The 112320-nt window shown below is 42.1% G+C and carries 97 protein-coding genes, 1 tRNA gene, 1 rRNA gene and 1 riboswitch (1 of these 100 only partly in view); of the genes, 58 read left to right on the forward strand and 41 right to left on the reverse strand.

Going from position 1 to position 112320, the window contains the following annotated elements; translation table 11 throughout:
• The 4 genes from OHT75_RS03415 to yjjX form a co-directional block, all read right to left on the reverse strand.
• On the reverse strand, positions 1-909 hold the 5' portion of the coding sequence (locus OHT75_RS03415; RefSeq protein ID WP_264725037.1) for an aminotransferase class V-fold PLP-dependent enzyme. It extends 324 nt beyond the left edge of the window; the window shows 909 of its 1233 coding nt (coding positions 1-909); it begins with the start codon at positions 907-909; its stop codon lies off the left edge, out of view.
• Between the two features lie 129 nt (positions 910-1038).
• Positions 1039-2079, reverse strand: a complete 1041-nt coding sequence (locus OHT75_RS03420; protein ID WP_264725038.1) for an NADP(H)-dependent aldo-keto reductase — start codon at positions 2077-2079, stop codon at positions 1039-1041.
• A 154-nt stretch (positions 2080-2233) separates the two neighbouring features.
• The gene (locus OHT75_RS03425; RefSeq protein WP_319803623.1) at positions 2234-2722 is read right to left on the reverse strand and encodes a GNAT family N-acetyltransferase; all 489 of its coding nucleotides are present in this window, start codon (positions 2720-2722) and stop codon (positions 2234-2236) included.
• A gap of 30 nt (positions 2723-2752) precedes the next feature.
• A complete protein-coding gene (yjjX, locus tag OHT75_RS03430) occupies positions 2753-3310 on the reverse strand; it encodes an inosine/xanthosine triphosphatase (RefSeq protein ID WP_264725039.1) in 558 nt (185 codons plus the stop codon).
• 279 nt (positions 3311-3589) lie between these two features.
• Between yjjX and OHT75_RS03435 the strand changes: the two genes are divergently transcribed.
• Together OHT75_RS03435 and OHT75_RS03440 are read left to right on the forward strand one after the other, a co-directional pair.
• Complete coding sequence (locus OHT75_RS03435) at positions 3590-4360, forward strand: DUF4097 domain-containing protein (protein ID WP_264725040.1); 771 nt, start codon at positions 3590-3592, stop codon at positions 4358-4360.
• Between the two features lie 132 nt (positions 4361-4492).
• Complete coding sequence (locus tag OHT75_RS03440; RefSeq protein WP_264725041.1) at positions 4493-5287, forward strand: ribonuclease H family protein; 795 nt, start codon at positions 4493-4495, stop codon at positions 5285-5287.
• Positions 5288-5369: 82 nt separating this feature from the next.
• Here the strand turns inward: OHT75_RS03440 and OHT75_RS03445 are convergent, their stop codons facing one another.
• Positions 5370-5819, reverse strand: coding sequence for a GNAT family N-acetyltransferase (locus tag OHT75_RS03445; RefSeq protein ID WP_264725042.1), 450 nt, complete (start codon positions 5817-5819; stop codon positions 5370-5372).
• A gap of 251 nt (positions 5820-6070) precedes the next feature.
• Here OHT75_RS03445 and OHT75_RS03450 point away from each other — a divergent pair, with 251 nt between their 5' ends.
• On the forward strand, positions 6071-6415 hold the full coding sequence (locus tag OHT75_RS03450) for a hypothetical protein (RefSeq protein ID WP_264725043.1): 345 nt from the start codon (positions 6071-6073) through the stop codon (positions 6413-6415).
• 269 nt (positions 6416-6684) lie between these two features.
• Entirely contained in the window at positions 6685-7620 is a 936-nt protein-coding gene (gene mdh, locus OHT75_RS03455; RefSeq protein ID WP_264725044.1) for a malate dehydrogenase, read from the forward strand.
• A 103-nt stretch (positions 7621-7723) separates the two neighbouring features.
• Here mdh and OHT75_RS03460 read toward each other — a convergent pair whose 3' ends face one another.
• Entirely contained in the window at positions 7724-8524 is an 801-nt protein-coding gene (locus tag OHT75_RS03460; protein ID WP_264725045.1) for an SDR family NAD(P)-dependent oxidoreductase, read from the reverse strand.
• Positions 8521-8919 carry a thiol-disulfide oxidoreductase DCC family protein gene (locus OHT75_RS03465; protein WP_264725046.1) on the reverse strand — a complete coding sequence of 133 codons (399 nt, stop codon included), beginning with the start codon at positions 8917-8919 and terminating at the stop codon, positions 8521-8523. The genes OHT75_RS03460 and OHT75_RS03465 overlap by 4 nt, the downstream gene beginning before the upstream one ends.
• Positions 8920-9088: 169 nt before the next feature.
• Between OHT75_RS03465 and OHT75_RS03470 the strand changes: the two genes are divergently transcribed.
• The 11 genes from OHT75_RS03470 (at position 9089) to OHT75_RS03520 (ending at position 20521) form a co-directional block, all read left to right on the forward strand.
• Positions 9089-10171 carry an efflux RND transporter periplasmic adaptor subunit gene (locus OHT75_RS03470; protein ID WP_264725047.1) on the forward strand — a complete coding sequence of 361 codons (1083 nt, stop codon included), beginning with the start codon at positions 9089-9091 and terminating at the stop codon, positions 10169-10171.
• 1 nt (position 10172) lies between these two features.
• Positions 10173-11258: an efflux RND transporter periplasmic adaptor subunit gene (locus OHT75_RS03475; RefSeq protein ID WP_264725048.1), complete on the forward strand. Its 1086-nt coding sequence runs from the start codon at positions 10173-10175 to the stop codon at positions 11256-11258.
• A gap of 6 nt (positions 11259-11264) precedes the next feature.
• On the forward strand, positions 11265-14336 hold the full coding sequence (locus tag OHT75_RS03480; RefSeq protein WP_264725049.1) for an efflux RND transporter permease subunit: 3072 nt from the start codon (positions 11265-11267) through the stop codon (positions 14334-14336).
• A 126-nt stretch (positions 14337-14462) separates the two neighbouring features.
• Complete coding sequence (gene folX / locus OHT75_RS03485; protein ID WP_264725050.1) at positions 14463-14840, forward strand: dihydroneopterin triphosphate 2'-epimerase; 378 nt, start codon at positions 14463-14465, stop codon at positions 14838-14840.
• A 22-nt stretch (positions 14841-14862) separates the two neighbouring features.
• Positions 14863-15522: a GTP cyclohydrolase I FolE gene (gene folE, locus OHT75_RS03490; RefSeq protein WP_264725051.1), complete on the forward strand. Its 660-nt coding sequence runs from the start codon at positions 14863-14865 to the stop codon at positions 15520-15522.
• 116 nt (positions 15523-15638) lie between these two features.
• Positions 15639-17015 (forward strand): UDP-N-acetylmuramate:L-alanyl-gamma-D-glutamyl-meso-diaminopimelate ligase, encoded by a 1377-nt coding sequence (gene mpl / locus OHT75_RS03495; protein ID WP_264725052.1) that lies wholly within the window; start codon positions 15639-15641, stop codon positions 17013-17015.
• Positions 17016-17063: 48 nt separating this feature from the next.
• Complete coding sequence (locus OHT75_RS03500) at positions 17064-17723, forward strand: flavin prenyltransferase UbiX (RefSeq protein ID WP_264725053.1); 660 nt, start codon at positions 17064-17066, stop codon at positions 17721-17723.
• A 7-nt stretch (positions 17724-17730) separates the two neighbouring features.
• Positions 17731-18258 (forward strand): hypoxanthine phosphoribosyltransferase, encoded by a 528-nt coding sequence (gene hpt, locus OHT75_RS03505; protein ID WP_188840333.1) that lies wholly within the window; start codon positions 17731-17733, stop codon positions 18256-18258.
• Between the two features lie 76 nt (positions 18259-18334).
• Positions 18335-19270, forward strand: a complete 936-nt coding sequence (locus OHT75_RS03510) for an ABC transporter ATP-binding protein (protein ID WP_264725054.1) — start codon at positions 18335-18337, stop codon at positions 19268-19270.
• A complete protein-coding gene (locus OHT75_RS03515) occupies positions 19270-20040 on the forward strand; it encodes an ABC transporter permease (RefSeq protein ID WP_264725055.1) in 771 nt (256 codons plus the stop codon). Before OHT75_RS03510 ends, OHT75_RS03515 begins: the two co-directional genes overlap by 1 nt.
• A gap of 85 nt (positions 20041-20125) precedes the next feature.
• On the forward strand, positions 20126-20521 hold the full coding sequence (locus OHT75_RS03520; protein WP_264725056.1) for a DUF3465 domain-containing protein: 396 nt from the start codon (positions 20126-20128) through the stop codon (positions 20519-20521).
• 177 nt (positions 20522-20698) lie between these two features.
• Here the strand turns inward: OHT75_RS03520 and OHT75_RS03525 are convergent, their stop codons facing one another.
• Complete coding sequence (locus tag OHT75_RS03525; RefSeq protein ID WP_406681957.1) at positions 20699-21883, reverse strand: chemotaxis protein; 1185 nt, start codon at positions 21881-21883, stop codon at positions 20699-20701.
• A gap of 97 nt (positions 21884-21980) precedes the next feature.
• Here OHT75_RS03525 and OHT75_RS03530 point away from each other — a divergent pair, with 97 nt between their 5' ends.
• The 4 genes from OHT75_RS03530 (at position 21981) to OHT75_RS03545 (ending at position 24687) form a co-directional block, all read left to right on the forward strand.
• On the forward strand, positions 21981-22220 hold the full coding sequence (locus OHT75_RS03530; protein ID WP_264725058.1) for a hypothetical protein: 240 nt from the start codon (positions 21981-21983) through the stop codon (positions 22218-22220).
• 213 nt (positions 22221-22433) lie between these two features.
• Complete coding sequence (locus OHT75_RS03535; protein ID WP_264725059.1) at positions 22434-23990, forward strand: sensor domain-containing diguanylate cyclase; 1557 nt, start codon at positions 22434-22436, stop codon at positions 23988-23990.
• Positions 23991-24038: 48 nt separating this feature from the next.
• Complete coding sequence (locus OHT75_RS03540; RefSeq protein WP_264725060.1) at positions 24039-24302, forward strand: hypothetical protein; 264 nt, start codon at positions 24039-24041, stop codon at positions 24300-24302.
• Entirely contained in the window at positions 24286-24687 is a 402-nt protein-coding gene (locus OHT75_RS03545; RefSeq protein ID WP_264725061.1) for an ACT domain-containing protein, read from the forward strand. The genes OHT75_RS03540 and OHT75_RS03545 overlap by 17 nt, the downstream gene beginning before the upstream one ends.
• 151 nt (positions 24688-24838) lie before the next feature.
• Here the strand turns inward: OHT75_RS03545 and OHT75_RS03550 are convergent, their stop codons facing one another.
• Positions 24839-25243 carry a hypothetical protein gene (locus tag OHT75_RS03550; protein WP_264725062.1) on the reverse strand — a complete coding sequence of 135 codons (405 nt, stop codon included), beginning with the start codon at positions 25241-25243 and terminating at the stop codon, positions 24839-24841.
• Between the two features lie 311 nt (positions 25244-25554).
• On the opposite strand from OHT75_RS03550, the gene OHT75_RS03555 reads away from it, so the two are divergent.
• The 3 genes from OHT75_RS03555 to dbpA all read left to right on the forward strand — a co-directional run bounded on the left by OHT75_RS03555 (position 25555) and on the right by dbpA (position 29260).
• Positions 25555-26505, forward strand: a complete 951-nt coding sequence (locus OHT75_RS03555; protein ID WP_264725063.1) for a type 2 periplasmic-binding domain-containing protein — start codon at positions 25555-25557, stop codon at positions 26503-26505.
• A 332-nt stretch (positions 26506-26837) separates the two neighbouring features.
• Positions 26838-27713 (forward strand): pirin family protein, encoded by an 876-nt coding sequence (locus OHT75_RS03560; protein ID WP_264725064.1) that lies wholly within the window; start codon positions 26838-26840, stop codon positions 27711-27713.
• Between the two features lie 227 nt (positions 27714-27940).
• Positions 27941-29260 carry an ATP-dependent RNA helicase DbpA gene (gene dbpA / locus OHT75_RS03565; RefSeq protein ID WP_371931118.1) on the forward strand — a complete coding sequence of 440 codons (1320 nt, stop codon included), beginning with the start codon at positions 27941-27943 and terminating at the stop codon, positions 29258-29260.
• 86 nt (positions 29261-29346) lie between these two features.
• On the opposite strand, the gene OHT75_RS03570 is transcribed toward dbpA, so the two are convergent.
• Positions 29347-30075, reverse strand: a complete 729-nt coding sequence (locus tag OHT75_RS03570; protein WP_264725066.1) for a YccT family protein — start codon at positions 30073-30075, stop codon at positions 29347-29349.
• A 136-nt stretch (positions 30076-30211) separates the two neighbouring features.
• Between OHT75_RS03570 and ybaK the strand changes: the two genes are divergently transcribed.
• Positions 30212-30682, forward strand: coding sequence for a Cys-tRNA(Pro) deacylase (ybaK, locus tag OHT75_RS03575; protein WP_264725067.1), 471 nt, complete (start codon positions 30212-30214; stop codon positions 30680-30682).
• A gap of 59 nt (positions 30683-30741) precedes the next feature.
• Here ybaK and OHT75_RS03580 read toward each other — a convergent pair whose 3' ends face one another.
• Positions 30742-31599 (reverse strand): pseudouridine synthase family protein, encoded by an 858-nt coding sequence (locus OHT75_RS03580; RefSeq protein ID WP_264725069.1) that lies wholly within the window; start codon positions 31597-31599, stop codon positions 30742-30744.
• 149 nt (positions 31600-31748) lie between these two features.
• Here OHT75_RS03580 and lgt point away from each other — a divergent pair, with 149 nt between their 5' ends.
• The gene (lgt, locus tag OHT75_RS03585) at positions 31749-32540 is read left to right on the forward strand and encodes a prolipoprotein diacylglyceryl transferase (protein ID WP_264725070.1); all 792 of its coding nucleotides are present in this window, start codon (positions 31749-31751) and stop codon (positions 32538-32540) included.
• A gap of 174 nt (positions 32541-32714) precedes the next feature.
• On the opposite strand, the gene OHT75_RS03590 is transcribed toward lgt, so the two are convergent.
• The 7 genes from OHT75_RS03590 to OHT75_RS03620 all read right to left on the reverse strand — a co-directional run bounded on the left by OHT75_RS03590 (position 32715) and on the right by OHT75_RS03620 (position 42589).
• A complete protein-coding gene (locus OHT75_RS03590; RefSeq protein WP_264725071.1) occupies positions 32715-33425 on the reverse strand; it encodes an oxidative stress defense protein in 711 nt (236 codons plus the stop codon).
• A gap of 262 nt (positions 33426-33687) precedes the next feature.
• Positions 33688-34782 carry a sensor domain-containing diguanylate cyclase gene (locus OHT75_RS03595; RefSeq protein WP_264725072.1) on the reverse strand — a complete coding sequence of 365 codons (1095 nt, stop codon included), beginning with the start codon at positions 34780-34782 and terminating at the stop codon, positions 33688-33690.
• A gap of 121 nt (positions 34783-34903) precedes the next feature.
• Complete coding sequence (locus OHT75_RS03600) at positions 34904-35257, reverse strand: DP-EP family protein (RefSeq protein ID WP_264725073.1); 354 nt, start codon at positions 35255-35257, stop codon at positions 34904-34906.
• A 10-nt stretch (positions 35258-35267) separates the two neighbouring features.
• Positions 35268-38603, reverse strand: coding sequence for an nSTAND1 domain-containing NTPase (locus tag OHT75_RS03605; protein WP_264725074.1), 3336 nt, complete (start codon positions 38601-38603; stop codon positions 35268-35270).
• A 43-nt stretch (positions 38604-38646) separates the two neighbouring features.
• Positions 38647-39633 (reverse strand): 2-dehydropantoate 2-reductase, encoded by a 987-nt coding sequence (locus OHT75_RS03610; protein ID WP_264725075.1) that lies wholly within the window; start codon positions 39631-39633, stop codon positions 38647-38649.
• A gap of 1 nt (position 39634) precedes the next feature.
• On the reverse strand, positions 39635-41803 hold the full coding sequence (locus OHT75_RS03615) for a cation:dicarboxylate symporter family transporter (protein ID WP_264725076.1): 2169 nt from the start codon (positions 41801-41803) through the stop codon (positions 39635-39637).
• A 336-nt stretch (positions 41804-42139) separates the two neighbouring features.
• A complete protein-coding gene (locus OHT75_RS03620) occupies positions 42140-42589 on the reverse strand; it encodes a MarR family winged helix-turn-helix transcriptional regulator (RefSeq protein ID WP_264725077.1) in 450 nt (149 codons plus the stop codon).
• Positions 42590-42740: 151 nt separating this feature from the next.
• On the opposite strand from OHT75_RS03620, the gene OHT75_RS03625 reads away from it, so the two are divergent.
• The 3 genes from OHT75_RS03625 (at position 42741) to OHT75_RS03635 (ending at position 45563) form a co-directional block, all read left to right on the forward strand.
• The gene (locus OHT75_RS03625; protein ID WP_264725078.1) at positions 42741-43775 is read left to right on the forward strand and encodes an NADP-dependent oxidoreductase; all 1035 of its coding nucleotides are present in this window, start codon (positions 42741-42743) and stop codon (positions 43773-43775) included.
• Positions 43776-43829: 54 nt separating this feature from the next.
• Entirely contained in the window at positions 43830-44507 is a 678-nt protein-coding gene (locus OHT75_RS03630) for a type 1 glutamine amidotransferase domain-containing protein (protein WP_264725079.1), read from the forward strand.
• Positions 44508-44954: 447 nt separating this feature from the next.
• Complete coding sequence (locus OHT75_RS03635; protein WP_264725080.1) at positions 44955-45563, forward strand: hypothetical protein; 609 nt, start codon at positions 44955-44957, stop codon at positions 45561-45563.
• A gap of 22 nt (positions 45564-45585) precedes the next feature.
• Here the strand turns inward: OHT75_RS03635 and OHT75_RS03640 are convergent, their stop codons facing one another.
• A complete protein-coding gene (locus OHT75_RS03640; RefSeq protein ID WP_264725081.1) occupies positions 45586-46413 on the reverse strand; it encodes a TIGR03899 family protein in 828 nt (275 codons plus the stop codon).
• Between the two features lie 1464 nt (positions 46414-47877).
• On the opposite strand from OHT75_RS03640, the gene OHT75_RS03645 reads away from it, so the two are divergent.
• The 6 genes from OHT75_RS03645 to OHT75_RS03670 all read left to right on the forward strand — a co-directional run bounded on the left by OHT75_RS03645 (position 47878) and on the right by OHT75_RS03670 (position 54167).
• Positions 47878-49293, forward strand: a complete 1416-nt coding sequence (locus tag OHT75_RS03645; protein WP_264725082.1) for a hypothetical protein — start codon at positions 47878-47880, stop codon at positions 49291-49293.
• A gap of 57 nt (positions 49294-49350) precedes the next feature.
• On the forward strand, positions 49351-50523 hold the full coding sequence (locus tag OHT75_RS03650; protein ID WP_264725083.1) for an imelysin family protein: 1173 nt from the start codon (positions 49351-49353) through the stop codon (positions 50521-50523).
• Between the two features lie 74 nt (positions 50524-50597).
• Positions 50598-52223, forward strand: a complete 1626-nt coding sequence (locus OHT75_RS03655; protein WP_406681961.1) for a di-heme oxidoredictase family protein — start codon at positions 50598-50600, stop codon at positions 52221-52223.
• 201 nt (positions 52224-52424) lie between these two features.
• On the forward strand, positions 52425-52946 hold the full coding sequence (gene hemG / locus OHT75_RS03660; protein WP_264725084.1) for a menaquinone-dependent protoporphyrinogen IX dehydrogenase: 522 nt from the start codon (positions 52425-52427) through the stop codon (positions 52944-52946).
• Between the two features lie 4 nt (positions 52947-52950).
• On the forward strand, positions 52951-53466 hold the full coding sequence (locus tag OHT75_RS03665) for a cytochrome b/b6 domain-containing protein (protein WP_264725085.1): 516 nt from the start codon (positions 52951-52953) through the stop codon (positions 53464-53466).
• Between the two features lie 119 nt (positions 53467-53585).
• A complete protein-coding gene (locus tag OHT75_RS03670; protein WP_264725087.1) occupies positions 53586-54167 on the forward strand; it encodes a hypothetical protein in 582 nt (193 codons plus the stop codon).
• Between the two features lie 70 nt (positions 54168-54237).
• Here the strand turns inward: OHT75_RS03670 and OHT75_RS03675 are convergent, their stop codons facing one another.
• Both OHT75_RS03675 and OHT75_RS03680 read right to left on the reverse strand, forming a co-directional pair.
• Positions 54238-54894: a thiol:disulfide interchange protein DsbA/DsbL gene (locus OHT75_RS03675; RefSeq protein ID WP_264725089.1), complete on the reverse strand. Its 657-nt coding sequence runs from the start codon at positions 54892-54894 to the stop codon at positions 54238-54240.
• A gap of 146 nt (positions 54895-55040) precedes the next feature.
• Positions 55041-55697: a DNA-J related domain-containing protein gene (locus tag OHT75_RS03680; RefSeq protein WP_264725090.1), complete on the reverse strand. Its 657-nt coding sequence runs from the start codon at positions 55695-55697 to the stop codon at positions 55041-55043.
• A gap of 181 nt (positions 55698-55878) precedes the next feature.
• On the opposite strand from OHT75_RS03680, the gene OHT75_RS03685 reads away from it, so the two are divergent.
• From OHT75_RS03685 to OHT75_RS03710, 6 genes are all read left to right on the forward strand, one after another.
• Positions 55879-56445 carry a phosphoribosyltransferase gene (locus OHT75_RS03685; protein WP_264725091.1) on the forward strand — a complete coding sequence of 189 codons (567 nt, stop codon included), beginning with the start codon at positions 55879-55881 and terminating at the stop codon, positions 56443-56445.
• Positions 56446-56567: 122 nt separating this feature from the next.
• Entirely contained in the window at positions 56568-58481 is a 1914-nt protein-coding gene (locus OHT75_RS03690; RefSeq protein ID WP_264725092.1) for a peptidase U32 family protein, read from the forward strand.
• A gap of 76 nt (positions 58482-58557) precedes the next feature.
• Positions 58558-58866, forward strand: coding sequence for a DUF3622 domain-containing protein (locus OHT75_RS03695; RefSeq protein ID WP_264725093.1), 309 nt, complete (start codon positions 58558-58560; stop codon positions 58864-58866).
• 160 nt (positions 58867-59026) lie between these two features.
• On the forward strand, positions 59027-59692 hold the full coding sequence (locus OHT75_RS03700) for a hypothetical protein (protein ID WP_264725094.1): 666 nt from the start codon (positions 59027-59029) through the stop codon (positions 59690-59692).
• 128 nt (positions 59693-59820) lie between these two features.
• A riboswitch (cobalamin riboswitch) is annotated at positions 59821-60012 on the forward strand.
• Between the two features lie 121 nt (positions 60013-60133).
• Positions 60134-62113 (forward strand): TonB-dependent receptor, encoded by a 1980-nt coding sequence (locus OHT75_RS03705; protein ID WP_264725095.1) that lies wholly within the window; start codon positions 60134-60136, stop codon positions 62111-62113.
• A 141-nt stretch (positions 62114-62254) separates the two neighbouring features.
• Positions 62255-62995: an HDOD domain-containing protein gene (locus OHT75_RS03710; RefSeq protein WP_264725096.1), complete on the forward strand. Its 741-nt coding sequence runs from the start codon at positions 62255-62257 to the stop codon at positions 62993-62995.
• Here the strand turns inward: OHT75_RS03710 and OHT75_RS03715 are convergent.
• Positions 62982-63896, reverse strand: coding sequence for a LysR family transcriptional regulator (locus OHT75_RS03715; RefSeq protein WP_264725097.1), 915 nt, complete (start codon positions 63894-63896; stop codon positions 62982-62984). The two genes, OHT75_RS03710 and OHT75_RS03715, sit on opposite strands and share 14 nt — an antisense overlap.
• Positions 63897-64050: 154 nt before the next feature.
• On the opposite strand from OHT75_RS03715, the gene metE reads away from it, so the two are divergent.
• Entirely contained in the window at positions 64051-66342 is a 2292-nt protein-coding gene (gene metE, locus OHT75_RS03720; RefSeq protein ID WP_264725098.1) for a 5-methyltetrahydropteroyltriglutamate--homocysteine S-methyltransferase, read from the forward strand.
• Positions 66343-66470: 128 nt separating this feature from the next.
• Here the strand turns inward: metE and queG are convergent, their stop codons facing one another.
• Positions 66471-67688, reverse strand: a complete 1218-nt coding sequence (gene queG, locus OHT75_RS03725; RefSeq protein ID WP_406681958.1) for a tRNA epoxyqueuosine(34) reductase QueG — start codon at positions 67686-67688, stop codon at positions 66471-66473.
• 83 nt (positions 67689-67771) lie between these two features.
• On the reverse strand, positions 67772-69682 hold the full coding sequence (locus OHT75_RS03730) for a tetratricopeptide repeat-containing diguanylate cyclase (protein WP_264725099.1): 1911 nt from the start codon (positions 69680-69682) through the stop codon (positions 67772-67774).
• Between the two features lie 292 nt (positions 69683-69974).
• On the opposite strand from OHT75_RS03730, the gene OHT75_RS03735 reads away from it, so the two are divergent.
• Positions 69975-70481: a phosphatase PAP2 family protein gene (locus tag OHT75_RS03735; RefSeq protein ID WP_264725148.1), complete on the forward strand. Its 507-nt coding sequence runs from the start codon at positions 69975-69977 to the stop codon at positions 70479-70481.
• Positions 70482-70499: 18 nt separating this feature from the next.
• Positions 70500-70928 (forward strand): DUF3069 domain-containing protein, encoded by a 429-nt coding sequence (locus OHT75_RS03740; protein WP_264725100.1) that lies wholly within the window; start codon positions 70500-70502, stop codon positions 70926-70928.
• 86 nt (positions 70929-71014) lie between these two features.
• On the opposite strand, the gene OHT75_RS03745 is transcribed toward OHT75_RS03740, so the two are convergent.
• From OHT75_RS03745 to OHT75_RS03755, 3 genes are all read right to left on the reverse strand, one after another.
• Positions 71015-72703 (reverse strand): NAD-dependent malic enzyme, encoded by a 1689-nt coding sequence (locus tag OHT75_RS03745; RefSeq protein ID WP_264725102.1) that lies wholly within the window; start codon positions 72701-72703, stop codon positions 71015-71017.
• 174 nt (positions 72704-72877) lie between these two features.
• Positions 72878-73342 (reverse strand): YehS family protein, encoded by a 465-nt coding sequence (locus tag OHT75_RS03750; protein ID WP_264725103.1) that lies wholly within the window; start codon positions 73340-73342, stop codon positions 72878-72880.
• Between the two features lie 92 nt (positions 73343-73434).
• Entirely contained in the window at positions 73435-74646 is a 1212-nt protein-coding gene (locus tag OHT75_RS03755; RefSeq protein WP_264725149.1) for an Nramp family divalent metal transporter, read from the reverse strand.
• 303 nt (positions 74647-74949) lie between these two features.
• On the opposite strand from OHT75_RS03755, the gene OHT75_RS03760 reads away from it, so the two are divergent.
• On the forward strand, positions 74950-77538 hold the full coding sequence (locus OHT75_RS03760; RefSeq protein WP_264725105.1) for a TonB-dependent receptor plug domain-containing protein: 2589 nt from the start codon (positions 74950-74952) through the stop codon (positions 77536-77538).
• A 102-nt stretch (positions 77539-77640) separates the two neighbouring features.
• Positions 77641-78279, forward strand: coding sequence for a glutathione S-transferase family protein (locus tag OHT75_RS03765; RefSeq protein WP_264725106.1), 639 nt, complete (start codon positions 77641-77643; stop codon positions 78277-78279).
• 75 nt (positions 78280-78354) lie between these two features.
• On the opposite strand, the gene OHT75_RS03770 is transcribed toward OHT75_RS03765, so the two are convergent.
• From OHT75_RS03770 to OHT75_RS03785, 4 genes are all read right to left on the reverse strand, one after another.
• On the reverse strand, positions 78355-78855 hold the full coding sequence (locus OHT75_RS03770) for a DUF4447 family protein (RefSeq protein ID WP_264725107.1): 501 nt from the start codon (positions 78853-78855) through the stop codon (positions 78355-78357).
• Positions 78856-78886: 31 nt separating this feature from the next.
• Positions 78887-79288, reverse strand: coding sequence for an SMI1/KNR4 family protein (locus tag OHT75_RS03775; RefSeq protein ID WP_188840384.1), 402 nt, complete (start codon positions 79286-79288; stop codon positions 78887-78889).
• 210 nt (positions 79289-79498) lie between these two features.
• Positions 79499-80296, reverse strand: coding sequence for a RelA/SpoT domain-containing protein (locus tag OHT75_RS03780; RefSeq protein ID WP_264725108.1), 798 nt, complete (start codon positions 80294-80296; stop codon positions 79499-79501).
• A gap of 140 nt (positions 80297-80436) precedes the next feature.
• A complete protein-coding gene (locus tag OHT75_RS03785) occupies positions 80437-82533 on the reverse strand; it encodes a M13 family metallopeptidase (protein ID WP_264725109.1) in 2097 nt (698 codons plus the stop codon).
• A gap of 749 nt (positions 82534-83282) precedes the next feature.
• Here OHT75_RS03785 and rsuA point away from each other — a divergent pair.
• Both rsuA and OHT75_RS03795 read left to right on the forward strand, forming a co-directional pair.
• Positions 83283-83975 (forward strand): 16S rRNA pseudouridine(516) synthase RsuA, encoded by a 693-nt coding sequence (gene rsuA, locus OHT75_RS03790; RefSeq protein WP_264725110.1) that lies wholly within the window; start codon positions 83283-83285, stop codon positions 83973-83975.
• Between the two features lie 231 nt (positions 83976-84206).
• Positions 84207-84443 carry a cytochrome c3 family protein gene (locus OHT75_RS03795; RefSeq protein WP_264725111.1) on the forward strand — a complete coding sequence of 79 codons (237 nt, stop codon included), beginning with the start codon at positions 84207-84209 and terminating at the stop codon, positions 84441-84443.
• Between the two features lie 41 nt (positions 84444-84484).
• Here the strand turns inward: OHT75_RS03795 and OHT75_RS03800 are convergent, their stop codons facing one another.
• Positions 84485-85168 (reverse strand): response regulator, encoded by a 684-nt coding sequence (locus tag OHT75_RS03800; protein WP_264725113.1) that lies wholly within the window; start codon positions 85166-85168, stop codon positions 84485-84487.
• Positions 85169-85446: 278 nt separating this feature from the next.
• Here OHT75_RS03800 and OHT75_RS03805 point away from each other — a divergent pair, with 278 nt between their 5' ends.
• From OHT75_RS03805 to OHT75_RS03815, 3 genes are all read left to right on the forward strand, one after another.
• On the forward strand, positions 85447-86172 hold the full coding sequence (locus OHT75_RS03805) for a helix-turn-helix domain-containing protein (protein WP_264725115.1): 726 nt from the start codon (positions 85447-85449) through the stop codon (positions 86170-86172).
• Positions 86165-86692 carry a hypothetical protein gene (locus OHT75_RS03810; protein ID WP_264725116.1) on the forward strand — a complete coding sequence of 176 codons (528 nt, stop codon included), beginning with the start codon at positions 86165-86167 and terminating at the stop codon, positions 86690-86692. Before OHT75_RS03805 ends, OHT75_RS03810 begins: the two co-directional genes overlap by 8 nt.
• A 108-nt stretch (positions 86693-86800) precedes the next feature.
• The gene (locus OHT75_RS03815) at positions 86801-88201 is read left to right on the forward strand and encodes a hypothetical protein (RefSeq protein WP_264725117.1); all 1401 of its coding nucleotides are present in this window, start codon (positions 86801-86803) and stop codon (positions 88199-88201) included.
• A 7-nt stretch (positions 88202-88208) separates the two neighbouring features.
• Here OHT75_RS03815 and OHT75_RS03820 read toward each other — a convergent pair whose 3' ends face one another.
• The 6 genes from OHT75_RS03820 to OHT75_RS03845 all read right to left on the reverse strand — a co-directional run bounded on the left by OHT75_RS03820 (position 88209) and on the right by OHT75_RS03845 (position 98330).
• Positions 88209-90461 carry a nucleotidyl cyclase domain-containing protein gene (locus tag OHT75_RS03820; RefSeq protein WP_264725118.1) on the reverse strand — a complete coding sequence of 751 codons (2253 nt, stop codon included), beginning with the start codon at positions 90459-90461 and terminating at the stop codon, positions 88209-88211.
• A gap of 388 nt (positions 90462-90849) precedes the next feature.
• Positions 90850-91479, reverse strand: coding sequence for a TatD family nuclease-associated radical SAM protein (locus tag OHT75_RS03825; RefSeq protein ID WP_264725119.1), 630 nt, complete (start codon positions 91477-91479; stop codon positions 90850-90852).
• Positions 91480-91606: 127 nt separating this feature from the next.
• Positions 91607-94738 (reverse strand): efflux RND transporter permease subunit, encoded by a 3132-nt coding sequence (locus OHT75_RS03830; protein WP_264725120.1) that lies wholly within the window; start codon positions 94736-94738, stop codon positions 91607-91609.
• Positions 94738-95940: an efflux RND transporter periplasmic adaptor subunit gene (locus tag OHT75_RS03835; protein WP_264725121.1), complete on the reverse strand. Its 1203-nt coding sequence runs from the start codon at positions 95938-95940 to the stop codon at positions 94738-94740. The genes OHT75_RS03830 and OHT75_RS03835 overlap by 1 nt, the downstream gene beginning before the upstream one ends.
• A gap of 385 nt (positions 95941-96325) precedes the next feature.
• Positions 96326-97549, reverse strand: a complete 1224-nt coding sequence (gene srmB, locus OHT75_RS03840) for an ATP-dependent RNA helicase SrmB (RefSeq protein WP_264725122.1) — start codon at positions 97547-97549, stop codon at positions 96326-96328.
• A 55-nt stretch (positions 97550-97604) separates the two neighbouring features.
• Positions 97605-98330 (reverse strand): tRNA1(Val) (adenine(37)-N6)-methyltransferase, encoded by a 726-nt coding sequence (locus tag OHT75_RS03845; protein ID WP_264725123.1) that lies wholly within the window; start codon positions 98328-98330, stop codon positions 97605-97607.
• Positions 98331-98919: 589 nt separating this feature from the next.
• Between OHT75_RS03845 and brnQ the strand changes: the two genes are divergently transcribed.
• The 4 genes from brnQ to recJ all read left to right on the forward strand — a co-directional run bounded on the left by brnQ (position 98920) and on the right by recJ (position 103900).
• Entirely contained in the window at positions 98920-100251 is a 1332-nt protein-coding gene (gene brnQ, locus OHT75_RS03850; protein WP_264725124.1) for a branched-chain amino acid transport system II carrier protein, read from the forward strand.
• Between the two features lie 117 nt (positions 100252-100368).
• The gene (gene xerD / locus OHT75_RS03855; RefSeq protein WP_264725150.1) at positions 100369-101244 is read left to right on the forward strand and encodes a site-specific tyrosine recombinase XerD; all 876 of its coding nucleotides are present in this window, start codon (positions 100369-100371) and stop codon (positions 101242-101244) included.
• Between the two features lie 123 nt (positions 101245-101367).
• Entirely contained in the window at positions 101368-102090 is a 723-nt protein-coding gene (gene dsbC, locus OHT75_RS03860; RefSeq protein ID WP_264725125.1) for a bifunctional protein-disulfide isomerase/oxidoreductase DsbC, read from the forward strand.
• 85 nt (positions 102091-102175) lie between these two features.
• Positions 102176-103900: a single-stranded-DNA-specific exonuclease RecJ gene (gene recJ / locus OHT75_RS03865; protein WP_264725126.1), complete on the forward strand. Its 1725-nt coding sequence runs from the start codon at positions 102176-102178 to the stop codon at positions 103898-103900.
• A 300-nt stretch (positions 103901-104200) separates the two neighbouring features.
• On the opposite strand, the gene OHT75_RS03870 is transcribed toward recJ, so the two are convergent.
• Positions 104201-104276, reverse strand: a tRNA-Phe gene (locus tag OHT75_RS03870).
• Between the two features lie 483 nt (positions 104277-104759).
• Positions 104760-105521: an outer membrane protein assembly factor BamD gene (locus OHT75_RS03875; RefSeq protein ID WP_264725127.1), complete on the reverse strand. Its 762-nt coding sequence runs from the start codon at positions 105519-105521 to the stop codon at positions 104760-104762.
• 124 nt (positions 105522-105645) lie between these two features.
• Between OHT75_RS03875 and rluD the strand changes: the two genes are divergently transcribed.
• The 3 genes from rluD (at position 105646) to clpB (ending at position 110089) form a co-directional block, all read left to right on the forward strand.
• A complete protein-coding gene (gene rluD, locus OHT75_RS03880) occupies positions 105646-106620 on the forward strand; it encodes a 23S rRNA pseudouridine(1911/1915/1917) synthase RluD (RefSeq protein WP_264725128.1) in 975 nt (324 codons plus the stop codon).
• Positions 106621-107370: a peptidoglycan editing factor PgeF gene (gene pgeF / locus OHT75_RS03885; protein WP_264725129.1), complete on the forward strand. Its 750-nt coding sequence runs from the start codon at positions 106621-106623 to the stop codon at positions 107368-107370.
• 145 nt (positions 107371-107515) lie between these two features.
• Positions 107516-110089, forward strand: coding sequence for an ATP-dependent chaperone ClpB (gene clpB / locus OHT75_RS03890; protein WP_264725130.1), 2574 nt, complete (start codon positions 107516-107518; stop codon positions 110087-110089).
• 97 nt (positions 110090-110186) lie between these two features.
• Here the strand turns inward: clpB and OHT75_RS03895 are convergent, their stop codons facing one another.
• On the reverse strand, positions 110187-110621 hold the full coding sequence (locus OHT75_RS03895) for a DUF4124 domain-containing protein (RefSeq protein WP_264725131.1): 435 nt from the start codon (positions 110619-110621) through the stop codon (positions 110187-110189).
• Between the two features lie 107 nt (positions 110622-110728).
• Between OHT75_RS03895 and pssA the strand changes: the two genes are divergently transcribed.
• Together pssA and OHT75_RS03905 are read left to right on the forward strand one after the other, a co-directional pair.
• The gene (pssA, locus tag OHT75_RS03900) at positions 110729-111514 is read left to right on the forward strand and encodes a CDP-diacylglycerol--serine O-phosphatidyltransferase (protein WP_264725132.1); all 786 of its coding nucleotides are present in this window, start codon (positions 110729-110731) and stop codon (positions 111512-111514) included.
• A gap of 736 nt (positions 111515-112250) precedes the next feature.
• Positions 112251-112320 (forward strand): 16S ribosomal RNA (locus tag OHT75_RS03905); the annotation flags it as partial.

A 112320-nucleotide genomic window follows, 5' to 3' on the forward strand; every position in this document is an offset into this window, starting at 1 on the left:
AATAAGTGCTTGGGGTAATTCAGTTAAAAAGGTAATCGCTGCACCTAATCCAATGACGGCAGCAATGGCAGGAGTGCCGGCTTCTAACCTATTGGGCAGTGCACCATAGGCGGTGTCATTAAAGCTGACGGTTTTGATCATCTCTCCGCCAGTAAGCATAGGAGTTAGCTTTTCTAGCGCATCAAGCTTGCCGTAGAGTATGCCTACGCCGGTTGGGCCATACATTTTATGGCCAGAAAAAACATAATAATCACAATCAATAGCTTGTACATCAATGCCAAGATGTGCCACCGCCTGAGCGCCATCTATTAAGGTCATGGCGCCGACATTATTGGCTTTGGCTACCATGGCTTTGACGGGGTTAATGGTGCCCATGGCGTTGGTGACATGCGATAGCGCCACCAGTTTTGGGGCTTGGGTTAACAAGGCGTCATAAGCGCTAATATCAATGCAACCCATTGAGTCCAGCGGGATTGGGATGACTTTGGCTCCGGTGCGTTGCGCGAGGGCTTGCCAAGGAACAATATTTGCGTGATGGGCTGCGCCATCCACCAAAATTACATCATCAGCTTTAAGTAAATCAGTCAACCCATGCGCCACCATATTGATGGATTCAGTTGTTCCATGGGTAAAGATAACTTGCTCAGTTGTGGCGGCATTTATAAAGCGCTGTACCTGAGCTCGAACCTGTTCATATTGCTGCGTTGCCCTTGCGGCTAATTGGTGGGCAGCGCGGTGAACATTGGCATTATCAAGCTGATAATAGTGGTTCATTGCATCAATAACACACTGCGGCTTTTGACTGGTTGCTGCGGTATCTAAGTAACACAGAGGGTTATCGCCTAGCTGTTGTTGCAGCGCAGGAAATTGGCTTCGTATGGCTTGATGATCAAATTGGCTTTCGGTCATTCACTTAACACTCATTAAAAAGGCATCAAGATCTTCAATGATATTGATGCCTAATGCAAGGTTAACCTAATTTAACCTCAACTTTGGTTAAGAGATGGGCTCAATAAGCTGAGGTTAATTTTACCCAATTTATGGGCAAGGGAATCGGTATAAATGTGCCAGTTCCTCTAATCGGGTTGAAATTTCGGCAGACAAGATAACTTTATGGCTGTCAATATTCTCTTTTAACTGATGTAAATTTGTTGCGCCAATGATGTTTGATGCCACAAATTGACGAGAATTAACAAAAGCCAGCGCCATTTGCGCAGGGCTTAGGCCAAACTCTCTGGCTAAATCAACGTAAGCCTGAGTTGCTTGCAGTGCCATAGGTGTGCTGTTGTAGCGAGCAAAACGTTTATGGATGGTTAATCGTGCCCCTTCTGGCCATTGGTCATGTTCATACTTACCCGTTAAGGCACCAAAAGCTAAAGGCGAGTAGGGTAATAAGGGCACATTTTCACGCAAGCTAATTTCAGACATGCCAATTTCAAAACTACGATTCAGTAAGTTATAGGGGTTTTGAATGCTGACAATACGCGGTAAATCGTGTTTTTCAGCTAAACGCAGGTATTGCATAAATCCCCAAGGCGTTTCGTTCGAAATACCGATATAACGTACTTTTCCTTGCTTGACCACTTCAGCTAACGCTTCAAGTGTTTCTAAAATGGGGGTGTAATGCTCTTTGTCGTCATGGCTGTACATCATGTCGCCAAAATAATTGGTATTTCTATCTGGCCAATGCACCTGATACAAGTCGATAGTATCGATTTGCATGCGCGCGAGTGAGTCTTCTACCGCTTGATGGATGTTGCGCCAGTTCAATGCCATATTGGGGCGAATGTAATCTCCTTTAAGGCCTGGCGCGGCCACTTTACTGGCAATAATAAGCTCATCACGGTTGCCTTGGGCTTTTAGGTAGTGCCCTAAAATACGCTCAGTTTCACCTTGCGTTTCTGCCGTTGGCGGCACGGGATACATTTCTGCGGTATCAATAAAGTTAATACCTTGGCCAATGGCGAAGTCTAATTGTTCGAATGCTTCTGATTCAGTATTCTGTTCACCCCAAGTCATGGTACCTAAACAGATCTTGCTAACTTCTAGGCTTGAATGCCCAAGACGTCGATATTCCATATCATCCTCCTGATGGAAACCCTTGCTTTGAGGCTATCAAGCTTTGAGCAGATTGCAAAGGTTATTGATTCATCAGTAAAAGTGTTGCTTAAAAAACAAGCTAAATCTTTTTAGTTGCAGATGTGAATGGTCAGATGCGATACAGGTGAGTGGATTAAAGTGTTTTTATCATCGCGATTTCACAGGCGTCATGGCCAGTCTCACCTAAGTGGTGGCAGCGTTCAAACCCCAGGGTTTTATATAAGGCTAAGGCTTCAACTAATACCGCTGTGGTTTCTAAATAGATTTGTATAAAGCCCTGCTTTTTAGCAAATTCAAAGGCTAAATTAGACAGCGTTTTAGCCAGCCCTTTACCGCGCACCTCAGGTAAAAAATACATTTTCTGCAGCTCACAAATAGCAGCATGCCCAGCAAGAGGCGCCACACCTGCGCCACCAATAATCTTGCCATCAAGTTCTATAACCCAGTAGCACGCACAATCGCTACTATACACTTGGCTTAAGCAATCTAAGGTTTTGTCTGCCACACTAAACCCTTTATCTGGGGTTAGCCCATATTCTGCTGACACTAAGCGGATCACTTTGGCGATCCCTGCATCATCATTGGCGGTTAATAGTCTAATGATGGGTGACGTTGAAGACATAATGAGTTACTCAACAAGGGATAATGTGAATTATTCAGCAAAAAATGCTGGATTGATAAAAGGCGCCATGGCTAACACTATGGCTTGCGTATAAATACTGCCACGGGTCGCTAAGCCCTGGGTAAGCAATCCAATTGCGCCGCCTTTTTGTTTAATATTGTCCGTATTAAACAGTCTGTCCATGACATGTCCCAGCTCTTCTCCGGCTTCGAGTGCGTGAAAGACCTTTGCGGGTAAAGGCAACAATGCGCTGCGGCCAATGCTTAATTTACCTTGATGAATAATGGCCATGTAAGCAAAAGTGGCAGCACCATGCTCAAATTGGTCCACTCCACCTTCCATTGCAATATAAAAATTGGCGGGCTGATGCGTCTCAATCGCATGCTGCTGACAAAATCTAGCGCGATTAATTGCGCCTAGCTTAGTTTCGGCTTCGGTCATAGGTTGCTCGGCAACCAAAGATGGGGCATGCATGCCGTGGCACTCAATGTGAGCATCTGGAAAATACTGTGCAATAGCATCGCGCGCAGCGCCAATTTTTACAGGATTGTTGGAGCCGACCAAAATGGAAATATGTTGTTGAGTCATATGATGCGTTTTACTGATTGTATTGATACAAATATAAACGCCATGATAGCAGAAGTGTATAAATGAAATGAGTGAAAAGTCGTAACTGTTAGTGTTTTTGACTTATGGTGCCAATCAATAATTGATTACCCGTTATATAAAACAATCACTTAAATTTTGGCGCGTGAATTGCTTGGTATACATTAACCCCAGCATCATTAAGATGAACAACAATAGTTTTTCATGCTCTTTATCGTTTTGATGCTATATCAGCCAATTATATCGACAAGGATGAGCAACATGGCCACCATGAAAACCAAATTAGTATTAGTAGGCGCAGCGACCGCACTATTAGTGATGTATACCGATGTCTTTAATGTGTCATATAGCATTGCCAGTGAGCTAGAACAAAAGCAGCGAGTCTTGAGCCTCGATGCCGCCGATATTGAGCAGCTTATCGCTGAAACCGGTGCTGGTATGTTAATCATCAAAGGTGATGAATCTACCGATAAAATTACTGTCAACGCCGATGTGTTTGCCGAGGATGATAACGAGGTTACCTTAAGTCTTGTTAAATCAGGTTCTCAGGCAAAATTAATTGCTCAGGTAGAGCAACACTCTAACTGGAGTGGGTCGGATTCGCCACGTATTGATGTGACTTTAACATTGCCGAAAAACCTAAAAATGGATCTCACCGATGGTTCAGGATCTATCGATATTCAAGGTATGAACACCGATATTACCCTCACAGATGGTTCAGGTAGCATTACCTTAGATGGCGCTGGACAACTGAATATTAAAGATGGTTCTGGCAGCATTCACGCAAGTAATGTTCAGGGAAATGTCAGTATTCAAGATGGTTCGGGCAGCATTGAACTGACTGATGTAGATGGCAATGTCGACATCAAAGATGGCTCCGGCAGTATGACAGTGCAGCGTGTGTCTGGATTGGTGAGCATAGATGACGGCTCAGGCAGTATTAATGTGGATTATGCCAAAGGATTAACTATCCATAGCGCGGGTTCTGGCGCGGTTAATTATCAACATATCGAAGGTGAAGTTAATCTGTAAACGGTATGAATCGCCACCGTTTGCGGGAATTGTTGCAGATGTTTAGCATGGGCTCGCCTTTTCAGCGATAGACTGATTTAGGTGAGCATGGCATGATCGCCCTTTGGGTATGATTAAGAGTTAACATTACTGATGGCAAAGAAGTTTTATGTGGTTTGGCAAGGACACAAACCGGGTATTTATACCACTTGGGATGAAGCTAAACGTCAGGTTGATAAGTTTTCCGGTGCAAAGTATAAATCGTTTCCTACTGAAACTGAGGCAAAAGCGGCTTTTGCCCAATCGGCAAATAAAGCGATTTTTTCGACTCAAAGCTCTGCCAGTAAAAGCGCTGCTAATAAAGGTGCTAAACCAATAACATCTGCAAATAAAGCCAGTGTGGCTGAGCATCAACCAGAGGCATTAAGTCAATTTGATCTTGTGCTCTACACAGATGGCGGCTGCGATCCTAACCCAGGCAAAGCCGGTTCAGGTGTGGTTGCGTATCGCAACGGTAAACTGTCAAACTTATGGTATGGGCTGTTTAATCCCAATGGCACGAATAATACCGCTGAATTGAACGCCTTACATGAAGCGATCAAAATGGCAGCGAGCGCACTGAACGATAACTTAAGCGTGCGAATTTACAGTGACTCACAATATTCAATTAATTGTATTAGCAATTGGGCCTACGGTTGGAAAGCCAAAGGTTGGACCCGTAAAGGCGGCGAGATTGCCAATTTAGCACTGATTAAACAGGCTCATGACTTGTATGATCAATTTAAAGATCGTTTTGATATTGTGCACGTTGCTGCCCACGTGGGTATTGAAGGCAATGAGCTGGCCGATAGAATGTCAATTTATGCAGTTGATCAGCAACAAAGGGATTTTGTCGAGTATCCTCAACCTCTGAATCTAGCTGCCATTATGGCGATGCGCGCAGGTTAAATAACTCTTTACTGATAATAGACAAACGGGCCGCATGGCCCGTTATGTTTTCAGTCGATAATTTTAGGGCGTTAGAGCAGGACTATTTTACTTTTTCTTCATACATTAAGTAGTGACTTTGCTCCATGCCTAAGGCTTCATAAGTGCTTTGTGCGGGTTTGTTTTCATGCTCAACGTATAAGCGGAAACTTGCCGCATCCCCATTAGCCGCGGCCATGTCTTTTACGGCTTGATAAAGCTTGCCGTAAATACCTTGGCGTCGGTTTTGTGGACGAATATAGACGCTTTGGATCCAATAATATTGGCTGGCGCGCCAATCACTCCATTCAAATGTCACCATTAATGAACCAACAATGTCGCCATCAACTTCAGCCACTAAATAAAAACCACGCTCAGGGTGGCTTAATAAACCATTCACACCAAGGGTAAGGGTGTCATTATCTAACTGCAGCTTTTCAGTCTCCATCGCCATCGCTTGGTTAAAGTTCACTAGGGCGGTTAAATCGGTTAATTGACCTTTTCTTATTTTCATTTTTTATCTCTTTTTAGGGTCGATATTCGACTAAAGTCTACTATGCTTAATCTATTCGACTAAAGTCTACTATGCTTAATCTATTCGACTTAAGGTATTCGTTATTCAATCTCAACTTTGGTTAGAGGTCAGTGTTAACCAGTTAATTTATCCAAATTAACCTGGTTATGTTAATCGTGATGTGTGCAACATCTGCTGATTACTCGCCTTTAATTGCCAATATTGTGATTATGATTATTTGAAGGTGAATTATGACTAAGCAATATCAATTCAGGGTGCATCGGCATCCTACTATAAATTGTTCATCAACTCATCATACTTGTATCAATGACACCTTGAATGAGCCTGCTACTAACAAGCGTCAAGCTGAGCAGTCGATTAACCATCCGCTGCATTTCTGTTTAACCTTAATGACCTTTGGATTATGGGGTGTTATTTGGTGGCGATTGATTTTGAACGACCGAGGAGAAACGGGTTTTATTAGCGCCTTGGATGATGATTATTGGAGTTATTTAATCGAACGAGAACAGCCTCCAGCGGCACTGTATCAAGTGCATATTGGCCAAAAAAGCACTGAGACTGTGTTTGAAGCCTAATTAAAACCGATATTCAGCTCAGGTAAGGTTGATATAAAAGTTATGCTCCATTACCCGTATTTAAACTTGCGGATGCTTGTCATATCTCATAGCACAATGATCTAACCCCTGTATTTAAACACCCCGCCTTTGTTGGCTGATTTACAGTAAACACTTATTTACCACACTCCACTAATGGATAATTGAAATTATTACGCCAATCCAGTAATGTGACGCCACAATAGATAGAAGATCTATGTCACACATTGCATAAATAGATGGAGATGATTATGAAAGTTGCTGTACTTGGTGCTGCTGGTGGTATTGGCCAGGCTTTAGCTTTATTGTTAAAAACTCAACTGCCTGCGGGCTCAAAGTTGTCTCTATATGACATCGCTCCGGTTACTCCTGGTGTTGCGGTTGACTTAAGTCACATCCCAACTGACGTTGAAGTAAAAGGTTTTGCTGGTGAAGATCCAACAGCAGCATTAGTTGATGCTGACGTGGTATTAATGTCTGCTGGTGTTGCGCGTAAACCTGGTATGGATCGTTCAGATCTATTTAATATCAATGCGGGTATTGTTCGTAACCTAATGGAAAAAGTGGCTGTTACTTGCCCTAAAGCATTAGTGGGTATCATTACTAACCCAGTAAACACCACAGTAGCGATTGCTGCTGAAGTGTTAAAAAATGCCGGTGTTTATGACAAAAACCGTTTATTCGGTATCACAACGCTTGACGTTATCCGCAGCGAAACCTTCATTGCTGAATTAAAAGGTTTGAACGTAGCTGACGTGAACATTAATGTGATTGGTGGCCATAGCGGTGTGACTATTCTTCCTCTACTTTCACAAGTGGAAGGCGCAAGCTTCACTGATGAAGAAGTTGCAGCATTAACTAAGCGTATTCAAAATGCTGGTACTGAAGTGGTTGAAGCTAAAGCCGGTGGCGGTAGCGCAACTTTATCAATGGGCCAAGCAGCATGTCGCTTTGGTTTGTCTTTAGTACGTGGCCTTCAAGGTGAAGCAAACGTGGTTGAATGTGCATACGTAGATGGCGGCAGTGAACATGCTGAATTCTTCGCACAGCCAGTTTTACTGGGTAAAAACGGCGTAGAAAAAGTATTACCTTATGGTGAAATCAGTGCATTTGAAGCTAACGCTCGTGATGCCATGCTAGATACCCTAAAAGGTGACATTAAATTAGGTGTTGAATTCGTTAAGTAATTCTTCTCACTCATTAAAAACGCGAAGCAATGCTTCGCGTTTTTTTATGCCCTAAATTAGTGATAACTTCAGCTTCAACTTTAACCTTGGCTTGAGTTGGCCGTTACCAAGTAATATTGTTACCTGCCCAGTCTACAAAACTAGCGGTACCATCAACATCACTGTTATCTGCAATATCAATTAACTGTTTTGCCACAAATTCAGGCGTAAACAATTTGCCTTTAGGCACATTTGCTTGAAAGGGTTTAGATAATGGCGTATCGGTTGTACCAGGGTGGAAGGCGATAAGTTTAACGTGTTTTAATCTTCTCGCGTATTCAATTGCTGTGGTTTTTATCAGCATATTTAGAGCAGCTTTTGAGGCTCGATAACCGTACCAACCACCCAGTTGGTTATCACTAATACTGCCAACTCTCGCACTCAACACCGAAACCACACATTTTGTGGCGGTGTCATTGGGAGTTAAAAGCGGAGTAAGGTATTTAAGCCACATCATTGGGGTAATACTGTTAGCCTCAAACAACCACATTAATGCTGCAGCATCGATATCTTCAAGGCGTTTTTCTGGGGTGATATTAAGCTGTTGTTGCTGATTTACAGGGGCGTCAATTTTTTCATCTGTATTTTGATGCAGTATGCCATTGCAAATAAACACCCTAACAATCGAGCCGCGAAAACATTGTAATTGCTGACAAACTTTATCAATTGATGTCGGGTGGTAATCGCATGTGAGCAATTTTAATTTGATTAACTCATCATCAACAACAATATCTAGCTTACCTCGGCTAATACAAATAATGTTCGCCGTGAGTTGCTGCTCAGTATGCTGAGCAATTAACTCAGAAATGACGGCCTTAGCGATACCCGATGACGCGCCGATAATCACATAGCTGTTGGTTGTCATGCTTTAGGCTCGATTGAACAAGAATCTGTCGTACAGCGTTTTTTGCCGGTCAACAAATACGAAATGTTGTAGCGATTTTTGGCAAAGGCAAGATAAGCTTTGTCTGCAACGGGTTTTATTAGCGGTAAACGCAACAGTTTGACCCAACAATGTTTACCCGTTAATCCCCATGCCATTGCGGTGACATCTAAGCCTAGTAACATTTTTCCATCAGATGTTAATCCATGCAAAATGGTATTGGCTTTTTCAATATCAAGTGTGGGGTAGCGTGTTAATAAATCTGCTGAATTCAAATCTTCTAAATGAATTTTATGCAGCCTATCATGTTTTTTAAGCTGCGCCATTTCGTTGGCGCAAAGTGGGCAAGCACTGTCATAAAAAATGGTTAATTCCATGCTATGAACCTTCTAACTGATAGGTGAACCATGCTGATTATACGCAAAGCTCGATGGTTTAGATCTGATTTTATTTTGGGTTGCTGTTTATGCATTGCACAGTGGTGATGATTTAACGCTCGAAAGTGTTACACTTTGTTCACTTTTGTTATTGATGGATCAATTCACTATGAAACGCTGCTTACCTTTTAATGGGTTACTGCTACTTGTTTTGACTAATTTGATGCTTTTTTCCCACGAGGTTGAGGCTGAAGATGCTGCTATGGCTCGCGACACATTATCTGCTCGCCCGGTTAAAGTGATTCAACTGGATATTGGCAAAGGTCATCGCGAAAGAGTGCTACCTGCAGAAGTTAGGGCATCGGATAAAGCCGCACTATCGTTTAGGGTCGCCGGGCAAATTGCCAAAATTCATGTGCGTCCAGGGGCGCATGTGAAAACCGCAGATGTGTTAGCGGAGTTGGACAGTGACTTATATCAGCAGCAATACGAGGTTGCAAAAGCCCAGTTTGAGCTTGCCAAAGTGTTATTTGAGCGCAACAGTTTGCTGGTGGATCAAGGCGTGGTATCGCGTAATGATTATGACCAATCAAAAAGTGATTTTACCATCGCAACCGCGGCATTAGATAAAGCCAAAACCGATCTTACCTACACCAAACTTCTTGCACCCTACGATGGGGTGATTTCAAAACGAGATAAACGCGCCTTTGAATTTGTTAAAGCGCAAGAGTCGGTACTGGGGATCAGAACTGAGTCGTTTATTGATGTAGGTTTTCAACTGCCTGAACAATTTATTGGGGCGATTCAACGTCACAACCAACAAGGTTCATCGGTTAACAATATTGAAGTAAAATTTGATAGTCGCCAAATATGGTATCCCGCAACATTAAAAGAAATGAGTACCTTAGCCGATGCCAGTACCGGCAGTTACACGCTTATTTTAACCTTACCCATGCCTGAAAAGCTGAATGTATTACCGGGTATGGCCGCTTCAGTTAAAGTTAAATTGCCATATAGAGGTTCACAAAGTAACCCGACCATTCCAGCGGGGGCGATTGTCGAACAGCAGGGGCAGCATTTTGTCTTTAGATGGTTACCCCATGATAATAAAGTTGAAAAAGTGGCGGTAAAACTTCAAAACGGTCAACTCATGTCGGGCATGGAAGACGGAGACTGGTTGGTGGTTGCTGGTGCTTCAGAATTAGCAGACGGTGATGCCGCAGTACAATGGATCAAGGAGCGAGGACTGTAATATGCAAATTTCCCATTCCCAGCACTATCGCGTATTAAGCCTGTTGGTATTAGGTTTTGTGCTCAGTGCTTGTCAGCCAGCAGAGCAAATCTTGGCTAAACCGACTTTAATCGACACCTACACTTTACCTACCGTTGATAATCAGGTGTTGCGAGAGTTTAACGGTGTTTCTCGAGCGCAAGATTTAACCCGATTATCTTTTCGAGTGGAAGGGCGTATTGCGCAAATTCCGGTGGCGAAAGGGCAAGAGATCAAACAAGGTCAGGTGCTTGCGGTATTAGAAAAGCGCGATTATCAAATTACCCTTGAAGATCGCAAAGCGCGTATGGAAGTTGCTGAGAAACAAGCCAAGCGGGTGAAGCAGCTGGTGGATAAAAAACTCATGGCGCAAGCTGAATACGATCAAATCAATGCACAATATTTAGTGGCTAAAGCTCAAGCCAAGCAAGCTGAGTTAACCCTGCAATATACCGTACTTCGCGCACCGTTTAATGGCATGGTCAGTGATGTATTTTTAGAGTCATTTGAAAACGTTCAACCGGGTGTTGCGGTATTAAGTGTTCAAAAAGTTGATCAAATTGAAGTGGACATTCAAATGCCCGACACCCTGATTGCTGTTGCATATCGCGGTAAAGAAGAAGGCTCACTTAAAGTGCAGTTTGAAGCATTTGAAGGGCAGTATTTCAACGGGCATTTATTGGAGGTTAATACCGAAAAAGATCCAAAAACCTCCACTTATATCGCCACCATAGTGGTCGATTTAGACCCCAGTTTTAAAGTGCTTGAGGGGATGCCCGCAAAAGTGTCGATTAACTTAAGCAATATTACCTATACCTATAATCGCGAATATTTACTGCCGATTAATGCCGTGGTGATGAAAGACGGCGATGATTTGGCTAAACAGGAAAGTGGCGTGTGGTTATATGATGCCGCATCGCAAACCGTGACATATCAAGCGGTGCGTTTAGGGGTGATCGTGGGCGATCAAATTGAAGTGGTTGAAGGGCTAAAAGATGGCCAAACAATTGTTACCGTTGGCGCCTCAAGATTACTTGACGGCCAACATGTTGAATTGGTCAAAGGATAATCCACTATGAATATTGCAGGTTATTTCGTTAAAAATACCGTTATTAGTTGGATGTTTACTCTGATCTTACTTGTGGGGGGCTTAATGGCATTCACTGGTTTAGGCCAGTTAGAAGACCCACCATTTACCATTAAAGATGCCGTTGTGGTTACCCTCTACCCCGGCGCGACCTCAACCGAGGTAGAAGAAGAGGTGACCTACTTAGTTGAAAAAGCGATTCAAGAATTACCTTATATCGATAAAATTCGGTCGTTAAGTACCTCTGGTATGTCACAAATTACAGTGACAATGAAAAACAATTACGGCCCGAATGAATTGCCGCAAATTTGGGATGAATTACGTCGTAAAGTCAATGATATGTCATCTAGCTTGCCGCCAGGTGCCCGTCCGCCCATGGTGAACGACGACTTTGGTGATGTTTACGGCATCATGTTGATGGTCAGTGGTAAAGATTACAGCTACCGTGATATTTCAGATTATGTCGATTACGTTAAACGTGAATTAGAGTTGATCCCAGGCGTAGGCAAAGTGTCTTTAGCCGGTAAACAACAGGAGCAAGTGTTTGTGGAAATGTCGCTTAATAAAGCGGCCAGTTCAAACATTGATCCACAATTAGTCACCAACTTACTTAATTCACAAAACCTAGTATCCGATGCCGGTAACATTCAAGTGGCGGGTGATAACTTAAAAATTCGCACTAGCGGCGGGTTTAAATCAGTACAAGAGTTAGAGGAATTAATTATTCCTGGCACCTCTGGCGATAAACTTATCTACTTAAAAGACATTGCTACCGTATCGCGTGGATTTCAAAATATTCCCACTAACCTGTTAAGTTTTAATCAAAACCGTGCAATCAATTTAGGTATTTCTTTTTCATCTGGGGTTAACGTGGTTGAAGTCGGTAAGTTGGTTGATGCCAAGTTAGCTTCCATTGACAACGCCCGTCCAGCAGGCATGAAAATCGAAACCATGTATAACCAACCTAATGAGGTTGATGCGTCTGTTAGCAGCTTTGTATGGAACCTTATCGCAGCAGTCGTGATTGTTATTGGTGTGCTGCTGGTCTTTATGGGGCTGAAAAGCGGTATTTTGATCGGGTTAATTTTATTTTTAACCTGCCTTGGCACATTTATGTTGATGTTACAGGCTGAGATTGAGCTACAACGTATCTCACTGGGGGCATTGATTATTGCCTTAGGTATGCTGGTGGACAATGCCATTGTGGTGGTTGAGGGCATACTCATAGGCCGTCAGCGAGGGCAAACCACACTTGAAGCGGCACAAGCCATTGTTAAACAAACCATGTGGCCATTACTCGGCGCTACAGTGATTGCAATTACTGCATTCGCGCCCATCGGGCTATCGCCTGATGCAACGGGTGAGTTTGCCGGGTCATTATTTTGGGTATTGCTGTTTTCATTGTTTTTATCTTGGGTGACCGCGATTACGATCACCCCATTTTTTGCGCAAATGTTTTTTGGTGTAGAAGGCGATAAACAACAAGAAGGTGAGCAAAAAGATCCCTACGCGGGGGCATTTTTTGTGTATTACAAAGTGCTACTGAATATTTGCATGAAATACCGCTGGGCCAGTACCATAGCCGTCATTATTACCTTTGTGGCATCTGTTGCTGGATTTGCATACGTTAAGCAATCTTTCTTTCCGCCATCGACAACGCCAATATTTTTGGTGGATGTATGGATGCCTGAAGGCACAGATATTCGTGAAACACAAAATATCATTGAAGCTATGGAAGCCAAAGCGGCCAGCATAGCCAATGTCGAATTTGTGTCCTCAACCATAGGCAAAGGCTTTCCGCGCTTCTTGTTAACCTACTCGCCAGAGAAAAATTTTAGTGCTTATGGGCAAATTGCCATTAGAACGAGCAGTTTTGATACCTTAGAAAACGTCATGTTAACTTTCAGAGAGTTTGCTGAAACGCATTTTGCCCAAACTCAGCTTAAGTTTAAACGTTTAGAAATTGGTCCATCCACCGATGCCAAAATTGAAGCCAGGATCAGCGGTCCTGATCCTGACGTTCTGCGTGAAATTGGTGCACAGGTAATGAGTGTTTTCAACGCAACCCCCGGTACGGTCAACGTGCGCCATGACTGGCGTGAACGGGTAAAATACATATCGCCTCGTTTTAACGAAACCCAAGCGCGTCGTTTAGGGATTGTTAAAAGTGATGTCGATAAGTCGTTTCTATTTGCTTTCTCAGGCGTGCAAATTGGGGTATACCGCGAAGGAACAACCTTGCTGCCAATTATTGGACGACTACCCGCAGAGGAGCGTATCGATATTGAGTCAATGGAAAGCTTGCGTATATGGAGCCCTGTGGTTAAAGGTTTTGTGCCGATGCAGCAAGTTGTTGATGGCTTTGATGTCAAATTTGAAGACCCCATCATTCAACGTCGTGATAGAAAGCGCACCTTAACCGTGTTTGCCGATGCTGATTTTGCCTATGATCTGTTGCCAGCAGCATTATTTGTTAAAGTGAAACCGCAGGTTGAAGCCATCAAGCTACCACCAGGATATGAGCTGCAATGGGGCGGTGAATTTGAATCATCAAGTGATGCGCAAGAGTCATTATTTGCCACCTTGCCATTGGGTTTCTTATTCATGTTTTTAATTACTGTATTTTTATTCAACTCGGTGCGTAAACCATTGGTGATTTGGTGTTGTGTTCCCTTGGCCCTTATTGGTATTACCTCAGGGTTAATCATTCTTGATAAGCCCTTTAGTTTTATGGCGTTATTAGGCATGCTCAGTTTATCGGGCATGTTGCTGAAAAACGGCATTGTATTGCTTGATCAAATCAACACCGAAATTAACGAGGGCAAAGAAATCTTTCAGGCGGTGTTTGAGTCAACTGTTAGCCGCGTAAGGCCTGTGTGTATGGCAGCGGTGACAACCATCTTGGGGGTGTTACCGTTAATTACCGATGCGTTTTTTGAATCATTAGCCGCTGTAGTCATGTTTGGTTTAGGTGTCGCCACCGTACTGACACTGCTGATTGTGCCAGTGTTTTACATTATTTTCTTCAATGTGAAATACCGTGATTACACAAGCTTCTAAGTCAATTTAGCCTAGCGTGTGTTGTTAAAGCCCTATTCGTTGAATAGGGCTTTTTTATTGGCATGTGAACCTTTGTCTATTTTACGTCGTATCAAGGTTCATGTTAGTTAAATTAGAGTCAATATTATGTCCTTAACAGCAGGGGCTTATAGCCAAGCGATTATTAATGTCACCAATCTGCGTTTACGCACTTTTATCGGCTTTAACCCTGAGGAAAGGGAGAAGCAGCAGGATGTGGTGATCAATATTGAAATCCACTATCCGGCAGACAAATCATTTCAAACAGACAATGTTGCCGACGCATTGAACTATAAAGTGATCACTAAAAAGGTGATTCAGCATGTTGAAGAAGGGCGATTTTTATTACTCGAAAAATTAGTTGCTGATGTGGTCGATATTTGCAGTGAACATCCCTCAGTGACATTGGCTAAAGTCACCATCGACAAGCCACATGCTTTAAGGTTCGCTGATTCAGTGTCCCTATCTTTAGAGCACCGTCGTTAACCTTACTTACGAGACTTATCTTATGTCAGCAGCAAATAATATGATTTCAGCAGCCGCACTAAAAGTGCAGTCAGCATTAGTTGAGCATGGGTTAGAAACACCATTATTACCATCAGAATTAACCTCTGAACAAAAGTATCAACGAATCAAGGGATTAATGACCGAAGTTGTGGCAACGTTAGGGCTTGATTTAGCCGACGACAGTTTAGCGGAAACACCGCATCGGATTGCGAAAATGTATGTTAATGAAATATTTTCCGGACTGGATTACGCCAATTTTCCAAAAATTAGCCAAATTGATAATAAAATGGGCGTAGAGGAAATGGTTAAAGTGAGCAATATCAGTGTGGTTAGCACCTGTGAACATCACTTTATCACCATAGATGGCATCGCCAAGGTCGCGTATATCCCTAAAGGCAAAATTATTGGCTTATCAAAGATTAATCGCATCGTGCGATTCTTTGCCCAGCGCCCTCAGGTGCAGGAGCGATTAACTCAGCAAGTATTGGTGGCATTGCAAACCTTACTTGATACTGAAGATGTGGCCGTGAGCATCAATGCGACCCATTATTGTGTTAAATCGCGTGGCATTATGGACACCACCTCGAGCACCCAAACAACGGCATTAGGAGGGAGCTTCAAAACCAATGCATCTACCCGAGCAGAGTTTCTAGCTGCCTAAAAAACTCGATGCACCCCTGATTGAGCAATATGAAGCGAAATTAAGGCATTGTTAACTGACAATGCCTTTGCTACTGGGTAGAATAACGCTCAATTGTTCTTAAATAGAGTTTTTGCATGCACGTACATATTCTTGGCATTTGTGGCACCTTTATGGGCGGTTTGGCATTATTAGCACGCGCCATGGGGCACAAAGTGACGGGCAGTGATGCCAATGTTTATCCCCCCATGAGCACTCAGCTAGAGCAACAGGGTATTGCATTAATTCAAGGCTTTGACCCTTCCCAATTAGGTCAAGAAGGTAAAGACCAACCCGATTTAGTGGTGATAGGTAATGCCATGAGCCGCGGTAATCCGTGCGTTGAAGCGGTCCTCAACCGCGGGATAAAGTACACTTCAGGCCCCCAATTTTTATCAGAACATATTCTGCCAAACCGTTGGGTTCTTGCGGTATCGGGCACCCACGGTAAAACATCCACCTCAAGTATGTTAGCTTGGATATTAGAATACTGTGGATACGAGCCAGGATTTTTAATAGGCGGTGTGCCGCAAAACTTTGGCGTGTCAGCGCGTTTAGGCAACTCGCCCTTTTTTGTAGTTGAAGCTGATGAATACGACAGTGCCTTTTTCGATAAACGTTCTAAGTTTGTTCATTATCGCCCACGCACATTGGTCATCAATAATTTAGAATTTGACCATGCAGACATCTTTGCCGATTTAGCCGCTATTCAGCGTCAGTTTAACCATGTCATCCGTACCGTCCCTGGTGAAGGAAAAGTGATTTGGCCTAAAGATGTTGCTGCCGTGCAACATGTGATTGATATGGGCTGCTGGAGCGAACAAGAAACCTTTAGCCAGCAAGCGGATAATTGCGGCTGGCAGGGCAAATGTATTGCCGCCGATGGGCATAAGTTTGAAGTGTTTTTTAAAGGCCAATCGCAGGGCACTTTAGATTGGGGCCTAATTGGTCAGCATAATATTGAAAATGCGGTAATGGCCATTGCAGCAGCTAGGCATGTCGGGGTCACACCGGTTAATGCCATTGAAGCTTTAACTCAATTTAGCCCACCAAAAAGGCGGATGGAATTACTGGCCTCGCCAAATAATATTGCGGTTTATGATGACTTTGCTCACCATCCAACGGCGATAGAAACCACGCTAAAAGGCTTACGCGCTAAAGTGGGCGATGGCAAAATCATCGTGGTGCTAGAGCCGCGCTCAAACACCATGAAAAGCGGCGTACACAAAGACACTTTAGCCAGCTCAATGGCGCTAGCAAATGAAGCTTGGTTATATCAGGCTAGCAACGTGGGCTGGGATATCGCCGACAATATGCGCTCGGCAACCATCCCCGTCACCGTTAGCGACGATATCGGCCATATTGTCTCTCAGGTCAGCCAATCTGCTCATCCTGGTGACACCATTGTGGTAATGAGTAACGGCGGCTTTAATGGTATTCATCAGCAAATCATTCAGGCATTGCTGAGTCAATAACCCCAGCGCTCAAGCAGCGATTAGGGGAGTACTGAATAAGGATTAAACATGGCTTATGCCAGAAAAGACAAAGCAATTAGCCTAGCTTGGACCGGAGCGTCGGGGGCACCTTATGGTATTAAATTACTGCAATGCCTTCTTGCGGCTGATTATCAGGTTTTTTTGATGATATCTAGCGCCGCTAGAGTGGTATTAGCCACAGAACATGCACTGCAATTAAGTGCAAACCCTGATAAGGCGCGTGAACAATTACTCAGTTATTTTGCCGAGCAGCAAATTACCTTATCGGGTGAGTTAGTGGTGTTAGGTAAAGATGAGTGGTTTTCTCCGCCAGCATCAGGAAGTGCAGCGCCGAAGCAAATGGTCATTTGCCCTTGCTCAACGGGCACATTAGCCGCAGTTGCCACAGGAATGAGTAATAATTTATTAGAGCGTGCCGCTGATGTGGTACTAAAAGAGCGCGGTCAATTAATCCTTGTTCCTAGAGAAACCCCTTTTAGTGCCATACACTTAGAGCATATGTTAAGCCTAACGCGCAATGGCGCAACCATTATGCCTGCAGCGCCGGGGTTTTATCATAATCCCAAATCGATAGAAGATCTGGTAAACTTCATGGTTTCCCGAATTCTGGATCATTTGGGAATTGCACACGCACTGACAAATCGCTGGGGTTATGGCACTGATGCCCCCCAAGATATCGATAATTGAGAACCGTATGAAACACACGATTGAACCTATGATTTCAACCGAAGAAATCAACCAAACATTAGACCAATTAGCCGAGCGTATTAACGCCCACTATGCCAATAGCGAACGTTTGCTTATGGTTGGCTTATTAAAAGGCTCAGTGGTCTTTATGGCCGATTTATGTCGTCGTATTAAAGGCCATGTTGAAATCGACTTTATGTCAGTATCAAGTTACGGCAACGCCACCACTAGTTCTCGTGATGTGAAAATTTTAAAAGATGTGCAATCTGACATTGGCGATCGCGACGTGTTAATTGTGGAAGACTTAATTGACTCAGGTAACACATTGAACAAGGTGCGTGAGATTTTATTATTGCGTAACCCAAAAAGTTTAGCCCTGTGTACCCTATTGGATAAGCCTGAGCGTCGTGAAGTGGATGTGCCAGTAGACTTTATCGGCATGACTATTCCTGATGAATTTATCGTCGGTTATGGTATTGATTACGCAGAGCAATATCGTAACTTGCCTTACATCGCTAAAGTAGTGCCGTTGTAAGCGAGCAAACAAATAAGATGACTCCCGCAAATGCGGGAGTTTTTTTCACCCTAACAGATCAGAAAAGGATATCAATATGAGTGATAACGCCAATGCCTTGGTGATCGAAAACCTGCAAAAAACCTATAAAGGCGGAGTTCACGCGGTAAAAGGCATTAGTTTAACCGTTAACCAAGGCGATTTTTTTGCTCTGCTAGGCCCTAACGGTGCGGGTAAGTCGACCACCATTGGTATTATCAGCTCATTAGTGCAAAAAACCACAGGCAGCGTTAAGGTATTTGGTTTTGACATCGACCAACAGCTTGAAGAGGCTAAATTGTGCATTGGCTTAGTGCCGCAAGAGTTCAACTTTAATCAGTTTGAAACCGTGCTACAAATCGTGGTTAATCAGGCCGGTTATTACGGTGTACCAAGACACATTGCGTTTCAACGAGCTGAAAAATATTTATCCCAGCTTGATTTATGGGAAAAGCGCGACAGTCAGGCGCGTGCCTTATCAGGCGGCATGAAGCGCCGCTTAATGATTGCCCGTGCATTAATGCATCAGCCTAAATTGCTTATTCTTGATGAACCTACCGCGGGTGTTGATATTGAACTGCGCCGTTCAATGTGGGAGTTTTTAAAGGAAATTAACCAGCAAGGTGTAACCATCATTCTGACTACGCATTACCTTGAAGAAGCCGAAATGCTGTGCCGCAATATCGGCATTATTGATAAAGGTCTATTGATTGAATGCACCAGCATGAAAAGCTTACTGAGCAAGCTGGATGTCGAAACCTTCATTTTAGATATCCGCCATGACATTCAAAGCGTACCTGCATTAACCAATATGAGCTGCCGTGTGATCGATAATCACACCCTTGAAGTTGATGTGGCCAAAGCCAATAACTTGAATGACTTATTTAGCCAACTCAGCGAGTTGAATATTGAAGTGTTATCGATGCGCAATAAAGCTAATCGCCTTGAAGAATTGTTTGTTGAATTAGTCGAAAAAGCCAAGGAGGCAAAATAATGAACAGTCTTTATTGGATAGCCTTTAAAAGTATTTTGATTAAAGAAATCAATCGTTTTACCCGCATCTGGGTACAAACCTTAGTGCCGCCAGCCATCACCATGACCTTATATTTTCTCATTTTTGGCAACTTGGTCGGTAGCCGAATTGGTGAGATGGGCGGCGTAAGTTACATGGAGTTTATTGCCCCTGGTTTAATTATGATGTCGGTTATTACCAACTCTTATTCTAACGTGGCTTCATCGTTTTACAGTGCCAAGTTTCAGGGCAATATTGAAGAAATCATGGTCGCGCCTGTACCGCATTATGTGATGATAGCCGGTTATGTTGGTGGCGGTGTTGCCCGTGGTCTATGCGTTGGCTTGATTGTGACCCTAGTGGCAATGTTTTTTGTTAACCTCAGCTTGCATCATGTTGGCTTGGTTATCATGACCGTATTTTTAACCTCAGTGCTGTTTGCCCTTGGCGGGTTAATTAATGCGGTATTTGCCAAAAGCTTTGACGACATCAGCATTATTCCTACCTTCATATTAACTCCATTGACCTATCTTGGTGGCGTGTTTTACTCGTTATCATTATTGCCTGAGTTTTGGCAAGGCGTGTCAGGATTAAATCCTGTGGTGTATATGATCAACGTATTCCGCTACGGCTTTTTAGGGTTTGCCGATATCAGCATTCCTTTATCCATCGCTATTATGGTCGGCTTTTGTGCCACCTTATGGTTTGTGGCGTATTACCTCATTTCTCGTGGTATAGGATTGCGTAGCTAGCGTTAATGGCCAATGGGTTGTGAGTCATAATGGCTCACAACCGAGTGGGTTTGATTTGGGGTGATAATTTAACAGGGACAGTTTTATGAAATGGTTTTTAGCTTTTTGGTTGGTGGTTGCAAGTTGCTCTTCGATTAACCTGTATGCCAATGACACGGTTTTACAACAAGCTTATCAATCGCAGCAAAGTGACATTCAGGTTCAAGGATTTGGACAGGTCGTCAAAGTGTTGCCCGACGACAACGAGGGCTCAAAGCATCAAAAATTCATTTTAAGGCTCAGTAGCGGCCAAACTTTACTTGTTGCTCATAACATTGATTTAGCACCTGGTATCCCGCATTTAAAGGCTGGTGATGGTGTTGAATTTTATGGTGAATATGAATGGAACATCAAGGGCGGGGTTGTTCATTGGACACATAAAGATCGACAAAATCGTCATCCACATGGTTGGTTAAAACATAATGGGCAGGTGTACGAGTAAATCGAGCCCAAAAGGCTTTAAGAGGGACAGTCAACGTGGTGTTTCCTGTCCCAACAAGCAGCGGTGATGATGGCTGTTGTTTCGAGTTTGTGTCAGTGGGTTTGCCAGCCCTTTAAGCGGCTGATAATTTCACTTCAAGCAGGCTCAAGTTGGGTAAATCATCCGCTTATCTTTTCATTATTTTTGCATTTCAGACTTTAACGCCATTCGTTTACCTAGCCATACACCTAACCCTAATGGGGCAAAAAAGATCACCAACAGGAACAACACAAAGTATAAAATTAAACTTTTCAGCGTGTGGGTTAATTCTTTAAAGACCACTTCTACAGTATGTTTTGAAATATCATCCAGATTTGCCGCTGCCGCAATACGCTCGCGGGCGATCATTTGTTCTAACGCTAAGCGCTCGTTTTTAACCATTAACTCTAACGCCTGACGCTCGATAGATAATTGTGCCAACTTATCATCAGTGGATTCACTTAATTGGGTTAACAGTGGCGATAGTTCTTTGCGTAAATCACTGGCTAAACTGGCCATCATCTCGGGGCTTTGCGCCATTAATTGTTGAAAATGAGCGGATGTATTGTTGATGCTGGCTAAGGTTTTTTGTAGTTCATCGGCGCTGATGTTGGAATGCAATGCATACAATTCGGCTTTCCAGCTTAATAACTTAGGGGTTTGATCGGCGATCATCGCCATGCGATCTGAAATGTCACTCATCACTTCAGGTACTGAACCAAAGGTGGTGACTGCTTCAAACTCGCTGATGTTTCTAAATGCTAACCATGCATTAAAAGCGGATGTACGAGTAAAAGTCATATCGGTAATGGGGTTTTCAGCAACATATTGGGTGATAAATTGTTTATATTGTTCAAAATCCCCCGCTTTTACCAAGCCTTTAATGGTTCGTTCAAAATTAGCCTGTAAACGCTCACTTGCTGAGATGGCGATAGCTTGATGCTCGCCAAAAAGCTGATAACCCTTACCCGATGAGAAAAAGGCATTCATTTGCGCGGTTAATACCCAGGTATCTACCATTGCAGATATGGGGGATGCTTGAAATATGGCGCGCTGTAAAGCTTGTTCGCTGTTAATTTTCCACATTAAGCTATTGGACTTTAACGCCACAAACTCAGCCGTGGTGAGGGGATTATTTTCTGGATTAGAGGCTAACAAAATGATTTTGTCGGCACTTGTTTCTACTTCGCTGTAAAAATTGTTGCTGAAATCTCTGCTAAAGACCCGCATATTTAGCTGTGCTTGCGGTAAAGGTTCGATGCCGCTCTCTAATTTGACCTCGAGTAAAGAACAACTGGATAAAGCCAGCAGCATTATCGATACCATAAATATCTTTTTAGCCATACCCATAACATAACCTCTAAAAATAATGATAAAAAATAACGTAAATGTATGAAGTGTAAGTGTAATCTACCACTTTTTTAAAGTGGTGACTATTGGTGTGAAACGGGCTAAACATCATCAGTTTACAGCATCTATCGGTTATTCACCTTCGATACCGTTGCGAATATGGGGTGACAGTCAAAGTGATTCAAACCCGTTTAGCTTTAGCTTAGTTTGTGCAGTATTGATTGAACAAATACTCTCTTTGTATCGCAACACGCGATATTGGAATATGCAGCTTACAAGCGCAGCATTCATCAATCAGTTTGATTTAGCGCTAGACACTGATTCTGAGTAAAGCGCAGTTCCGCGAAATACGAAAATCTACACGCATCACATACACAAGTGAAATAGTGGTATTTTAGAGTAAGTATTCAGCAAGGTAAGTAAATCACTGCTAATCTGATAAATACTGTCAGTCACACTTTTTAGGACTGAACCAGAGTCACCATTTTGAAGTGAGTGTGCATTTATTGCGAGGCGCGCAACACATTATGTTGAAGAGTAAGATATGAAATTTTTTTACTTTCTTATCATTATCCTTTGGGGAGGAGGGCTGACTATTGTCTATCATCAAGGTCATAAAAGTGTTGAAAAGCAGCTTATTTCCTCATTAAAAGACAATGAGCGTGAAATGGGCCAGATGTTAGATGTAGCCATTGCTTACAACGAATCAATTAAAGAGCAATTGATTTTGAATTTCGACTTAAATATTGGGTCAACACCGCACCCATTAATTTCTTCATTTAAAAACTTCCCCGCAATAAATACTTATGGCTTGCAAGGCGATGAAACCTTCGCGGGTAAGCCATTGAAAGCCAATTTAACTGGGGCAGGATCATTAGCGGATGTCGATGCTGAAAAATGGTCTGAAATCAACGCGGTATTAAGCTTAAATTTATCCGCCCCCTTAGCGGCGAAAAGTCAGCAATTTTTATGGTCGTATTACACTTCACAAAATGGCTTTATCTTGCTGAGTCCGAGTGTACCTGTTGAGCAATTCCATTTTGCTGAATATATCTATTCTAAACCGTTTTGGAAAATTGCCACGCCAGAGCAAAATCCTAATCAAGAAACTGTGGTGTCTGATTTGTATGATGATGCTGCTGGAGCTGGGTTGATGATTTCAATATCAACGCCAGTTAATTATCACGATACTTTCAAAGGGGCGGTATCGTTAGATATTGGTTTAGCATACCTGAACAATGTTTTACATGCTGATTTACCCATGTTGGAAAATAACATTAGCCTGCTTTCTGATAAAGGTAAGGTGATTGCCAATAAGGCAATTAAAGATTTAGATGATGTGGATTTGCAGCTAGATGAACAGCTTATTCACTATAAATTAATGCCATTTTCTGGTGGTTATTACATTTTATCGAGTTTGATTAAAGGCAAATTTTACGTAGCTTATCAGCTTTCTGAGCGTCAATTACAAAGTATCGTGGTTGAAAACATTTATGGTCGTTTGCTTATCGTGTCTATGTTTGTGATTATTTTATGGTTGTTGGTTAAATTGTTCGATATGCTTTGTAATACCAAAAAACTGGCAGCTATGGATGGGTTAAGTAAATTGTATAACCGTATGTCTTTAGAGCGCTTATCTAATGAAGCCATTGATATCGCGATGAGAAATGATCAGCCTATTAGCGTTATCATGATAGATATCGATTTTTTCAAACAATTGAACGACGAACATGGCCATTATGCGGGTGATCAAGGCATTATTAATGTTGCCTCTGTTATCAAGCGTAACGTTAGAAAAGTGGATATTGTGGGTCGCTATGGTGGTGAGGAATTTGTCATTACCGTACCAGATACCCATTTGGAAACCGCCTCAATTTTAGCAGAACGGATCCGCACCGAGATTGAACAATCAAAATTTTATGGTGATGCTAAGGTCACTGTCAGTATTGGCGTGGCTGAAAGTCAGGCCTTTGCCCTTTATAGTTTTCAAGATTTGTGTAAAAAAGCAGATTTAGCCCTCTATCAAGCCAAAGAAAATGGCCGTAACAAATGTGTTGTGTATACCTATGATATGGAAACATACAATCAGCGTGTTAGCTAGAGGTTAAGTCAGCACAGTGTGTTTATCTGTTAACCGCAGTTGAGGGCCATGATGAAACATAAATTACTCTGGTGTAGTGGCTTGTTATTGATCATCGGCATCGCATTTGGCTATATTGAAACTCGCTATTATCAATATCTTGATGAAAATAATGTCTTAATTGAAAGCTGGTTTTTACCCTTGAGTATGTTGTTTGTGTTTTTAGGGTGTTTAGGGATGTTTTTATTCATCATCAGAGCGATTTGGTTGATACTCAAAAAAGCTTCATCAATATTATCGTTAATTAAGGGGTTCAATGTCAGGCATTACTGATCTAAATACACTTTTACAGTCTATGCAGCCACAATTACTTGAGACTGAATGGGTATTTTGTAGCGTTAAAGGTCGTTTAGGTGATTATTTAGCACTAAATCCCATCGCGACTTTTATGGAGCCAGAAGGGTTAACTTTGGTACTTGAAAAGCTTGAGGCCATAAAGGCTGGTTTAGTTTTTGAGCAAACGTTTTGTCAAATTACTCTGTCTGTGCATTCCAGTTTAGAAGCTGTGGGCTTAACTGCAGCGGTTGCTGCAAAGTTAACCGCGAAAGGGATCAGCGCAAATGTTATTGCTGCTTATTACCACGACCATATTTTTGTCCCATCAGCTAAAGCCTCTGCGGCACTGGTTGCATTACAAGAGTTCGCATTACCAGAATAGTCATCATAAGATGATAAGAGTTAAGCCATGAGCCTGATCCTGAACCATGATGAATGATGTCAATACACATAGCGGGCTATGGGGAGTTAGCGATTAGATAGCTGGATTAGGTTGGTTGCAGCGCTGTTAATTTGATTGAGCACAATAAATATCAGGCGTTAATTTTAACATGTTGTTGTAATACGGCTTCTAACCAAGATTCGGCGTCTTCTAGGGTCTTAAACATCTGAATATTATCGGCCTTCATAGAAGGTGACATATTTTTCATTATGGTAGCTAAAATAGCGGCATTGAACACAAAGGCTTTGGCCAACATGTGTTGCTGATTAACCCATTTATTGTATTCCTCAAGTACTTGGTACGCTTCAGGCGTGCCGCCAAATAATTCTAAGTTATTAACTAAAATGGCAAATGGCTTGCCTTCCAGTTGCTTAACAACCTCAATTACCGCCTCGGTATAGCGTTTTGCACCAAACTCGTTGAATGAGCCCATCAACTTGGTTTTTATAATGCTGCCTTCAAGGCTAATGCTAAACTCACCATGCTCAATCGACATAAGTCACCTTATCTTGAGTGTTTGATAAAGTAATAGCATAAGATTATTTTCATATACAAATTAATTTTTAGTCTAGCCATCTACGGCATTTATATCATTAGCATGCACTGTAATGATTGAGATTTCTGAATGCTGTAGATGAAAAATGTATGGTGAATTTAGGTGGCAAAGTGTTTTACACTTAAGTTGTGAAAAATGATTTTAAGATTATAACTCTCTGTAACAGCAATAAATTATTACCTGCCACCTTACTTGCGTAAATAGTATATAGTTAACATCGATATTGAGGTGCAATGACAGGGGAGTTTTGCATGGCGATAGGTTATTTTTCATTAAAACGATTAAATCACAAGGTGATTTATGATGGTGTGGCATTATGCCGTGTTATTGATTTATTTTTACCCATTATTACTCTGTTATTTTTGCTCTGTTTTAACTACGGGGTCAACGCAAGCCAAGCCTTGAGTGTAAACACACCACCAGTAAAAGGCACGGTTTTACAAGTACGTATACCAATGGACAAGGACTTGGTTGAAAACCATGTATCTTATTTTCCAAAGTTGTTGGCATTAGCCTTGGATAAAACCGTTTCCACAGATGGTCCTTACAAAATATCCTATCTCAATGAAAAATATACTACTCATAGGCTTATTGCTGAACTTTCTAAAGATACTCATTTACTCAATGTGATGTGGACAGCAAACAGCACTGAGCGTCAAGGGCAGATACGTCCAATTAAAATATCTATTTTAAAAGGTCTTAACAGTTATCGCATTTTTCTTATTAGAAAAGAGGATGCCTTAAGGTTTCAAAACATTCACAGTCTTGATGATTTAAGAGGGCTTATTGCAGGGCAAGGGGCGCAGTGGCCCGATGCTGATGTTATGGCAGCCAATGACATGCCACTTATCACAGCGACTCAATCAGATTCTTTATTTCCAATGCTAGCCAATAAACGGTTTGATTACTTTCCTCGAGGATTATATGAAATTTGGGCTGAGCAACTAAGTCATGCAAACAAAGGTTTAGTCATTGAAGGGTCATTGCTACTGAATTACCCATCACCCATTTATTTTTTTGTAAATAATAACGACACTGCGTTAGCTAATCGAATTGAGCGTGGTTTGAAGATTGCCATCAGCGATGGCAGCTTTGATGAACTCTTTTTTAGTTTTGAGGGTTTTAAAAAAGGTTGGGCAGAGTTGCAAAATAAAAATCGTACCTTGTTGAAATTAAGGTCAGATTTTCAAGATCAAGATTAGGAAATATATTCTAAAGTTGGATGAAAAATAAACAAAGATAAATACGCCCGAGTCATTATTTATCAATGTTTTTGATTTATTTTTTAGGCATCAATTATCTAATAGCAACCTATACCATTTTTTTGAAAGCATTTTTATCGCAATCATTTTAATGAAGTCGCTAGCAGTCGCTTGTTTCAAGCTTCAAGTAGATAAGCATTGTTACTGGTTATCTTCTAATAAATAGAATGTTTTTAGCCATTTTATGCAATTTTTATTCAACTAAATAGTCGATAAAGTGGATGTAATACACTAACGCACTGTTGTGTTGGTTAGGCTATTTAGAGGTTAATATGAATATCATCAGTCAGACTCAAGCGCGTCCAGCAATGGACGGTGATGGCGTAAACATCAAGCGTGTTGCCGATTTTGCTCAGCAACGTTTTGACCCCTATTTAATGTTAGATGAAATTAAATCTGATGATAAACAAGATTTCATTGGCGGATTTCCTCCGCATCCCCATCGCGGCATCGAAACCTTCACCTATATAATGAAAGGCGGTTTTGAACATCGCGATCATATGGGTAATGTTAAAGCTATTCGTGCTGGCGATGTGCAATGGATGAGCACGGGCAGTGGGGTTATTCACTCAGAAATGCCACTAGCAGATGCGAATGAAGGCCTACATGGTTTTCAGATCTGGCTAAACATGCCCGCGAAAGACAAAATGCGCCCAGCTATTTATCGTGATACTACCCAAACCCCTAATCCATCGCTTACTCACGCCAATGGTGCCACACTTACCGCCCTTGCTGGCACATGGCAATTTGCCGATATGCCGGATTCAAGTATCACTAATACTAGCATTGAAGGACTTGCTGGCAATGCCGCCATAGCGGATTTAAAGCTAACGGCAAATAATCAGGTTGATTTGGCTTTACACCACGTTGAGGCGGTTAACATTTACCTGTATCAAGGCACGTTAACTGCCAATGTTGACGGTAAAATTACATCATTTTCAGCGGGCACTATGTTGCGTATCAACCCACAAATACAGGTTCGATTTCATGCTGGTGCAGCGGGATTAGGCTGCTTAATTTTGGCGGGTAACCCCATTAAAGAGCAGATTGTGCACATGGGGCCATTTGTGATGAATACCCAAGCTGAAATTAATCAGGCGGTAGAAGATTATCAGCAAGGACGTTTTGGTGCGTTATCATTGAGTTGATGTTTAATTGTGCACATTTTTCCGTGACGAAAAACAATGATGCGGTAATTTAAGCTATTTATTGTTATAATTAGTGCGTTCCGGCCAAAGCCATTTGCTTTGGCCTTATTATTTTCCGTTAGCTTTAAGCACAGGATATTCCCTTGAGTCAGTCACCTTCGCAAGTTGCCCGTCAGGCATTTTCATCATTAAACTTAAAACCCGAGTTATTAGATAACCTTAGCACTATGGGCTATGACTCTATGACACAAATTCAAGCTGAAAGTTTGCCGCCAATTTTGGCGGGTGATGACGTAATTGGCCAAGGAAAGACGGGCTCAGGTAAAACCGCAGCCTTTGGTTTAGGCTTACTCAATAAGTTAGATGTAAAGCGTTTTCGCATTCAAACCATGGTGCTGTGTCCAACACGTGAATTAGCCGATCAGGTTGCGAAAGAAATTCGTACTCTAGCCCGTGGTATTCATAACGTTAAAGTACTGACATTATGTGGCGGCGTGCCGATGGGGCCGCAAATTGGCTCACTTGAACACGGTGCTCACATTATCGTTGGTACGCCTGGGCGTATTATTGATCATTTAGATCGTAACCGCTTAGACCTGAGTAATGTCAATATGTTGGTATTAGACGAAGCCGATCGCATGTTGGAAATGGGCTTTCAAGAACACATTGACGCGATTATCGATCAAACCCCGCATGAGCGCCAAACCTTGCTATTTAGTGCAACGTTTCCAGAGCAAATTCAGTCGATTGCTGAGCGCATCATGTATAAGCCTGTGATGGTAAAAGTAGAATCCACCCACGACAACTTAACCATTGAACAGCACTTTTACCGTATTGAAGATAACCAAGGCCGCTTAGAAGCCTTGCGTTTATTGCTGCTCGATAAGCAACCAGAAAGTGCGGTGGTGTTTTGTAATACCAAGCGTGAAACTCAGCAGGTAGCCGATTCATTACTGGAGTTTGGTTTTAGCGTACTCGCCTTACATGGTGATTTAGAACAGCGCGATCGCGATCAAATGTTACTGCAATTTGCCAACAAAAGTGCCCGCATTTTAGTGGCAACCGACGTTGCCGCCCGTGGTTTAGATATTGATGCTTTAGATGCAGTATTTAACTACCACCTAGCTTATGACAGCGAAGTGCATATTCACCGTATCGGCCGTACAGGTCGTGCGGGCAGTCATGGCGCGGCTTACAGCTTTTTTGGCGAGAACGACGGCTACAAAATGGCGATGATTGAAGAAGCGCTTAACAAAGACATAGTAGCAGCCACCTTGCCACCGCTTAGTGCATTAAACAAAGCGCCGCTTCAAGCTTTAATGCAAACCATTCAAATAGAGGGCGGTAAAAAGCAAAAAATTCGCCCAGGCGATATTGTTGGTGCGCTGACAGGTGATAACGGTATCGAGTTTAATGATATTGGTAAAATCAAGGTGACCGATATTCGCGCCTATGTTGCGGTATCACGTAACGTCGCGCAAAAAGCAATGTCGATAATCACCAAGGGTAAATTAAAGGGCAAATCTTATCGTGCTTGGTTTATGTAACCCGTCTTGATTAGCGAACCCCATTACCTCAAGAAAAGGAGCATTTAGCTCCTTTTTTTATGCCTTTAAACTCTCTATCACAATGTTTAGTTGATACTTTGTTTAAACTCGGCTTTGGTTTTGTCATTGGCTTTGTTATACCAATAATCGAGCATTTCACGGATCTCAGCTTGATCCTGTTCAATGGTTTTTGGCACCACAGTATTTGTAGGGGTGACAATCTGGCTGGGGGGAGACATAGATACCGGTGCCACAATCATTGAAGGTGTTGTGCTTGATGTGGTTACGCCTTCTGGTGGAGCAACACTTACAGGCGCCACGGGCACAGCAACGGCGTAAGCCGAGGCAAATTGGCTTACGGCAGCCACTTGTTGAGTTTGATTATAGGCCGCAAGTTCCTGCTGGTAATTGCGACCGAGTTGTATGCCGTTTTTAATTAATAAATCCGTTTTAATGGCAATCGGGCCGTTGGCACTGTTAATGGTTATTTCGGGGTGTTGATTAAAGCGGCTGGCCTGTTTGGCTTGGCTAATGTTGGGTAACATAAGCTGATAGGCGGTATTTTCGGCGTTAAAGCGGACTATCACTACCTCTGATTCAAAACGCACCATACTGCCGCGATCGCGATATGATCCCGTATAACGCAAAGCCAGTTGGTTAACGCCCTCAGCTAAATCAAGGCTATGTTCTGCTTCAATGGGGTGACCATTAACGGCAATGATATCTGCCGTGCTTGGCAACGTTAAGGTGCTAGCCATTAGCATTGGGCTGGTTAAACTCAGCGATAAGAGTACTGCCGTAAAAAGCTGATTCATAAAAATATCCTGCATTTGATTATATTTATGCGATATTGGGTTATAGCATAGAATAACCTCAATCGTCTGTAAGTGACCTCAACTCTTTGCCTGAGTTGAGGTTAATTCATTACATTGTTAAAAGGTTTTATCCCACATGACACCAGCCATTAACCTAGTCAAAAAGCATCGCCTTCATTTTACCGTGCATGAATATCAGCATGATCCAGCCGCAACCTCTTATGGATTAGAGGCGGCTGAAAAATTAAATGTGGCAGCTGCATGGGTATTTAAAACCTTAGTGGTCGAAACCGATACTCACCAATTAGCGGTGGCAATATTACCGGTAGATCAACAGCTAAACTTTAAAAAGATGGCTAAAGCGCTGAAGGTAAAAAAAGTGCAAATGGCTGACATCACCAAGGTTGAGCGCACCACTGGCTACGTATTGGGAGGTGTGAGTCCGTTAGGGCAAAAAAAGCGTTTGCCTACGGTTATCCACCAAAGCGCGGCCACAATAACCGACATGTATTTTAGTGCGGGTAAAAGAGGCCTAGAGTTGCAAATGACGCCAACTGATTTACAGTCGTTATTAGCGGCAAGTTTTGGCGATATCGTCAATGATTAACGCCATTATTAGGCTATAAAGAGCCTAAATACGCCCTAGAACTGATCTTGTTAGCCGTACTATTCAAATTGTGGCCTGAGGGTTTCGGGCAAATTAAAATGCACGGCCTGCTGAGTAATAGGGCAGATAAAAGCAAACTCACAACAGCAAAGTTTTAAATCAGGCGCCTCGTTGTCGGCATTACCATGTAAGCGATCGCCAACTACGCTATGACCCAAACTTGCCATATGAATGCGAATTTGATGCTTACGGCCAGAGGCTATCTTTACTCGCACTTTTGACTGATCAAGCGCGGCATTGTATTCCATCAATGTAGCGTAAGATAACGCAGGTTTGCCGTCCACATCGGTAGCAATAGTTTGGGTCGTATCAGCAAAACGGCCATGCACAATCACCTGATAAAACTTATCTAATTGACGTTCTTCAAACAGCTTCGCTACAGCGGCTGTGGCTTTTTTGGTGTGGCCGATAATAATCAACCCAGATGCCGCGCGGTCTAATCGATGAATAATATAAGCACTGCGTTGTGGCTCAGTGTTTAATTCAATATATCGATTAATCGTTGTATGGTCGCTCCACTTTGATGCCTGACAACGCAAACCATAGGGTTTGTACCACAAGCTGTATTCACCTTGGTCAAACATCAACTGTGCCGCAGCGGGCACTTCGGCTAAAATATGGCTGTTGTAATAAAGATGAATTTTATCGCCCACTGACAAAGCCTTTTTAGCGCGGCGTAAACGATTGACCTGTTTGCCGTGGGCGTGCCAAACCGCCCCTTTTTGCATTGCCTGTTTGATCACCTGTTTCGATAACCCCGACTGCTGTGACAATAACGTTACGGCATCCAAATTGGGGTGAGTGATATCAATGTGGCATTCAATAGGGGTATCAGCTTGTTGAGGTAAATCTGGCATAGGGCGAATCATCTTGACAAAATATGGGGTTATTTTACGTGATTTTGCCACTAAAAAGGCATTCAATTAATAATAATTCAAGTCACTTTATTGGCGAGATAAAACAGCGTAGCATGAGCGCCATTATATTGTGATGTTTGGAGTATGCATTGGACCATTTTGTTTGGAATTTAGATCCTGTCTTAGTGTCATTTATGGGGCTGACCGTACATTGGTATGGCGCATTATTTGCTACCGCGATAGCGGCGGGTTTTCAGGTAATGAAAAAAATCTATCAGGCTGAAGGCCTAGACCTTGAGTCATTAGACAACTTTTTGGTTTACTGTGTTATTGGTATTATTGTTGGCGCGAGATTGGCCCACTGTGCCTTTTACGACCCGAGTTATTACCTAGCCCACCCAATGAAAATATTTGCTATTTGGGAAGGGGGGCTCGCCAGCCATGGCGGCGGCTTAGGTGCCATTTTGGCCTTGTACTATTACAAACGCAAAGTGGGTTTACCTTTCTTATTTTTACTTGATAGATTGGCGATTGCCACGGCCATTTTTGGCTTCTTTGTGCGTATGGCAAACTTTGCTAATTCAGAAATACTTGGTGAGCCAACGGATAAACCTTGGGGGATTATTTTTGAACGTATCGATATGCTACCGCGTCATCCAGCGCAGTTGTATGAAGCCCTAGCGTACTTGTTTATCTTTATTATATTGGTGCTGTTGTATCGCCATTCTCAATTGAAACAAAAACACGGCGGCCTATTTGGACTATTTTTAGTGTTAGTGTTTAGTGCGCGTTTTGCGATTGAATCGGTTAAAGTCAGCCAAACCGCTTACCAAGAAACCTTAATGACTGCAGGCCAGTGGTTAAGTGTACCGTTTCTGGTGGTGGGATTCTTTTTACTGGTGCGGGCATTAATTAAACCTGCCGACACCGCAGTAAAATAATCATTTAATTAAAATGTAAACAAATTGTAAGTATGCACTTACTTACAATTGTGGTCGGTATAACCGTGATCTAGATAAAGCGGCCTTTAATGGCCGCTTTATATTAGATTTGTCAGTGTATTTAAGCGCTGACCTTTTCTGGTCATTAAATCAACCGTCTTAGATGCTTAACGGTTATTTCAACTTAAACACCACTTCAACACGATCGCTAATTGTCACTTGACCTTGTTGGTAGCTTTCAGCCGCGCCATTATCCGCTTGTGCTGCCATTTTGTATTGCATTGGCTGAATAGAGTGTTGATCGTAATACCTTACTTGCCACACTCCCTCGACCTTTTTATCAAACCCTTTGGCTAACGATTTTGCTTTTTGCTTGGCATCTTCAATCGCCGCTTGGCGGGCTTGTTCGATAAAGTCTGCGCGCTTGCTTGAGGTTAACTCAATCGAGTTAACGCGGTTGATACCTTGTTCTAATGCACTGTCTAATAAGTCATTAAGCTGTTCAAGTTGTTTAACGGTAATGGTCATTCTGCGACTGGCTTGATAGCCTTTTAATTTGGCGGGTTCATTTTTTTGGTAATCATATTGCGGATGCAAGCTTAAATTGGCACTTTCAATATCATGTTTATCTACGCCAGCTTGTTTTAAGCGGCTTAAAAACTGGCTAATGGCTTTATCTGAGGCATCTTTGGCCGCTTTTGATGTGGGCGCGTCGACGATCACTTCAATATTCACCACAGCCATATCGGCATCTATCACTATTTCACTGGTGCCTGTGGTTTCAATGTGGGGAAAATCGTAATCAGCAGCAAAGCTAGGTAATGCGGCAAAGGCGAGTGCTGAGGTAAATGCTGTAAGGGCAAAGGTTTTAGTTAGTAATGTCATAAATGTACTCCACAAAAGTATGTAATGACCTGATTTGAATTAAATCGTGGTCGCTTGATAAGTGATTTGTGGATATAAACGGGGCTAAAAACCAAAAGGGTTATTGTAGATAAATTATTTTTTCATTTTGTTCAGTTTAACTTGTTGGCAAATTAGTAAATCGATAAATCGGCATCACTCAACGCAAATATGCCGCGGGGCGTTTTTGGGGTTTTAGGCGCACTGGCTAACGAATATGCTAGCCAGTGCATATTTCAAGGTATTACAGGCTTAAGCTGATACGATTACGGCCTTCGGCTTTGGCGCGGTAAAGGGCGGTGTCTGCAGCACAAATGAGTGCCATCGCGGTACGAAACTGACCCTGTTGCTCGCAGGCAATGCCTTGGCTGACACTGACTTTCACTTCTTGAGTTAAGCCCATATCAGTAAATTTAATTTGATTAATTTGGCGTTGAATTTTTTCCGCTACTCGTTGCGCCTGTGTTTTGCTGAAGTTAGGCAGAATAACGGTAAACTCTTCACCACCAAAACGGGCGGCTAAACAGTCGCGGTTTGGCATGGCAGATTTAATCACCTGGGCGACTTTTTGTAAGCACTTATCGCCATTAATGTGGCCATAGTTATCGTTAAACAGTTTAAAAAAGTCGATATCAATCAGCAGTAAACTTAATGGATGTTGATGCTGTACACTCGCGTCCCACGCGTTTTGCAGCGCGTCATCAAAGGCGTGACGATTGGCTAAACCGGTGAGTTTGTCGGTATTGGCTAAACGGGTTAACTCTTCAAACTTTTCTTTGTGGCTAGTCAGGTTATGCATTACCCCGACAATCAATGGTGTGGCATTTTCGGCAACAGGTAAGCATGACAGTGAAATATCGGCATCGACTAAGCTGGAGTCAGCACGTTGCAGTACAATTTCTTTGGGGCCGTGGTTAAATGGGGTGAAGGTTTCACGCCACTGGGCAAATAATTCTAGGTATTCTTCTTTGTAGGCAGAATTAACAAAGTTAGTCCATTTTTGCCCAATCAATAACTCTTTTGGTGAACCAAAAAGTTTAGCAGCATGCTGGTTAATCATTTCAATGATGCCTTCATTATTGACCACAAAAATGGCTTCTGAAATGGCATTCATTAAAAAGCCTAGGCTAGATATCTGGGTGGCTTGATCTAATGTGTGCTCAAGTATTTTCGGCGTTGACACTGTTTTTTTGGGGCTGGTTAATGTCGCTTTATTTGGGGCAACAGGCGTATTGTTTTGATCTGGTGTTGGGAAGTTTTTACCCGATAACGCCTTAGCAAGTTCGGTGGCACGAATTAATGTGTCATGGATTTCTTGGTATTTGTTAGCGGTTATCATAGTCAGTCCCTTTTAAAAAAAGTGTGTATCAAATAAACGTATTTCGATGACACACACTTTATTCAAAAAAGTAAAAAATAACCTTCCGCTAACCTTCTGGTTGTATCTTGTTGTTTTAAAGCTACTTTTGTGGTGGTTTATTGATTACTTGAGGGTCAGGACTGACAATACATTCGTGTGATTTGAGTGGCGTTAACACAATTCTGAATGAAATATCATCGTCATGTTGGCAATAAGTGTCTTTAATTTTCAACTCTGTTGCTTGGTTTTTGATGCTAACTTTACCAATATCAGGATCATTTGGGTTGTCAAAAATAACCCCCGCAAATCGATAATTAGCCGCTGTCTTGGTATCTAATTTAAATCTTATAGATGTGTCTTCTTGCACAACCAATTGGCATTTGGGGGAGCCATTATATAAAAAGGTAGATTGTTCATAGGCGACTGTGACATTAATTTTATTACCAGATGACATGATTATTTCCTTACTGTGGATTAGACGTTGTTGGTACTAAAAGTGGGTAATGAGTCGAGACATCAATTTGCATTTGAGTTAATACATTTAAGTGATTTGCGATTGATGCATTTGAATTAATGCATAAATTTGCGACGGTAAAAATCTGGTTTAACTCAATATCATATTTATCAAAATTATTTGGTATATTTGCTAGTGCTCGCTTGCACATAGATTTCATTTCTATATCTTGCTGATAGTGTTTTGCTTGTGTGGCTGATAATAACGCTAATTCTGCAAAAAAAGATCTCGATGGTGATGCTGATGGTCTGCTTTTTAATGCCTTATTTAGCAGACTTAGTAATAATTCACTATTTTTCCATTGTGCTAAAATTTGGTGATATTTAATTGATTCGAACAAAATACGATTTCTTAATTGCTCATATTCTTCGCTTTTATTGGCCAAGTCATAATCTTGCTGTAACTGAGTAAGTAGCTCTTGCGGCGTTATAAATTCAGATAATATCTTAATATTTAATATGACTAACTGGGCGTGAAGTTCCAATCTTTGTGCTTGAAGGTTAAACTTTCTCTCTTTCCAGTGTTTATTTTCTGGATCTTGCTTAAATAAGTTATCCAATAAATTATAAGCTTTCTCACTTTTATCATAAGCCTGTTGCCACTTAGCTTGCGCACTTAAAATGTTCACCTGATGTATAAGACTATAAGACATTATTTCTAGCAAAGGTGCATTATTGGGGGCTTCAGCTAAAGGTGTTACCAATATCGCTTGGGCTTGTTCATGCAAAGATAAAGCGAGTTCTAAATCACCTTGCTTCATTGCGGAGCTCGCTAACCATGAATAGGTATCTGCAGTAGATGAAGCAAGTAAGCTGTCTTGTGGCGACTGCACTAAAGCTTTTTTCTTTAACGCTAAAGAGAGTTCGAAATTGCGTTGAGCATTGCTGAAATCATTTTGATTAAAAAATAGACTACCTAGTGAGTTGTAAGCATAGGATAACTCGATCCATGAATCGATATTTTCTGGTGCAATTTGATTCATTTTAATGCTGTAATCGCGGTAAAGTTCAAATTGCTTGAGTGTTTCAGCATCTTTTCTGTCATTTAATGCTATTTGACCTATCCAAAAAGCGTTTGCACCCAATAGTTTAAGTAACTCTATATCTGGGGTAGCTTGTGTTTCATCATAGAGTGCTTTAAGAATTTTTTGAGAATCGGTAAATGCTGTTAATGCTTTGCTGTTATCGCCCCTTGAATAAGCAACCTCTGCTTTTGCTGCCAATGCCTGACCGTGTTGTAAGCGGCTTTGATAACTTAATTTTTTGTAGGTGGTGGATTCACTTGTTTGTTCATTATTATCAGAAAAATATTCCATCGACTTTTGGGTGATACCATCTAATAAATCCATACGACCAACGCTACGTAATTTATCGGCGAATTCGCCAACCATAAAGCCCAATAAGCTTTCTGCTTGTTGTTGTTTTTGTTTAGCAAATTGTTCTGCCTGAATACTTCTAACACTCATCAAAACAGCCAGTAGGGTCAGCATGCACAGTACGGCTATGGTGGACATTTTTGCCAGGCGTTTTACGCCAACGCTTTTCTTAGAGGCATGAATAAAGGCGTGTTGCTCAGTATCTAAATTAAACAGCGGGTTGTCGGCCAGTGCGAGTGCTTCTTGCAGTGGTTTACCTTCGGCCAGTAAATAGGCTTTGTGCTGTTGCTCATCTTGCCAACGCTGACTCAGTACGGTTAAACGTGCGTTAACCCGTAAGCTGTCGCGATGTGCTTCAATCCATTGTAAAACCCGTGGCCAGCGCCTCAATAATGCCTCGTGGGCAACGCTGAAACAGCCCTGGCCATTTTGCAAGTGTGACACAAATAAGCGGTTATCAATCAGGGTTTGTACTAGAGCGGTTTCGTTGTCGTTGCTCAGTTGACTTAAGCGCGCGGCGCGGCTGGTGATGTTGGTTTCATCGGCAGATAAGGTGACTAATAACGATAAGACTTTGCTTAGGCATTGCTGATGTTGCGTGGCTAATTCCGCAAAAATACCTTCGGCTTTTTGACCAATCGCGCCTTCTATTCCGCCAAGTTTTTGATAAACAGACACTAATAAGGTGTCGTTGTCATCGCGCTGTAAATACAGCTCTTGTAAGGTGTACTGCAACATCGGTAGTGCATCAGGGTTATTAGCTGCTTCGGCGCACAGTAGTTCATCTAATGGCGTGTGGGTTTGCGGGTCTGTGTCCCATTTAAGGCCCGCCGCTTTTGCGGGCAGGCGGATCATTTGCAGTAACTCGCTGCGGTTTGGTGCGGTTAAGTCAAAGTGTGAGCCGTTGGCTTTACCGGCCATTAAGCTGGGGCGACTGACTACCTGCGGGTAAAAGTCATTTCTACACGCGCTGAACACCATAAAGCAGCCGCTGGTAGCCAGTGATTCAATGATATCTAGTGCAGTTTGAATTTCTGCCTCAGTGAATAGCGGTGATGATAACAAGACTTCTAAACGGTCAATAAATAGCGATAGTTTAGGGGCATAAGCTGCATCTGTTAAAGGTATGCGGGCTAACGCCTGTTGAGCGAGTGTAATCGCCTCAGGCATATTTTGCTGTAACATCACTGCAAGATTTTCAGCGGTCATGCCATCAAATACCGGTATATCGTTTATGTCTAAATCCAGCAGCGCAAGGGCGATGTCGGTAAATAAACGCTCTTGGCTAATATCGGCTAAATCTAAACTGGTGTGAGACACAATGCCAATGCCATCAAACCCCTGTGGCCGCATAAATTGCGGCACGACTCCGGCATTTAATAATGACGATTTACCGCTGCCGCTGGGGCCGAGTAATAAACAAAAGGCGCGACCAAATTGCACCTGCTTGCTCATGCGTTTTAATAAGGTGCTGACTTGTTCGCTGCGGCCGTAAAAAACTTCGGCATCTTTGGCATCAAATGCCCGCAATCCTGGGAACGGCGAGCCCCCCTGCCAAGTGCTTGGTTGAATATGATCATCATGTTCAATTAATGGGAAATTAACCTCAGCTAAGGTGCGATAGCCGCGTTTACGAATGGTTTCAATAAATGTGGGCTTAGATGCGCTGTCGCCCAGGGCTTTACGCAGTTGGGTAATAATTTTGTGGAGCGGGTTATCGCCCACCACAACATGTCCCCAGCATTGTTCGACGATATCATCAGGGCTGAGTACCTCGCCTGAATGCTTGCAAAGCAGTTGCAACACTTGCATGGCTTTGGGCTCAATTTGTTTGATGTCACTTCCGAGCTGCAAGCTGTTGCTTGCTGGATTGACTTGCCACGGGCCAAAAAAGAAATGTTGTTTGCTCATGCTATGTTCTCATATCGTTATAAATGCGGCTAAAGTTAAGGGGTTAACGGTTTGCGGTTAATTGGCTTATATCAACCGTTTCACCTTGTTCGAGCCTTTTAATTGCGGCGCAAATACGCTGATTAATTGGCGTAGCCACATGATATTGCTGGCCTAGTTTTACCACAGCACCATTTAGATAATCTATCTCGGTGATGCGTTTGGCTTGCAGGTCTTCCCACATGGATGAGCGGGCCTTGGGATCGATATCCAACATCGATTTTGCCAACATTGAAAATAACCCATCTGGCAGGCTGAGTATTACAGGCACCCACTTGGGAGGCACTTTGGTAAATTGAGTAATAGGGCGGTTGGCTTGCTGACAAACCTTAAGCCATTCTTGCATCGCTTGGGCCAGTACACGCCTTAATGGTCGTTGTTTCAGCTGTGCCTGTATGGGTAAATCACACATTGCGTTGAGGGCATTGTTAAGATTCAGCAACAGTTTACCGTTTATCACGGCGGCCATATCGTCATGCAGTTGGCAACTCAGGCCATGCTGTTTCATTGCGTGGCTAATCTGCAGTGTGTGGTCACAACGCGGCCAGATAAATTGGCCTGCTGTGCCTTTATGAAAGTGGGCATTGGGTAACTGCAGCACGTTAAACGGGGTGATCCCCTGATAAATTTGCCGTTGGGGCAGCAGCTGGTGGGCATTGTCAAAACTGCCAAGGCCATTTTGCATAAAAATAATACTGCTGTTGGCATGGGTAATCTTGAGTAAATTTGGGTAGTTGCTGTCAAGCTGGTGGCATTTTAACGTAACAAATACAACATCAAATTGAGCGGCGTGTTCGACATCGGTGAACATCTTGGTTGGCATAGCGGATTGTGTCATGCCCAGATAATCACTGATATGAATACCTTTGTTGTCGATGATGTTGTGTTTAATGCGTTTACGGCAAATTAAGCTGACATCAAGGCCTGCAAGTAAAAGCTCTGTCGCTAAATAACATCCTGTTGAGCCTGCACCATAAATAGCAATGTTCATTTTATTCTACCCAGTGCAATACATCGCGAATTATCGACCAACGTGGTGGGGTATTCGTTGCCCCTTGGCCGAGCATCCAATAGTTATAATATTGCTGTTGATGGCCATCCACTTGGCGCAGGTTTTGCCAATTATTAACATAGTTGAGTAGCGACTGGTTATTGGCGGCGACAGCGTAGGCAACAGGGTAGCGCGCATTATTTTCGAGTAAGGTGATGCCGTAACTGGGGAAAAATAACGTCCAAGCTGAGCCGGCCTCTGCGCTGATGATTAATGCATCGTATTGATGATTTTTTTGCCTAAAAAACAGCTGATAACCACTGATTTGTTTAAAGGTGATATTGGCAAACTTTTGTTTAATGGCTTGTACCGAATTATTGTGTTCAACATAGGCCACGGTGATGTTGTCCTGTGCACGGATACTGTCGGTGGTTTTGAATTGATTGACCCTATGATCCGGCGCAGCAATGGCAAAGTTAAGCTCCATCACCTGATTGGTGTAGCTAAGAGAGCCCATTAGCTCAATGTCCATCGCGAGGCCCGACATGGCAATATCAAAGTATCCCGCCTGCAGTGATGCGACTAAATCTTTCTTTTTAAAGGGTACAAACTCAACTTTAACGTTTAAGTCTTCGGCCAGTTTACTGGCCATGGCGCTGTCAAAACCAACCAGCTCGCCAGCATTATTGTAATAGCTAAAGGGCACATTACTGGGGATATAGCCTACTTTGAGTATGCCGCGCTGTTTAATCATCTCGACACTGGCAATTGGGCTCGTGGGTGTTTTACCCGGTTGTGGATATTGGGTTTTAACGATAGTGGGGACTTTATCGGCGACTTGCATATTGGCAATCACCCCGCTGGTGACTTCTGGGCTGTGAATAAATAAGCCCATTCCCACACGGCAAACCAGCACGGTAACGACAATGCTGCTTGCTACGCCCAAGGTCATTTTAAGCAATTGCGGTACAAAGCATTTGAGGTTTTTTTGAAACATCGCCGCTGTCAGTAAGGTTAGAATAAATAAATTCATTACCGCGGTGATGGAGTTAAATTTACCGGTAATAAACCCTGACATGACAAACAGTTGGAATAAATCTGCTGGTAAGTGGACCAGATCGAGCATAAAGGGAATGGCCACATACACGCTACCAAACAGGGCAAGTAAGCCACTCACCGATAATGACAGCTGATCGAATAACTCGATGGGCGTGCCATTAAACCAGCTGCAAAAGTACACGAAAAGAATTACCGTGAGCTTGCCGATATTGGGGAAGGTAAATGCAATCGGCACTAGAATTTCAATTAAGGTGTCGGTGTCTTCGCCACTGGTGTTATGGCTTTTCATCACTTGTTTACACTCTTCAACAATCACCGGTAGCACAATAAAGATGTTACCAGTAGCAAAGGCGGTGACCAAACTGGCCTTAGACATTTGAATGGTTTGCCAGTAAGTAATGGGCGTAACCGATGCCACTATCCAGGGTAAAACTGCAAAGGTGAGCACTAAACACAGGGCGAAATAACTGATGAGATACACTTGCATACTGGCAAACTCATCAACGCCCATAGTGCCAGCAGCTGAGGCCGACATGGCAAAAATACCGATAGGCAATACTTTTACCATGCCCTGAGTGATGCGGCCAAAAATTTCCCCGCAGGTATGCATAAACTCTAATAGCTGAGTTTTGTTGTCTCCTTTCATACCGATTAACGCTAATCCCATGGCAATGCTAAATACCACCATGGCGGGCACATATCCAGCGGCCATAGATTCAAAGGGGTTAGAGGGAATGTATAGCTTGAAGTAATCTATTTCAGCCACGGGTTCAGTGATGCTGGTACTAAAAAAAGAGGCCGATTCTACAAACGGGAAAGACAGTGGCATTAAGGCGACAAGGAATAACCCCAGCGCCCAGAGTATCAGCATGATCACCCCCGCACGGCTGAAGATGAGTTTGGCGGTATCGGGCTTAAGTTTACCTATACCACCCACTAGCGATACCACAATGTAGGGCAATACGGTCATTTGCATCAGCAAAATCACCCCTGTGCCTATGGTGCTTAACCAGCTGACTGATTCACCAAAAAAAATGCCGACCGCAAAGCCAATTAACATGGCGACGATCATTTGGGTGGCGCTGGTCATCGAAAGGAGTTTTTTTAACACGGGAAATTATTCTCTTTTTTAGACTCGGGTGAATAAACATTTCTGCTTAATCTATACCGCAATCGTTATTAAGGTGTTACGGTTAAAGGCTAATTGTTAAGGATGTAAATTTAACAGTATTTAAAGTCGATTAACACCTTGTTGGTACTGACTTTACATAAGCGGTTTAATAATCGAACAACATGATAAAATGAGCAGTAAAAACAGCTAGAAATACTGTATTTGGTGATTGAACGTGATTAGGGAAACATTATTAAATCATTTGGTTGTGTACAATTGATTATTGCGATAATTATATGGTTTAATGAGCATCACTGAACGACATCGTTGCCAATGCTAAGGCAGATTAATGTGCTTTGGCAGCTTTTGACGAAATGCATCTAAGCGCAGTTTGAGATCGACCATTTCGGCTTCATCAATACCACTTTGCGCTTTAATGTGCTGAGTCATTTGCATGGCTTTTGACTTTAGCGCCACGCCTTTTTCAGTGAGGGTTAATGACAGTTGTCTGTCGTCCTCTGGGTGCCTAACGCGTTGAATATAGTCTAATGCCTCAAGCCGTTTAACCACAGGGGTGATAGCGCCGGGTTGTTGGGCTAACTTCAGGGCGAGCTCTTTGAGGTTTAAACCTTCATTTTGCCAAACTATCAACATGACAAGGTATTGCGTGTAGGTTAGCCCGATTGCGCTTAATAAAGGTTTATAAAGCTGAGTAATCGCAAGTGATGTCGAATAAACAGCGAAACAAAGTTGATTATCAAGATGTAAATGATGGTCTTCTTTCATAACTCGCTCTGTTTTGGCTGTGATCAAAATGACTCACAGTAACGTAAATAAGTAAAACGTGTGACGATATTACCACTGTTGTTTTAGCTATTGTAGCTATCATTGAATGACCCGTTGTCAGCGTTTTGTATTGCAATTAAAAGGATCAATCATGTCATCTCACAATCGTCGTATTGTTTTAGCCTCGCGTCCTCAGGGCGAACCGACCATCGAAAATTTTCGTTTAGAAACCGTCAGCAAGCCGACACCACAGGCGGGTGAAGTGTTATTGCGGGCGGTGTATTTGTCTCTTGACCCTTACATGCGTGGCCGCATGAATGATGCCAAATCCTATGCTGAGCCTGTTGCTATTGATGAGGTGATGGTAGGCGCGACTGTGTCACAGGTTGAAGCGAGCCAACACCCAGATTACCAAGTAGGCGATTGGGTATTGGCCTTTGGTGGCTGGCAGGATTACTGCGTGTCAAACGGTGAAGGTTTAATGCATTTAGGTGCTAATCCAAGCATGCCATCTTATGCATTAGGTATTATGGGCATGCCTGGATTTACCGCTTATATGGGGTTATTGGATATCGGCGCACCTAAAGCAGGTGAAACAATAGTGGTTGCTGCGGCAACCGGCCCAGTTGGCGCAACCGTTGGCCAAATTGGTAAGCTTAAAGGCTGTAAAGTTGTAGGGGTAGCTGGTGGCGCTGAAAAATGTCGCCATGCGGTTGAAGTATTGGGTTTTGATGCCTGTATTGACCATAAAGCAGCCGATTTTGCCGAGCAATTAGCCGCACATTGTGACAAAGGGATTGATGTGTATTTTGAAAACGTCGGCGGCAAAGTATTTGATGCCGTTTTACCTTTGTTAAACACAGGTGCGCGGGTACCAGTATGTGGGATGATTTCACAATATAACGCCACCTCGTTGCCAGCAGGTCCAGATCGCCTGTCGTTATTAATAGGCACCTTGTTGGTGAAGCGCATTAAAATGCAAGGCTTCATTATTTTTGATGATTATGGTCACCGTTACCCTGAGTTTGCCAATGAAATGAGCAAATGGTTAGCCAATGGCGAAATTCAATACCGTGAGCATGTAGTTGATGGTCTTGAAAACACTACCCAAGCGTTTATCGGCCTGTTGAAAGGCGAAAATTTTGGCAAGTTAGTGATTAAACTCAATGAGCCATTAACCGCATAAATTAGTCCGTGATTTTAAACCAAATCAATAAATCAATCAGTAGGAATGAATGAAATGAAAGTGTTAATGGTATTAACCTCGCACGATAAATTGGGCGATACAGGACATAAAACCGGTTTTTGGCTGGAAGAGTTAGCGGCGCCGTATTACGTGTTTAAAGATAACAATGTGGAAGTGGTTCTGGCATCGCCGTTAGGTGGGCAGCCGCCTTTAGACCCTAAAAGCGATGAAGTTGATTTTCAAACCGAGTCGACTAAACGGTTTAAATTAGATAGCGACGCCCAACAACAACTGGCTACCACTATAGTGTTGTCGACTGTAAATGTTGCCGATTACGATGCGGTGTTCTATCCCGGTGGCCATGGTCCGTTATGGGATTTGGCCGAAGACAGCACATCAATTGCGTTAATAGAAAATACCCTTAAACATGACAAGGTGTTAGGGTTAGTTTGTCATGCCCCAGGTGCGTTGAAACACGCTAAAAATACTGATGGCACTTCAATTGTTAAAGGCAAAAAAGTCACCGGCTTCACCAATGGCGAAGAAGATGCAGTGCAGTTAACCGACATAGTGCCATTTTTAGTTGAAGACATGTTAATTGCTAATGGCGCAGACTATGCCAAAGCAGCTGACTGGCACCCATTTACACAGGTAGATGGCAAGTTAGTAACTGGACAAAATCCGGCATCTTCTGAGCTAGTGGCGCAGCAAATGTTAGCACTGTTAGGCTAAATCGGCTTGTTCAATGGCTGTTAAATTGACAATAAAAAGCAAACTCAGGTTTGCTTTTTTGTTTTCTGCCCTAATTCACCTACTTCAGTAGGTGGTTATCATCAATTAGGCTTTGCCTGAAGTATGTTCAATAGCTGATTAACTCAAGTGATAGGTGAGCTTTGCTAATGGTGCGGTACAAGCTTCTAAATCAGGGATGATTTAGTAAAGCCTATAGGGATATATTTACAGCGTCTTGTTAACGCACGATAGGAAAGCGCCCTTTTAGAGAGTGATATCAAAGCCACCTTCTTCAGAAGGTGGATTCTTTACTGAAAATACTCAAAAAACGTCAGTCGATGGTGCGATAACGGGGTAATGAGTGGTTAAAGTTTATTCGAATGTGAAAATAATGCTATATTATGCGCCTTATTATCACGACCACATTGATAGGATTAGGTTAACCCGATGAATTCGCTGACCGATGAAGAGCTAGCTTGTTTTAGCGATTTGTTTACTTCAAGCAAAGCGAGCGGCGTAGCGCACGCTAAAACCGATGCTGATGTACTGGCTGACAACGCGTTAAGTGTGTCGACAGAGATCCCCCTGATACTTGCCAATATTTTAGGCGAGGCCAAGTTGACTTTGTTGGCTGAAATTAGCCATTACCGCTTGTGGTTTCCCTTAGTGTTAAAACGTGATGAATTGGGGCAGTTTATTCCTGTGTTAGGCGTACCTGAAGTGGTGGATATTCTTGGTGGTGAACGCAGCTGGCGAGTAACGGATTTAAAAGATGTTACCGTGATGGATGATGCTGAACAGCCCGTCGAAGTGTTATCGCTCTCCAGTTCGGGCTTGACCATCAAAATGCGCAACGATGCCCATGCCGATATGCCAAAGTCGGGTAAATTAATGTTAAGCAATGGCTTAGAAGTGGATGTTGATTTTGAACCTGTTCGTGCTGAAAATGGCATTATGGCGGCTAAAATTAATGCCCATGGTGAAGCAAGAGAAGCATTAAGGCAGTTTTTATTCAGCGCGCACAAAGCAAAATATTCCCACCTTTACAAAATCTAAATTAACCTGTTTATGCTTGGGGTCAGTTATCGATTTTAAAGTCTCTTTCTAATAGCTTTTTTAACATACTGATAAAGTTAACGTCAGGTTTAGCGGCAATCAGCTGGCAAATCTCATCCCCAATGGCAGTGAAGCGATAATAGGTGAAAAGCAGGTGTGGGTTGTTAGGTTGCACGGTAAAACTGTCATGCACAAACTGCAATGGCAATTTTACTTTGGCATCGAGTAAACCCGTTTCAAACTCACTGTTATGTAATATGCCCGCATCCATTAAGGTTAAAATATTCGAATATGGCAGCCCAAATTGAGACAGCGGAATGTTAATGTGATTGTTTTTTCTGAAATATTGTTTTAACCCTCCGTTAGTGCGCAATCCGCTGAGTAATTTGTAACGATTATCTGTGCCGATCCTTGCTGACATCCCTAAGGCTTTTTCTAATAAAATGGCTTCACGAAAAGTAAATTGTTTAAGCACCGCGAGCGAACGCAGGCTGAAGTTTCCCGGGGAAACAATTTCGCTAGCTAAAATCCTTGCCCATAAATCTTGCATTTTGGGGTTGTGAATTTGCTCTGCCATGTGAAAAAATTGATAGCCCCAGTCGGCATCTAAATCCACTCCTGTGACATCTGATGGGGTGTAATTGAGCGCAAGTGCAAAAATAGTTTCAAGGTTAGCTTGATGCGCGCTGAGCAATTTACGCTGGCGATGCTGTGCACGCTCAGCGACCGATGCCGTAGATGGACGATAATCATCTTCACTAGCCAGCCCGAGCATTCTGCCAAGCAATAATGCTTTTTTGCGCGCGGAAATATCAGTGGTTTCAGTTATTTTTTTATCGGGCTCAGTCATATAGATCCATTTACCAAAAATGTTGTGGGTTACCTATTTAGGCGCTTTGGGTCAATAGGTCTGTTTCGACCCGCATCAAGCCATTTAATACCTTAAAGTTTTGCCGCGCGCCAAAAATCATCGTTAGTCATAAAGCCAGTACTACTTAAACAGTATGGTACTCCAATCAACGCAGTAAAATATATTGAGGCGAGTTCCGCATTGAAAATACTAATGTTAATATCGAGCGATTGTTCGAAATACAAAATATTAATGACATCGTCGCGTGGTTTATGTACAAGTCATAATTCTAAGCCAGCAACATAAACATGGGTTATGGAACTGTTGCTACTTGACGGGAATCCGCTTGAAGATTTCTCTGTCACTGGCTCGGGATAAAAGTGGCTTGATGCAGAGCCTCGTCCAGCAAGCCCTGAGACAATTCGCATCATCATGAAGGACGGTGTGTTCTACAAGAATACCAACGCCTGAATCGACTCTTGGTCTAACGTCGGGAGCCGATTAAGTCTTGTGTCGAATTGTGGTGTCGGTTTTAAGCAACTCGCCGACACACTACTCGTTAAACAAATTTTGACTAGTTGAGGGCAGTAATGCCCTCCCTAGTTTTCCCCTTGTTTAGTCCATATCAAAAACCAATCAATTGTTGATTTATCCCATTCAACTTGAAGATGCAGGTTTCTATATCTGAAAATTATCCGACATTCTGGATGCGATTAAGCCTACAGCTTCTGCAATCATTACATTAAAAAAATTCATCAAGCATCGTGGTAAATGCTGTCTTGCAGGAGAGCTAAGTCACCTCAGCTCAATATAATCAACGCTTTGCAAACAGCCCTTAGTTTGACTAACAGCGTTTCATTAACCTGCAATAGGCCCGCTATGGACGTGTTAATGTGCTTTGTTTTAAAACACATGACAAGTTTGCGACAAAACAAGTTCAATCTGTTGAATTGTGCAGATTGAGTCCATCTCTTAACCCAAGTTGAGGTTTACTAGTGTGTCTCGTATGCTCATTCATCACCTCCTTTAAACCATTTCAGTTAACAATTGAGTGTTTAATTTAAGATTTGCCTGCCAAAAATTGAAAATAAACGACTAATTTAGTTGCGGAAAATATCGCCCTTCAATTATCAAGTTGTCTAACATCTCCAGCCAAACTACAAATGCCATTAACATTTCTAACGTTATCCATATCAATAAATACAATGGGTTAGCCTGATTTTTTTTGTGGGTAAAATGTCGAGCAATTTAACCGTGAGCAAGAGCATAAAACACCTGTAATCGCTAACCATGAAGCACAGCTAATCATTGTTGCGAAAAAACATTTTTAGGTGAAGTGTAATTTATTTGTAAATCTTATTAAGAAAAAAGATCTAAATTCTAATGCAAACGATTCTCAATTAGATTAATATGTTGCCAATTATTAAAATAACCTTAATTATTAGGTGTATGTGGAGAGTGGATATGAATAGCAAAATCTCACTATTGGCGATGACTTTAGCGAGTGTTATGGGGTTAGGTTCATTTGCGAGTGCAAATGCGGCTAATGAAACTGATGCACTTGCTAAAGCCATTGCAAAACAAGAGGCGGAAATAGCTGCCTTAAAGCAGCAGCTAACTCTCATTACCCAGCAGCAACAGCAACAGTCTGATCAGCAACAAGTTGAGCGCGATACCTTAGCCGCAAAGGTTGAGCAGGTTGCTGATGAGGTTTCAAGCGCACAGGATCTCTTCAGCCGTTTCAGTTTTAAATCCTATGGCACAGCCAATTACACTAGTGATGAATATTTCGATAACGTACAAGACACCACACCAGAGCGGCGTAATCGTTTTGACTTAGAGCGCATCGTGACTGAATTTGGTTATCAGTTCACCGATGAGTGGAGCATGGAAGTTGAAATTGAATATGAACATGGCGGTACGGGCACGTCACTTGAATATGATGGTTTTGATGAGTTTGGTGAATTTGAATCTGAGGTGGAAGCGGGCGGCGAAGTCATTGTTGAGAAAGCCGAAATACGTTATCGCCCAAGTAAAGCGTTTGGGGTTAAGTTGGGTAATATTCATTTACCGATTGGCTTAACAAGCATGTTACATAAGCCTAATCAGTACCTTACTGTTCAGCGCCATAAAAGCGAAGCGGCAATGTTACCTGCGGTTTGGAATGAAAACGGTATTGGTGTTTACGGTCAAGTCAGTGATTTTCATTATCAAGCCCAAATTGTCAGTGGCTTAAATTCAGAATATTTCCGCACTTATGATTGGTCTGCATCGGGTCATCAAAAACGCTTTGAGCATGTGAATGGGGACGACTTAGCCTTTGCTGGTCGTTTAGATTACGGCAATTTTAAAACGGGCAGCGCTGTAGGGGTTGCATATTACTATGGCAATACTTCAGGTAATCGTCATAAAAGTAATAAGTTAGATGTTGATGGTGCAATAAGTATTGTCTCTGTTGCCGGTGCGTTTGTAGAGGGACCATGGATTTTACGCGGCCAATACCTGTATGGCACTTTAGATGATTCAGATGCCATCACCCAAGCCAATAAAACTACCCCAGGTTTACGCCCAGGCAACTTTGCCCAGCTTGGGTCTGAATCACAATCTTTCTTTGTTGAAGCCGGGATGAAGCTGGATAGCTGGTTCAATATTCCAGTCACCGTGTTTGCCAATATTGATTATTCAAATCCATTAATGGCTGTCGAAACGGGCACGGCTAGCAAGCGCTTTGAAAATACCTGGAGCAGTCTAGGGCTGAACTACTTCCCAATTCCTGAAGTAGTGATTAAAGCCGAGGGCGGTTTACATCAAGTGGCGGTTGCTAGTATTCCAGACACAAACTTTTTTGCCTTAGGCGTGGGTTACCAATTCTCGCTATAAGCCATTAAACCTTTATTGATTATTGCTACACATTTATCTGATATACATGGAGTTACTATGAAATTTACTTATTCAGCCATCGCGTTATCTTTAGTTATGGGCTTATCGGCCTGTGGTGGCTCTGGCTCAGATGAAGCCACCCCGACAACCCCGACAATTCCAACCGTACCTGATGACAGTTTCACATTTGGGGCTACTGAGATGATAACTAATCTAACGGATGAGGTTATTGTGGCGGGTTATGCTGATTTAGCCGCAAAAGGTGAGGCATTATTATTAGCCACACAAAGTTTGATTAACTCTACCTCTCAAGCAGATTTAGTGGCCGCACAAGCGGCATGGAAAGCTGCTCGTCAACCCTGGGAACAGGGCGAGTCACATATCTTTGGCCCGGTGGATTCGTTAAGCATTGATCCGCATTTAGACAGCTGGCCACTGAATACTTCAGATTTACAAACCCAATTAAACAGTGCTGCAGGCTTTGATGCTGAAACCATTAAAGGTTGGAATGATGACGTACAGGGTTTTCACACCATGGAGTATTTATTGTTCGGTGATGGTGTTAATGATAACAGCAAAGATATTACCGAGTTGACCACCCGTGAGCGCGAATATTTAGTCGCCCTTGCTGAGGTGTTTCGTGATTACGCGAAGCAACTCGATGATGCATGGCAAATTAGCCATAACCCACAAGATGCTAATGCATTGCCATACGCTGAGTTATTAAAAGGCTCAGGTGCAGTCAATAACACTATTTACTCATCAGAACTTGCGGTGATTGAAGAGTTAGTTAACGGCATGATAGGCATTGTTGATGAAGTCGGTAACGGCAAAATTGCCGATCCATTTGGTGACTCATTAGCCACAGCTGATACCTCAAAAGTGGAGTCTCAGTATTCGTGGAACTCATTAACAGACTTTGCGAATAATATTATTGGTGTGCGTAACGTCTATCAAGGTGAGTTTACAGGTTCGCCAGACAAGCAAGGTATCATCGACTTTGTTGCCGCCGCAGATGCAACGCTTGCAACTCGAATTGCCAGTGAAATTGATGATGTTATCTTGAAAATTCAAGCAATTAAGGGCAGCTCAGACTTACCGTTTCGTCAAGCGATATTAGACGCCGATGGCCGTGCGCGGGTGCAAATAGCGGTAGACGCGTTATCTAAATTGCAGACGTCTTTAGAATCAGACGTATTGCCATTGTTATCGCAATGGAAAGCCAGTTAACACTGCGGCCATTAGCCCCTGTTTTCAATTGAAAACAGGGGCTTTTATACACCTATAACAGTGTGAGTTAAATGATGAAAATAACACTTAATGCTAACACCTTAATGTCAGTGATGATGACAATCGGGTTAATCGGATGCGGTGGCAGCGGTGAAGAAACCACCACTACCCCAGAGCCACCCGTTGTGACTTATCCTGCGTTTACCGATATGACTGCTGCAGGCGGTGGGACAACCACCTATGATGCGAATAATTCTGGCCACGGCTTTTCAACACCAGCGCCGAACCTGACAGCAAGTGAACTGGCTCTGCATTTAGAAGGTGATGTGAATTTTGAAGCGTCTTTTACCACAGCGCCAAATTCTGAACACCCTGAACTAGATGGCTTAGGCCCAGTATTTAATAATGCAGATTGTAACTCTTGCCATCAACGCGATGGGCGCAATTCAACGCCATTTTTAGCTGCAAATGAAACTCGAGTAAAACTTGGGTCTGCTGCTGGGATCTTTTTAAGGATCAGCAAAGCGCCTGATGAGGTGTGTACTCAAGGGACGGCAGACAATAACTATTGTGCGCCTATAGCGGTGCCTGACTTTGGCGGACAGTTGTTTCATCGAGGCGTATTAAAGGCGAGAACCGACTGGGAAAGTAACGCCTTTGTGGGGCAGGCCGATGTGTATTTATCCTATGAGCGCACCGAAATCACCTATGCCGATGGTAAAGTCGTTCAATTGAAAAAGCCATTATTTGATGTGGAAAACCCTTACGATGCCCCAGGTGAAACCAAACAAAGTGCGAATATCACCTCTAATTTACTGCAAGATGATGTGCTGATGGGCTGGCGTAATGGCATGCCTGTATTCGGTTTGGGGTTGTTAGAAGCGATCCCCGAAGCGGATATTTTGGCTAACACGGATGAAAACGATGCCGATGGCGACGGCATATCTGGTCGTGCTAACTGGGTATTTGATGCCATCAAAGCCAGAGACGGAGTGGCACATCCGGTATCACTTGGGCGTTTTGGTTGGAAAGCCAATACTCCAAGTGTCAGAGTGCAATCACTCGGAGCATTAAGAGGGGATATTGGTATCACCAATCCATTGTTTCCTGATGAAAGCATTGCTGGCACCAGTTTGCATGATGCCTATTTAACCCGCACTGGCTTTGTTGATACTGGTAGCGATGAAAATGGCGAGCCAGAAGCCGATGCGGCGTTCAGTGATGCCGTAACCTTTTATGCTGAAACCTTAGCTGTGCCAGCCAGACGCAATGTTGACAATAGTAATGTGCGGGAAGGCGCGCGCTTATTTGAACATATCAATTGTACCGGCTGTCATGTGGCCTCTTTTACCACCAAAACAGCGGGAGACATTGGTGGTGAGCCGATGAGCGATAGTTTAAAAGGCCAAGTGATTTATCCCTTTACTGACATGTTATTGCATGACATGGGAGATGAATTGGCAGATGGTCGTCCTGACTTTTTAGCCAATGGTAATGAGTGGCGTACCCGTCCGTTATGGGGGATAGGGTTAACACAAACTGTGAATCCGCAAGCAGGCTTTTTACATGATGGTCGCGCAGCTACATTGGAAGAAGCGATTTTATGGCATGGCGGCGAAGCCAAAAAAAGTCAGCAAGCGTTTATGGCACTAACCCTGAGTGAGCGTGAACAAGTGATTGCGTTTTTAATGTCGCTATAGTGGTGTTAGCCGATACGTTTGTCGGCTTATTCTTTGCTGGGCACTGACAAAAATCAACGGGTATTAGACTAAAAGAAGCAAGGTATCGCCTTGCTTCTTTTTTTTAGTGAACTTAGATGTTAATCACGTGATCTGTTTCAAGTTCATGGTGGGCTTTATCAAGTAATATAAACAATATTAATGACTTGATTCGGCGGACATATGACTCAGATCCTGCTTGTTTATTCCAGTGTTCATGGACAAACGCGTAAAATATGCGAATACATTCAACAAAAACTGCACCAAACTGGCCATCAAGTTACCTTAGCAGCATTAGATGATGTTAATGATTTATCAGGCTTTGATAAAATATTTATCGGTGCCAGTATTCGTCACGGTAAGCATCGTCCTGCGCTGTACGAATTTATACAGCGTCATCAAGTTCAGCTTGAAACTAAACCCAGTGGCTTTTTCTCGGTCAGTTTAGTGGCCCGTAAACCCCACAAAAATACCCCTGAAACCAATGCCTATATGCAAGCTTTTTTGCAGCAAACCGTCTGGAAACCTAAGTTACTTGAAACCTTTGCCGGTAATTTAGATTATCAAGGGTATGGGCCAATGGATCGCAATATTATTCGTTTCATTATGTGGATAACCAAAGGGCCAACCGATCCCAATACTAAAGTTGAATATACCGATTGGCAAAAAGTGGATGATTTTGCACAACAAATGAAAGAGGCCTAACGCTATGGCGTTGTTGCCTATTTGGCGTCGCATTGAAACAAAGTTGCATGGGGTAGTGTTAGTGATGACACTGATGTTAGTGTGCACCAGTCCCTGGATATTTATGGGAAAACAACTTAGGTCTAATGCTGGATTTTGGGATGTATTTCATGTTTATGGTGGATTGTTCACCGCCATTATTGCGTTATTGTTTGCCATTAAAGTGTGCATTAAAGGTCAATGGCGCTTGTTTTTCCCCTGGTTAGTTGCGGATTTCAGTCAACTGAGTGCTGATGTTTCTGGGATAGTAAAAGGCCGTCTGCCCTTGTCTGGTGGTAAAGGTCTGCTTAGCGTCATTGAGGGTATTGGTGTTATCTTGCTACTGCTGGTGGCCTTATCTGGCGTAATTTGGTATTTGGCGGATCCCAGTGATGCCTTAATGTGGCGCAGTTATCATAAGATATTGGCCCAAGGCTTTATTGGATTTGTTGTTATTCATGTGCTGCTGGCGTTACTGCATATTCGTGATTTTTTCGGTTAATTCATTTATCTGCGTATTTTTACCATTAATTAACAGTATTTTATTGCTCGCTACTTGCTATTTAGATCGCCGAGCGGTCTAATCATGCCGCTTTTTGGCATAGGTATGGAGATGAATAGATGCGAGCTGCTCTTTGTTGTTTATTGGCTTTAGGTGTTATTAGTGTGAGTGGTTGCACTGCAACTCAAAATAATTTTGCTTCAAAAGTGAAGTCAGAAGGTGCACAACACCTTGATTTATCTCAGCAATGGGAACAAGGCGATAAGGATGTGAAGGCCGGAAATGAGCAATTACGGGATGGCCGTCAGTTAGTGCAAGAGGGGAATCTTGACATTCGCGAAGGTGAACGAGTAATGGCAGAAGCACAATTGGCTGCAGAACGTCATCGACAGGCTTTTCAAGCTTTTGCGGGTAACTTGCAAGGGGCGCAATCGGGTAAGCGCGCAGCTGAAATGTTACAGAAATTAGAAGATATTAGCGATCTTTGGGAAGATGCTGATGAGAAATACCTTGACGGTAAAGAACTGATTGAAGATGGTAATACTAAGTTAGCCGAAGGCGAAAGTGCCATTGAGCAGGGGCAAAATTTAGTCAACAGTGGTCGTCATCGTATGTCGCAAGCTGAAGCGAAATACCAACAACGCTCAGGTAAAGGAGTTGTTGAGCAAATGCACATTGAAGAGCAACCGCGAAACTTCTAATTAGCGCCAATAAAAAACCGATATTGTTTACGCAATATCGGTTTAAATGAGGGTTATTGGAGCTTGAGTGTTACTTTTTCAGCGCCAAATAGTTCATCACATTGACTAAGTCATCAAGGGTACGCATTTCGTTCATATTGATGGCATATTTGTCGTTAACAATGAAGGTCGGCACGCTTTGAATGCGGAACATGACTTGTTGTTGACGCCATAAACTGAGTTTTTTCTCGGTTTCAGGGCTATCAGCTAATGCATCATATTTCGCGCCATCGATATCAAATTTAGCAAACACTTTTTTGATGTCATCTCGGCTGTTTATTTCAGGAGCGTGTTCATGGCCTGGGGCGCTATGGTCGTGGCCAGAGTCGTTACCTTCACCTTGAATCGCACCAAACATCGCTACTTTTAAGGCTTCTTGGTTATCGAATGTGTGAATAACGGCCAATGCTCGCATCACCTCGGTGCCGATGTCGCTATTCATAAAATCAACGTGTTTGGTGTCGAATGTAACTTGCTTGTCTAAACCCGCTTTGATTTCAGGTATGTATTTGGTTTCCATATTGAAACAGTTGTGACAATAGAAAGAGAAGAACTCGGTCACTTTAGGTTCGCTAGGAACCATTTTATTAGAAATTTGAGTATAGTGTTTGCCTTCAACAAATTGCGCGGCAAAGGTGCTCAAAGGAGCAATGGCTAAGGTAACGGCTAGTGCTAAATGTTTAAACATGAAAACCTCAAAAAGTATGTTTATCAATAGTGCTTACAGGGCTAATGATGACATATTTTGTCAAAGTCTGTGGCTAAATTTGTGTGATCCAGTTGTTATTTGAGACAAATATTCGCATTGACTCATCAGCTTTGTGATGTTGAGCGTTAAGCGACGAGGCTTTTATCACGCAATGTTTGCCAGGCTTCGCAGACTTCTTTGAAGCGTTCGGCATTGCCCTGATCGCGATCAGGATGCCATTTTAAGGCCAGTTTTTTCCATTGCCTTCTGATGTCTCTATTGGACGCGGTTTCATCTAGTTCGAATACTTTTAATGCATGTCCTTTATTCATTAATTGGATGTTTATCCCTATGTATTCCTGATAACTGCTCCAGAAAGACTCCAGCATTTCACGCACCACATTGACGCAGGTATCGTAATTTTTCCAATCAAGGTAGTAGTCACGCAGTGCTGCGTCCTGACGATGTAACAGGTCGGCATTGCTTGGGACAATACGAAACAACTGAATTTCCATTGATTTGACTTGAAGCCATTGTTTAGGCAATAAAATATCTTGTAATTCATACAGGGCATTCATCAATAAGAAGTTACGCTTAAAGAGATCTTTTTCCGGCAGGGGATCTAAGTCGTGCATTAAGCCTTTTTTTTGTAATTCAGCGGCAAGATGATGCACTTTCCAGCTTTGATTCGATGACTGCAATAGACTTAATAACGGCCAAATAAGGGGGTTATCACCTTTTGGCGTCGACATTTCTGAGGAGGGCTCTGTCAATGAGGCAGTTGAATGTTTTTCAAATAACATACGAGCGTCTTAATCCTGATTTGGCGATAAAAAATACTATGCCATAGTGATGATGTAAGGAAAAGCTGATTTTTATTCTGCGAATATTGGAGTAATGACGCAATATCTGTGAACAATGCAGGCAAAGTATGTTGATTTGGTATAAAATTCGCCGCAATAAAAATGGGGGGGGCACAGACCAATGACCGATAAACACTTTATTAGCGCACAACAATTACTTGAAGATTCATTCCGCTTAGCCGCGCAAGTTTATGAATCTGGCTTTCGACCGCAATTTATTGTTGGTATATGGCGCGGTGGCGCACCAATTGGTATTGCTGTTCAAGAATATTTTGATTTCAAAAAGGTTGAAACTGACCATATTGCGGTGCGTACTTCATCTTATTACGGTATTGGTACTGACAAACAAGATAAGAATATTAAAGTGCATGGTTTGCATTACATTATTGAAAATGCCAATGCCAGCGATGGCTTATTGATTGTTGATGATGTGTTTGATTCGGGTCGTAGCATTCATGCATTGATCGGTAAATTACAAAAATTCATGCGCTTGAATATACCCAGTGATATTCGTGTTGCTTGCCCATACTACAAACCAAACAACACTAAAGTGCCACTCAAACCCGATTATTTTATTCACTCATCGGAAGAGTGGTTAGTGTTCCCACATGAAGTAACAGGGTTAACGCCTGAAGAAATTGCAAGCGGTAAAGGTGATTTTAAAAACATCCAAGATTTATTTATCTAAACTGGGTATTTTTACAACAAATTTGCTAGAATAGTAAACATTATACTAGTGCGCCAACAAACTTTGTTGGCGCACTTTTTTATCCAACGACTTTTGCTAAACAAGAAGAATTGATTACCCTTATGGCTTCTGTTGAATTATTTACCCCTGCACCGACCAAAAAGCGTCAGCTTGAATTGTTAGCACCGGCTAAAAATGCCGATTATGGTATCGAAGCCATTCGTCATGGTGCGGATGCTGTTTATATCGGTGGACCTGCATTTGGCGCCCGTCATAATGCGGGCAATAGTGTTGAAGATATCGCTCGTCTTGCTGAGTTTGCCCATCGTTATCATGCCCAGGTGTTTGTGGCGCTGAATACAATTTTGATGGATGACGAACTGCCCAAAGCACAGCAATTGATTTGGGACTTATACCATGCAGGTGTCGATGCGCTCATTATTCAAGACATGGGGGTTTTGCAATTAGATTTGCCGCCAATCGCCTTGCATGCCAGCACGCAAATGGATAACCGTACGCCTGAAAAGGCAGTATTTTTAGAGCAGGTTGGTTTTTCGCAGGTAGTTTTGGCCCGTGAGCTGAATATTCCTCAAATTCGAGATATTGCAGCGAGTACCAAAATGAAGCTTGAATTTTTCATTCATGGTGCCCTGTGTGTCAGCTACAGTGGCTTATGTAATTTAAGCCATGCTTACTCAAATCGCAGCGCTAACCGTGGTGAATGTTCACAAATGTGTCGTTTGCCATGTAATTTAACTACGCGTGATGGTGATGTCTTAGCCGAGAATCAGCACTTATTATCACTTAAAGATAATAACCAAACCGATAATTTAGAAGCTTTAATAGATGCAGGTGTGACCTCGTTTAAAGTCGAAGGGCGCTTAAAAGACATTACTTATTTGAAAAACGTCACTGCGCATTATCGCAAGCAACTTGATGCCATTATTGATAAGCGTAACGATCTAGAGTCGATTTCCCACGGGCGTTGTGAGTTCAACTTTACTCCAGATCCTGACAAAAGCTTCAACCGTGGTAAAACGGACTACTTTGTAAATCAGCGCACCGAGGCGATTGAGCACTTTAGCTCACCCAAGTTTATTGGTGAAAAAGTGGGGCGTATTACCCAGGTTGGTAAAGATTTTATCAAAATCGATACCACCGAGAGTGGCAAGGATATTGTTTTTAACAACGGTGATGGGTTGTGCTTTTTTGTTGAGCATTATGAAACCCAACGTTTGTCTGATGACAAACTTGCCGGCACCCGAGTCAATCGTGCTGATGGCAATACTTTGTATTTAACCGAAGTGCCAAAAGATTTGAAAGTTGGCGTGATGATGTTTAGAAACTTTGACCATAAATTTGAGTCAACGTTAAATAAAGACTCAGCCAGCCGTAAAATCAGTGTGGATATGCAGTTTTATGATACCGATGAAGGTGTGGCGTTATCGTTAACTGATGCGCATGGAATTACTGCAAGTGTGAGCTTGCAGTGTGAAAAGCAGGCCGCTAATGATCAGGCAAAATCGGCTGCAAACCTTAAAAAGCAATTAGGTAAATTAGGCAGTACTGATTTTATTGCCAATAAAATTAATTTACTCGCTGAGCAAGTATGGTTTTTACCTTCGTCAGTGGTCAACGAATTAAGGCGTGATGCGGTTGATGCATTAATGTTGGCAAGGGTCAGTGCTTATAAACGTCCTGAACGTTGGTTGCATGATAAAAATGCGCGTTTCCCCCAAAAATCGCTGAGCTTTTTATCCAATGTGGCTAACGAGCAAGCTCGCAGTTTTTATGAGCAACACGGTGTCATTCAGATAGAAGACACCTATGAAAAAAATAAAGTATTGCATGATGCGCCATTAATGGTGACTAAACATTGTTTGCGATATAGCTTCAATTTATGCCCTAAAGAAGTTGAAGGCATAAAAGCGGATCCCATGTTTTTAGATGTGGGTAAAGATAAATTGAAATTAGTGTTTGATTGCCAAAAATGCGAGATGATGATTGTTGGCTCAAATCAAATGGTAAAAAGTTAAGTTGTTTAACAACTGCCCATAAAGAAAAATTAGGCTATGCCTTTTAAAGCGTTAATTCACTAGGAAAAATAGACAAATGAGTCAAAGTAAAAAGTATGCATTTCGTGTGTTTCAAGCTGATAGCGGCTGGAAAACAGAAATCACTCGCCGCATGACAGCAACTAAAACTGTGGTATCAAAAAGCCATGATGGTTTTGCGACAGAAGCAGAAGCAACAGCATGGGGCGAAGAAGCATTAAAAGGCTTCTTAGGTAAACAAGCTGAACGTAATAAACGTAAAACAGAGAAGCACTTAAAAGCTAAAAGTATTGCTGCGGCCATCGCGGCCGAAGCGGGTGAGTCTGATGAAGATTTTCAAGACGATGACGATGAAGAACTTGGCTAATAACTCTTGTTATTGAATATGTTGCAAATTGTTAAAGATAAGTTTTAAAAAATGGCTGTTGTGATATATAGTTGGTCGATAATTTCGGCAGTGCTACGTTAAATATCAAAATGGCCTCATCAAATGGTGTTGATGATGTATTTAAAAAGGAAGATATGAAATGAAACCGTTTGCGGCAATAAAGCTTTGGTTGGGGCTAATGTTTTTGGTGCCATGCACTTTGTTGTCTGCAAAACCGTATTCTCCTATCAATACACTTTTTGGTGATGATGACCAAAGTATTGGCAAAGTCGAAATGCCTAAAGATGTGCAGCAATTAACAGACTTTGCCTCTAAATTTGGCTTTCTACCGCCACTGAATTGGAAGCTGGCATTTCATGAAATGCAGGGCGATATGTTTATGGCGGAGTTTATTCCGGCTAATGAAACCTTAAATGATTGGAGTGGCCTTGTATGTATGCAAGGTTTTAAAGGATTGGCCAACGACATTGAACCGCAAAAGTTCCTTGATGGTATGGCTGACACTTACGCCGAAAACTGCGACGGAAAAGTGATTTATACCGTTTTAGGCAGCTCCAAGGTGGAAGGGTTGAATGCGGTACACGGAATTTTAGGTTGTACAGTGATGCCAAATATTCATCACGCCTCAGCGTTTGTAGCAAAAGATTTTGCCAGTATTCCCAAAGGCGAAATTGGATTTTTTACGGTAGTCAGTGGTTCGCAAGATCTGTATTTATTGCACAAATCAATTCGACAAGCCGTGTTCAGAGAAAATGACCCCCCTATCAATGCCAATAATTATCGTGAGTTTATGGCAAACAATTAATCGCAACTTTGTTTTATTTTTCAGCTTATGCTGAAAAATTATAATGACAATCTGTAGCTGAACGCCCTAGTGCATATATCTAATCCTTAGCATAAACCGTATAATTGCCGCGATTTTATGGTCATGATGACTAGTCAATCTTTTGTGGTGCCGCACGTTTAACTGGCGTGTGGATAATCGGGAAATCAGTGCAAATCTGATACTGCCCCCGCAACGGTGAAAGGTTAGGGCAATGTGAAATAGCACATGGCTCGTTTGTAGAATGTATTATTCTGGCAAAATACCTCAGTCCGGAGACCGGCCCTAAAGATGATTTTGAGATTTCGGTGGGCAGATCTTAAGATGTAATAAGCTATTTGAAATTTGACTCTTACGGAGTTATTTGAAGGCATTTTATTACGACGCAACTGCCCCATTTTCCCTTTTAGGAGTTAAAGGTAAATGGGTATTAATCCAACAAAATTAGCCTTGTCATTAAGCGCTATTCTCGGACTTTCCAGTCTTTCTTTACTTACGTTTGCCGCAGATGCGCCAACAAACGTCAATGATGCCAAGTCTCAATCAGAAGATACCATGGTCGTGATAGGCCGCAGTGTTGATTCACCATTGAATATTGCCGCCAATGTTAATGTAATTGGTGCCGCTGAAATTCAAATGAGTGGAGCCACCAACTTAGGCGATCTACTCCGTGGACAAAGCGGTATTCAAATTTCAAATAACAATACTGGTCCTGTATTCTCAATGCGTGGCTTTAGTGCATCACAAGCAGCAAATAATACCCTTATTTTGGTGGATGGACGCAGATTGAATAACATTGACATTGCTGCGCCAAGCATCAGTGCCATTTCACTAAATCAAATTGAGCGCGTTGAAATTTTATCGGGCAGCTCTGGGGTGTTATACGGCGATCAAGCGGTGGGGGGCGTCATTAACATTATTACCAAAAGCCCTACTAGCACAGGCGGTGGTCTGGCATTGTCAGGTGGAAGCTTTGATACCTTTGAAGCGAAAGGGGATGTGTCTGGGGCGATTAATGATACCTGGCAATATTACCTCGCGGGGAATTATAACGAGTCTGACAACTACCGTGATGATAATGACAATAAAACCAGCTCTGTTTTAGGCCGTTTGCAATATAAGACTCACGTTGAAGATTTTTATGTTGAAGCAAACTATTTTGATAATGATCGCAAAACACCGGGTTCCTTATCAAAGGAGCAGTTGCAACAGAACCCACGTCAATCCAATCCTTGGAATAAAGGGGATTCTATCCATGAAATGACCACCGCGTTACGCAGCGGCTATCATTATCAAATTGCAGATACTTGGTTACTCGGCGCAGATGTGAGTTACAGCGACAGTAACAATACCAGTTTTCAATGGGGCGGTTATGGTCGTAATGAGCGCACGCTATTGTCGATTTCGCCAAAAGCGGTAGCCAATTATCAAGTAAACAATGGTGAGCTGAAGATTATCACAGGTATCGATTATAATCTTGGTGAGTCGACTTTTAGTTGGGGAAGAAGTAATCAACAAACGCAAAGCAGCGCGTATATTCAGGCCAGCGTGCCTTTAACCACGTCGTTATCGTATGTGGTGGGTGGTCGTTATGCCAAAGCGGAAGATGAGTTAGTGGATGGCAATATCTACCCTAACGGGATCGATTTAGATCAAGATGAAAATGCATTTGAGCTGGGCCTAAATTATCGTCCAAATCATGCCCATCGTTTATATGTTCGTGCCGATGATAACTTCCGTTTCGCAAAAGTTGACGAGCAAGCTTATACCTCTCCAGGTACGGTAGGCTTAAAACCACAAGTTGGCCGTTCGTACGAGGCTGGCTGGGATTATATCAACGACATCCACAGCTTTAAGCTAAATATATTTCAACTTGATTTAGAAGATGAAATTATTTGGGATCCAAGCGCCCCTAAACCGATTGGCGGTAGCTTTAATGGTGCTAACGTCAATGCGGATGCTTCGCGTCGCTATGGCATTAGCCCAAGCTATGATGTACAGATTACTCCCAACTGGTTAGTCGGTTTGTCTTATGACTATATTGATGCTGAATTTACCGAAGGCTTGAATGACGGCAAGGCGCTTTCATGGGTGGCTAAGCACAGTGGCCGCGGTTATATCAGTTATGATTTTGCTGAAAACTGGCAATTGTTTGCGGAAGGTATTTATACCGGCGAGCGCTTTATGGAAGGTGATAATGCCAATGCTGATGCTAAATTAGATAGCTATGTATTGACCAATATTGCCCTTAACTATACGCAATCCCAGTGGTCAGCAAGTTTACGCCTTGATAACTTGCTAGATGAAGACTATGTTAGCGCGGGTTACTATTCTGCATGGGGCAGTGGCTATTATCCAGGTGATGGGCGTAATATTCGTTTAACGGCTGGATATCGTTTTTAAGTGCGACTTTTAAAATACAGTTATTGTTAATGTAGAAAGCGACTATACTTTATTAAGCCAACAAGTTTTTTGTTGGCTTTTTTATGATATTGTTTTGCCAACAGCCAAAATATGAATAAATAATTAAGGTGACAGTGGCTTATGACAAATCTTGAGCAAAGGGTGTTAACTCAAGTCAGTGCGATTATTCGTAATGAAGAACAGGTGATCGGGCGTCGCGGCATTCTTGTGCCGTTAAAAAAAGCATTAATCAATGAGGCTAATATTAAGGTTATTATTGATATTGTGTCAGAAGACCCCGCGTTGGCTGCCCACTTACTGTTACGCAGTAATACCGCTGTTTCAGCTGGTCTGGTATCGACAAAAAATCGCAGTATAAAAGATGCCCTGATCCGTTTAGGTCAGGTGAATATCTACCGTTATGCTTTTTCATTTTATCTAAAAGAGCGTTTAGATGAGCTCAATGAGCCTTACAAAAAGTTGGTAAAAGGTTATTGGAAGCTTAATGAAGTCATTGCCGTTGATTCTGTCACATTATTAAGAGAAGAAACTGACAAAGGTAACGGTTTAAAAATTGATGCCGATGAAATGCAAACCTTAGCTTTATTTAGTGTGTTTGGGCAAGTGATTACCTTGACGGCATTTGCTTATTTAAACAGTGAGCAAGAAAGGCCTATCTCGCTGAAGGTTATAAAAAGTTTGATTGATAGTCATCAGCAGACACTCTCTATTGAAGCATTTGAATCATTAGGGCTAGATGACGATTTACGCAATGAATTCTTGATTGCCCACAACCTACAGCAAACGACAAACCCTGACTCAGCAGGGCTTCTTTTACGTCGTGTGTTGTCAAAACGTGGTTTATTGATTAACCCTTTGTAGATGGAACCCTTTGTAGATGTAACCCTTCTTCGGCCACTAATTCTAACCATTTTTGAATTAAGTTAGCATTAGTGGCATCACGCCTGTATGCACCAAATAGTGGACGTTTTAACCCTTCAGCGCCTAATTTTACAGAGGTAAGATTCAAGCCTTGGCTTTCTTTGATCGACCAAGTCGGTAGCGCGGCTACCCCATCATTACACGCAACGCGTTGAAGCAGCATTGAGGTTAAATCGCATTGTTTTTGCTCACCGATTTCAATGCCAGCGGGTTCTAAAAAGTGTTTGTAAATATCTAGGCGAGTCAGTGGCACTGGGTAAGTTAATAGCGTCTGCTTGGCAAGATTTGCTGGAGTAATAAATGCCTGCCCTGCCAAGACGTTATCGTTGGCAACAACCAGTTTTACTTCAAAATCAAAAAGATGTTGATAGGCCAATGTATGCCCTGGTACCGGATCTGATGTTAACACTATGTCTAACCCCCCCGTTTCAAGCGCATTTAACGAGTCGAAAAGATGACGGCTTGAAATATCAATTTGAGCATCGGGCGCTTGCAGCTTAAACGCTTCAATAACGGGCATTAACCATCTAAAACAACTGTGACATTCAATGCCTAATTTTAGTTGTTGATTCTCACCTTCTAAGCCACGTTTTAAGTCTGATTCGGTGGCAATCACCTTTGGCAGAATTTCTTCTGCAAGATTAAGTAAACGGGCACCTTCATGGGTGAAGGTTAACGGCTTACTTTTACGCACAAAAATAGCGGAGTTAATTCGGGTTTCTAATTCCTTAATTTGATGAGAAAGCGCCGATTGGGTTACAAAGCGTTTCTTAGCCGCTCCTGCTAAGCTGCCACTTTCCTTTAACGCCATTAAGGTGCGAAGGTGTCTAAGTTCTATCATTACTCACTCCACATGAAACTTACTCAACTTACCGATGAAATCAATTCGATTGCTTGGCTGCAGGTTAGCACAATAAACTTCTAGACGTCCAGACGCCTGTGTGGTTTTTTTACATTAAGGTAACAACAATTAGCTTATCAACAAGGAAAGTAGTATGAAAATTACAAATCTCGGTTTCCCTCGCATTGGTCGTCAACGTGAACTTAAATTTGCTTTAGAGAAGTATTGGCGTGGTGAAATTAATCAAAGTCAATTAGTTCAAGTTGCCGATGAGCTAAAAAAGTTGCATTGGGATTGGCAATCTCAGGCTGGGGTTGAATTAGTCCCTGTGGGGGATTTTGCTTATTATGATCATGTGCTTACCCTAAGTGCGACATTAAATGCCATACCTAAGCGTCATCGAGCTTTAGATAGTCAAGGTAATGAAAGCCCAATTGATTTGGATACATTATTTCGTGTCGCTCGTGGAAGAGCACCAAGTGGCCAGCATGCCTGCGCAGCTGAAATGACCAAATTTTTTAATACCAATTATCACTATCAAGTCCCTGAGCTTAGCCAAGACCAGCAATTTAACATTGCCTACACGCAAATTTTTGATGAGGTGACTCAGGCGCAATCATTTGGCTATCAAGCTAAGCCGGTATTAATAGGGCCAGTTACTTATTTATATTTATCGAAAACGATCGGTGAATTTGACAAGCTAAGTTTATTGCCGCAATTGCTAGAAGCATATCAACAGATCCTAACGCGCTTTGCTGAACAGGGTGTTACTTGGGTGCAGTTAGATGAACCGGTTCTAGCTGCAGATTTATCAGGGGATTGGCAAGAGGCTATACGTCATAGTTATCAGTTTTTGGCACAACATAAACCACAATCAGTAAGCCTATTATTGGCCAGCTACTATGGTTCTATTGCCCATCATCATGCTTTGGTTAGTGCGTTGCCGGTTGAGGGACTTCACCTTGATTTAATCAGTGATAAAAACCATCTGGCGTTATTTTTAGCCACATTATCTGCTGATCAAGTATTGTCGTTAGGGGTGATTAATGGTCGCAATGTGTGGGCGGCAGATGTGGATTTGATAGCTGAACAAATCCAAGCTGTGGCTAGCGATTTAGGGGATAGGTTATGGATTGCGCCGTCATGTTCATTACTGCATTCTCCGGTAGATTTAGACAGCGAACAGCAATTGATTCCCGAGCTACAGGGGCAGCTAGCGTTTGCCAAGCAAAAGCTTTTTGAGCTAACGGATTTACACGTTTTATTGAGTCGTGCTGATCTACAGGCTAAACAGTTGATTATTGATCGCTGCCAGTCTCGCCGTGCAGCGAAAGCCGCTCATGCAGATCAGCAAGTTATTGATCGTGTCGCCAGACTGAAAGCGAACGATTTTGAGCGTAATAGTGAGTTTTCAAGCAGAATATTTGCGCAACATCAAAAACTAAAATTACCGTTATTACCTACAACAACTATTGGCTCTTTCCCACAGACACCTGCAATTCGAGGACTCCGCAGCCGTTGGCGTAAGGGAGAGGTGAGTGATGAACAATATCAAAGCCAACTACAATGGGTGACCAAAGACACTATCGAGCGCCAATTAAAGCTTGGCATTGATGTGTTAGTGCATGGTGAAGCTGAACGTAATGACATGGTGGAATATTTTGCCGAATATCTGAATGGCGTTGGGTTTACCCAATTCGGTTGGGTACAGAGTTACGGGTCTCGCTGTGTTAAACCACCATTAATTTATGGCGATGTCAGCCGTCCAAATGCCATGACAGTTGAATGGGCTACCTATGCTCAAAGTTTGACTGAAAAGCCGGTGAAGGGCATGTTAACTGGGCCTGTGACTATCTTGCATTGGTCGTTCGCCCGTGAAGATATCAGCCGAGAAACGATTGCGAATCAAATCGCATTGGCGATTCGTGATGAAGTGGTTGATTTAGAGCAAGCAGGTATTGGGATTATTCAAATTGATGAGCCCGCGTTTAGAGAGGGCTTGCCGATAAAACAAACTGAATGGCAAACATATTTAAACTGGGCAGTGAATGCATTTAAACTCTCCGCTGCAGGTGTTGAAGACCAAACACAAATTCATACCCATATGTGTTACAGCGAGTTTAACGACACCATTGAAGCGATAGCGGCCATGGATGCAGATGTGATTACCATCGAAACATCCCGTTCGCATATGGAGCTGTTAAATGCATTTGAAAGTTTCGCTTATCCAAATGATATTGGGCCAGGGGTGTATGATATTCATTCACCTAACACCCCATCGGTTGAAGAGATAGTGGAGTTAATGACTAAAGCGGCAGCTAAAATTCCAGTTAAGCAGTTGTGGGTGAATCCCGATTGCGGCTTAAAAACTCGCACCTGGGATGAAGTTGAACCTGCACTGAGAAATCTTGTTGAAGCGACTAAAATATTACGTCGTCAGTATTAATATGATCTGATTTTTTGTTTTCAGCCCTAAACCACCTACTTCACTAGGTGGTTATCAGCAATTAGGCTCTGCCTGAAGTACGTTCAATAGCGGATTAACTCAAGTGATACTTGAGCTTTGCCAAAGGCTTACGCATCGCGCGGTAAGCCTTTTTCAATACTGCGAATAACCCGCTGGGTTTTACGGCTAACAGACTCTATAGGCGAGACGTCTTGCGCCGCGAGTTTGGCTTGCTGTTGCACAATTGCCCATTCAATGTGTTCTAAGACCAACTCCCCTATGTCGGCTTCAAGTGCTTTTTGTTGTAACGCTTCAATGATATTCACATTGGCGGGGGCATTGCCTAATGCAACGGCAATGTTTCGCAGCCACTGCTTGTGGCCAATTCGGCGAATAGCACTGCCTTCTGTGAGGCTTAAGAAGGTTTTTTCTGACCATGCAAACAGGCTAAGTAAATCGGGTTGAAGTAATGTTGGCCGAGTATGAAAATCAGTTTCTTCAGTTAAGGGGGCTTTGGCATTGACCGGGCAAACAAGTTGGCAATCATCACAGCCGTAAATACGATTACCCATTAATGGGCGAAATTCTTCAGGAATGGTGGTTTGCAGCTCAATGGTTAGATAGGAAATACATCGTCTAGCATCAACGACGTACGGCGCGACGATAGCATCTGTAGGGCATGACTTAATGCAGGCTACGCAGGTGTTACATCCCTCGGCTATCGGGATATCTGTCGGTAATGGCAGGTTGATTAACAACTCCCCTAAAAAAAACCAACTACCCGCGTCAGGATGCAAAACCAAAGAGTGTTTACCGGTCCAGCCTAGTCCAGCTTTTGCGGCAAGTGGGCGCTCTAATATCGGCGCAGAGTCAACAAAAGGGCGAAAGTCTGTGTCATTAACATCAAGTGCTTTACAGTGAGCATCGATTTTATCACCGAGCTTTTTGAGACGTTGACGCATCAGTTTATGGTAATCCCGACCGCCAGCGTAACGAGAGATATAGCCTAAATTCGGATCGGTTAAGTTACTGGCAAAGCCCGCATCGGGAGGTAAGTAATCCATGCGAGCACTGATAACCCTAATACAACCAGGGTGAAGTTCTGCAGGTCTCGCGCGCATCATACCGTGATTAGCCATGTACGCCATGTCACCGTGATAGCCTTTGTCCAACCAAGTTTGAAGTTCGCTTTCATGTTCAGAAAGGTCGGCATCGGTAATGCCAATATGTGCAAACCCCAATTCTTTGCCCCATTGCTTAATGTGTTGCGCAAGCTTGGCAAGTTGGTTTGCGCTCAATGCTGAGTGTGGCATTTTGGGGGCCGAATAGGCTGGCGTGTCAGACATGGTTTTGGTTCAGTTTGATTGAGTTTTCCTCTGATTATACGCTATCTGTAAGTGACTATCGTTATTTTCATTTTGCATCAAAATCAGCCCTCATTATTGGCAGAGGGGCTTTTAACACTTTTAACGCAATTTCTTCCAGCAGATTTAGCGTTATAAAGTGCGCTATCGGCTTTTAATAACAATGGCGATAATTCTGTTTCATCTTCAAGGCTTGCTACTCCTGCGCTCACGGTTTGTTCCAAGCTGGGTGCAATATGACTCCAATCATAGTTGGCAATACAATCCACTAAACGCTGAGCGATGTCCATTGCAGTATTATGTGAAATATTGGGTAGTAGAATTAAGAACTCTTCACCGCCGACACGACCCACAACATCACTTTCACGCATCATTCCCATGGTTAATGATGCCAGTTTCATTAATACTTTATCGCCAACATCATGACCAAATTTGTCATTCACTTGTTTGAAGTGATCTGCATCAAATAGGATAATCGAAAATGGCTGGCGAGAGAGTGTTGCCTGTTTGATGAAGTTTTCGCTTAAATTATAAATGGCGCGGCGATTAGAGAGGCGAGTTAACTCATCCGTGAGGGCTAAGTTTTGGTATTTACGTTTACGTTTTAGCTGATTATAAGCAAAAACTGACACTATGATTAAAATAATGGCGACCAGAATAATAATGATTATCTGCAAATTTTCGTTTCGTTGCATTATTTGCAATTGCAACTCTTTATCTGTACTGACTTTTAATAAATTCTCATTTTCATCCAATATTTTATCGGTATTAAATCGGGTTTGCATTTCGGCATTTCGGTCCGTCATAATTTGCTTGTCTAACCAAAGGTGTATTTCTAAAAAAGCACTTAAACTTTTATAGGCATTTTCAAAATCGCCTTTTGCAAAATAAATTTGACTTTGCAGTTGCAAATTTTGGCTTTCACCGCGTCGATTGGCACCGCGTTTGAAATCAATAGACGCAATTTGACTATACTCAAGCGCTTTATCTAGCTCATTTTTAGCTAAGTATGCTTTGGAAAAGTATAAGCTCATAAAGCTATGTTGGCCTTCATACTCCACTGGAATATCAGGTTCAGCTTGCTGTAAAAGCGTTAATGCTTTGTCTATTTCACCCTGTTTTATATAGTTGCCAGCAATGTTCACTTTGGTGCTCGCGACAGCATTGTTATCTTTTTGTGAGCGCCAAAATTCAAGCGACTTATAAAAGCGCTCGGTGGACTCATCTATTCGCCCGAGCTCTTCTAGCGAAAAAGCAATCTGTACATTAACGTTGTCAGCCTCAATTAATAACCCCGAGTCTAGGTAGGTTTGCTCGAGCTTTATTTGGTATTTTATAGCCGTTTCAGGGTCACCAAATCGTCGATAACTTGTGGCTAAATTATTTAAATTATCATTTGCCCAGTAGGTAATGTTGAGTTTTTCATAGAGGTGCTGTGCCGTGATCAAATCTTCTAAGGCGGAAGCATAATCACCTTTATAGGATTGGATATCACCACGAATACTGCGCCCATCAGCAATCAATCTTGGGCTTTCAAGTTGGTATGCGTTACTGATTGCTGTAGATAAGTCTTTAAGTGCGCCATCTATTTGGCCAGCATATTGTTTGTAATACCCTAAACACAGCAGTAAGTCGGTATTAATTTCAGACGGATAAGGTTCGGCGTAAATCAGCAGCTGTGCTTCAGCGTACTGAATGGCTTTGGTCAGTTCTTCTTGAGTGGCTGACGGTTGATTCCAGCAGGTTAAGCGGACTAATAATTTTTGGCGGACATCATCATCATTGGCAATAATACTTTTGTATTCTGCTAATAACGCATTTACTTGTTCTTCTGTGTAATCAACGTGCTCAAATTTTTGATAAATCTGGTCTGCACGGGCATTTTCGTAAAATTCAGCCTTTGCATGTTGGGATAAAATAGCAGTTACTAGTAATAGCAGGTGAATGCTAAACAAAATACACAGTCGTTTATTCAATATTATTGTCCACTTAATGATTTTTATTTTTATTATTCGAAAACGATCAATATTATTCAAACATATTTAATGCTCAATTAACCAATTGTAACTGGTGACCTTTAGTTTAACAAATTTAACATAAACACTACCTTTGCAGTGCCGCCTACTAGGTATTGGCACCGTCCTGTGGTCTGGAGAAGATAGGTCTGTTTGCAATTTACCGCTTTGGCGCGTATAACGTCGCGATTATCTTACTTGCACCTAAAAGAATACGGTTATGAATTTTACGATTGTTGTGCGCTTTGTGTTGATGACTTTGTGTTTAGCTTCATTTTCAGGGCAGGCTAAGGGAAACCTTGAAACGTCGGGTGATGCGCTTCACATCGCTTTGCCTGCTGCAGCACTTGCAGCTGCTTTGACTGTAGAGGATGATTATCAAGGGACATGGCAATTGGTGAAAGCTGGTGTGTCTAGCCGACTGGTGGTTGAGGCATTAAAGTGGGGCGTTGATAAACAAAGGCCCGATGGCAGTGGTAATGATTCCTTCCCGTCAGGCCATACTGCGGATAGTTTTGCGGCAGCCACTTTTATTAATCAACGTTATGGTTGGGAATACGGCGTACCATCTTATATTGCCGCATCTTATGTGGCTTACACTCGGGTAGCAAGTGATAAACATCACATTGAAGATGTGTTGGCTGGGGCTGCAATTGGTATGCTTGCAGGCTGGTATTTTACCGATCCTTATGAAGATATTAGTATTATCCCCCTAGCGAATAATGGCACGTATGGGGTGTTTATTAGCGGGCGTTTTTAATTGAAAGAAGGTGTAATCATGGTTGAGCAAACCTATAAAGAAACGGCAAAAACAGTGTGTTATAACGTAGTAAATAAAGTACTGCCAATGGATCAACTCCCTGATAGTTTAAATGAAGCTTACGAAGGCATGTTTGAAGAACTGATTGCTGATAAGGCTCAAGCATTTGACCAAGCATGGAACAAACTGCCCGCTAGTGCACAAAAACTGATGACTCAGGCTGAGTTTCATGGTTTTTATATTGCCAATGCATGGATGCAACTGAGTCGTGTTGCCCAAGAAATTGCAGATAGCAATGATACTGAAGCAGAAATGAACGACAAAGAATATGATGGCGTATTCGGTCGTTTAGCTGAGCAATCATTAAAAGAATGTTTGCGTAAACTGAAAAAAGCCCGCACCGATAGAGTTATGCTTAATAGCTTCAAAAAGGTGATGGCTGAATAAGCGCCTGCTATTGATTCGTTGGTATAAATAAAAATCCCAGTCATTAATGGCTGGGATTTTTATTTATGGTGATTTAAACATCGACATTAGAATGCTGTGCGGCGGTAACGACGATATTCAGGCTGCCAGAAGTTATTATCAATGGCTTGCTGCAATAGTTCATCGGTACAAGGCAAAGCTAAACCTTGCTCAATGGCCACTTTGGCCACCGCAAATGCAATGTATTTACTGACTTTATGAATATCTTCTAGTTTAGGTAGTAATGAACCTTCACCCGTTGTCCCCAGTGGTGAACACTCAGATAAGGCACGGCTAGAGGCCATCAGCATTTCATCTGATACCCGAGTTGCACCGCAAGATAACACGCCCAAACCAATTCCTGGGAAGATGAAACTGTTGTTACATTGGGCTATCTCAAATGTTTCACCATTAACCACCACAGGTTCAAATGGACTGCCAGTGGCAACAAGTGCTTGACCCGATGTCCAATGCAAAATGTCTTTTGGCGTGGCTTCAACTCGGCTGGTTGGGTTTGATAAGGGGAAAACAATCGGACGCGGGCAATGGCTGTGCATTGCTTTAATAATGTCTTCTGTAAATAGGCCTGGAGCACCTGACACGCCAATTAATACCGTAGGTTTGGCGTTATTGACAACATTTAACAATGATACGTTATCGCTATAATTATCCCACTTTTCAACGGTATCTATCTTTTGTGCTAAATTAGTTTGAAAAGGGAGTAGGTTAGGCATGTTGTTGAGCAATAAGCCCCAACGGTCGACCATAAAGACTTGAGAGCGTGCTTGCTGATCGGAGATACCTTCAGACACCATTTGGGCAATAATCGCTTCGGCAATACCGCAACCTGCGCTACCTGCACCTAAAAATACAATGCGTTGTTGGCTTAATTGAGTATTAGCGGCTTTACTGGCGGCCAATAAAGAGCCAACCGTTACGGCTGCAGTGCCTTGAATATCATCGTTAAAACAACAATATTGGTCCTTGTATCGCTCAAGCAGTGGCATGGCATTTTTTTGAGCAAAATCTTCAAATTGAATCAATGCATCAGGCCATCTACGACTAACTGCTTGCATGAAGGCTTCAACAAACTCTTTATATTCATCACCGCCAATACGTTGATGTCGCCAACCCATATACATAGGGTCTTCGAGTAATTGTGGATTATCGGTGCCGACATCTAAGGTTACCGCAAGACAATAGGCCGGACTGATCCCACCACAGCTAGTATAAAGTGACAGTTTTCCAATCGGAATACCCATGCCACCAATACCCTGATCACCTAAGCCTAAAATTCGCTCACCATCAGTGACCACAATCACTTTAACTTTGTGACGGGTTGAGTTATTTAAAATGTCATCGATGCGGTCTTTATTAGGATAAGAAATAAATAAGCCACGATTACGACGATAATTTTTTGAAAAGCGTTCACACGCTAAACCAACAGTAGGCGTGTAAATGATAGGCATCATTTCACTGATGTTATTACGCACCAATGAGTAAAACAGTGTTTCGTTGGTATCTTGAATATTACGTAGATAAATGTGTTTATCTAAGTCATTGGTAAAATTAGTGAATTGCTGGTATGCGCGGGCGACTTGTTCGTCAATGGTTTCAATTACCCAAGGTAACAAGCCTTCAAGGTTAAACGAAATTCGTTCATCTTCTGTAAACGCAGTGCCTTTATTTAGCAATGGAGATTCTAAAATGGCTGGGCCAGCAAAAGGAAGATAGAGGGGGCGTTTAGTATCGTCCATGGGTAACCTTTATTGTGAGTTGTTTGATAGGTTCAATAGAAGAGTAGATTAACATGACTCGCATTTGTTGTGGTCTGTTAAGTGATGAATTTCACATTTTTTTGATAGCAGATTGTTTGAATTTAATTCAAAAGACAAAAATGCACAGCTTAGGCTGTGCATTTGGGGGGAAATCTATTTACCGCGATGTTTGATTGACAACCCCTTCAGGAAGTTTCTCAATACTTGATCACCACAAGCTTTGTAGTTTTTATGATCAGGATTACGAAATAGTGCACCTAATTCAGACTTCGACAGGTTGAAATCAGCTAAGGCTAACATCGCGAGAATATCTTCTTCACGTAAGGTCAATGCTACGCGTAATTTTTTGAACATGAGGTTATTGGTCAAGTTTTTAACGGGCTTAGGTACCTCAGCGCCTTCTTGTAAACCACGGTGATGGATGATAAAACCATCTAAAAATTGACACATTAATGTGTCGTTAATGGCTTGATATCCTTCCTCTTCTTCTTTTTTAAGTATCGCAATCACTTTATCGGTGGCGACCTCGGCATTGGCTTTTGCAAAAATACTGCTGACTTGAGCATTTGACAAGTCGAAGATGAATCGAATACGGCGAAGAATATCGTTGTTTATCATAGTTCTCTCTGGCGCGGCTGCGCGAGTTATGTGGATGCACTCATTTGCCGTTACAGTATATCGTAATTTACTCAGCTTGCTCATGTATTATGCTAATTTTTAGTGCTATACCAGTATACAAACACCAAAGCGAAACTGATTAAGTAGATTAATCCTATCCATGACAAAATACGCATTTGGCTACCGTACCGTTGCGCTTCGGGTAAATGTGTCGAAATCATCAGTTTAAAGTTTAGTCCTGCAAAAATAATCGTGGTCATAAACGCCAGAATCATCACAAACTCTAATAAAGGCAGCAATGCACCTTTAAAAAACAAGATGAGCCCTAAACCCAGCACACTGACTGTTAGCATAATTAGATTGAGTCTATATGGGTTATCTGGCTGTTTAACCAATAGCTGCCAGCCCATATTCAGGGTGCGGCTATAACCATCTATAACAGTGACAGTGGTGCTGAAGATACATAAAAAAGCCACCATACCAATTAAGTAGCGTGTTTCTTCGCCCATAACCTGACTGTATAAACGGATCAATTGATTGGCAAATTGCGCGCCAGAATCAGAAAACTGTTCTCCAGAACTGTGCATCACCAGCGCGCCTAACGCTAAAAATACCACTGCGAGTATCGCGGTGGTGAGATAACCTAAATTAAAATCAAACAATGCCTGCTCTGGGCTAACCGATTGCGTTTTTTGCTTTTCTAGCAACCATAAAGAATTCCAAGCGCTTACTTCAATTGGCGCTGGCATCCAGCCCATCATAGCTACCAGAAATCCCACATTCGCCCATTGCCAGGCATCTACTGCTGAAGTCGGAGTCGCTTGCCCCCATTGGTTAGTTAACGCCAATGAAACGGCGATTAAAGTGGTGAGCGTTAGAATAAGCATGATGACTTTAGTCACACCATCTAACCATTTGTAATGGCCTAATATTAATAACAGAAGTGAGCTAACCAATACCAAAAAGGCCAGAGTATCAATTGAAAGGGGAATAAATTGCGTCAACATGGCTGCGGTTAACATACAAACCCCTGCGGTACTTGCAATTGCCGCAATGACATTCAAGCCCGTAAATAAAGCCAGATACCCCTTTCCTTGACGCAAATATCCATGCAGTAAACTTTCGCCGGTAGCTGCGGTATAACGCGCTCCAGCAGCAAAAAAAGGATACTTGAGTAGATTAACTGCCAATACTAGCCAGGCTAATTGCCAGCCGAACTCCGCTCCTGCACGGGTTGCGGCGACTAAATGAGATGCTCCAATCGCGGCTGCTGCCATCAAAATACCTGGCCCAAGCCCAGACATTAAATGTAACAGTTTTGTTGTGTTGGTGGTTTTTGTTAAAGCTGTTGGCGTTTGTACTGTATTTTTGTTCATTTTTTATTGGGTATTTTGCTTTTATTTTATGGGGTTAGATTGCCATAAGATGTTGGTAAGTAAAATACTTGCTTGCTACAAAATAGTAACATTTAATGCTTTTGATGATTGACTTTTTATAATAAGGCTCTAATTTAGTTTAGGCTTGTAATTACCTTCAAGCCATTATCTGAAAGTGGAGTCAGGTAATTGAAATAAAAATAAAAATGCCAAATTAAATTAAGGAAGATCATGAAAAGACCTCAACTATTGCGCAGCGCGTGTGCTGTTGCTATCTCGTTTATCTTAGCCCCTCAAGCCATATCAGCTGAAGAAGTCGAAAGAATTGAAGTTACAGGAACCCATATCAAGCGGACTGATATGGAAGGTGCTTCGCCAATGACCGTTCTCACGGCGGAAGATATCGCTAAAAGCGGCGCACAGGATATTTCTCAATTATTGAGTAAATTACCCGTATCGGGCAGCGGTACGTTTTCGACTCAAGGTAACAACTCTGATGATACCGCTAACGGTGGTGCTGCAGTTTCACTTCGTGGTTTAGGCGCTGACTCGACATTAGTGCTGTTAAACGGTCGCCGCATTGCGGTGTCATCATTTGCGAAGTCTATCGATACCGCCTTCGTGGATATTAACTCAATCCCAATTTCAGCAGTTAAGCGTATTGATATTGTGAAAGATGGCGCCTCTGCAACTTATGGTTCAGACGCAATTGCGGGTGTTATCAACATCATTTTGAAGAAAGATTTTGAAGGTTTTGAAGTGAATGGCAAGGTTGCCGAAACCGTTGAAGATGGCGGTGGCCAGCAATCAGGCTCGATTCTTTTTGGTACCGATGCCGCTGACGGCAAAGCATCTACCACAGTCATTTTTGATTATTTCAAAGAGCGTGAAACTTTATTTGGCGATCGTGATTACTCTAAATCGGCAAACCAAACCGCTAACGGTGGTGCCGATTTTCGTTCATCAGCAGGTAATCCAGGCTCATATATCCCTGCTACCATTGGCGCGGATGGCTCTATTACACCTAAGTCGGACCAATTCTCTTGGACCCCTGATGTGAATTGCCCTGCAGCTGATATCAAAGGTGCTTATTGCCGTTACGATTACGCCCCAGTGATGACCTCTACTCCAGAATCAAGCCGTATAGGTTTATCTGTATTCCAAGATTATGAGTTTAATGATGAATTAAAACTGTTTGCTGAAATGATGTATCAGCATAATGAAAGTGTCATTAAAGGTGCTGCGAGTCCGTCATTCGGCGAGTTCTATATGCTTAATAGTAACCCGCTATTTACTAGCGGAGCTGCAACTAATCCATTTGCAGGTGAAGACCTTACTATGCGTCGTCGTTTAACCGAAACGGGACCACGTCAGAAGTCATCTGAGTCTGATAGTGCGCGTGTTGTGATGGGGCTAAATGGTTTCTTGTCTGACTGGGAATGGGAGGTAGCCTATACATATTCTTACAACCGCAATCATGAGTATGGTGAGCAAGGTTTTGTATGGACTCCGCGTCTACAAGAAGCCATTAATTCAGGTGCATTTAACCCATTAGCTACCACACAAATGGGGGATGTTATTGATCAAATTAGTGTGAATACGACGCGTAACGGTAAATCAACCACCAATGCGGTAGACGGTAAAATCGCGGGTGAAGTCTTTGCCATGCCAGCGGGAGCGGTGTCAATGGCGGTCGGTTTTGAATACCGCGAGGAAAAGTTATCAGATAATCCTGATGAATTATTTAAGCGTGGTGAAATTTTTGGTACCGAAGCAACAGAAGCCAGTGGCGAGCGCGATCAAAAATCATTATTTGTAGAGTTTGCCGTACCATTATTTGAGCAATTAGAAGCGCAATTAGCTGTGCGTTATGAAGATTACAGTGACTTTGGTGATACGACTAACCCTAAAGTCGCTTTACGTTATACACCGCTTGATAATGTGACTATTCGCGCTAGCTGGGGTGAAGCATTCCGTGCACCATCATTAGTACAGTTAGGACTTGGCCCTTCACAGGAGTCACCCGGCATAGTCGATACGGTTCGTTGTCCGCAAACCAATTTACCTGAAGATTGTACCGCGCAAGAACGTACCGTTATTTTCTCTGGTAACCCTAATTTACAACCTGAGGAGTCAACGTCGTATAACCTAGGCGGTGTATGGCAAATGACTGATGAACTCAGTGTGGGGATTGATTATTGGAATTACGATCAAGATGGTTTGATCACTTCTGATACCCAGTATCTTGTTAACACGCAAGGTGATGATCCTGCCGTGGTTAAGCGTGAGCCTTCAGCGGGTGGCGTACCTGGGCGAATTATTGAAATTTATGACCAATTTGGCAACTTAGGCAGTCAAACTACCGATGGTGTTGATTTTGATATGGCGTACAAATTCTCCACCGCAAGTGCAGGTGACTTTGGCTTTAGCTATAACCTCACTTGGGTGAATAGCTTTGATCAAGTACGTGAGGATGGTACTAAGCGCGAACTCGCTGGTGAATATCAACACCCAGATTACCGCTGGACAGCGGCGATGGATTGGGGCGTAGATGTATGGCAAGCCAGTGCCCGACTCAACTATATTGGTGAGTATCAAGATAATATCGATGCAGGTGCTGAAGGGACTATTGATTCTATGATCACCCTAGACATGAATGTGTCCTATATCGGTTTTGATCACTGGAATTTAACCTTAGGTGCTAATAACATCTTAAATGAAGAACCACCTTTTAGTGGTGCTGATTTTATGGGTTACGATCAAGGCACTCATAGCGCCATTGGCGCTCTATGGTATGCTAAAGCAAGCTATCGTTTTTAATCTAGCCTAATACCTGTAAAGTATTTGCAGGCTAAAAACAAAGCGGCTTCGGCCGCTTTTTAATGGTCTTTCAAACGGGACCGACATTCTAAAGGACGTGATATGATCACTTTACATGGCACACCACGCAGTCGTGCATTACGGGTTTCATGGTTACTTGAAGAGTTAAACGTTGATTGGCAATTTAGATTCATAAATTTTGCAAAAGGGGATAACCGCAGTAAGGCTTTTCTTGCGTTAAATCCCAGTGGCAAAATGCCAGTGATTGAAGATGGCGATTTAGTGTTAACTGAATCGGCGGCTATTTTACGCTATTTAGCTGAAAAATATGGTAAAGGACAATTTTTACCTCAACCAGGTACTGTGCAATCGGCGAAACATGAAGAGTGGGTCAGCTTTGTTATCTGTGAGCTTGAACAAGCATTATGGAGTATGGGTAAGCATCGCTTTGCTTTACCAGAGGAGCAGCGACTAACCACCATGCTGCCTGTAGCCACATTTGAATTTGATCGGGCGGCAAAGATCGCTGAATCTTGGGTGCCTGAGTCAGGTTATTTACTCGGTGAGCAATTTACCGTTGCCGATGTATTATTAACACAAACATTAATGTGGGCGACCGCGTTTAAACAAACTATCCCACCGAAACTGGGTGCATATCTAGCGCGAGTACAAACGCGTCCAGCATTGGTGGCGGTATTAGAAAAAACAGAAGCCATCGCTAAAGCTGCGCAAGCTGAATAATTATCTGAATTAAATAATCGAAAAGGGAAGCAAATGCTTCCCTTTTGTCGTTTTGGTAAACAAGGTTTTAGCTGATTAAAGCTGAGTTGCGGCCCATTTAGCGCGGCTTTCACGACTTTCGCTCATGCCATTGTCTGCACGATAAGCTTTATAAGCTTCGGCATCTAATGCAATTAAACTTACATCCACTTCAAGCACTAACTTACATTCTTTTTTGATACGCCAAGCTGCAGTGTTATATAACTCAGTTAATGGTAAAGAGCTTAAAAACTCAGGATTATATTGGTTATAAAGCGCTTGGGTTGGATAAACCACAAACGCTAAACGGCGCTTAGGCTCTTTTTTAAATAGCTCTTCAATTCCATCAGTTGTGTTAAGTACCTGCATTTCAATAATATCATCTATTTCGAGGAGCTTTTTTTGCGCAGGTACAGGTGCAGATATTTCGCCCGCTTCCCAAGCTGTAACTGCCTCAGCTGTGGTTTTGGTGATAAGGGCAACTTGCTCAACGCTTAATCCAAATGATTGGCGTAAACACAACATTTCAATGGCATTTAAGCCTGATTCTTTAGACATGATATTTCCTACAAAAAATTCGCAAAACAAGTTACTGAGCAAGCCAGACGTCGTCAACCCAATCCCAAAATGATTCCCAGACTTCATCGGTAAAGTCACCGTCTTGCCAAAATTGCACCTGACCATTCTCTTCAATGCAGTAAAAACTATCACCGACTTGGCAAATTGGAATTTGCTCTCTTGGTAGTCCAATCGACCACGCATAGCTGGCGACTTCGGGCAAAAAAGTATGCGAGTAAGGATCTGCTGCGGTCACGGGTTCATAAGCGCTATAAATCACATTGCTGGCATGGAGTAAATACTCCTTTAATTCAGCAGGCAAGCCGATTAAAATCTGTTCTTCCACTTCAACAAGCTGCTCAAACGTAGGCAACTCTAGCGGAACGGGAACGGTTTCACTTAACTCTTGTAGCTGGTCAATAATTTCGTGCATTGGGGATCCTTAAGTCGCAATGGTAATCAATGCGATATTGGGCGAGATTATAACAGAAATAATCCTGTAATCAGCACTGAGGTTTTTATACAGACTCACAATAGGTAACATCATGGTTTTATCAGCGATGACTTGGATGTGGTTTTTGAATGCTTTATACAAAAAAATGCGCTCATAGGAGCGCAAAGGGTGGGTGGAAAGTCGGTGTCATCAGGCCGCTTGTTGAACGCCAGCGGTTATTGCCTGACGTTTGTAGCCTAACCAAGCTTTGTGATATTGCTTATGCGATTGTTGACGGATTTGAGTGATTCTCTGCATCTCAAGTTCGCCTAGGGCGCGATGCTGTTGATTCGCTCTGTTTTCAATGCGCTGAATTTGCTCGTAATCTAGATGATCTTGACCACTTTTAATTGCGGCAATGGTTTGTAAATGTAATTGAACTTCAACAATCATCTGACTTTGTGGCAGTTTAACCAGTACATTCAAATCGCGGTAACCTGAGGCTTTTGGATTGGCAAATCGGTTTTTAATTTGAATGATTTCACTGTTTTCATGCAACATTTGATAACTCGCCATGAGGCTATCGACATCGTTAGCAACTATGCTGCCACGGGCAAGATCGGTAATTAAGCGGGCATCGCCATCAAACTTATTATTCACTTTTTGTAACGCACGGTCATAACTTTTGGTTAGCGGCAGTAGCATATCCACTTGGGCGTTATAGCTGATTGCCGATAAAAGCTGACTTAATTCCTGCTGTGCATATTCAGCTTGTCGCATTAATTGATTTAAGTCAGCAGATTGCTGCATTGGTACATATGCTTGGTAATCGGGAATGGCGTACAGATTATCTAATGCACTCTGGGCACTAGAGGTGGTGCCCGTAAGATTTACACTATATGGCGCTTTATCTGTAGGCCCATTAACAGACACCAGCACTTGGGCTGTAACCTGACGGGTCGTTAATAAAATTAAAAAGATGAACAGAGTACGAAAGAGTTTATTCAATGCTAAATTCTCCTAGCTGTTAGTCTAAAGAGACTTTAACTTAACTAAGCTGTACCTATACTGAATAAGTCTTTCTATTTGGTGTTAAAGCATAAAGGAAAGGGCGCCTATGGCGCCCTTGGTGATCTATAAGTGAAGGCTTACCAAATTTTAACGCGAGATTCAGGTGCGATATACATTTTATCGCCTTCTTTCACATCATAGGTTTGATAGAACTCTGGCATATTAGATAACGCGCCAAGTGCACGGAAGTGGCCTGGTGAATGAGGATCAGTGGCTACGCGGTTACGCATGGCTTCTTCTTTCATTTTTACACGCCAAATTTGGCTGAATCCCATAAAGAAACGTTGATCGCCAGTTAGGCCATCGATTACTGGGGCTTCTTTACCATTTAATGACATTTTGTAAGCTTTATACGCAATGGTCACACCGGATAAGTCACCGATGTTTTCACCTAAAGTGAGCTCACCATTTACGTGCAAATCATCAAATACTTGGTAGCCATCATATTGTGCAACAAGTGCTTTGCCTTTTGATTCAAACGCTTTTAAATCAGCTTCTGTCCACCAATCGCGCATGTTACCTTCGCCATCAAATTTAGCGCCTTGGTCGTCAAAACCGTGACCCATTTCATGACCAATAACCGCACCAATACCACCGTAGTTAACGGCATCATCCGCTTCTAAGTTAAAGAATGGTGGTTGTAAAATTGCAGCAGGAAATACAATTTCGTTCATTGTTGGATTGTAATAAGCGTTAACCGTTTGAGGCGTCATGTGCCACTCATCTTTATCGATAGGCTGGCCTAACTTTGCCACATTACGGTTATGTTCAACCACTGCTGCACGTGTCGCATTACCAACTAAATCATCAGCTTTGATTGATAGCTTGCTGTAATCTGCCCATTTTTTTGGATAACCAATTTTCGGGTTGAATTTAGCCAGTTTGTCCTTTGCTGCAACTTTGGTGCTGTCGCTCATCCAGTCAAGTGAATCGATACTTGAGCCGTAAGCGCTACGAAGATTTTCAACTAAACCTTCCATACGATCTTTCGCTTCTGGTACAAAGTGACGTTTAACATACACTTTACCAACCACTTCACCTAAGGTGTTGCTCACTGCAGTCACACCGCGCTTCCAACGTGGTTCTTGCTCTGCTTGACCGTTTAAGGTTTTTGAGAAAAACTCGAAGTTTTCAGTGTCTAAAGCTTCTGACAAGTTGCTTGCTGAGTGGGTCAGCGCTTGCCATGTCATATAGGTTTTCCAGGTTGCTAGGTCATTGGTATTTAGCACATCATTTAGACCTTGAATATAGCTTGGTTGGTTAATGATAATATCAGCTTGCTTATCACCACCTAATGCGGCCAAGTAACCATTCCAGTTAATATCTGGGGCTAATGTTGCTAACTCAGAGACTTGATATTTGTTGTAGGTTTTTGTGCTGTCTCGCGTTTCAACCACATCCCAATGTTTTTCAGCTATGGCTGTTTCAAGTGCTAATACCGTTTGCGCAGCAGCTTTACCATTTGGCAATCCAGCTAAGGTGAACATCTTTTCAATGTGTTCAACAAAGGCTTTACGAATATTAACGAAGCGCTCACCTTCGTTAAAGTAATAATCTTTTTCAGGTAGGCTTAAACCGTATTGCCAAATGTGAGTTGCATAACGAGTTGAGTCTTTAGCATCAACGTTGATGTAAAACGCCAGTGGTGTGCCGCCGCCATTAACTTGGTTTTCACCAAAAAAAGTCACTAATTCATTTTTATCTTTTAATGCTGCGATTTTATCGAATGTGGCTTGAAGTGGTGTGACACCTAATTTATTCAAGGTTTCTACATCCATGAACGAGCGATAAAGGTCCGCTACTTTTTGCTCATCTGTGCCTTCGGCTAAATTGGCTGATTTACTTAGGTCTTCAATAATTGCTTTTACGTCGTCACGCGCATTTTCTCGTAGGTCATAAAAAGCGCCAATGTTAGTGCGATCGCCAGGGATTTCAGCGGTATTCATCCAGCCGCCGTTAACATATAAATAAAAGTCATCCTGAGGACGGACATTTTTATCCATGTTGTCGAAAGTAATACCTGATGTGAGTGCTTTTTCAACTGCAACGGCTGTGGCGGTTTTGGCTACTTCAGCTGTTGTTACTGTTTCAGTAGTTGGTTTTGTATCATTATTACAAGCGCTTAAGCCTGCGATTAGTGAAGCGCATAGCCCACCAATAACCAGTTTTTTCATGTTATTTCCCTTGCATTTTAAGTTGCCCATCAATGGAGGCGAGGTGATTTATTTTTTTATCAAATTTTCATTTTGTTACTCAGTTAAATGAAATATGACAATTTTATTTTTGTAACGGTCATGTTAATGGCTTGTCATCTGTTAACACAAGTGAGTTTGTGGTTTTTTATCGGTTTATTTTGTCACTAGGTGTAACGAAAAGTGCGATCAATAGAGTGTCTACTTATCAGTATAAAATAATGTTCGTTTAGTATTTTGTTTGCGAGCTAGAGTATATGAATAATCTAAAATGCTTTATTGCGCTTGATACTTGATGAAACTGTTAGCGAATGATCTAGAAGGTGTTTATCTTTGTTTATCTTTGTTTATCTTTGTTTATCTTTGTTTATCTTTGATGTTGAGAGATAAATGACGTTAGGCGAGGCGGATAATTGCCGGCATAGTTGCCCTACGTCAAGATTATCCAACACAGTATAAAGTCATTTTTTGACTCACCTCGAAGGGCCGTGGCTATTTTCCAGCCATGTCCGCAAATTCACTTATTTAGTGGGCTAAACGGCGTTCATTTGTGATTGCCTGACAGAAAAAATAGCCTACTGCATAATTTATCAACTAAGATAACTCGCCCTTGGTATTAATAGTCAATCTACACTTTGTAAAGTGGTTGCATCGTTATGCTGATTGGTATCATTTCAATTTTTTATTTAAGCCCTCATAATAGAGTTAAATTAAAGTCGTGAGTATTGATTGTGCGTTTAGACAAGTTTATTTGTGAAAGTACTGAGTTAAGTCGTTCAATGGCAAAAAAAGCCTTACATCGTAGCGATGTGAGCTGTGATGGGGTGGTGGTCAAAGATCCCGGTTTTAAGGTAACTGACAAAACAGTAGTGCGTTTAGATGGGCAGGTAATTTCTTTAGTGGGTGAACGCTATATTATGATGCATAAACCTGTAGATACCATCTGTTCCACCATTGACGAAGTGTACCCTTCAGTACTGAGCTTAATGGATATTGAGAAGGTCGATACCTTACATATCGCTGGCCGACTTGATGCCGATACCACTGGTTTAGTGTTGATCACCAGTGATGGTCAATGGTCACATAAAATAACCTCGCCCAAAAAAGATTGTGGTAAGCGTTACCTGGTGGAGTTAGCCGATCCGATCTCTGAAGACTTAGTGCCTGTTTTTGCTCAGGGTATTGAGTTACGTAACGAAGAGGGTTTAACAAAACCAGCTTTGTTGTCTATTATTGATAGTCACAATGCTCGACTGACCATTAGTGAAGGTAAATACCATCAGGTTAAAAGGATGTTTGCCGCTGTGGGGAATAAAGTCGTGAATTTACATCGAGAATGTGTGGGTGAGATCGAGCTAGATCCCGACTTAGCGCCAGGTGAATGGCGCTATTTAACCCAAACCGAAATTAAGTCAATTATCTAATGTTGAGTTATTTTTGTTTGATGATAAATTGTACATAGTGTTGTGATATTGTTAATATTAATTCGGATTTACAAAATAAAACTTAAAATTTTGATGTTGTTAGCGTTTTTGATATTATTTTTTGATCTGTAAGCTAAAATAGTTGTTAATAGATGGATTAAATGAGTGCAGTGAAGGTTGAGCTTTGGAACGCGTAATACTGACCTGCGCCTAAATGACTTAGGAGTATATATGAAATATTCAATCTTATTTGCTGCACTATTCTTTGCTGGTTCAGCCGCTGCTGTTGATTGTGTTGAGTGTCATGAAAGCTTTGAACTGGCATCACACGTTGAAAACGAAGCGACTTTAGCTGTATGTGCTGATTGTCATGCAATTGGTGATGCACACGAAATCGATATGGAAATGCATAGCCCTGAACTGACAATCACTGAATGTGCTGATTGTCATGAGATGGAAAAAAAGTAATTTCCTCTGCGGCTATTAGTGAGCAATGATTAAAGGTCTTCTCAGGAAGGCCTTTTTTTAGCTTGTTCATTTTTGCTTGGCGCAGCAACCCGCCCTGATGCACTAATTTGGGGGATAATAGCGTTTTTCTCGTCAGCATTATCATCTTGTTCAGGTAAGTATCCCGACAGTTTTTTAGCCAGTACGTTATAATTGATAGGTTTTAACATATAGCCGGTAACTCCTGCTTGAATCGCTTTTAGAATATTGGCTTGTTCCCCATGGGAGCTAATAATAAAAACATCGGTTTCTAACAGCTTTTCATGAACTCGAATGTCTTTTAATAAATCTAACCCAGAATCACCCTCCATCTCCCAGTCGGTTAATACTAATTGAAAAGGCGCTTTTTCTTCTGCTGCTTCGATCAGTTTCTTTAACGCCTTTTCTGCACTGCTAGCACTGTCGACTTTTTTAAACCCCATTTCCGCTAAAATGGTGCAGGTAATCCCAATCATAGACTCAGCATCATCTACAACCAACACTCGAGGCATGCTGGTGGACTGCTGCGTATTTTGCAGCTTATTCAGCATCATCTTTATTTTATTATGCAGGGAGACTAGGGTAATAAGTTTAGTTTCAAGCTCTTCAGTCGCCGAGCTGTCGCTTTTGGTAATAAGCGCACGTTGTTGGTTAATAGAATCAACCAATATCGCTTTTAAACAATTTGCCTCTTTAGAAGTAAACATAGTGATTGAGTGCCCTTAAGTAGAAGAGTGAAATCGATAAACAACAGTCGATATGATTATAAATGTAGCGCTTGCTGAATAAATAAGCGATACATTTTGTTGCGTAAGTTATTTATTTTTCGCGCTTAAGTTCACGATTTTTAATTTTAAATAGGTGCACAATGTTGTTATTGAATGCACCTCGTCTTCAATTGTTACGCTGTGTGCGAACGCTTTTTACCTGTAATGAATCATCATAAAGCTAACTGAAGTTAGTTAACCTAGTTTGAGAGCATGATATGCAAATCGGTAGCTGTTGGTTTGACCGACAGAATAAACAATTAATTGATCAATCAAAAGATATCTCGTGGCCATTGAATGATCAAGAATACTGGGTGTTGGAACAGCTTGCCGCCCACCGTGGTCAAGTAGTATCCATTCAACAGCTAAAATCGCCGAACATGCATCGTACTAACATGATTAAAATTGTCGAAGCATTGATTCAGTTTTTAGGGAAAGAGCATGCAAGCTTATTGGAGTATATTCCCAATCAGGGCGTGATTCTGTATAAAAATGCCACATCACAACCTTCTCGTTTGCTGGTGTCACCCTATGGCCCTATGTCCTATCGTCAGTATTTGTTCGTTATTATATTGGTTATAGCGGGTTGTGTTTATGCTTATTCTGGCTTATCGACCACAAGTTATATTAAGGCTGACTATTCTAAATGGATTATGTCAAAACAGGGGGGGCTGACAGAGTTATTAGTTTATGCTGCTGATGATGAGCAATATAAGTTGAATGAAAAAATCGATGTAATTGCTAAACATATTAAAAGTTGTGATGCAGTAATTTGGCAATCCATTACCTTAGCGCTATCCAGCGACAAACTCAGTTTTAGCCTTGTTATGAAGCGCCAAACCGATGCCACTTGGCTTTATCATAATGTGAAGTTATCGCGTGCTTATTTAGAACAGCAATGGTTAAGTGCAGAGTGGCTTAAAGAGGTACAGATCTGTGATTAACCACAGTCGATTTACCCTATTTAGTGTCAAAGGCGGGCTGGGTATTGCATTGGCATTGTTCAGTTTGCTCATGGTAAAGCTGACCTGGTTTACAGATAAAGCTATGTATGATGTGCAATGTCAGGCCAGTGCATTTTATTTGTCTAAGCAACCGACAGAAGAAATACAGCATGGTGACATGTTGCTTCATCTTGTCGAGCAAGATGGTCGGTTGTCATTAACATATTATTCAGCATTTGATGACAATGTTCGTGAGTATGCAGTATTTGAAGGTGAATTATTGGAGTTACATACCGGGTCAATTACCTATGACTACAGCATGAATATGATTGATTATCAATTTTCAGAGGTCAGTCAATTGAATGATTATCTTCTGCACGAACTCAATCTACCCAGTGTAAAAATAGGCCAATCATTTCCACAAAGTATTCAAGTATTAGACGCCGATTTTGAACGTCACTTTTTGGTGCTCAAATTTTCTCCTAGCAATCAATTGTGGGCCTGTAATTTATTGTATTGAGACACTGGTTACAGAGGGGCGGGTTAACGTAAATTCATTTAATCCTATAAAAGAATTGCGAGAACTATAGTAAGATTAGGCTATCGTAATTAGCAATAGAGTGACTTTGTGGCAAAGGTAAAAGTTAAACAAGAAGAAGCACTTTCAGTAAAATTTAGTCACCAAATGGGAACTGGTGATCAGCGTGCCTTTGATTTGTACTTTTTTTTGCCCAGTGAAATGTGGATAGACAGTAAAACCTTAGATGAAGAAGCTTATTACCATAGTGGCATAGTTGGTAGGCGTTCATATTATTCAAAAGGACTGCATTTACCGCTAGTACAATCACGTTTTGCCAGCTTAAACAAGCGCACTTTAGAAGAGTTTCGTTTATACCTTAACTTATTTGCCTACCAATTTGCAGTTGCCATTGAGACTGATGCGAAAGAGTTACGCCAAAAGTCAGAGTCTCAGGAGTTTTATCCTGCACTGAATGATTTATGCGATCAAGTCGCACAGTTATTAAAGAAATTTCGCCGTAATGAACCTAGTGAAGAAAAGTGGAAATCTTACTTTGAACATGCGGACAATTATCTGTCTTGGTTTTGTGAACAGCAGCTGCTAAAAACCCTAGCGCATGGCCCTCGTAGCGCTGAACACAGTGAGATTTCTGACAAAGTCATTGCGCTATGCCGAAGTGAAAATGATTACCGTGAAGTGGAAAAACGCTATAACTCAACAAGCACCAAGCAAGATGCCAATCGTATCTCAAATAAAATGCTGTTATTACGACGCCTCATTCAGCAAGGTGTTGTGTTAAAAGAAGAGTTGAAACCGCTAGGAATTGGATTAAAGAAGTTTGTCACCGGATTGGCGACCGGATTAGTGATGTTAGTCGTCTCGGCTTTGATCTTTAAAGCACAGGGATTCTTTAATGGTTTAACCCTAACGTTATTACTGACCCTTGCGGTTATTTATGGATTTCGTGAGATTTTTAAAGAAGACATTCGCAATGCGATGTGGCGCATTATTCAGCGCGGGCGTCCGCGTTGGAGCCGGATCCTGCGCGATACCACAACTCAGGCGGTAGTGGCTAAACAATTAGTTTGGCTTGAATTTCTTCGCCCGCAGGACATTCCTAAAAATGTCGCTGAGATAATGAAGCACCGCCATAGCCAAAATAAGGTGGATACGACGGTTTTGCATTATCGCATTGCTACAAAAGTGACCAATAAACCCTTTGAGGCGGGTTACTCGCAAATTCAGGAGCAAGTTAACTTTAACCTGGTGCCGTTTGCGCGTCATCTTGAGCGTGGTAAAGCGAAGATCTACCACGAATCAGATGGAAAAATCAGTAATGAATCGGTTGAACGTCGCTATCAGCTTAATTTAGTCGCAGTGCTCAAAGACGGTAAAGAACCGGCTGAATATGCACGATTTAAAGTGACCATGAACCGTTCAAGTATTATTGAAATTACCGAAAGCAAATTACCTGATAGCATAAATCCGTTTACTATTGAGCAGGACTAATACCCGTTTAGAGCATGCTTGTATTGCCAAAATCAAATGTTGCAGTTCGTGTATAAGCCTGACAAATATTTTGATCGCCAGATTGCTTAGCCCGCTTAAGAGCCACATCGGCGTTAGCGAGGTATTGTTCTAGGCTTTGCTTTTCTAAATAACCCGCAATACCAATGTTTATACCCTCATCTAGCTGATGATTGGCTAAGTTTTGCAGGGTTTTTATGGCAAACAAGTGGGTATGTGTGGCATCTGTTTTGGGGAGAAATAATACCAGTTTACCTAATTGTAAATGCGCTAATTGATAACTGGGTGGTAAATCAATTAATAACTGGCTTTCAATATCCTGCTGACGCTTTTCTAGCTGGCTAATATCACCCATGTTATTGAAGATGCCTTCAGGGTTGATATCCATCACCATCAGACTGGAGCTAAATTTTATATTTTCACTGGTATTATTAAAGTGGTTTTCTAAATCCACCATTCTCATCACCATATTGCTTTTTGAGGCCATCATTGTCGAACTATGCATAGGCGTTGGTACATGGGTTTCAACCGTAAAAATTAAGTACTCGATGTCGCCTTCTAGTGAAAGGTGGCCATTGATGGTGATTTTTAAGTTTTTGTTAAATCGGCTTTCTTCAAAAGGTGATATCTGTCCTTGCCACTCACCTTGCAGGGTGACTTGTGTGAGAATATTGCCCCAGACATTGCTAATTTCATTGCCCAGTAATGAAACAATATCAAGCTGATTATCACCATGCAATTGCATTAATCCATCAAAACAATGGTTGAAGCTAATCATTTTACCTTGCGCATCGGTTAACGCTGTTGCGATAGCGCCGTCACTCAGTAATTGATTTAAAAATGCCAGTTGTCGACTGGCCACTAATTCACTGATGTCGTTAAACACCACAATCCAGTAATGCTCTGACGGTGATAAAGATTCACGATGAATATGAATATTGATTTGATGGTTATCATCATCTAAACCTATACAGCCAGACCAGCCCTGTTTTTCATAGAGAATATTGGTAATTTCATCAAATTTATCATCATTAAGATTTAACACACGCTGTAAACTGCGGTCTGTTAAGGTGTTTAACTGATAGTGTAAAGAGTTGGCCGCACTTTCATTAATGCCTAAAATTCTGCCACTGTCGTTAGTAATGGCATAACTCAATTCAGTATTGAACAAACCATTGGAGAGACGAATGCTATTATGCCTGGCTTTGCGCTCCATTAAATAGCGATAGCGGAACACGATTAATCCTACCCCGAGTAAGCCAATAAAAATACTGGCGACCACTAATACAATGGTCCATTGTTCAAAACGGGTGGCGATATCTTGATGTCGAATATACGATAAGAAAAAATACTCTCGCTTGGTTTCATTCTGACCAGTTAGCTCAACTTTTAAATAGACAAAAGTGGAATTTTTGCTGTGATATTGGCCAAAATTATTCATCGCCATTGATTGCCATAGCTCTGGATGAGTCTGTTTTAAACTGGCCCCTAAGGTATCTGGCATATTGGTCAGCGGATTTGACTGATTCGCACCAGCATATAAAAAGCTTTGGTGGTCCAATAATAAAAGTGGCGAATTGGGATTAAAGAACGCTGGTTTAATCGTATCCAATAAACGCGTAACAGAATTGTAGGTGACCAAATAGCCGTTAATCGATTGATCAGGGTTTTCTAGCCAGGCCAGTTGGAAAATATACGGTTCTAACTTGCCATCAATAGGAATAAAAGCCATATCAGAAGAGAATATTTCCCCTCCGCCTAAGGTGCTTTTACCTTTTAATAATTTAGCGGGAAGTGCCAGTCCCTCAAAATTACTTGAGGTAGCAAATTTAAGTTTGCCCTGTGGATCGTAAAGGGCTAAGCCGAGTAATTCAGGGATATGTTTAGTCAGTGAGTCCCAACTTTGAAACAGTTTTTGTTTCTGTTCATCACTTGGGCTTGATAGGTATTGGCGCAGTAATTCACCGTTGGCGAAGGTTTGCGTTCTAAACTGTAAAAAACTCATTTTATCTGATGCTAAAGACGCAACCGTTTGCAACTCGCTATAACGCTGACCGGCCCAATCTTCTTGTAGCCGACGTTCGCCCATATTAATAATCATATTGGTGGCAATAAACAGAGCGATAATCAGTAATATGATTTGGCTTGCTAGCGATAAAATATGGGTGCGAGACCAATGAATATCTTGGACCGAAGCAATGAGTGGTACTGCACTTGAAATGGTGTTTTTTCGTTTAAACATTGCGCCAACTTTGTTTGTAAAATATCGCCAAATTACACTTATGTGAAGCGGACGCTCATATTAGCATGAATTGTTTAACTAAATAACCTCAACTTAGAGCAAGAGCTAAATAATCCAGATTGACAATATTGCTATTCAATTGCTGATAACCAACTTGAAATTTGTATAGCTATTAAGGTGAATTGACGCGTCATTAGCGGTTTGATTCGCATTTGTTATATGCAATTGAAGTGATCTTAATCGTCATCAATAACGGCTTGTACGAGCGGAGGGTTTCTCGAAATCACGCTAGATTTTTAGTTTGTATAATAACAGTTTATCGTAAAAAATTGTTTTGTTGGGTGTTCTCTTTTGGCGATTTTGGAACACCTATTTATCGGGAACCGTTTTAACCGACAACATTAAGTTGTCGTTCAGTAAAGTGACATCCTGCATGGGTGGCGATCTGGCGGCATTGTTCTATGTCGACATCGGTTAACCCATTAATGGCACTGACAGAAACAGATTTAACGTATTGTGGCGCTAGGTTGATAAAGTCACGGACGGCCGCATAAGCCATTGGTAACTTTGGCTGACAATGCTTTATATAGGCTGCTTCGGTATCAGCATTAAGTGAAATTGACATTGCATCAATACACTTTGCCAGCTCAGGTAAAATATTGCGTCGATGGAATAAATTGCCCAATCCATCTGTGTTCAGTCTGACTTTTGCACCGCGCTGCTTTAGCTCAATAGCAACGGTAAGTAGGGTATCTAAGTTTAGTGTTGGCTCACCATAACCGCAAAATACGTATTCATCAAAGGCCTTTACATCTCCCAATAACGGTAGAATGTCATCCGCGTGAATCGTTTTACTCAATGTTAAATCATATTCTGCCACCTGTTTGCTGCCATTATGTTTTGGACAAAACTGACAGCGTAATGTGCAACGGCTTGTCAGGTTGATATAGCGGTTTTGGCGAATATCGTACACTAAGGTGTTATCAATTATTGAGTCGGTAGCTTGGGTCGATTTCATACGCTGCTAGGATGATGGATGACAATTAATCATACTGTATTTGCAGGATGGTGAATGTTGGTCAGATCTCAGAACGTGAAAACAAAAACAGCGCTCAATAAGCGCTGTTTTTAGGAAAAAGCAAAGGTTAGTGGTAATCGGCTTCGGTGTTTTTGGGGCGCCACCACCACAAATAGAACTGCGTAAAGACCCGTTTTATGTCATCTAAAATGATATAAAGTACGGGCACTAAAATCAGCGTGACTACCGTTGAAAATAAGATACCAAATGCTAATGATGTGGCCATTGGGATCACAATCTTCGCCTGTAAGCTTTTTTCCATGATGATTGGCGCTAGGCCAACAAAGGTGGTGAGTGAGGTAAGAATAATCGCCCTAAAGCGATAACAACCTGCATCGATTGCCGATTGTAATAACGGTTTACCTTCTTCACGGGCTTTGTTAACAAAATCAACCAAGATTAATGAGTCATTCACCACCACACCGGCCAGAGCGACAATGCCACATAAGCTTAATACGCTCATAGACAATCCCAGCACAAAGTGACCGACTAACGCGCCAATCATGCCAAAGGGGATCACTGACATGATGATCAATGGCTGACTATATGATTTTAACGGAATGGCCATTAATGCATAAATGGTAAACATGGCAAAGAAGAAGCCCTGAATTAAGCCAATCATGGCATTTTGCTCATCCAAGCTGCTGCCATCAAGTGATGCTGAAACATGTGGATATTTAGCCGTTAAATACGGGATAAACTCAGACTGTACTTCATCAACAACTTTGCTTGGTTCCACTTTGTTTTTATTGGCATTGGCACGAATCGTAATAGCACGGCGTCCGTCAACCCGAGTTATCGAAGCGTAAGAGTCACCTAACTCAACGGATGCGACACTTGAAAACGGAACTGTTTGTCCATTTTGGGTGCGGATCATCATATTTTCAAGGTGACCAATAGTGCGTCGCTGCTCTAATGGGTAGCGCACCATGACTTTCACTTCTTCTTTATTGCGTAAAATACGCTGGGCTTCATAACCGTAAAACCCGTAACGCACCTGACGAGCTAAATCTGATAACGTGAGCCCCTGAGCTTCGGCTTCAGGTAAAATGTTCAGCCTGATTTCATGACTACCGGATGAAAAGTTATCTGAAATGTCATATACACCTTCGTAGGTGGCTAATTTAGCTTTAATTTCTTTTGACGCTTCCGCTAATTGATCTAAATCGCTAGACGTTAATCGAAATGACAAATCACCGCCAGTATCATTGGTGCTGGCATTAATGTTGAGTTTTTTAACCGATAATAATTCTGGCAACTGTTTGCGCCACTCTTCAGCTATCGTCACGCCGTCAACTTCACGATCTTCGCCCTTTGTTAATTCAGTGAAGATAAATGCTGAGGTGCGGGAGTTCAGTGACACAAAGCTGTGCTTAACCACAGCAGAGCCATATTTATCTTCCATTACCGCATTCATTTTGTATAACGCATCTTCAACCTGCTGCACAGTGGTTAATGTGTTGAGCTCCGAACTGCCTTCATCCATCTCTAATTGCACTTGGATAAAGTCTGATGGGATATCTGGGAAAAACACCCAGCGCACTTTACCACTTGCTACTAAGGCGATAGAGAGAATTAATACCCCGATAAACAGGGCCACAACGTTGTAGCGTTGCTTAATACAAGCCTCTAAAAAATGGCGATATTTGTGGTGAATAAAGAATTGTAATTTATCGTTTAACGCCACTTTGAAACGAGAAAACACATTCGTTGGCTTGGTTTTTTTACGCACTTTCATGTGTGCTAAGTGAGCGGGTAAAATAAATTTTGATTCAATCAATGAAAATGCTAAACATAAAATAACAATCATGCCGATGGATTTCCAAATGATCCCCATCGGACCAGAAACCAAGATCATAGGCACGAAGGCCGCAATCGTAGTTAATACACCAAAGGTGGCAGGCATAGCGACTTTATGTACACCGGTAATGACGTTATTTAATGAATGACCATTTTCTTCGACTTCGCTATAGGCACTTTCCCCAATGACAATGGCATCATCGACAACTATTCCCAATACCAAAATAAACGCGAACAGGGTCAGCATGTTAATTGACATCCCGACCATAGGCATGAGCAGCATTGCGCCTAAAAAGCATACTGGCAGCCCCATCATTACCCAAAATGCGAGTTTAAGGTCAAGGAAAAGTGCCAGAATAATAAAGACTAATAGAGCACCATAAAACATGTTAGATAACATCATGTTTAATCGGCCTTGGAGGTAGTGGGTTAAATCTCCCCAGGTATCTAATTGCACATTGGCAGGCAAGCTACTTTGTCGCTCAGCAATATAAGTTTTAACTTGCTTCGAAATGGCCAACGCATTTTGGTCATCAATACTGGTAATTTCAATAATGGCAGCAGGTTTGCCATTAAAGCGGGTGTAACCTAGGCGCTCCTCAAAATCATCTTTAATTTCTGCGACCTGTGGTAGCATAATTCGGCTACCATCAGGCTTGGTTAATACGGCAATTTTGGCAAAGTCTTCACCGGTATAAGCCTGACCTTTGGTTCGTAATAAAATATCCCCGTCTTTGGCGCGAATAGAACCACCAGGTAAATCTATCGAAGAGTTTTGTACCGCTTGGGCGACCTGGCTAAAGCTCAAGCCATACTCTCGTAGTTTATCTTCTGATACTTCAATGCCAATTTCATAGTCACGTACACCGTTTAATTTGGCGCGAGTGACACCAGGCAGATCGGTGATATCTTCTCGAATCGATTTGGCGATTTCTTTCATATCATGCAACGAAATATCACCGTATACCGATACCCAGATAACATTATTTTCTGGTTTTATTTGAAAAATATTGGGTTTTTCGATGTTATCAGGAAAGGTTGCGATGGCATCTATACGCAGTTTAGATTCATCAAGTACCGCTTGAACATCATAGCCATCATCGACTTCAATGGTTACCGAGCCCACACCATCACTGGCCACTGAGGTAATTTTTTTAATCCCTGAGACATCTTGAATGGCTTCTTCAATCTTGATGTTAATCCCTTCTTCAATTTCCTGTGGCGCAGCCCCTGGGTATGCCACATTGACGTTGATAAGGTTAAGGGTAAAACTGGGGAAAACTTCTTTGTTGATCAGTACTGCACTGAATAAGCCGCCGCCAATCAACACTAACATTAATAAGTTTGCGGCAACGCTATTGCGGGCAAACCAAGCAATAATTCCTGACTGACCTTGCATTATTCTGCTCCTGCTGGGCTGATTTCATCATCTGACACATCATCAGCAGGACTTGGTTGCTCAACCTCGCCTAAAATTTTTACTTTCTGGCCATCAGATAAATTAACCACATTAGTGGTAGAGATACGTTCACCATTGGTAAAGCTATCTTTGATATAGACGTTATCGATATCACTTTTCACGATATTAACCGAGCGCATTTCAATGGTATTGTCAGGCTTAACAATGGCAACCTGATCATTTCTCACCACATAGCGTGGCAGAGAAACAATGCCGGTTACGGTGCGGCCTTTTATCACAGCGGTCACAAAACTACCGTATTTTAATGGCAGTTTATTGATGGTTCTCGATTGAAGTAGGTAGGGATCGGTCACCTCTGCAACCAAATACACCATACGATTTTGCTCATCAATGACATTTTCACTGCGGATAATCTTGCCTTCCCAGGAGATATCCTGACCAGCAAGTGATGCATTTAAAGTGACTTGAGTGTCGGGATTATCGATGGACTCTAAATAAGCTAAATCGCTATTGGTGAGCGGTAAGCGAATTTCTGCGGTCTGGGTGTCATACAGCTCACCTAAGTTAGTCCCTAAGGTCACGTATTGACCTAAATCTACTTTTCTTGCTTTGATGATGCCGTCAAACGGCGCGCGTATTACGGTGCGCTCAAGATTTCGTTGTGCTCTTGCTAGCCCTGCTTGCGCAGATTTAAGGTTAGCCTGTTCTTTTTTAAGCTGAGGAATACGCAAACCGAGCTCTGGTGCCACGCCTTTATCAAAATCTTTAAACTCAATTTTAGCCACTTCACCTCGGGCGATTTCTTCATTAAGCATTGCTGTTGCTTGTGCCACATTGGCCTCAGCTTGCATCAAGTCTGCTTCATAATCTGACGGTTCGATGAGCGCAAGTTGTTCACCTTTTTTCACCATGCCGCCAGCGACAAAGTTTGGTGAGATACTTTGCAATCGACCTTGAACTTCGGTGACTAACTGGGTTTTATATTTAGGATTAACCACACCGTAAGAAGGTAAGTTCAGCGATACTGTTTGTTGTTCAACGGTCATGACATCCACAATGGTCAAAACTGCCGCTTCTTGTTTCTGTTCCGGTGTTTCTTGTGTCCCCATTAGCAGTATGGCTAACCCAATAAATACAATCAGGATAAGGAGGGGCGAGAGTCTTCTTAAAATAGTCATCATTCTTTTTGCGTATCCATGCTGAATTGTGATTGATGCGATTAACAGGTTGTAATTGTTGTTTTTATCACCAATCAATTAACTGTTTTTTTATGCTTATCAGTATTATGCCTAAACTAGCAGAATTTCAGCTTTACCTAAACAGCTTTAAGTAAATAAAGTGTATCAAGTTTGTTGCATTGTTAGTTTGTTGTGATTTTGGCTGATGAGGCTCTAATCATGTCTAACCTCAACGGTATTGGTATTTTCCAAGAGAATATTGATTAACCAACGTTATGATGAGCTAGGCTCGTTTTTAAATAGGGCTGAAAACGGCATTAAGTGGCCATAAAAAAGCGAACCCGATTGGGTTCGCTAGATTAGAATATTGCTTGAGATAACTTTAATTCTATTTCTTTTTCTTAAACTTTTTAGACGATTTTTTTGCGTCTTTAGCGTTAGCTTTTTTCTTACCAGGCACTTTGGCTTCTTTATGCTTAGGGCGCAGTTCTTCAATCACACGACGCTTTAGCGGTTGCTCAATATAGCGTTCAATTTTACCTACAATGCGAATATCATGCGCTTCAACCAACGAAATGGCAGTGCCTTTGGCACCCGCACGACCTGTTCGGCCAATTCGGTGAACATAGGTGTCTGCAGAACGTGGCATGTCATAGTTAATCACATGGGTAATATCATCTACGTCAATACCACGAGCGGCAACATCCGTTGCCAATAGGACATTGACTTCGCCTTTAGTAAAACGGCCTAATGCTTGGAAACGTTTTTTCTGCTCCATGTCGCCACGCATAAAAGCACAAGGAATATTGGCTTTTAGTAACAACCCTTCAAGGCTAGCAACGACTTCACGGGTTTTAACAAACACGATAGTTCGTTTGACTTGTTCTTGGCGTAAAATATGACACAGCAGGGCAAATTTATGCTCTTTGTTATCAGCTAAATGCGCCCATTGATGTATTTTGGCTTTTTCGCTGCGCGGTGCCTCAACATCGATAGTAATAGGATCTTTTAACAGATCTCGGGCAAAACGCTCTACACCACTGCCTTCTAATGTGGCAGAAAATAACATGTTTTGTTTGCGCCCCTGTGCTTCAATCGCAATCGCTTGAACCACTGACGAGAACCCCATATCAAGCATACGATCCGCTTCATCGATAATCAGAATATCGACTTCAGTGGCATCGAACTTTCTTTTATCGAGGTATTCCATTAATCGACCTGGGGTGGCGATCAAAATGTCGACATTACCTTCAAGCGCTTCTTCTTGAGGGGCGTATGGTACACCACCAGTAATGATAGCAATGTCGAGATCCAAATCCGTTGCTAAATGGCAAGCATAACGATGAATTTGGCTGGCAAGCTCACGTGTTGGGCTTAACACCAATACACGCGCCTGACCTTCAAATCGACGAGGGAAGTCAATAAGGTGTTGTAATGCTGGTAGTAAGAAACTGGCTGTTTTACCGGTTCCTGTGGGTGCACGCGCAAGAATATCCCGTTGCTCCATCGCCATAGGAATAGTTTCTTGCTGGACTGTGGTTGGGCTTTTATGGCCCATGGCTTTCAACGAATCTAATAACCTTGGGTCTAAATCGAAATCTTCAAATAACATGCACGTGGGTCTCGCTTAAAAGTAGCCAAGCATTATAACTGACGAATCACATAGGCTAAAGTTTTAAGTAGAAATCTCGACATAAATCTATCATTTTGGCGGAGTAATGGCCCTGTTTGTTACGAATATGCATCTGGCTATTAACAATCGGCTTGTGGGCTTTGCCATGTTTTACAGCTAGCAACCAGCGGCTTTGGGCTTTGCCCTCGACACTGCTAACGCTCACATATTCACAAATATGCAAAGGTGTTTGTGCCATAGCTTGTTTGAACTGAGGCAAGCTTTGATAAGGAATGATCAAGCTTGCTGTGCCTTGTTGATGTAAAAGTTGTGTAATCGCGCTAAGTAATTCAATAAAGCTAAGTTGATCGGTATGCCTTGCAGTGGCTCTGGCGATATTTTGCGTTTGAGGCCCATTGGTAAAATAGGGCGGATTACAAATAATGTGATCAAAAGGCGCTTGCGTGTGTTGAATAAAAGATAAGCAGTAACTTTGAATACTGGTGTGTAATAGCGTGACTTTTGCTGACCATGGGCTCCTACCTATGTTAGCTTGGCAGTCATCAACCGCTGCAGAATCAAGTTCAATTGCGGTTATCTTTGCAGCATGATGAGAGCGTTGGGCCGCCATTAAACTCAACAATCCGCTGCCTGCGCCAATATCCAAAATGTTTTTAGCTTCGCCCAATGCTGCCCATGCGCCTAATAACACACCATCCGTGCTGACCGACATACCACAACGGCTGTCATCAATATGAAATTGTTTGAATGTAAATGGCATACGTTTTTCGGATAAAGGACAGAAGGTGGCATTGTAGCAAAATAATTGCCTTTGTTAATTTGCCGCATCGGGTCTTAATGATTTTATCGATACAGAGACTGTTATACGGTTAGTTTCTAGTTTCTAGTTTCTAGTTTCTAGTTTCTAGTTTCTGGTTTCTGGTTTCTGGTTTCTGGTTTCTGGTTTCTGGTATCTGGTTTCTAGTTGCTAGGTTGTTGGGTTTTGTTATGGTTATTTGTCGGCTGTTTTGCGTATGTTTAGTGATTTTGCGAGTTGTTTAAGCATAAAAATGTAAATTTGCAGTTTATCTTGTTCTACTATTGTGTGTGGAAGGATTCTTTGATATTAGTTCCAGCCCGTTTTGCCATTGTAAAACCGCGGTTCTATTTGTTTTAAGGGTTTTGACCGGCCATTGAACAATCATCGCAGCTAGGTTAGTCGTTTTTTTATACTGATTTGGGTAGGTTTTATATGGCAAAAGTGTACATATATTTTTACAGCTTGTGTTTTGTTATAGATTAGCAGTAGCTAAATATAATTTGATCACTTAAGTTGGTAAAAAACAAATACAATTAAATGAGACCTCATAGTGCAAACAACTAAACTATCGATTACCGATACCTTTGGCCTAGGATTTATGGCTTTCGCATTCTTTTTAGGCGCAGGAAACCTGATATTCCCAACTTTTGCAGGCTTTTTAGCAGGCGAAAATATGCCGCTTGCTATGCTTGGTTTTCTATTAACCGCAGTCGGAATGCCACTGATCGGGTTAATTGCGGTAGCCAAATCTAACGGTAAAATTATGGCTTACTTGCCGCCATTTGCCGCTACCGCATTGGCTATTGCCATCTATATCATTATTGGTCCTGCGTTTGCCGCGCCAAGAACCAGCTTAGTTGCATTCGAAATAGGTGCCCGCCCCTTTATCGCTAACCCTGATGCGGTTGTGATGATTGCTGGTCAGTCCATCAATATTGCCCAGCTGATATTTACATTAGTGTTTTTTGCCATAGTGATGGTGATGTCACTTTTTCCGGGTAAGTTATTAGATAGCGTCGGTAAAGTATTAACCCCTATTTTAATTTTATTGTTAGTGGCATTAGCAATGAGTGTGTTGTTTTTATCAGGTTCAGAAGTGGGTGCGCCAGTTGATGAATACCTCTCTAGCCCTTTATCAAAAGGGATTATTGAAGGTTATAACACCATGGATACTCTGGCATCGATTTTATTCGGTATGTTGATTATTGATTTACTGCGTAAAAAAGGCATTGAAAATGCGGCGGATCAAACCAAATACCTCATTCGTGCAGCAATCATTGCCGCATCTGGTTTAGCCTTTGTGTACATTTCACTGTTCTTTTTAGGTGTAACAGCGGGTGACTTAGCCACTGGGGCATCCAATGGCGGAGTTATTTTAACAAACTATGTTGATCACCACTTTGGGATGCTAGGCATTGTGCTGTTGTCGACGGTAGTGGCATTAGCGTGTTTAACCACCGGAATTGGCCTAGTCACAGCTTGTTCTGAGTTTTTTAATGAACTGCTACCGAAGATTTCATATCAACGTTTTGTGATATTTTTCAGTGTAGTGTGTGCTACGGTGGCCAACGTTGGATTATCACAGTTGATCTCGATTAGTGTTCCTGTTCTGATGACGATTTATCCTGTTGCCATCGCACTGGTATTGATTACATTAATTACGCCTAAATTTGCGCGTCCAGCGTTTTCACAGCGACTTGTTTTGAGTGTGGCATTAGCCTTTGGTATTCTTGATGGCTTTAAAGCAGCGGGTGTCGATATGTCAACCTTTAACTTTTTGCCATTACACGCTGAAGGTATGGCATGGCTCTTACCTACAGTTATCGTCACTGTAGTGTGTTTATTTCTACCAAGAAGCGCACAATCTAACTCTGCTGCCTAAATGCGTTAACGCTGAGTGAGATGAAATTAACCCGTTGGATATGCTAATCTACAACCAGTATATCCAGCGTGTTAAATTGAGTATGACTTGAATTCAACCGACTATTCTCCACATCCAATGATTGAGCAGTTTCTTGATGATTTATGGTCATCTAAAGGGTTAAGTGAAAATACCTTAGCCTCTTATCGTACAGATTTAGCCCATTTTGAGCGTTATCTCCTTAGCCAAAAATCTTCATTAATTGACGCTGATAGTTTGCTACTCAAAGATTATCTGGCTTACCGCTATGAGCAAAAATTTGCCAAAACCAGTACAGCAAGATTAATGAGCAGCCTGAGACGCTTTTATGGATTTTTAGTGATAACTAAGCAAATAAGCGTTGATCCAACGGCTCTTATTAAATCACCAACACTGGCAAGAAAACTCCCAGATAGCTTATCAGAAGCCCAAGTTGATACCTTGCTTGGTGAACCCAATATTGATGATCCAATAGAGTGTCGTGATAAAGCCATGTTAGAGCTGTTATATGCAACAGGGTTGAGGGTGACTGAATTAGTAAGTTTAACCATGGATCAAATTAGTTTACGCCAAGGTGTGGTCAGGGTGATGGGGAAGGGCGGTAAAGAAAGGTTAGTGCCATTGGGTGAACAAGCAATTGAGGAAATTGAGCAATATTTGAAAACCGCCCGTCCAGAGTTACTGCACATGAAACCGTCGGATGTGTTATTCCCATCTAAACGCGCTCAGATGATGACTCGGCAAACTTTTTGGCATCGAATTAAATTATATGCCTCAAGAGCAGGCATCAGTGTGCACTTGTCACCACACACCTTAAGGCATGCGTTTGCGACTCATTTATTAAACCATGGCGCAGACTTAAGAGTGGTACAGTTGTTATTGGGGCACAGTGATTTATCGACCACACAAATATACACCCATGTAGCCAAAGCAAGGTTACAATTGTTACATCAACAGCACCATCCAAGAGGTTAATGCACTAGGTAGTTTTTGGTTACATTAAAAGGCTATCTCATGGTTGCGTTAATTGTCGTAAATCTGTAAGTTTTGCACTTAAAGTCGGGTCTAGTTATGTAACCCGTGTAATTAGGAATCATCATGAAGTTATCCAATGCATTCATTCTTGTCGCCAGTTTACTTGTGCCGGCAATGTCACAAGCGGCCTCTACTACTGGCAACCAAAACAGTGAATTGAAACAAAAAATATCTGATATGTTAGGCGTTGAAGTGACAACCATTCAGCCCTCTCCAATAAGTGGTTTACAGCAAGTGCTGACCGATCGTGGTGTGCTGTATATCACTGAAGATGGCTCAAAGCTTATTCATGGTAATGTTTATGATTTAAACAACCGCATGAAAAACTTAACCGAAGCGGCTTTAGCGGGTCCTCGTATTGAAATGCTTAAGTCATTTGAAAAAGACATGTTGGTGTATAAAGCTAAAAATGAAAAGCATGTGGTCACAGTGTTTACCGATGTAGATTGTGGTTATTGTCGTAAATTGCACAATCAAATGTCAGAATATAATGACTTAGGCATCACAGTTCGCTATTTAGCCTATCCTCGCGCAGGTATACCTTCAGCTAATGCTGATGAAATGCAAGCGGTATGGTGTGCAAAAGACCCATTACAAGCCATGACAGATGCGAAAGCGGGTAAGAATATTCAAGCGGCTTCATGTGATATTGATATCTCTAAGCAGTACCGTTTAGGTATGTCTTTTGGGATTAACGGTACCCCTGCAATGATACTGGAAGATGGCTCTATGATTCCGGGTTATCAACCACCAGAAAATTTATTGCAGACTATTGAATCTAGATAGTAAGCTAAAAAAGGTGAGCACAGGCTCACCTTTTTCCTATTCTATAGTTAACATTACATCATCCTCATAGGATCTAAGGTTCGTTTTGTCGCATAAAATTATCCGTCGCCCTCAGGTAGATGATTCTCATTTACCCGCTTCTTTACCACCGCTATTGAAACAGTTATATGCTCGACGTGGCGTAGGGCAGGATGATTGTGAGCTGGTTTTGGCAAAATTATTACGCCCAGACACGATGAAGGGGTTAGACATTGCCGCTAAAATCGTGGCAGACGCAATGCAAAACCAACAAAAGATCCTTATTGTTGGCGACTTTGATGCCGATGGTGCAACCTCCACCAGTGTGTGTTTACTTGCATTAAAAATGATGGGTGCGACTCAGGTTGATTATCTGATCCCTAACCGCTTTGATTATGGATATGGCTTAAGTCCTGAAATTGTTGCAGTAGCCCACAGTAAACAAGCGCAATTGCTTATCACCGTTGATAACGGTATTTCATCTATTGATGGAGTCAATGCGGCAAAGGCTTGTGGTATGCAAGTGGTGGTTACAGACCATCATTTACCTGGTAAAACTTTGCCTAATGCTGATGCAATCGTCAATCCTAATCAACCAGAATGTCAATTTGCCAGTAAATCCATTGCAGGGGTGGGGGTGGCGTTCTATTTAATGACTGCCATTCGCGCTGAACTGCGCCAGCGAAATTGGTACACATTACAAGGTATAGAGCAGCCTAATTTAGCGGTGCTGTTAGATATCGTCGCTTTAGGTACAGTGGCTGACGTGGTCTCATTAGACCCTAATAATCGCATTTTAGTGCAGGCTGGGCTTCAACGGGTGCGCGCTGGGCGATGCCGTCCAGGAATCACCGCCTTATTAGAAGTGGCCAAACGTGACCCGAGTAAAATTGTCGCTGCCGATTTTGGTTTTGCTGTTGGGCCGAGATTAAATGCAGCAGGGCGTCTTGATGAAATGGCATTAGGGGTCGAAACCTTACTGTGTGACGACATTATGCGCGCAAGGCGAATGGCGGCTGAATTAGACGGTTTAAATCAGGACCGACGCGATATTGAAGCGGGGATGCAACAAGAGGCGTTAAAAAGTTTACAAGCCATAGCGCTTGATGAAGCTACATTGCCCTGGGGATTAGCTTTATTTCAGCCAGATTGGCATCAAGGTGTTATTGGCATTTTAGCATCACGTATTAAAGACCGATATCATCGTCCTGTCATTGCCTTTGCCGATGCTGGCAACGGAGAGATAAAGGGATCAGCACGGTCGGTTAAAGGGCTGCACATGCGAGACGTATTAGAGCGGATTAATACGATGCACCCAGGTATGATCATTAAGTTTGGTGGCCATGCAATGGCCGCGGGATTATCCTTAAAAGCGGATGCCCTAGATATGTTCAAACAGGTTTATGATGATGTCGTTCGCGACACATTAGATTATGAGCAACTTACTGGAGAGTTAATGTCCGATGGTGAGTTAGTTGCCGCGAACATGACCTTAGATACCGCCTTTATGCTGCGTAATGCGGGGCCATGGGGGCAATCATTTGAAGAGCCGTTGTTTGATGGTTTTTTCAATGTAGTACAGCAACGTATTGTCGGCGAAAAACATCTTAAGCTATTACTGGAAACCGAGTGCGGTCAATTAATGTTAGATGGCATTGCGTTTAATGCTGATATGCAAACTTGGCCAGATGCGACAATTAAACAAGCTCGGGTGGTTTATAAGTTAGATGTCAATGAGTTTCGAGGCAATCAAACGGTACAACTGATGGTTGAGTATATCGAACCTATGTAGCACTTAAAGTGTTGTGGTCTGCAGACATTGCAGAGCCGTTCTGCTCATCAAGGTCAATCTGTGATCATAGATAACCAAGGGCAAATGCATGATAAAAAGCAGATTGTTATGGTTAATCGATATTCTACAATTTAAACATTTAACGCCGTTATCGAGAGTTTTTACAGGCTCAAATCAGCAGTTATGTATTACGATGGATACTAAATTCAGTAAGTCATCATTTCAGATACAAAAAAGCCTCGCAATGCGAGGCTTTTTGTTAATCAAGTTATTAGTCGCTTCAAGCCACCAATATAAATATGGTGCCCGAACCCGGAATCGAACCAGGGACACGAGGATTTTCAATCCTCTGCTCTACCGACTGAGCTATTCGGGCGACGGGGTGCAATTTAAGGTTTTATGGTGTTTGAGTCAACCGTTTTTTTGCAAATAAATTCATATTTTATTGCATGTGCTGGAATTAAAGCCGTTTCGGCTAACAAATCGACATTTTTACCCGTTAAAATAGGGTCATGTTTATGGGGACGCCATAATAAACAGTGATTATGTTTAACAGTGAAAATAGCTTTGCAACAGTAAATATTCTTTTCATTGCCGCTAGCTTTACTGTTTTTTACCTTTGATGATCTCACTAAATATTATGGTCAAGTTATTGAAAAACAATTATATTATGGTGGTAAGTGAATAATACAGACGATTTTAAATCGGGTGGAATACTATTGGTGTAATAGTTTTGCAGTAGTGCGGCGCATATCATCGCAATCAATTCAGCGTCTATTACTCATATAGTTAGTCCATTGCGCCCTTTGTCAGATACAAAAAAGGCCTCATAAAGAGACCTTTTAATATCACTAAATCGTTAGTTACTGACTAATTCGTTATTTGGAAAGTTAGCTTTCATCACAGTTAAGGTATTTTCTCTTAACTGTTCTTGGCCTAATTCTTCATATGCCACAGCCATAATTTCAAGGGCGGATTCAGCTTCAGGAGTACCAGGGAATTTTTCTAATACCGTTTGTGCACGAACTGCTGCTGCGCTCCAAGCGTTCATCTTGATGTAGTATTTTGCTACATTAATTGAATAACGCGCTAAGCGGTTTTTTAGATACTGCATACGTCGTTGGGCATCTGCGGCATATTTGCTGTTTGGATAGCTTTTGATCATGCGATCGAAGTCTTTAAATGCTTCTTCAGCGTTTTTAGGGTCACGATCTGTACGATCAATATTCATCATATCGTGAAATAAATAACTATCTGCCTGCATATTTGTTAAACCACGCATATAATACACGTAATCAATATTGGGATGAGTTGGGTTTAAACGTAAAAAACGGTCTATATTGGCTAGACCAGAAGCAACATCATCCATTTTGTAATAAGCAAAAATCAGATCTAATTGAGTTTGAGTCTTATGTGGGCCGAAAGGGTAACGCGAATCTAGCGCTTCTAATGTACGAACCGCTTTTGAGTAGTTTCCTAACTCCATTGATGTTCTAGCTTGTGAATAAAGCATTTCTGGAGAAGCTTTACTCGCAAACTCGTCATCTTCGGGACTGCTGCTACAAGCCGTTATGGCTACTGAAAGTAATACTAGGGCGGCGCCTTTGGCTAATTTATACATACTTGAATTCAATTCTTTTATAAGTTGTGGTTAAGAATTTTTCCATTTCACGGTAAAATAGAAAACATCCGATTGTAACAGATACTACATTCACTTTGGACCCCATAAAAGGGGTACGGTTCCTATGACACAAGAGATTAATCTAAAAAGCGAGATAACAGCAACCCAAACAGGGCAAAGAATTGACCAAGCATTGGCCGCTCTTTTTCCTGATTACTCGCGCACACGCATCAAAGAATGGATTTTATCCGGTGCAGTTACCGTAGACGGTATCATAGTAGACAAGCCTCGGGAAAAGGTTTTTGAATCTCAGTTAATTGAAATTAATGCAACGCTTGAAGAAGAAGTCCGCGCATTAGCTCAAGATATCGATTTAAATATCGTTTATGAAGATGACCACATCATTGTCATCAATAAGCCTGCGGGTTTAGTTGTACATCCTGGTGCTGGTAATGCTGATGGCACATTAATGAATGCATTGTTGCATCATTGTCCAGATATTGAGCATGTTCCACGTGCAGGTATCATTCACCGTTTAGATAAAGACACGACCGGTTTGATGGTCGTGGCTAAAACGGTTGAAGCGCAAACGCATTTGGTTGCCGCACTTCAAGCTCGCGATATTGTTCGTGAGTATGAAGCCATAGTACAAGGTACTATGACGGCGGGCGGTTCTGTGGATGAACCTATTGATCGTCATCCAACTAAACGCGTGCAAATGGCAGTGATAAACGGTGGGCGTCCTTCGGTTACCCATTACCGTGTGGCGGAAAAATTCCGTGCGCATACGCGTCTGCGATTACGTCTTGAAACAGGCCGCACTCACCAAATTCGTGTGCATATGGCGCATATTGGTCATGTGTTGGTGGGCGATCCTGTTTATGGTGGTCGTCCTCGTCCACCTAAAGCGGCAAGCCCTGAATTTTTCGAATTGTTGAAAAACTTTAAACGCCAAGCGTTACATGCAGTCCGTTTAGAGTTAGCTCATCCAATTACCTGTGAAATCATGAGCTGGCAAGCCCCTATTCCTGAAGATATGGCATTGCTAACCAAGGCTTTACGCATTGATACTGAGCTAAATCCAGTTGAGTATTTATAAATGCTAATACCCGATTGGCCTTTACCTCTTAATGTCGCTATTGCGTTTACAGATCGTCACGGTGGCTGTAGTTTGCCGCCTTTTGACAGTTTAAACCTTGGGCTACATGTTGGAGATTTACCCAAACGGGTAAAGGCAAATCGTGAGCAACTTGTTTCAGTATTGCATTTACCCAACGAGCCATTATGGTTAGAGCAGGTGCACGGTGTAGAGGTGGTGTCATTTTCAGACATAGCCTTTAACGCTGAAATGGATCAACCAGTGCCAGTTGCTGATGGCAGTTATGCTAATCAATATGGGCAAGTGTGCGCGGTAATGACTGCAGACTGCTTGCCGATTTTGTTGTGTGATAAACAAGGTCAACAAGTGGCAGCAGTCCATGCTGGATGGCGTGGTTTATGTGCGGGGATTATCGAACAAGCCGTTAAGCGATTCTCTGTGCCAGCATCTGAGTTAATTGCCTGTCTTGGCCCGGCCATAGGCCCCAAAATGTTTGAAGTTGGCGCGGAAGTGAAAAGCGCGTTTGTGGCGCAACAATCCGCAGCATCAAATTGCTTTATTGCGCAAACGGGTGCAAATGATAAATATTTAGCTGACATTGTTGGTTTAGCAAAATTGCGTTTAGCAGGGCTAGGGGTCAATTGTGTATACAGTGTTGATGAATGTACCATGTCTAATCCTAATTACTTCTCATATCGCCGAGAAAAACAGACCGGCAGAATGGCCTCATTAATCTGGCTGAAGTCCTAGTCTGTTTTTATTGTATAAAAAAGTTGCACTTTTTATATCAGTTAATGGTTTATACGCTTGAAATTGTCTATTTATGCCCCCATCTTTTACGTAACAGAATATCCATAGTGGATATCCATTTTATGTATCAGATGTAGGAGGTTATATGAGGCTCGATCGTATGACTAATAAGTTTCAAATTGCCATTTCTGATGCGCAGTCATTAGCATTAGGGCGGGATCATCAATTTATTGAACCTATCCATTTAATGATGGCACTGCTTAACCAAGATTCTGGCTCAATTCATCCTTTATTAACCCAAGCGGGCATTCGTGTCAGTGCGTTGCGCTCGTCACTCAGCCAAGAGTTAGAACGATTTCCACAAGTGGACGGTACTGGCGGAGATGTGCAGTTATCGCAGGGGCTTATTCGCCTTTTAAACTTGTGCGATAAGTTGGCGCAAAAGCGCAAAGACAAATACATTTCATCTGAATTATTTATTCTGGCAGCCCTAGAAGGGAGTGATCCATTAGCCAAAGCCTTAAAAGATGCTGGCGCGTCAAAAGAGTTGATGGAAAAAACCATCGAACAAGTTCGTGGCGGTCAAAAAGTGGATGACCCAAATGCTGAAGATCAACGTCAGGCATTGAAAAAATTTACTGTCGATTTAACTGAGCGAGCAGAGCAGGGTAAGTTAGATCCCGTCATTGGCCGCGATGATGAAATTCGTCGCACGATTCAGGTTTTACAACGTCGCAGTAAAAACAATCCGGTATTAATTGGTGAGCCTGGTGTCGGTAAAACGGCAATTGTTGAAGGTTTAGCGCAGCGCATTGTGAATGGTGAAGTCCCTGAGGGGATCAAAAACAAGCGTGTGCTTTCTTTAGATATGGGCTCATTGATTGCGGGTGCAAAATATCGTGGTGAATTTGAAGAACGTTTAAAAGCGGTACTCAATGAATTATCTCAAGAAGAAGGCCAGGTCATTCTATTTATAGATGAGTTACACACCATGGTGGGTGCTGGTAAAGGCGAAGGCGCTATGGATGCAGGTAATATGTTAAAGCCTGCTTTAGCTCGAGGGGATTTACATTGTGTTGGTGCAACGACTCTAGATGAATATCGTCAGTATATTGAAAAAGATGCTGCGCTTGAACGCCGTTTTCAAAAAGTGATAGTGGATGAGCCCAGCGTTGAAGATACCATCGCTATATTACGTGGTTTGAAAGAACGTTATGAATTACATCATCACGTTGAAATTACCGATCCGGCAATTGTCGCTGCGGCGAGTATGTCGCACCGATATATTTCAGATCGAAAACTGCCAGATAAAGCCATCGATTTAATTGATGAAGCCGCATCAAGCATCCGTATGCAGATTGACTCAAAACCAGAATCGTTAGACCGGCTTGAGCGACGTGCAATCCAATTGAAATTGGAAGAGCAAGCTTTGTCCAAAGAAACCGATGATGCTAGCCGTAAACGTTTAGATCATTTGCAGCTTGAACTAAAAGACGTTGAATCTAAAGCATCGGAGCTGAACGAAATTTGGCATACAGAAAAAGCCGCCTTGGCCGGTACTCAGCATATTAAAGCTGATTTAGAACAGGCCAGGATGGACATGGATGTAGCTCGGCGCGCTGGCGATTTAACACGAATGTCAGAGCTACAATACGGCCGTATTCCAGAGCTTGAAAAACAGTTAGATTTAGCCTCTCAAGCTGAAATGCAAGATATGACTTTGTTACGCAACAAAGTGACCGACGTTGAAATTGCCGAGGTATTATCTAAAGCGACAGGTATTCCTGTGTCAAAAATGCTTGAAGGCGAGCGCGAAAAACTGTTGCATATGGAAGCCGCATTACATGAGCGTGTTATTGGGCAAAATGAAGCCGTTGATGCAGTATCAAATGCTATTCGTCGAAGCAGAGCAGGACTTGCCGATCCGCAGCGTCCTATCGGATCGTTTTTATTCCTAGGGCCAACGGGGGTAGGTAAAACAGAGCTATGTAAATCATTGGCGAAGTTTTTGTTTGATACTGAATCCGCATTAGTCCGTATCGATATGTCTGAGTTTATGGAGAAGCATACCGTATCAAGACTCGTTGGTGCACCTCCAGGTTACGTAGGTTATGAAGAAGGCGGATATTTAACAGAAGCCGTGCGGCGTAAGCCATATTCGGTCATCCTATTAGATGAGGTTGAGAAAGCGCACCCAGATGTCTTTAATATTTTGCTACAGGTATTAGATGATGGACGCCTAACTGATGGTCAAGGTCGTACCGTGGATTTCAAAAATACCGTCATTATCATGACATCGAACTTAGGATCTGACCGTATTCAAGAAAGCTTCGGCATGGTGAGTTATGATGAGATGAAGCAAAGTGTCATGAACGTTGTGATGCAAAACTTCCGTCCTGAATTTTTGAATCGTGTCGATGAATCGGTTGTTTTCCATCCTCTTGATGCCAATAACATCAAGCATATTGCCAGTATTCAAATTGAATTGCTGCGTAAGCGCTTAACTGAGAAAGATTTTGATCTACAGGTATCAGATCAAGCGCTGACATTAATTGCAGAAGCTGGATTTGACCCCGTCTATGGTGCTCGACCACTTAAACGGGCGTTGCAACAAGAAGTGGAAAACCCATTAGCGCAAAAACTACTACGAGGGCAGTTAATTCCCGGTCAATTGATACGAGTTGATGTTGAGGAGGGGCAATTGGTGTTTTTACAATAACCTTTATCTAAACATTCAATAAACAAAGGGAGCTAAGGCTCCCTTTGTCGTATTAATCTGGTTAGATTTTATTTTTGGATCTTCTATTTTAACGGTATTAATTACAAAATAGCCTGACACGTTCAGCATTTTCAGCTCTAGCGGCTTGTTTATCTTCTTCTGTCATTGCCACATCTTCGCCCGTCACAGGATCTTTTCGGGTAAGTCTATTATAGGTATCGAGTAAACTCATGCTGTGCTTTGCGCTTTCGCAAATAGATTCTGCTTGTTTAGCATCTTTTTCTTTTATCAATTTTGCCGACTTAGCTAAATCCGATTCAGGTTCTTTTTCGGCCGTTTTACGTATTGGGGAAGCCGTACCAATTTTACTGGGTTCAATATCATCACTACTAATACGCTTTGCATCTACACCTTGAGGTGCTTGCTGACTGTAATGAATCAAGCCATTACTGTCTGTCCAAGTATAAATCGTAGTGGCGAAAGCTGATGGCGCAATCGTCAAGCTAGCTACCAATAAAAGTAAAGGTTTCATATAAGCATCCAAAGTGAAAAGCTGTAATAAACGACTATCCTTGATAAAACAAAAATATGTTATCTTAGGGTAAAATCCAACTTATATTTATTATTAAGTATCAGTGTATGCAAAATTCAGCAAATCAAACAACAAAAAACAAAGGTATCTACCTTTTACCTAATCTATTTACGACAGCCGGCTTGTTCTCCGGTTTTTATGCGGTTATATCTTCGATGAATGGACATTTTGAGTCCGCAGCGATAGCCATATTTGTTGCCATGATATGTGACGGCTTAGATGGTCGAGTTGCACGGATGACAAATACACAAAGTGATTTTGGGGCCGAATATGACAGCATGGCAGATATGGTGTCATTTGGTATGGCACCCGCCATACTTGCTTATAACTGGGCGTTAAGTGATTTAGGTAAGATAGGTTGGATGGCTGCGTTTATATACTGCGCAGCGGCGGCATTACGACTAGCTCGATTCAATACGCAGGTAGGCTCAGCCGACAAACGCTTTTTTCAAGGTTTAGCAAGTCCAGCAGCCGCAGCTGTTATTGCAGGTAGTATTTGGAGCGGTTCAACTTATGGCGTTGAACCCACAAATATAAGTTACTTAGCGGCATTGATTACTGCACTCACTGGCTTGCTGATGGTGAGCAACTTTAAATATCACTCTTTTAAAGATGTTGACTGGAAAGGGAAGGTAAACTTTCTAGTGATGATCCTAATTGTCACGGTATTCGCCATTATATCGGTTGAGCCTGCAATTATCCTGTGCATAGGTTTTTATTTATATGCATTATCAGGTCCTTTCATTACCTTAAAAAGTGTCGACAAGATAAAAGTCGGTCATATTGTGGGTGATGACCCTTCAGACATCCCTCCAGTTGATGATAAAAAATAACCGGCACCTTATATACATCTTATATTTTGGGGCTGGTGACATTAGAATAGACAGTTTCTAAATACCTTGTTGATGTGCCCAACAAGGTACTTGGGTTTTAAATTACCGCAAATATCTGCCGATTTACTCTAACCAACTCACTCAAAATCCACCTAATACAAGATAAAATACTTAAAACAGCGTGAAATAAAAGCGAATTGATTGATTCGTAATCGAACGAGCCTGTTTTTAATAAAAAGTACAAATTTCCCCTTGCGCAAAAATCTTAGCTCCCTATAATGCGCATCCACTGACACGGCACAGCGCGAAAGCAAAGCGCCATCCGAGGTAAATCACTTAGGAAGTCAGCTTGATTTGAAACATAAAGGCTTCGGTTTTAAGCTCAAATCAAATGCGAAAAGAAAGTTTGAAAAAACACTTGACGCAGACAAGGGAAAGCGTAGAATACGCAGCCCAAGCCAACGACCTAGCGTCTCACGGCGATGTTTGAAAAATTAACATCAACGCTCTTTAACAACTTAAACAAGAAATCTGTGTGGACATTCACAGGTATTGAGTTATTCGAAATTGCTTCTTCTTAGGAAGAGCAATCAAAAAATTTAAACTCAATGCAACGATGAATGTTCATAGAAATATGAAGCTACAGTAATGTAGTTGATAACTCGTTAGCTCTTATGAGCGAAGCGAATTATAACAGTAGAATTCATTGAGCCGAGACTTTGTCTCAACAAAACTTTAATTGAAGAGTTTGATCATGGCTCAGATTGAACGCTGGCGGCAGGCCTAACACATGCAAGTCGAGCGGC

Source organism: Shewanella subflava (assembly GCF_025971955.1).
GTDB lineage: Bacteria > Pseudomonadota > Gammaproteobacteria > Enterobacterales > Shewanellaceae > Shewanella > Shewanella subflava.

Bases quoted from the DNA above. Each gene is read 5' to 3' on its own strand.
- OHT75_RS03545 (WP_264725061.1), top strand. From the start codon at position 24,286: ATGTCAGGCATTACTGATCTAAATACACTTTTACAGTCTATGCAGCCA.
- hpt (WP_188840333.1), top strand. From the start codon at position 17,731: ATGAAACACACGATTGAACCTATGATTTCAACCGAAGAAATCAACCAA.
- OHT75_RS03570 (WP_264725066.1), bottom strand. From the start codon at position 30,075: ATGAATCAGCTTTTTACGGCAGTACTCTTATCGCTGAGTTTAACCAGC.
- rluD (WP_264725128.1), top strand. From the start codon at position 105,646: ATGACACAAGAGATTAATCTAAAAAGCGAGATAACAGCAACCCAAACA.
- OHT75_RS03765 (WP_264725106.1), top strand. From the start codon at position 77,641: ATGATCACTTTACATGGCACACCACGCAGTCGTGCATTACGGGTTTCA.
- OHT75_RS03435 (WP_264725040.1), top strand. From the start codon at position 3,590: ATGGCCACCATGAAAACCAAATTAGTATTAGTAGGCGCAGCGACCGCA.
- OHT75_RS03515 (WP_264725055.1), top strand. From the start codon at position 19,270: ATGAACAGTCTTTATTGGATAGCCTTTAAAAGTATTTTGATTAAAGAA.
- OHT75_RS03550 (WP_264725062.1), bottom strand. From the start codon at position 25,243: ATGTCGATTGAGCATGGTGAGTTTAGCATTAGCCTTGAAGGCAGCATT.
- OHT75_RS03710 (WP_264725096.1), top strand. From the start codon at position 62,255: ATGACAAATCTTGAGCAAAGGGTGTTAACTCAAGTCAGTGCGATTATT.
- OHT75_RS03500 (WP_264725053.1), top strand. From the start codon at position 17,064: ATGGCTTATGCCAGAAAAGACAAAGCAATTAGCCTAGCTTGGACCGGA.
- OHT75_RS03625 (WP_264725078.1), top strand. From the start codon at position 42,741: ATGTCATCTCACAATCGTCGTATTGTTTTAGCCTCGCGTCCTCAGGGC.
- dsbC (WP_264725125.1), top strand. From the start codon at position 101,368: ATGAAGTTATCCAATGCATTCATTCTTGTCGCCAGTTTACTTGTGCCG.
- OHT75_RS03785 (WP_264725109.1), bottom strand. From the start codon at position 82,533: ATGAAAAAACTGGTTATTGGTGGGCTATGCGCTTCACTAATCGCAGGC.
- OHT75_RS03750 (WP_264725103.1), bottom strand. From the start codon at position 73,342: ATGATAAACAACGATATTCTTCGCCGTATTCGATTCATCTTCGACTTG.
- OHT75_RS03645 (WP_264725082.1), top strand. From the start codon at position 47,878: ATGAATAGCAAAATCTCACTATTGGCGATGACTTTAGCGAGTGTTATG.
- OHT75_RS03670 (WP_264725087.1), top strand. From the start codon at position 53,586: ATGCGAGCTGCTCTTTGTTGTTTATTGGCTTTAGGTGTTATTAGTGTG.
- OHT75_RS03875 (WP_264725127.1), bottom strand. From the start codon at position 105,521: ATGTATAAATTAGCCAAAGGCGCCGCCCTAGTATTACTTTCAGTAGCC.
- OHT75_RS03685 (WP_264725091.1), top strand. From the start codon at position 55,879: ATGACCGATAAACACTTTATTAGCGCACAACAATTACTTGAAGATTCA.
- metE (WP_264725098.1), top strand. From the start codon at position 64,051: ATGAAAATTACAAATCTCGGTTTCCCTCGCATTGGTCGTCAACGTGAA.
- OHT75_RS03760 (WP_264725105.1), top strand. From the start codon at position 74,950: ATGAAAAGACCTCAACTATTGCGCAGCGCGTGTGCTGTTGCTATCTCG.
- OHT75_RS03640 (WP_264725081.1), bottom strand. From the start codon at position 46,413: ATGACTGAGCCCGATAAAAAAATAACTGAAACCACTGATATTTCCGCG.
- OHT75_RS03445 (WP_264725042.1), bottom strand. From the start codon at position 5,819: ATGAAAATAAGAAAAGGTCAATTAACCGATTTAACCGCCCTAGTGAAC.
- OHT75_RS03800 (WP_264725113.1), bottom strand. From the start codon at position 85,168: ATGTTTACTTCTAAAGAGGCAAATTGTTTAAAAGCGATATTGGTTGAT.
- OHT75_RS03460 (WP_264725045.1), bottom strand. From the start codon at position 8,524: ATGACAACCAACAGCTATGTGATTATCGGCGCGTCATCGGGTATCGCT.
- OHT75_RS03695 (WP_264725093.1), top strand. From the start codon at position 58,558: ATGAGTCAAAGTAAAAAGTATGCATTTCGTGTGTTTCAAGCTGATAGC.
- ybaK (WP_264725067.1), top strand. From the start codon at position 30,212: ATGACACCAGCCATTAACCTAGTCAAAAAGCATCGCCTTCATTTTACC.
- OHT75_RS03805 (WP_264725115.1), top strand. From the start codon at position 85,447: ATGCAAATCGGTAGCTGTTGGTTTGACCGACAGAATAAACAATTAATT.
- OHT75_RS03540 (WP_264725060.1), top strand. From the start codon at position 24,039: ATGATGAAACATAAATTACTCTGGTGTAGTGGCTTGTTATTGATCATC.
- hemG (WP_264725084.1), top strand. From the start codon at position 52,425: ATGACTCAGATCCTGCTTGTTTATTCCAGTGTTCATGGACAAACGCGT.
- OHT75_RS03845 (WP_264725123.1), bottom strand. From the start codon at position 98,330: ATGCCATTTACATTCAAACAATTTCATATTGATGACAGCCGTTGTGGT.
- OHT75_RS03825 (WP_264725119.1), bottom strand. From the start codon at position 91,479: ATGAAATCGACCCAAGCTACCGACTCAATAATTGATAACACCTTAGTG.
- OHT75_RS03680 (WP_264725090.1), bottom strand. From the start codon at position 55,697: ATGTTATTTGAAAAACATTCAACTGCCTCATTGACAGAGCCCTCCTCA.
- pssA (WP_264725132.1), top strand. From the start codon at position 110,729: ATGCAAAATTCAGCAAATCAAACAACAAAAAACAAAGGTATCTACCTT.
- folX (WP_264725050.1), top strand. From the start codon at position 14,463: ATGTCCTTAACAGCAGGGGCTTATAGCCAAGCGATTATTAATGTCACC.
- OHT75_RS03520 (WP_264725056.1), top strand. From the start codon at position 20,126: ATGAAATGGTTTTTAGCTTTTTGGTTGGTGGTTGCAAGTTGCTCTTCG.
- OHT75_RS03700 (WP_264725094.1), top strand. From the start codon at position 59,027: ATGAAACCGTTTGCGGCAATAAAGCTTTGGTTGGGGCTAATGTTTTTG.
- OHT75_RS03635 (WP_264725080.1), top strand. From the start codon at position 44,955: ATGAATTCGCTGACCGATGAAGAGCTAGCTTGTTTTAGCGATTTGTTT.
- OHT75_RS03595 (WP_264725072.1), bottom strand. From the start codon at position 34,782: ATGATAACCGCTAACAAATACCAAGAAATCCATGACACATTAATTCGT.
- clpB (WP_264725130.1), top strand. From the start codon at position 107,516: ATGAGGCTCGATCGTATGACTAATAAGTTTCAAATTGCCATTTCTGAT.
- OHT75_RS03650 (WP_264725083.1), top strand. From the start codon at position 49,351: ATGAAATTTACTTATTCAGCCATCGCGTTATCTTTAGTTATGGGCTTA.
- OHT75_RS03420 (WP_264725038.1), bottom strand. From the start codon at position 2,079: ATGGAATATCGACGTCTTGGGCATTCAAGCCTAGAAGTTAGCAAGATC.
- srmB (WP_264725122.1), bottom strand. From the start codon at position 97,549: ATGTTATTTGAAGATTTCGATTTAGACCCAAGGTTATTAGATTCGTTG.
- OHT75_RS03425 (WP_319803623.1), bottom strand. From the start codon at position 2,722: ATGTCTTCAACGTCACCCATCATTAGACTATTAACCGCCAATGATGAT.
- OHT75_RS03895 (WP_264725131.1), bottom strand. From the start codon at position 110,621: ATGAAACCTTTACTTTTATTGGTAGCTAGCTTGACGATTGCGCCATCA.
- OHT75_RS03600 (WP_264725073.1), bottom strand. From the start codon at position 35,257: ATGTCATCTGGTAATAAAATTAATGTCACAGTCGCCTATGAACAATCT.
- OHT75_RS03675 (WP_264725089.1), bottom strand. From the start codon at position 54,894: ATGTTTAAACATTTAGCACTAGCCGTTACCTTAGCCATTGCTCCTTTG.
- OHT75_RS03470 (WP_264725047.1), top strand. From the start codon at position 9,089: ATGAAACGCTGCTTACCTTTTAATGGGTTACTGCTACTTGTTTTGACT.
- OHT75_RS03580 (WP_264725069.1), bottom strand. From the start codon at position 31,599: ATGCCAGATTTACCTCAACAAGCTGATACCCCTATTGAATGCCACATT.
- OHT75_RS03705 (WP_264725095.1), top strand. From the start codon at position 60,134: ATGGGTATTAATCCAACAAAATTAGCCTTGTCATTAAGCGCTATTCTC.
- queG (WP_406681958.1), bottom strand. From the start codon at position 67,688: ATGTCTGACACGCCAGCCTATTCGGCCCCCAAAATGCCACACTCAGCA.
- OHT75_RS03770 (WP_264725107.1), bottom strand. From the start codon at position 78,855: ATGTCTAAAGAATCAGGCTTAAATGCCATTGAAATGTTGTGTTTACGC.
- OHT75_RS03735 (WP_264725148.1), top strand. From the start codon at position 69,975: ATGACTTTGTGTTTAGCTTCATTTTCAGGGCAGGCTAAGGGAAACCTT.
- yjjX (WP_264725039.1), bottom strand. From the start codon at position 3,310: ATGACTCAACAACATATTTCCATTTTGGTCGGCTCCAACAATCCTGTA.
- OHT75_RS03610 (WP_264725075.1), bottom strand. From the start codon at position 39,633: ATGAACATTGCTATTTATGGTGCAGGCTCAACAGGATGTTATTTAGCG.
- OHT75_RS03820 (WP_264725118.1), bottom strand. From the start codon at position 90,461: ATGTTTAAACGAAAAAACACCATTTCAAGTGCAGTACCACTCATTGCT.
- xerD (WP_264725150.1), top strand. From the start codon at position 100,369: ATGATTGAGCAGTTTCTTGATGATTTATGGTCATCTAAAGGGTTAAGT.
- mdh (WP_264725044.1), top strand. From the start codon at position 6,685: ATGAAAGTTGCTGTACTTGGTGCTGCTGGTGGTATTGGCCAGGCTTTA.
- OHT75_RS03755 (WP_264725149.1), bottom strand. From the start codon at position 74,646: ATGTCTGGGCTTGGGCCAGGTATTTTGATGGCAGCAGCCGCGATTGGA.
- OHT75_RS03655 (WP_406681961.1), top strand. From the start codon at position 50,598: ATGAAAATAACACTTAATGCTAACACCTTAATGTCAGTGATGATGACA.
- OHT75_RS03560 (WP_264725064.1), top strand. From the start codon at position 26,838: ATGAATATCATCAGTCAGACTCAAGCGCGTCCAGCAATGGACGGTGAT.
- OHT75_RS03630 (WP_264725079.1), top strand. From the start codon at position 43,830: ATGAAAGTGTTAATGGTATTAACCTCGCACGATAAATTGGGCGATACA.
- mpl (WP_264725052.1), top strand. From the start codon at position 15,639: ATGCACGTACATATTCTTGGCATTTGTGGCACCTTTATGGGCGGTTTG.
- OHT75_RS03475 (WP_264725048.1), top strand. From the start codon at position 10,173: ATGCAAATTTCCCATTCCCAGCACTATCGCGTATTAAGCCTGTTGGTA.
- OHT75_RS03690 (WP_264725092.1), top strand. From the start codon at position 56,568: ATGGCTTCTGTTGAATTATTTACCCCTGCACCGACCAAAAAGCGTCAG.
- OHT75_RS03555 (WP_264725063.1), top strand. From the start codon at position 25,555: ATGGCGATAGGTTATTTTTCATTAAAACGATTAAATCACAAGGTGATT.
- OHT75_RS03835 (WP_264725121.1), bottom strand. From the start codon at position 95,940: ATGATGACTATTTTAAGAAGACTCTCGCCCCTCCTTATCCTGATTGTA.
- OHT75_RS03665 (WP_264725085.1), top strand. From the start codon at position 52,951: ATGGCGTTGTTGCCTATTTGGCGTCGCATTGAAACAAAGTTGCATGGG.
- OHT75_RS03740 (WP_264725100.1), top strand. From the start codon at position 70,500: ATGGTTGAGCAAACCTATAAAGAAACGGCAAAAACAGTGTGTTATAAC.
- OHT75_RS03465 (WP_264725046.1), bottom strand. From the start codon at position 8,919: ATGGAATTAACCATTTTTTATGACAGTGCTTGCCCACTTTGCGCCAAC.
- OHT75_RS03480 (WP_264725049.1), top strand. From the start codon at position 11,265: ATGAATATTGCAGGTTATTTCGTTAAAAATACCGTTATTAGTTGGATG.
- OHT75_RS03590 (WP_264725071.1), bottom strand. From the start codon at position 33,425: ATGACATTACTAACTAAAACCTTTGCCCTTACAGCATTTACCTCAGCA.
- OHT75_RS03440 (WP_264725041.1), top strand. From the start codon at position 4,493: ATGGCAAAGAAGTTTTATGTGGTTTGGCAAGGACACAAACCGGGTATT.
- OHT75_RS03775 (WP_188840384.1), bottom strand. From the start codon at position 79,288: ATGCACGAAATTATTGACCAGCTACAAGAGTTAAGTGAAACCGTTCCC.
- OHT75_RS03830 (WP_264725120.1), bottom strand. From the start codon at position 94,738: ATGCAAGGTCAGTCAGGAATTATTGCTTGGTTTGCCCGCAATAGCGTT.
- OHT75_RS03745 (WP_264725102.1), bottom strand. From the start codon at position 72,703: ATGGACGATACTAAACGCCCCCTCTATCTTCCTTTTGCTGGCCCAGCC.
- OHT75_RS03620 (WP_264725077.1), bottom strand. From the start codon at position 42,589: ATGAAAGAAGACCATCATTTACATCTTGATAATCAACTTTGTTTCGCT.
- dbpA (WP_371931118.1), top strand. From the start codon at position 27,941: ATGGGCTATGACTCTATGACACAAATTCAAGCTGAAAGTTTGCCGCCA.
- OHT75_RS03450 (WP_264725043.1), top strand. From the start codon at position 6,071: ATGACTAAGCAATATCAATTCAGGGTGCATCGGCATCCTACTATAAAT.
- OHT75_RS03715 (WP_264725097.1), bottom strand. From the start codon at position 63,896: ATGATAGAACTTAGACACCTTCGCACCTTAATGGCGTTAAAGGAAAGT.
- OHT75_RS03535 (WP_264725059.1), top strand. From the start codon at position 22,434: ATGAAATTTTTTTACTTTCTTATCATTATCCTTTGGGGAGGAGGGCTG.
- OHT75_RS03795 (WP_264725111.1), top strand. From the start codon at position 84,207: ATGAAATATTCAATCTTATTTGCTGCACTATTCTTTGCTGGTTCAGCC.
- OHT75_RS03525 (WP_406681957.1), bottom strand. From the start codon at position 21,883: ATGGCTAAAAAGATATTTATGGTATCGATAATGCTGCTGGCTTTATCC.
- OHT75_RS03510 (WP_264725054.1), top strand. From the start codon at position 18,335: ATGAGTGATAACGCCAATGCCTTGGTGATCGAAAACCTGCAAAAAACC.
- OHT75_RS03605 (WP_264725074.1), bottom strand. From the start codon at position 38,603: ATGAGCAAACAACATTTCTTTTTTGGCCCGTGGCAAGTCAATCCAGCA.
- pgeF (WP_264725129.1), top strand. From the start codon at position 106,621: ATGCTAATACCCGATTGGCCTTTACCTCTTAATGTCGCTATTGCGTTT.
- folE (WP_264725051.1), top strand. From the start codon at position 14,863: ATGTCAGCAGCAAATAATATGATTTCAGCAGCCGCACTAAAAGTGCAG.